Raw genomic sequence first — 115343 nt, 5'->3', positions numbered from 1 at the left:
CGACGCCGCCGCGTGGGCGATCATGGAACCCGCCCGCAACCGGCAACTGGCCGAGCTGGCGGTGCGCGACACCGGTCTCGGCAACGCCAACGACAAGTTCCGCAAGAACTTTCGTAAGACGCTCGGACTATTGCGCGATCTGCGCGGGCAGAAAACCACGGGGGTGATCGAGCGCGATGACGCCACCGGTATCGTCGAGATTGCACGGGCAGTCGGCGTGGTGGCGGCGATCACGCCGTCCACCAATCCGGCGGCCACGCCGATCAACAAGATCGTCAACGCCCTCAAATGCGGCAATGCCGTGATCGTGGCGCCTTCGCCCAAGGGTTATTCGTCGTGCGCGTTGTTGATCGAATTCATTCACGCGCAATTCGCCAAAGTCGGGCTCGCGCCCGAACTCGTCCAGATGCTGCCCGCGCCGATCAGCAAGGCGGCCACCGCCGAACTGATGCGGCAGTGCGATCTGGTCGTGGCGACCGGGTCGCAGGCGAATGTGCGGATGGCTTACGCAAGCGGGACGCCCGCGTTCGGCGTGGGCGCGGGCAACGTGGCGTCGATCGTCACCGCGTCGGCCGATTTGCACGATGCAGCGCACAAGATTGCGCGTTCGAAAACGTTCGACAACGCGACCAGTTGTTCGTCGGAAAACAGTGTGGTCATCGAATCTGCGGTCTACGCGAACATGCTGGCCGAACTGAGCGCCTGCGGCGGCGTGATGCTCGACGCCGCGCAAAAGGCGCAGCTGCAGGCCGCCCTGTGGTCGAACGGCAAGCTGTCGGCACACTGCACCGCACATTCGGCCACATTCATTGCGCGGGCGGCGGGCCTCGACGACATTGCGGCACGTGAGCCCGCATTCCTGATGGTGGAAGAAACCGGCTTCGGCGCTGACTACCCGTTCTCAGGGGAGAAGCTCGCGCCGGTGCTGACCGTCTATCGCGCGAAAACCTTCGATGCCGCTGCCGGCATTGTGCGCGGCATCTACGCGTACATGGGAGCTGGGCACTCGGTCGGCCTGCATTCCACCGACCCCGGGCAGGCGGTGCAACTCGGCTCGACGCTGCCGGTGGCGCGCGTGATCGTGAATCAGGCGCATTGCCTCGCGACCGGCGGCAACTTCGATAACGGCTTGCCATTCTCGCTTTCAATGGGATGCGGAACGTGGGGCCGCAACAATTTTTCGAGCAATCTCAACTTTCATCATTACCTGAATATTACGCGCGTGGCCTATCCGATCGAGGAGCGTGTCCCGGAACTGGACGACGTACTCGGGGATTTCTTCGTGAGGTATGGCAAATGAAGACGCCTCGTACGATTCGCGCCCTGATCGACGCGCGCGCCGCGCAGTTTCCCGACAAGCCGTTCCTGCTGGCGGCCCCTGAATCTCCCGACGAGGGCGGCGCAGCCGCGCATGCCGACGTGTTGACCTTCGCGCAACTGCGCGACGACTGCCGCGCGCTTGAGACGGTCTTTCACGAAGCAGGCTTGCAGGCCGGCGATGTTGTTTCGGTCTTTATGGGCAACGGTATCCATACGGCCAGGCTGCTGCTTGGGGCCATGTACAGCGGGCTCGTTGCCAATCCGCTCAATCTGCTGTGCCAGCCGTCGCAGTTGCGCTATATCGTGGAGCATTCGGACACGCGCATGGTGTTTGTTTCCAGCGATACGCACGCGGCGATGTCGAACGCGATCGAAGGCTTGCGCGAGCAAGGCATTACCCGCACCGTTGCGCTGGTTCGTACCGAGCCCGATGGTGCGGTGGCGCCGGTGCCTGTGCCGGTTTGCGTGGAAGCTGCACTGATGGAAACGACAGGTGGTATTGCCGCGCAAGGGGCGTCGGCAGAGGGTGCGCCCTGTACGCAATCTCCATCTATAAGCGCTTGGGATTCCGAATCGTTACCACACGGAGAACCAGATCAAAACGACGTGGCGCTGCTGATGTACACATCCGGCACCACGGGCGCACCGAAGGGCGTCCTGCTGGACCATCGAAACCTGTTCGCCAATGCGCGCAACATCTCGCACGAACACCGGCTCGGCGCCAGCGACCGGGTTTTTGCCGCCTTGCCGCTTTACCACATCAACGGTCTCGTCGTGACGCTGCTTGCGCCGCTCTTTCATGGCGGCTCGGTGGTCATGGCGCCGCGGTTTTCCGCGCGCACCTACTGGCGCGATGTCACGCGCCACGGTTGCACCTGGATCAACGTGGTGCCGACGATCGTCGCCTATCTGCTCAACAACGACGAACCCTGCACGTTCGACCTGTCGGCGCTGAGGTTCTGCCGCAGTGCGTCGGCGGCGCTACCCGTCGATCATCACCGCGCGTTCGAGGCGCGCTTCGGGGTCGGCATCATCGAAACGATGGGCATGACCGAAACCGCCGCGCCAGTGTTCAGCAATCCATACGATCCAGAGAGCCGAAGAATCGGCAGCATCGGTCTGCCTTCGGGCGGTGAAGCGAAAGTGATCGATCGTGACGGCCGCGAATGCGCGCCCAACGAGTGCGGCGAACTGGTGCTGCGTGGCGAACAGGTCATGCGCGGCTATTACAAGCGCGCTGTGGAAACGCGTGCGGCCTTCACCGCGGACGGCTGGCTGCGCACCGGCGACCTCGGCTATCGCGATAGCGACGGCTACTTCTACATCAACGGCCGTGCGAAGGAATTGATCATCAAGGGCGGCGAAAACATTGCCCCGCGCGAGATCGATGAAGCGCTGCTCAAACACCCCGGCGTGCTGGATGCGGCGGTGGTGGGCGTGCCGGATGCCGCCTACGGGCAGGAGATCGTCGCCTTCATCGTGCCTCGCGTGGATCAGGGGCAGGGGCAAGGCGCGCTCGACATCGCCGATTTGCGCGAACACTGTCTGCGCGAACTGGGCCGCTACAAGACGCCGAAGGAGTTTCGCTTCGTCGCCGAACTGCCCCGTGGACCCTCGGGCAAGGTCCAGCGCCTGAAGCTCGTGCCCACCTGACGGCGCGTTCATCGGCACAGGCCTCGGCACGCCCGGATCGCGCCGGCCAGCTCAGGAGGAGGGCGCGCCGAGTTACGCGTGGCTCACCGCAATACGACGTACGGATCGAACGACCACAGACGCCACCGGCGTCACACAAGAAACACAGGAGACAGCATGCAAACGCACAAGCGGCGCGTGAAGACGCGCCACATCATCCTGGCCGTCATGTGCCTGATGTATTTCATTTCGTACATCGACCGCGTGAACATTGCCGTGGCCGGCCCCATCATCCGCCACGAAATGGGGCTGACGACGGTTCAGCTCGGCCTCGTGTTTTCCGCTTTCGCTTATCCGTACGCGTTCATGCAGGTTATCGGCGGCTGGCTGTCCGACAAGTACGGGCCGAAACTGGTGCTGACGGTGCTATCGCTGATCTGGGGGGCGGCGACGCTCGCCACCGGCTTCGCCGGCAGCGTCGCGATGCTCGTCGCGTTGCGGTTCGCACTTGGCATCGGCGAGGGCGGCGCGTTCCCGACCGCGACGCGTGCCTTTACCTACTGGATGCCGGCGGCGGAGCGCGGTTTCGCTCAGGGCATCACCCATAGCTTCGCCCGCCTCGGCGGCGCGGTCACGCCGCCGCTCGTGCTCGCGGTGGTAGTGGCGGGCGGCTGGCGCGACGCGTTCATCCTGCTCGGCGTGGCGAGCCTCGCGTGGACGGTGCTGTACCTGTGCGTCTTTACGAACTCGCCGGAGCAGAACCGGCGCGTGACGCCCGAGGAAACGGCCGAGATCGGCTACCGCGCCGGCGACTGCGAACGCGCCAAGCGTGCGGCCACGCCGTGGCGCAAACTGATTCGCCGCATGTGGCTCGTCACGTTTGTCGACTTCTGCTACGGCTGGCTGCTGTGGGTCTATCTGACCTGGCTGCCTTCGTACCTGAAGGAAGCCCGCGGCTTCGATCTCAAGCAACTGGCGCTGTTCACGGCGCTGCCGCTGCTCGCGGGCGTGATCGGCGATACGCTGGGCGGCGTTGTCTCGGATCGGCTCTACAAGCGCACCGGCCGCCTGCGCTTTGCACGCTGCGCCGTGCTCGTAACAGGCATGGGTGGTTCGCTCGTATTCCTGCTGCCGATGGTGTTCGCCACCAATCCGCTGATGGCGGTGCTGTTCCTGTCGGCGTCGTTCTTCTTTCTCGAGATCACGAATCCTGTGTTGTGGACCTTGCCGCTCGACATTGGCGGCCGATACGCCGGGACGGCGGGCGGCATGATGAACACGGGCTTCGGCGTGGCCGGCATGATATCGCCCGTGGTGTTCGGCTATCTGATCGAGACAACCGGCAGTTATAACGTGCCGTTCACGATTTCCGCGTGTTTGCTGGGGGTGGGGATCGTGGCCGCGCTGTTCATCGATCCGACGAGAACGGTCGAGGCCGACGAGGAGCGCGAACGGCTCGACGGCAGAGCGCTGGACGGCATGCCCGCGTTTCTCCCGGCGAGCGCCGGGGTGCGGCTGGAGCGGCACCATCTGCGTCGTCCACTGCGCTGGCGCAGATAAGTCGTGCCTGGGCGAGCGGGCCGAGGGAGCCAACGCCAGGTGTCCACTCGCTCGCTCGTCAATGCCGCCCGTTTTTAGCTGGCAGGCGTGAGCTTGCGCAGACGCCAGATGAGGCTTGATGTGTCGTAGCGGTAGCCGCCCAGCGCCTGAACGTCGCCGTAGAACTGATCGACCAGCGCGGTCACGGGCAGCGACACGCCAATGCGCTTCGCTTCGTCGAGGCAGAAACCGAGGTCCTTGCGCATCCAGTCGACAGCGAAGCCGTGATCGAACTTGCCCTCGATCATGGTCTTGCCGCGGTTCTCCATCTGCCAGCTCGCCGCCGCGCCCTTGCCGATCACCTCCAGGACGCGGGTCATATCGAGGCCTGCGTTCTCGCCGAAATGGATCGCTTCGGACAGCCCCTGCACGATGCTGGCGACGCAGATCTGATTGACCATTTTGGCCAGTTGGCCGGCGCCGGTCGGGCCAATCAGCGTGACGGCGGCTGCGTAATGGTGCAGCGTTGCCGCGCAACGCTCGAATGCAGCCGCGTCGCCGCCACACATGATGGTCAGTTTGCCGTTTTGCGCGCCGGACTGGCCGCCTGAAACCGGCGCGTCGATGAAGTGCAAACGCTGCGTGGTTGCGATATCCGCGAGTTCCCGGGCGACGTTCGCCAAGGTGGTGGTGTGATCGACGAAGGGCGTGCCGCGCGCCATGCCCGCAAACGCGCCGTGGTCGCCCAGGGTGATCTCGCGCAGATCGTCGTCGTTACCCACGCAGGCCAGCACCAGTTCGGCGCCGTCCACGGCTTCGCGGGGCGTGTGTGCAGCGCGCCCGCCGTACTCGGCGACCCATTGCTCAGCTTTTTGCGCGGTGCGGTTGTAGACCGTTACATCGAGGCCGGCCTTCGCCAGATGCCCGGCCATCGGATAACCCATGACGCCGAGGCCGAGAAAGGCGACGCGGCGCACGGCGTCGCTCGAAGAGAGGGGGGATGGAGCGTTCATTGGCATTTCTCGTGGCTGGGGAGAGAGAGGGAATCAATTATCTCAGCAGGGCCGTTGAGCGGCTCGGCGCATGATCAGTGACCCGCCGCCGGCCTGGTGCGTTTACCGCTGGTTGGAGCGAGGCCATACCTGTTCGACGTAATTTCCTGCCGGAAGAGTTCAGCGAGCTTGTCCGCCGCAAGCGAAAGCGGCGCGTCGCGTAGCTTCAGGATGCCGAGCTTGAGCGGCGGCAATGCCATCTGTAAAGGCACGCGACTCGCCTGCTGCCCGTACGGTTCCGTATTGAGCATGCCGGCCGGGCACACGAGCAGCGCGTCGCTGCGCGCCATCAGACTCCAGCTGACGCCGAACGTGTTGGTCCGGATGATGCGCGTGGGCAGCGATTGCCGCGTTCGGCGCAGATAGTCGAGCAGATTGCTGTGCTGACTGCCGGGCGAGAGGTTCATGACCCACTTGCAGTCGAGCAATTGCCGCCATTCGGTCGCCTTTTCCAGCGGATGCCCCCGCCGGCATGCCACGATTGTTTCGAGCGTCTGCAGCGGTTCGAAATCGAACTCGACGCTGACCTCCTCTTCGGCGGGCGCGGCAACGGCGAAATCGATCGAGCCATCGCGCAGTGCATGGAGCACGTGAGGCATCAGGCCTTCCTCGAAGGTGAGCTCCGCGAGGGGCATGCTTTTGCGAAAGCGTTCGATCACGTCGGGCAGCACGCCGAGGAACACCATGGGCGTGACCGCCGTCGAAACGTGGCTGCGCTTGCCGCCCAGAATCTGCTGGATGTCCTGGCGTGCCAGCGCCAGCTGAGATTGCGCCAGGCGCGCGCGCACCGTGAGTTGATGGCCGCACTCGGTCAGCGTCACGCCGCGCGAACTGCGCATGATCAGCGGCGCATCGAGGTCCTGTTCGAGTTCCCGCACGGCCTTGGTGACGGCGGCCTGACTCAGATGCAGATGGCGTGCCGCGCCGCGGATACTGCCCGTTTCCACGAGAGCAAGCCAGGCTTTCAGGTAATGGTCTTTCATGTCTCGTTCGCCTTGTTTCAACGCCTTGCGCGTGACAACGCAGGGTTGTCTCCGTCAATAATTTATCGTCTTCTGATCCGAATTTTATCTGAGTACGCTGTCACGGCTTCCGCACCGGCCGGGCCGCCGCGTCACGCACATGCGTGGCGAGGTGGCCCGGCTCACGTCATTCTATAGAGGTATCCTAATGAACAAGAAGACCTTCGCTGACTGGCAGGACAAAGCCGCTACCCTCGCAATCGAGGGGCGTGCATTCATTAACGGCGCACTGAGCCATGCGTGCGACGGCAAGACTTTTCTATGCGCAAGCCCGATCGACGGCCGCGAGCTCGCGCGGGTGGCGGATTGCGGCGAGGCCGACATCGACGCGGCCGTTGCCGCCGCTCGCCGCGCGTTCGACGAAGGAGTGTGGGCGGGTTTGAATCCGCGCGAGCGTAAAGCTGTGCTGCTTCGCTGGGCGGCCTTGATGCACGAGCATCTCGAGGAACTCGCCTTGCTGGAAACGCTCGATTCGGGCAAGCCGATCGGCGACACGACCATGATCGACGTGCCGGCCGCGGCACACTGTGTGGCGTGGTACGCGGAGGCGATCGACAAGGTGGGCGGCGAGGTTGTGCCCGCCGATCAGCACCTCGTCGGTCTCGTGACGCGCGAGCCGATGGGCGTTGTGGCCGCCGTCGTGCCGTGGAATTTCCCGCTGCTGATGGCGGCATGGAAGTTTGGCCCCGCGCTCGCCGCGGGTAACAGCGTCGTGCTCAAGCCCTCGGAGAAATCGCCGCTTACGGCGATTCGCATCGCGCAGCTCGCGCATGAGGCGGGGTTGCCGCCTGGGGTATTCAACGTCGTGCCGGGCGGTGCCGAGCCGGGCAGGCTGCTGGCGGCGCATGGCGATGTTGACTGTATTGCGTTCACCGGCTCGACACGGACCGGCAAGCTCATCATGCAGCAGGCCGCGCAATCCAACCTGAAGCGCGTCTGGCTCGAACTGGGCGGCAAGTCGCCCAATATCGTGCTGCCCGATTGTCCGGATCTCGATCGCGCGGCCAAAGCGGCTGCCGACGCGATCTTCTTCAACATGGGTGAGATGTGTACGGCCGGTTCGCGCCTGCTCGTGCATCGCGACATCAAGGGCGTGTTCATGGAGAAGCTGCTTGAGGCGGCACGTTCCTATGCGCCGGGACATCCGCTCGACCCTGGCGTGACGATGGGCGCGATTGTCGACCGGATCCAGCTGGACCGGGTGCTGGAGTACATCGAAGCTGGCCGGAAAGAGGGCAAGCTCGTTACTGGCGGGTCGCGGGTCAAGGAGGAGACGGGCGGCTTCTACATCGAGCCGACGGTGTTCGAAGTGAGTCCGGACGCCGGGATCGCACGCGAGGAAATCTTCGGGCCGGTGCTGTCGGTGATCGTGTTCGACACGGTCGACGAGGCCGTGCAAATCGCCAACGACACCGAATACGGACTCGCCGCCGCCGTCTGGTCCGCCGACGTGACCACCGCGCACGAGGTGGCAAGGCGCCTGCGCGCGGGCACCGTCTGGGTGAACTGCTACAACGAAGGTGGCGGCGACATGAGCTTCCCCTTCGGCGGTTACGGGCAGTCCGGCAATGGGCGCGACAAGTCGCTGCACGCGCTGGAGAAATACACCGAGCTGAAGTCGACGGTCATCCGGCTGCGCTAGCCACGCATGATGTGCGCGATTGCTCCTTACACGCTCGCCGTGCGTGCTGACGAACACTCGCGCTTATTACGGCAATTTACCCGCGCCTACACAAAACCCACGAAAGAGACTGGCGCGCGCGAACACCGCTGTCCCGTGTTCCAGGGACAGACATCGTATTTTTCGGGCGATAGAGTGTGTCATGCAATGGACCAGTAGCGAGATTTCATACCAGCTTTGCCTATCCGCCGCGATCGCGCGCCAGGGCACCGCTGAAACACACTATCAGGAGACTTCGTTATGCGTACCCGTTTTCGTCGTCATGCCATCTCCATCGCGGCGCTTGCTGTAACCGCCGGTCTCACGCCCATCGCGAACCCGTCGGCATATGCCGCGGATACCGAGCTGAACATCTATAACTGGTCCGAGTACATCGCGAAGGACACCGTGCCGAACTTCGAGAAGCTGACCGGCATCAAGGTGCACTACGACAGCTACGACAGCGACGACACCCTGCAGACCAAACTGCTCGCCGGCAGCTCGGGCTATGACATCGTCGTGCCGACGTCGAACTTCATGTCGAGACAGATCCAGGCCGGCGTGTATCAGAAGCTCGACAAGTCGAAGATTCCGAACCTCGCGAACCTCGATCCCGCGCTGATGAGCAAGATCGCCGACGGCGATCCGGGCAACCAGTATGGCGTGCCTTGGGCATGGGGGACGGATGGCCTGGGCTACAACGTCCAGGCGGTCAAAAAGCGTCTTGGCGAGAACGCGCCGCTCGACAGTTGGGCGCTGCTGTTCAATCCGGAGAACGTATCGAAACTGAAGGGATGCGGCGTGTCGGTTCTCGACGCCCCGGACGACGTGTTTGGCGCCGCGATGCAGTACATGGGCCTCGACGAGAACAGCAAGAATGCGGCCGATTATCAGGCCGCCTACGAGGTGCTGAAGAAAATCCGTCCGTACATCACACAGTTCAACTCGACCGCTTACGCAGACGACCTCGCGAACAACGACGTGTGCCTCGCGCTTGGCTGGTCGGGCGATGTGGGCCTGGCGCGCCGGCGCACACTGGATGCGAAGCGCTCGTACGAGATCCGGTTCTCGAACCCGAAGGAAGGTGGCGCGGTGTGGTTCGACGTCATGGCGGTGCCGAAAGACGCGCCGCATCCGGAGGCTGCGATGAAGTGGATCAACTACATCCAGGATCCGAAGGTGAACGCCGCGATCACGAACGAGATTTACTATCCGACCGCGAACAAGCCCGCGCGCGCGCTCGTGAACCCGGCGATCGCGCAGGACCCCAACGTCTATCTCCCCGACGACGTGCTGCGCAGGATGACGTTGGCGAAGGCGCATACACCTGAAATCTCACGCCTTTTGAACCGCTTGTGGTTGCAACTCAAGTCGGGCGGCTGAAAGGGGAAGTGCGTGACATCTGACGCAGGCGTGCATCGCAGGGTGCCGCCGCCTGCCTGAGATCTGGGTCTGTTTGCGCTGGCACGAGGCCGTGCATGAGGTGAGCAGGCGCTGCAATTCAAGCGTCCGCTAATGCCACAAATAAAACGGCAATTGCGCAGACAGTAAAGTTAGTTTAACTAAATAAATTATATTTTTCCGAGAATGGAAAAACCCGTTATCGACACGCGCGAAATGCGCGGTGTTTCGCGCAGTGGCCATGGCAATCCGAATGAGTTCGTCCGTATCGAGAACGTCGTCAAAAAGTTCGGCGACAGCGTCGCCGTCGACGATGTCAGCCTGAGCATCGCCAGGAACGAGCTGTTCGCGCTGCTCGGCAGTTCCGGCTGCGGCAAGTCCACGTTACTGCGCATGCTGGCCGGCCTCGAGACGGTTACGTCCGGACGCATTTTCGTCGACGGCGAAGATCTTGCGACGCTGCCGCCGTACCACCGCCCATCAACATGATGTTTCAGTCGTATGCGCTGTTCCCGCATATGAGTGTCGAGGCGAATATTGCATTCGGGCTGAAGCAGGAGGGAACGCCTGCCAACGAGATTCACGAACGCGTTGCCGGCGCACTCGAACTCGTGCAAATGAGCGGGTACGCGCAGCGAAAACCCCATCAACTCTCGGGTGGGCAGCAGCAACGCGTGGCGCTGGCCCGCTCGCTCGTGAAGCGTCCCAAGCTGCTCCTGCTCGATGAGCCGATGTCCGCGCTCGACAAGAAGATACGCCGTCAGACCCAACTGGAGCTTGTCAACATCATCGAGAGAGTCGGCGTGACCTGCGTGATGGTGACGCACGACCAGGAGGAGGCGATGACGATGGCTGGCCGCCTCGCTGTAATGAGCGAAGGCGGCATCGTGCAGATCGGTTCGCCCAGCGAAGTCTACGAGTACCCCAACAGCCGTTTCAGTGCCGGGTTCATCGGTTCGACCAATCTGTTCGAAGGGACCGTGGTCGAGGACGAACCCGATCACATCGTCGTGGAAAGCGAGGAGCTCGAAAATCTCCTGTACATCAGTCACGGCGTGACGGGACCGATTGGCATGCCCGTAGGCATTTCCGTGCGGCCAGAGCGGGTGCGCGTCTCGCACGCAAGACCGGAGGCGCTCCACAACTGGGCGCGCGGCGTGGTCACGGACATCGCCTACATGGGCAGCTATTCGCTCTATCACGTGCGGCTTCCGGGCGGAAAGACCGTGGTGTCGAATCTCGACAGCGCCAGCCTGATGAAGGAGGACGCTCCTGCCTGGAACGACGAGGTGTTCGTTTCGTGGTCGAGCGCGAGCAGCGTGGTGGTGACGCAATGAATCCGTCCGCCAACCGCGCCATTGCCGCGAACGAAGCCTCGCGCCGCGCTGGCCTCGCCGTCGCGTTGAGACGCTCTGCCGCCAGGTTGCTGCCTTCGGGCCGCAACGCGGTCATCGGCATCCCGTTCCTGTGGCTCTTCGTGTTCTTCGCGTTGCCGTTTGTGCTGGTGCTGAAAATCAGCTTCGCCGATCTGCGCCTGGGCATTCCGCCGTACACGGATCTTGTGACGGTCAAGGACGGCATGGTGCACTTCGCCATGCAGCTCAGTCACTACGCGTTCCTGCTGCAGGACGACCTGTACATCGCCACCTACATCAGCTCGCTCAAGACGGCGGCGATTTCAACCGTCCTGTGTCTCGTGATCGGCTATCCCATCAGCTACTACATTGCGCGTTCGGCGCCCGCCACCCGCAACCTGCTGATGATGGCCGTGATGCTGCCGTTCTGGACGTCGTTCCTGATTCGTGTCTATGCGTGGGTCGGCATTCTCAAGGACGACGGCCTGCTCAATCACGCACTCATGGTGATCGGTCTGATTCATACGCCTTTGCGCCTTTATCACAGCAATGCGGGCGTGTATATCGGCATGGTCTATTCGTATCTCCCGTTCATGGTGATGCCGCTTTACGCGCATCTCGTGAAGATGGACCTCACGCTGCTTGAAGCCGCGTACGACCTCGGCGCAAAACCGTGGGTGGCGTTCACGCGTATCACGTTGCCGCTGTCGAAGAACGGAATCATCGCAGGCAGCCTGCTCGTGTATATCCCCGCGGTGGGCGAGTACGTGATCCCCGAACTGCTCGGCGGCGCCGACACGTTGATGCTGGGCCGCGTGATGTGGGATGAGTTCTTCAACAACATGGACTGGCCGATGGCCTCCGCCGTTACCGTGGCGATGGTGATGCTGCTCCTTCTGCCCATGGCGGTATTTCAGTACTACCAGGTCAAGGAAATGGAGGAGGCGCAATGATCAAGCCGAACCGAATTCTTTCAACCAGCATCCTCACGGTCGGATTTCTGTTTCTCTATATCCCGATCGTCAGCCTCGTCGTCTATTCGTTTAACGAATCGAAGCTCGTCACCGTCTGGTCGGGCTTCTCGCTGAAATGGTACGGCGTCCTGATGCACGATGCCGAGTTGCTGACGGCCGCCTGGTTGTCGCTGAAGATCGCCTTGATGACCGCAAGCGCGTCAGTCGTGCTCGGTACGTGGGCGGGGTTCGTGCTCGCGCGCATGGGGCGCTTTCGCGGGTTCACGTTCTTCACCGCAATGATCAATGCGCCGCTCGTGATCCCCGAAGTGATTCAGGGTATCTCGCTGCTGCTGCTTTTCGTGACCACGCAGCAGTTGTTCGGATGGCCCGCCGGGCGCGGCTTGCTGACGATCTGGATCGGTCACGTGATGTTGTGCGTGTCCTTCGTCGCCATCATCGTGCAATCGCGCGTGAAGGAGCTGGACCGCTCCCTTGAGGAGGCCGCGCTCGATCTCGGCGCGACACCCCTCAAGGTGTTCTTCGCGATCACGCTGCCGCTGATCGCGCAGGCACTGGTCTCTGGCTGGTTGCTTTCGTTCACCGTTTCGATCGACGACGTGATCCTGTCCGCGTTCCTCTCCGGGCCGGGCTGGACCACGCTGCCGCTCGTCGTGTTCTCGCGTGTCCGAATGGGGCTGAATCCGGAAATGAATGCGATCGCCACGATGTTCATCACCGTCGTGACGATCGGCGTGGTGGCCGCCAATCGCGTGATACTGGCGCGCGAACGCCGCCTTGCGCGGGACGTTCACATCGCCGGGAGCCAAGCCGAAAAGCAAGCCGATCCCCCCAGGCCGTCAGTCGTTCGGCCAACCTCCGCGCAACCGGGCGGCGAGGCAGCACGTCGCCGCGCGATCTGATTTTTACCCTCTCGCCGAAATACCCCAATAACAAATGACTCGGAGAACTTTCATGACGAAGAAGTTGATTTGCCTGCTGGTGGCGGGGACTCTGCCAGGGCTTGCCGCGGCGAACGCGACCAGCGACCAGATCAAGGCGATGCAGGCCCAGCTGGACGCGATGCAAAAAGAAGTGAAGGCGCTCAAGTCCGAGCTCGCGGCGAAACCTGCGGCGAAGAGTCAGTCCGTTGCCAAGGCGCCCGCTGTGGCGCCTGTAGTGGCGCCGGTAGTTGATGTCACGTCGCCCGGCTATGGCACCGCGCCCGCGCGGCTGACGAACGACGAAGTGACGCAGATGAAGCAGCAGATGGCGAACCAGCAACTCAAGGTGGATTCGCTCACGGACGCGGCCACCACCGGGCCGATCGCGGGCCTGTCGATCACCGGCTACATCGATCCGACCTACATCTACAACCGTGCGGCGGGCACGTCGTCGTTCCTCTTCGCGAACCACGATAACGCCTACAACTATTTCAACAGCACGTTCGGCGACGTGTATCTCGACATCAAGAAGACCTTCGGCGTGGGGCCGACGGCGCCGTCTGCGGAAATCACGCTGATGCCCAATCGCGGCGCCGGCATGTACTTGATGAACGAGCATAGCAACAGCGGGTTCAATATTCTGAACACAGCGGTCGCGACCGTGCCGCTGACCAACACAACCTCGGTCGTGGCGGGTCTCATGCCGGCGCTTGGCGGCTATGAGGGCCAGCCTTCGAACCTGATGTTGACCCTCACGCACAACATGCTCTATGACTTCTCGGATCCGGGCAGCTATATCGGCGCGGGCGTCAACTACCTGGGTGATCACTGGGCCTGGAAGTTCCTGCTTGGCAATGAGCAGCTCCGCACGAACGGCGCCGTCACACAGACCGGCGTGAACGCGCTGGGCGATCCGATCACGACGAGCAACAAGATGCCAACCTTCAGTGCGCGGGTCGACTACCTGCATGGCAGTCAACTCGATATCGGCGGCTCGTTCAACATCGGGCGGCAAACGCTGCCTAGCGGTCTTGATCCGGCGACGGGCACCGTGGTCTACGGTTCCGGGGGCCAGGCCCCGAGCGCCTATGGCACCTTTTATTTCACCGAGATGGATGCAACCTACCAGCTGGCCGACGTGCAGTACAACGCCGAGCTCGACTACGGCCAGCAACAGCACGCGGCCTTCAATGGCGGGCTCGCGCAGTGGTACGGCTTGTCATTGCTCGCGCACCGCAAGTTCACGATGCCGGTGGTCGGCCATATGGGCGTGACGGCCCGATACGACCTGCTCGTCGACAGCAAGAACGGCGGCGGTGGGGGCGGCATCGGCCTCAACGGCAACGGCATGGATCCGTATAACGGCTTTGGCATCGACTCGAACTGTCTCTCGAACTCGAAGGCCAACGGCGGGGCCGGCTTCGAGTGCAAGGGCGCGACACGCCAGGACGTCGCGCTCGACCTGTTGTTCTTTCCGACCCAGCAAATCATCGTGAAGGTCGAATACCGGCACGACTGGGCCAACAACAGAGTATTCCTGCGTGACGACGGTTCGTACTCGAAATCGAACGACCTGCTCGCGGCGCAATTCATCTACTCGTTCTAACGAATGGCCGGCGGTGCCCGCTTAAGGGGCGCCGCTGCCATTCTTCAACTCACGTTTTTCGCCCATGCTCAAATTCGCGTATCAGCCGCACGTTCCTTCGTATTACGCAGCCACCGCCAACGATTCCACACGTCATCCGTCGCTTCAGGGGGCGATCTCCGCCGACGTGTGCGTCATCGGCGGTGGGCTCACCGGCATCTCAACGGCGCTGAACCTCGCCGAACGCGACTATTCGGTCGTCGTGCTTGAAGCCTCGAAGATCGGCTGGGGTGCCAGCGGACGCAATGGCGGCCAGCTGATCGGCGGCTATGCGTGCGGGATCGACACGTTTGCGCAATACATGCCGCGCGAAGATGTTCAGCGCGTCTGGACCATGGGCCTCGAATCGGCCGGGATGGTTCGGGAACGGGTGCAGAAGCATGGCATCGACTGCGACCTGACCAGTGGTTTTCTGACCGCCGCGAACAAGCCACGTCACGCCGACGAATTGCGCGCGTGGCGCGACGAAGCGGCATCGCGCTTCGACTATCACGGGTACCGCTATGTCGAGCGCGGCCAACTGTCCGGCTTCGTCGATTCGGACCGGTACGTCGGTGGCCTTTACGACGATAACAGCGGCCACCTGCATCCGCTCAACTACACGCTGGGGCTCGCTCGCGCGGCGCATGAAGCGGGCGTCTACATCTACGAGGCCACCTGCGCGTCGTCGGTGGAAAAAACGGCCCATGGGCACCGGGTCACGTGCGAGCACGGGCATGTCGACGCACGTTACGTGGTGCTCGCATGCAACGCCTATCTCGGCAGTCTTGCGCCTGCGCTCGCCCGCAAGATCATGCCGGCGGGGACCTTCGTGATCGCCACCGAGCCGCTCGACGAGGCGAGGGCGCAGGCGCTATTGCCGACGAACGCGGCAGTCTGCGACACCAAGTTCCCACTCGACTATTTTCGTTTCTCGAAGGACCGCCGACTGCTCTGGGGCGGCAAGGCGAGCCCTTCCACGCGCATGCCGGCGAGGCTCGTCGAGGCAATGCGTGGCGACATGCTGAAGACCTTTCCGCAACTCGCCGACATGAAGATCGACTACGCGTGGGGCGGCTTTGTCGATATCACGATGAACCGTGCGCCGCATTTCGGCCGGATCGAGCCGACCGTGTATTTCGCGCAGGGCTTCTCAGGACATGGGGTGAACGTGACAGGGCTCGCGGGTTTGTTGATCGCGGAGGCAATCGATGCCCAAGCCGCGCGCTTCGACCTGTTCGAGAAGATCCGGCATCGCGACTTCCCGGGAGGGCGTATGTTGCGCGCGCCGATGCTCGCGTTGGCAATGGCCTGGAACACGATGCGCGACGCACATTGAGCGCACAAGACACCTAACTGTGGGCGCGCACCCAGACGCGCCGGAACATTCTCGAACACTCAATTGACGGAGGCCGATCGTGGCAGACATCTCGAACATCGTTGAATTCAGCAAGGAAGAAGGCGAACTGATCCAGTATCGCGTGCCGCGCGGGAAGCTGTTGTCGGGCAATCCCATGCAGATCTTGACGCATCGCTTCATCAGCCCGTGCGGACGATTTAGCTGCGGTACGTGGGAGAGCACCGCGGGGCATTGGGAGGTGGAATACGACGAAGAGGAATACTGCGAAATCTTGAGCGGTACGTCCGTGGTCCGCGACCGGGCAGGGCAAGAAAAGGTGTTTCGCGCGGGCGACCGGTTTGTGATCCCGTGCGGATTTTCTGGCACGTGGGAGGTGGTGGAGTCGTGCCGCAAGATCTACGTATCGCATGCGCCGCGTGCGGATGCTTCATCCGGGCCGTTTTCGACCGACAACAACGCACAGTAACGGGGATTGCCTCGGTACATGGACGACAAGCGGCTCCGCCGGGGGTGACAACCTCCGGTGGGCTCCTTGAAGAAAAGATCGTCTTTTACGATCACGCGGGCCCGGTTAGCCTGTTTCCAGCGTGGCGGCGATCGAGCGTCCCACGGATTCAATCGACATAAAAAGCATGGAGGAGCACAAGTGAACCAGGAATTGTGGCGCCTGAGCGCAACTGAAATGGCGGCTCTCGTCGCGCGCCGCGACGTCTCGTCGACGGAGCTTGTTCAAAGCAGCCTGAAGCGGATGGAGGAAGTCAATCCGCACATCAACGCGATTGTCGACGTGCTCGCTGACAGCGCCCTCGAGGCCGCCGCGGCAGCCGACGCCGCCATCGGTCGCGGCGAAACGCCGGGCGTGCTGCACGGTGTACCGGTCACGGTGAAGGTGAACGTCGACATGGCGGGTTTTGCGACCACCAACGGCGTCACCGCATTCAAGGACCTCATTGCGCACGACGACAGCCCGGTCGTGGCGAATCTGCGAAAGGCAGGTGCCGTCATTATCGGGCGCAGCAATGCGCCGGCGTTTTCGTACCGGTGGTTTACCGACAACGATCTCTATGGCAGAACGCTGAACCTCTGGGATGCCGGTCTGACGCCAGGCGGGTCCAGCGGCGGCGCCGCGGCCGCTGTGGCAGCGGGCATTGGCGCGATCGCGCATGGCAACGACCTCGGCGGATCGATTCGGTATCCTGCCTATGCATGCGGTGTGGCGGGGCTGCGCCCCACCACGGGCCGCGTTCCTGCCTACAATTCGACGCAAAGCCGCGACCGGACGCTAGCGGTCCAGCTCGCCTCGGTTCAGGGTCCGCTTGCACGCACCGTCGGTGACCTGCGGCTTGCGTTGGCGGCCATGGAAGCGCCGGATCAGCGCGATGTCTGGTGGATGCCGGTTCCGCCGACCGGCAACGAGGCGCCGTTTCCCACACGTGTCGCCGTCTGCGCACGGCTGCCGGGCATTCCCACTGACGACGTCGTCGTCAAGGCCATCCACCAGGCAGCACGCTGGCTGGAAGACGCCGGCTGTGTGGTCGAGGAGGTGGTGCCGCCGCGCTTCGAGGAAGCGTGCGAGCTGTGGTTGAAGCTGGTCACCAATGAATCGCTGAGCGGGCTCGAAGAGACCATTCAGGCTTACGGCGACGAAGCGCTTCGCACCGCATTCGGCAGTCAGCGGCGCATCGCACCGCCGCTCGATATGACCGGCTACATGAACGGTCTCTCGCAACGCACCGGATTGCTGCGCGAATGGCAGGCTTTCTTCGAGCGCTATCCGCTGCTGTTGATGCCGGTCTCCTGTCAGCGCCCGTTCGCAATCGATGCGGATCAGAACGGCGACGCCGCGATGCGCCGCATCCTCGAGGCGCAGGGTCCGCTGCTCGCAACGGCCGTTCTCGGCTTGCCGGGTCTCTCCGTGCCGACGCCCGTTCGCGAAGGGGTGCCGGCAGGCGTGCAAATCGTTGCCGGCCGTTTTGGCGAGGCGCTCTGCCTCGCGGCAGGCGAGGCGATCGAGGCGCGCGCCGGCGTCTTTACGCCGATCGATCCGGTCAACGATACGGCCCATCGCGCGGGATGACGCGATGATGAAGGTCCTGATCGGCCTGGGGTTGCCCTATATCGGCGTTCTGGGGCTCCTGCCCTGGATCGCCTCCACGGATGTCGACGTGGTGGGCGTGCCCCTCATCTACGCCTGGATGTTCCTCTGGTTCGGACTGACATCCGTCTGTCTGTTCATCTGCTGGCATTGCTTCGACAGGCGTGCCGGCGACGCCGCTTCACCCGATGCCTGATTAGACGGGAGCACCTGCATGTCAACCGTGGTATTCGCCGGCTTCATCCTTTTTTCGTTTGTCCTCGCGTTGCGCTCGCGGCAGGGCGTGGGCGCGCAGAGCGTCCACGACTTCTTCGTCGCGTCGCGCCAGTTCGGCACGTTTCTCGTATTTTTCCTCGCTGCAGGGGAGATCTACAGCGTGGCGACCATGGTGGGCTTTGCAGGCGGGATCTATGCCAAAGGACCGACCTACGGCATCTGGTTCCTTGGCTATATTCTGCTCGCCTATCCTTTGGGCTATTTCCTCGGGCCGGAAATCTGGGAGGCGGGCAAGCGCTTCAATGCGATCACGCTGCCGGATCTGTTCAAGGGACATTTTCAGAGCCGCACCCTGGAGGTCGTTGTCGCGCTGACCTCCATCCTGTTTCTGCTGCCGATGGCGCAACTGCAGTTCACCGGACTGGTGGCGGCGTTCCGTGGCCTCGGATGGCAATTCGAACCGCTCCATCTGGTTACGATCGCGGCCGTGCTAGCGTTCGCCTATATCATGATCGCGGGTATCCGGTCGTCTGCCTATGTCGCAGTGCTGACGGATATCCTGATGGTCGTGGCTATCGTGGTGACCGGTCTTGCCGTCGCGCAACGCGTCGGCGTGACAACGGTGTTCCACGAGGCGGGCCTGCAGGTCAGCAACCGGATGAACGCTGAACAGTTGCGGTTCGCGATGAGCACGATCCTGTTCCAGTCGCTGGGCTTCATGGCAATGCCGTTCGGTGTGCAGATATACTTTACAGCGAAGAGCGGCAACACCATCCGGCGCACCCAGATCGCCATGCCGCTGTACATGCTGATGTATCCGTTTCTGGTCGTGGCTTCGTACTACGCGATCAGCCAGCACTATCACCTGAATTCGGCGAACGAGGCGTTCTTCGTCGCGGCGAACGACTTGCTGCCTTCGTGGCTCCTCGGACTCGTCGCCGCGGCAGCGGCACTCTCCGGGTTGCTCGTCCTGACCGGCATGTGTCTCGCGATCGGGCCGATTGTGAGTCGCAATCTGTTGCCGACGCTGTCGGGGCAACGGCAAAAAAACGGCCGCGAAAATAGTGATCGTGCTCTATCTCGCCGCTTCGATCGTCATGACGTCGGCAACACCGACTCTGATGCTCACGCTGTTCAACACGACGTATTACGGCGTGGGCCAGTTCTTTCCGGGGTTGATCGCGGTGCTGTTCTCGCTGCGCGTCAAACCGGTCGCGGTCACGGCCGGTATTCTCGTCGGGCAAGGCCTCGCCGTCGCCTTATATCTTGGCAAGTTCAGCCTGGGTGGCATCAATCCTGGTTTGCCTTGCCTGATCGCCAATGTCGTGACTGTCGCGGCAATCCATTATTTGCTGCGCGCAACGGGAACGCGCACGGTGAGCCACGACATCAATTCGCGTGCAGGCTCTGCTCGCGAAGCGGAACACTCCTGACGAAAGACGCCAGCAATTGCCTGCGCGACGCGATTTCGAGTTTTGCGAAAGCGCGTTTCGCGTAGGTTTCCACCGTTGAAGGCTTCACACCCATCGAGACCGCGACGGCCTGAGTCGTCATGCCCTGAATGAAGGCGGAGCACACCGTTGCTTCGCGCGACGTCAATTTCGCGCGCGATTGCCCGAGCCATTGGGCAACCAGGCTGTCGGGAATTCCGCTGGTTCCTGTGTCTGTCGAGATGGCGCCGGCCAGCCGCTTATGCAATGCGGCGAGCGGTAAAACAAGGGTGGCGAGGTGTTTCACGATGCTCAATTCCTTGAGCGAAAACGGTGGAAGCCGCCGTGTGCGACACACCGACATTCCATACGTCATGTCCTGCAAGGCACTGCCCACGACGCATTCGTCGTGAATGTCCCCGATATCGTAGAACGCACGCCTGAGTTCGGCGTCGACCCGTTGCGCGGACACCTGGAGCAACTGCACTTCCTTGCCGTATCCGCCTTCTCCGAAGGTCGGGTCGTCGTTCGCGTAGCTGCGGTAATAGAGCTCCATCGTCTGCTGGATCAACTCCGGATTCTTGCCGAAGCTGCCTATCCAGCCGACGCGGCGGCCTCTCGGCGAGCTCTGATCGTAATCGAGATGCAGTGCGTCGAAATCGACGAATCGCACGAGGCCCTCGTACAGCGTGGGGAGAAATTGGGCGGAGCCGACAGCTTCCACGGCGGGACCCAGAGCCTCTGTCGTGAGAGCGAGCTGGTTCAGGAGGATGTCGGTGGAGGATTGGGCTGTCTTCATGGAGTCCATTTGTTTCAGGGCACGGCTGACACTAGATGTACCACGACAAAACCCCCGCACCTATGCTGGAAAGCCCTGTTTTGGCGGGAATGCGTCGGCGTTCTTGTCCCGTCTTTCGGGGACAGACAGGGCATGCCTCTATCGCTAGAGTCGGAGTGCGATGGATGACTGAATAATGGAGAACGAGATGCTTTCACCGAGGACATACTCGCAGCAGACTCATGATGCGCAGCGTTACCAGAACTGCACATTGCGCAACGGCGTGGTGTACACCGGCGGCGCAAAGCCGCGCTGCGTCGACTGCGTTGTCATTCGGGACGGGCGCATTGCGTGGCTCGGCGCTTATTCGGATTGCCCTCGCGCGTTCGGGGATCACGAGACGATCGATCTGCGCGGCCGCATGATCGTGCCGTCGTTTACCGATTCTCACGCGCACCCCGCGGAAGGCTTTCAGTTAACCTGCGACGGGGATCTTGGCGCGGCGGATTCGTTCGAGGCCATCGCGCAAGCGGTGCGCCGCTGCGCGCGCGAGCATCCTGAGCGGAGCTGGGTGATGGCCGGCAATGTGTCGCTCGAAGCCATGGGATCGAAGCTGCACCGCGAGGCGCTCGACACGTTCGTTGCCGACCGTCCGCTGATGCTGATCGGTCACGACGTCCACTCGGGTTGCGTGAACAGCGCCGCACTGCGCGCGCTGGGTGTGGATGCCGCGACGCCCGACCCCGAAGGCGGCATCTACGAGCGCGATGGGAGCGGCGAGCCCACCGGCGTCGTACACGAGGCGGCGCTGTATGCGATGTTTCGCCATCTGCCGCAAATGAGTCCGGCGGAATCGGTGCTGGCGCTTAAAAAAGCGCAACAGCAGGCGCATCGGTTCGGCATTACGGGGTGGTTCGAGGCCATGGCCGGGCAACGGCTCGTGGATGCCTATGCGAGCGCGCGCGATGCCGGGGAATTGAAAGCAAACGTGAGCCTCGGCTTGCTGGTGTCGCCGAATCTGCCGCTCGGCTCGCAGATCGACAAGCTCTGCGAATGGCGAGCGGCATACCATGGCGGGCGTCTGCGGCTGCATACCGCGAAGATCTTTATCGACGGCGTGATCGAAAGTCATACCGGCGCGCTGCTCGAACCCTATGCGGACGTCGCGCATAGCGGCAACGCGCACTGGACGCCGCGGCAGTTGCGCGAGGCGGTGTTCACCGCCGACGCCGAGGGCTTCGATCTGCACTTCCACACGATTGGCGATCGCGCCGTGCGTATGGCGCTCGACGTGCTCGCCGCGCTGAAGCGCGAGCGCCCCAGCCGCGAGAGTCGCCCGCAACTCGCGCACGTGCAGATGATCGATGAGGCCGATGTCGCACGGTTCGCGCAAGTCGACGCGATCGCCTCGGTTCAGGGCGTCTGGGCCGATGTCTCGCCGGACCTGCTGGCGCTTTACCGGCAACGTGTCGGCCATGCGCGCATCGCGCGGCAGTATGTGTTCGGCGATCTGGTTCGGGCCGGAGTGAGGCTCTCCGGCGGCTCGGACTGGCCCGTCTCGACGCCAAATCCAATGGTCGCGATGGAGCACGCGGTACGCCGCGCGCGCGCCGGCCAGCCGGACGCGCCCGTGTTTCTCCCGGAGCAGCGCGTCAGCCTCGATGTGATGATGCAGGCGTACACCCATCACTCCGCCTTCAGTCTGCGTTTCGACGATCAGGCCGGGCACATCGCAACCGGCCGGCCCGCGTCGCTCGCGGTGTTGTCGCATGACCTCCGTGCGGTGGAGCCGCATCGGCTGGCGGAGGTGGAGGTGGAACTGACGCTGTTCGAAGGCGAGGCCGTGTATGGCGGTCTCGATTGAGTAACAGGCGACGGGTTCGCCCGGAAGATTAAAGCCGCTTGATGCATTTGCCGGGTCGATGCCACGTCACTACTGACGCAAGTTCGTGTTGCCGGTCTCGGTGAGCATGCATGCCGCGAGCAGGGAAATCGCGAGGCAGGCGATCATGTACCAGGCGGGCGCCATCACGTTCCCCGTCACCTTGATCAACCAGGCCGCCACGAGTTGAGCCGTGCCGCCAAACGACGCCACGGCCACGGCATAGGCGCTACCCAGATAGCCGGCCCGCGCATGCTTGGGGAAATTCTCGGGCATCAGCGCATAGGCAGGCGCGGAGCCCATGGTGTAGAAGAACATCATGATGATGACCATGCCGACGACAACCGGCAGTATCGGGAACTGGTTCATCAACCAGAATGCCGGATGGAGGAGAGCGATAAGCGCAAGGCGTCCATACACAATCAGCGGCTTGCGGCGCTGTAGCTTATCGGAGAGCGCGCCCCATATCGGACACAACGCCAACGAGCAGATTGCCGCGCCGATCGAGGTCAACATCGAGAGCTTATGCGGCAACTTGAGATATTGGGTTGAGTAGACCGGGATGTAGTAGGTCAGCACATAGGTGGCGACCGTGGTGCCCATGATGGTAAATACGACAAGAAACCATTTGCGCACCAGTGCCGGTTCAAAAACGGCGATCTTTTCTGCATGTGCCTGGTGCGGCTCGTCGACCACATGCCTGCGCAAATAGATACCGACTGGCATGATAAGCGTACCGATCAGGAACGGCACGCGCCATCCCCAATCCAGCAGTTGGCTGTCCGTGAGCGAATAGGTGAGCAGGGCGGCAGTGCCGGAGCCCAGCAGCGCGGCGGCACCCTGGCTGGCGAGCTGCCAGCTTGCACGAAAGCCGCGGGCGCTATCCGAGCCGGTCTCCAGCAATGTCGCCGTAGCCGCACCAAATTCGCCGCCTTGGGCAAAGCCTTGCAACAGCCGGGCAAGAATGACCAGCACAGGCGCGGCCAGTCCGATCGATGCATAGCTGGGCGCCAGTGCAATGACCGCCGAGCCGATTGCCATCAGGAAGATCGTCAACGTCAATGCCGCGCGACGCCCCCGCTTATCGGCATAGTGACCGAGCACGAAGCCACCGAGCGGGCGAGCCAGAAATCCGATCGCAAATGCGGAAAGCGCAAGTAGCGTGGAGACAATCGGATCGCTCGCCGGGAAAAACACTTTGGCGATTGTCAAAGTGAAGAAACTGTAGACCGTAAAGTCGTAAAACTCGAGCAGGTTGCCGACGGTGGCAGCAATGACGATTCGGGTCGAGGAGGTGGAACTGGACGTAGTTGGGGACGTGGCAGTCGATGAGGATGTGGCTGACATTCGTTGCGCTCCTGGTTCGGGTATTTCCGATGTGCCGGCCCGGCGTGACACCACGCAGGACGGTTCTCTTTTTTGTGTGATTGCCGATGCTTATAGACCGGGTTGACCCGGCGCGAGAAAGCGTTCGACGAGTCGCGTCCAGTAGGCCGCGCCTACGGTCAGGTTCTGGTCGTTGAAATCATAGGAAGCGTTGTGCAGCATGGGTGCGCCTTCGCCGTTTCCCAGCCGCAGGAAGCATCCGGGCTTGTGTTGCAAATAGAACGCGAAGTCTTCGCTGCCGGCTATCCGTTCGAATGGATCGATGACGCATGCATCGCCCACCAGCTCTCGCGCCACTTGCGCCGCCAGTTCAGTCTCGGCCGCGCTGTTGATGACCGTCGGGTAACCGGCTACATAGTTGATCTCGACTTCTGCGCCATGACCTTCCGCAATGGATTGCGCCAGTGCACGGATGCGTGTCTCAAGTTGCTGACGCACCTCGGGGTCGAACGATCGCACGCTCAGACGCAAGTGTGCTTTTTCGGGGATCGCATTAGCGGCGTGCCCCGCGTTGAACGCCCCCACGGTCACCACGGCCGTCTGCATGGGATCTACATTGCGCGCTACGATCGACTGGAGCGCGACGACCAGCATGGCACCAATCATCACGGGATCGATCGCGAGGTGGGGGCGTGCCGCATGGCCACTGCGTCCGCGTATGACGATGTCCACAATGTCGGAGGCCGACATGAACTGGCCGCTTCGGAACATGAAGGTGCCTGCGGGGTAACCCGGATGATTGTGCAATCCGAAAATCGCATCGCATGGAAACCGCTCGAACAGGCCGTCGGCAATCATCCGGCTTGCGCCGCTGTTTGAACCGCCGATCTCCTCGGCGGGTTGAAACACCAGATGAACGGTGCCGTCGAACCGGCGGGTGCGCGCAAGATGACGGGCAGCGCCCAGGACCATTGTTGTGTGACCGTCGTGACCGCACGCGTGCATCTGCCCTGGCCTGACACTGGCGTAGGGCAGCCCGGTTTGCTCGGCGATTTTCAGCGCGTCCATATCCGCCCGGACAGCGACCCCGCGGCTCGACGATCCGGCTTTCAGCGACGCCACCATACCGGTTCCCGCCAGGCCGCGTGTCACGTCGTAACCCCAGCGCTCAAGCGTTTCTGCGACGAAATCCGAGGTCTGAAACTCTTCGTAAGCCAGTTCGGGTTGCTGGTGCAAATGATGACGGATGTCTTTCAGTTCCTCTGCGAGGTCTCTCGTTTCGTCGAGGGTGCACCAGGTACGGGTTGATCGCATAGTCGCCGCGTAAAGATGAGTGGATTTGATCAAGCCAGTATCCCAACCCGAAAATTCACGATCAATGACGTTATTAGGCAGATAATGTTGACTCCGATGTCAACATATTTTCATATGAAGAATGGTTCAGATGAGCCTCGCGAGAACGGCCCCAACGCGCTGAGCACCCGAAGTTTGCGGTATCTGCATGAGATTGAGATTCACGGCGGCGTGCGTGCGGCAGCGGACGCGCTGGGCATCAACGCGTCCGTTATCAGCCGCCAGGTGTCGCAGCTTGAGCGCGAGCATGGCGTCACGATGCTTGAGCGGCGTGGCCGGCGCGTGGCGCTGACCGAGGTCGGCCTCGGCCTTGTTGAGCATTACCGTGAGAGTTGCCGGCGCGACGCCCAGATGCTCGCCCAACTGGAGGACTATCGCGGACTGCGACGTGGGCGGCTGGGCGTTGGCGTTGGAGAGGGGCGCATGGAGACGCTGATTGCGACCGTGCTTGAACCGTTCAGCGTTCAATTCCCCGACATCATGATAGAACTGCGCAGCGGCACGACGGCGGAAATCGTCACCATGGTGCGCAACGGCGACGCAGACCTGGGGCTCTGCACGGGCGGCGGCAACGACCCGGCGATACGGACCCGCACGTTCCGTGCGGCGCCGTGTTGCGCGCTGGTGAGTCCGCATCATCCGCTCGCGGCCAAACGGACGATCCACTTCAGGCAGTTACAGGACGAACGCCTGATTTTCATGCCTGCCCACTACAAGGTTCAACAATACGTCGACTCGATCCTCCGTGCCGATCGACTCAATCTGACGCCGTCCTATCGGTGCGATCGTCTCTCGGCCGCGCTGGCGATCGCAGCGGCTGGGCTAGGGGTGGCTTTCATGTCGACGGATGCGGCCAGGCTTTATCTGGAAGCGGGAAAACTTGTGGCACTGGAAATCGACCATCCCATTGCGCGTGAATTCAATAGCCAGGTGATAAGACGCGTAGGCGGGCGCCTGTCACCCGCGGCCGAAGCGCTTTGGAAGCAGCTTATTCAGGCAATGAAAGGCCGCTAGGTTTCCGCGTCGCTTGACGGGCTGTCATGCAAATAGCGTTCAACGAATCGGTTAGCGTGGCGGCCTGTTTTGTCCTCACACCATGCTGAAGACCGCTACGGCCGCATTGAGTTTGAGCGCCTGATCCTGCAATGATTGTGCTGCTGCGGCTGCCTCTTCGACGAGAGCGGCGTTCTGCTGCGTGACTTCGTCCATCTGCGTGACTGCCTGTCCAACCTGATCGATACCCTTACTCTGCTCGTCCGATGCTGCTGCGATTTCGCTCATGATATCCGTCACACGAGACACGGCTGTAGTGATCTCCTGCATTGTGCGCCCGGCTTCGCCGACAAGCCCGGTGCCTGCTGCCACGCGGACAACCGACGTGCCTATCAATTCCTTGATTTCCTTGGCGGCGCTGGACGAGCGCTGAGCGAGCGCGCGAACTTCCTGCGCAACGACCGCGAAACCGCGCCCCTGTTCACCTGCGCGTGCCGCTTCAACCGCGGCGTTGAGCGCGAGAATGTTGGTCTGGAAAGCGATGCCCTCGATTATTCCAATGATGTCGGCGATCCGCGCGGAGCTCTCGCTGATCTCGCTCATTGTTCCAACCACGCGCTCCACGACCTCGTTACCGCGGGCTGCAATGTCAGACGCGTTGCCAGCCAGGGCAGTCGCATGACGTGCATTGTCGGCATTGTGCCGGACGGTACCTGTTAGCTGCTCCATGCTGGCGGCCGTTTCTTCGAGAGAGGCTGCCTGCTGTTCTGTGCGAGAGGAGAGGTCAATGCTTCCTGCCGCGATCTGCTTCGTGGCGGACCCGATAGCCTCACTGCTTGAGCGCACTCCACCCACGATATCAACCAGACGATCGTTCATATGCTTAAGGGCGGTCAGCAACTCGCTTGTTTCATCGCGTCCGGTCACGGAGATTGTCGATGTCAGGTCGCCGGATGCTACGGTTTCCGCAATCTTTACCGCTTCAGAAAGCGGGTTTGTAATCGAGCGTATCAGCATCCAGCAAGTCAGCACAGCGGCACAGAGTGTGAGTTCTGTCACAAGCCCGTTCACCACCATGAACCGTTTGACCATGTGATGCGCCTCGGTGTATTCGTGCCGAGCCTCTTCGATCTGCGGATTGGCCCCTTTGAGTTGATCAGGACAAACCACGCGATCGTTGTAAATGGTCTCGATCGAGGCATCGGCCTGCCGCAGGCGAATGGTGCCCATGACAGAGGTCAGCAACACGAGCGCAAGCAGAACAGCAACAAGTGTGATCAATCGGGTCTTGATGCGGAATTTGTTCACGGCAATTTACGTGCGGAAATGACATAAAAATGCCGCCTCGCGCGCGGCGGGGCGGCCACGGAAGCCGGCTTCCTGATCAGCCTCGCGACGGCAATGCTGCGCACCGCGCGGGGCGCCGGCTTTAGAAGGAGTGACGAATGCCGAGCATGCCGGCAGCGGTGTTCATGCCGACTGCGGTAGGTTGACCGTAGACAAGCTCCTGGTTCATCGCGCCACGGTTCGACACGTAGCCGAACTCGGCATAAAGCATGGTGCTCTTGGACAGGTTGTAGTCGGCGCCCAGCACATACGCGGTCGACTGGTTTTGGGAGTGCTTTTCGTCCTTCACGTAGTAGACGCCCGACGTGATATCGAACGCCGGTGAGAAGCGATACCCGATGCCACCCGTCCACATGTTGAAGTCCCCCGATACGGCGAAAAGTTTGGGGGTGCCGTTCTCGTTTGCCGGGTTGCGTCCGTTGCTGAAGGACCCGGAGACGGACAGGTTGCGCCACGTGTACTTCGCGCCGAAGTAGACGAAGCGGTTGTTGTTCAGGCCGGTTGCAGGAGCCGCGGTAGTGGGCGCCGCATAGGTATAGGGACTGGCGTCGTGTCCATTGTAGTAGACAGCTGCGGCAGTCAGACCGTAGTTCGAATACTTGAGCACTGCCGACTCACGCGTGCCGCCCTGGATCTGGCCGGCCACGCCGCCCGGTGCGTATTCCAGCGCGGCTGATATGCCATAGAACGATGGCGAATTGTAGACCAGCGCATTGCTGTCATACAGTGCGCCGATCTGGCCATTCGTGCTGTTGCCAGGCCACCCGCCCACCGTGTTCATGGTGAGCCACGCGGTCAGAACGCTACCGAAGAACTGCGCGTTGCGCACGTCTGTTTCCGCAAACGCGTAAGCCATCGGAGCGAGTTGCCGACCCGCGTCAATCCGGCCGAAGGCCCCCGATATGCCGACTTCTGCAATCTGGTTGAACAGCGCAGGGGTACCCGCGGTATCGCTTAGCTGGAACTTGCCGGTGCCACTGTCAAACGACCCCTGGAGCCGGAAGTTGACCGTGTAGCCGCCGCCGATGTCCTCCGTACCCTTCAAGCCGTAGACGCTGGAGTAGATGCCGCCGTCCTTGAGCCGGAACACGGATCCGGTGTTCGGGTTAAGTTTGCTGTTCGGGAGGAAGGGGGCGGCTCCTGATGCGGAGGTATCCTGCCAGAGCAGGCCCGAGTCGACTGTGCCGTACAGCGTAACGGATGATTGGGCCTGTGCGGCACCAGCAAATGCCAAAAATGCTACCAGCCCGGTGGTTCTCAAGGTCATGCGGTCTCCTGTGCAACGTTGTTCTAACGAGAGGCATCACGGCCTGGTGTCATGGAGGCCACGTTGCATCTGGGTCGAGAGCATACGTACTCGAGCCGCAGCCGCGTCCCCCTCACGGAAGGGGGGCGGGTTTTCAGGAATACCGCTATGGCGCAAATGCCTGGCGATGCGTTATAGCTAGATCCGCAGCCGGTTCGAAGACCATGAAGCCGTGCCGACGAGCCCGTGCCATCCGATCGGGTGTTGTACCTGCGTGACAACCTGGTTGCCAGGAACCTTCGCGCTATCCGCGTTCGCCGTTCAGGCGTGGTGTGGGCTACTCAGGCGGCTTCTTGCAGCAGGCCCATAAGCTGAGCCCGGCAAACAATCTGTTTGCGCGACGTTGCGTCGAGCTTGATGAAGAGGTTCTTCAGATGCCACTTCACCTTCTCCTGGCCAATCCCCATGGCGAGTGCGATTTCTTTATTGGTGAGGTGGCGGGTAACCAGTTCCAGCACGTGACGCTCCTTCGGTGTCAAGGCCGTGCTGGGGGTCGCGCGCAGGCTATCACGACGCTCGGGCGCCGGTGTTGTGGTCACGGTCGACAATGGCGGTTCAGGAGACGAAGCAAGGCGCACTGCGCCGTCGGCTGCGTCTATCCAGAGAGCGATGGCGGGATGCAGGTCGATAGGCACCAGCTTCATCCCGCACGCCGCTCCGAGGCACACGGCCTCACGCAGCAGCGCGGTAGCCGATTCCCCGGCGCGATCCAGAACAAAGGCGCGCAACGTCATGATATCGACGCGCGCCGCACCAAGGCTGATCTCTTCGGCGCCCCGTTGCGCGCGACTGAGCGCGTGCCCGGCCGTACGCCAGTCCTGAGCGGCGATAGCCGCGTAAGCGTGGCTAATCTCCTGATGCAAGACCAGGGTGCGATGTGTAACGGGCGCATCGGATACCGCGTGCCTCGCGACGATTCGGTCGAGTTGCCGGACAAGTGTCTGGCATGTGGCGGAACGGAAGCGGCCACTGTGCAAGCGGATCTGCTCCGTCAAGCTTGCCACGCGCAGCCTCGGCATCTCGCGCATGGCGCCGATGGCATCCAGCGTGCCAAGCAGGTCGACGGCGCGGTGCTCCATACCCGCCGCGACCGCGATGCGCGCCGCTGTGCGGTATGCGAGGATCACGGCGTCGGGCGTGCCCCGGCGTTCGAGCACGTCGAGGCGGTTTGCGAGCATGGACGTCGCTTCCGCGAAGTCGCCTCGTTTGAATCGGGTCGTGGCGAGAAGTGCGGCGATGATGCAGGAAAACGGGTGCCGCCGGCCCAGCTCCGTGTCGGCACGTTCGAGCGCCGGGCGCAGTGTGCGTTCCGCTAGCAGCATTTGCCCTTCGAACAGATACCCGAGGCCGGTCATGTAGTCACGCCATTGACTCACGTATCGACAGGCGGCACTGGTTTTTCCATGCAGAGCGCGCCGCTGCAATCCACGGGCCGCCGCGTAATCGCCGTTCATGAGCGCCCGAGCGGCAAGCCGGTTTGCGTGTACCTGTTGCAGCCACGCGTCGCCTACCGGAGACGTGTCGCCCCATTTGTCCATCAGGAATCCTGCGCGATCGGGATCGTCGGCGAAATACGCGGCGGCGCTTAGAATCAGATCGATTTCATAGCGTGTCGCCTCGTCTGGCTGCGTGCTCGCCAGTATGGCTCGAGCTTGTGCCTCGGCGTCCTGGTGCCGGTCGCTCATGGCGAGTGCCCATGCGATGGCGAGGCGCAATTGCGGATGCCGTTCCAGCACCGCTTCAGGCAGCCATTCGTGCCACCCGGCCACGTCAACAAGGCGGCCCTGGGTCACGGCTTCATGCAGGCTTCGTTGCGCGAGCCGATAGGCAGTCTCCTCCTCGCCACACGCCAATGCGTGCCGCGCTGCCGCCTCGGTCATGCCATTGTCGGCCAGCCAGTGCATGGCACACAAATGCAAGCGAGTCAGCCCGTCGTGAGGTAGATCGGCGAGGCGTTCGCGCAGCACCTCGCGCGCCATGGCGTGCAGCCGGTACCAACCGCTGCGACCCTGCGCGTTGCAAAGAAGCGGGGTCTCGGCCGCCAGGCGCTGTAACCGTTGCCTTGCATCGGGAAATCCTGAGAGCGCAGTGCAAAGGTCCCCGTGCAGCAGGTCGACGATCGAGACGAGCGTGAGGAAATGGGTGTCGTCGCTGTCGAGCCTCTCAAAAAGCGCATTCACGAACCGTTTCGGGACGTCGCCGGTGCTGCTCTCGAAAGCGTGGATGCCCGCGACCGGATCGTGCGAATCGACGATCGTGTCGAGCGCGAGTTGCAGGCCGAGCGGCCAGCCCTCCGTAAGGTCGTGCAATCTTGCGCTCGTGTCGGCATCGACATCGGTGCCAAACCGATTGCCGAGCAGCGAGAGGGTTTCGTCGAGGCGAAAGCGAAGCGTGGCGGCGTCGACCGCCGTGCACAGGCCATAGGGGATCAGGCGCGCGATAAGCCTGTCGTATCCGCCGCGCGAGGCAAGTACGACGCGCAGATTGGCGGGCAGGTGCTCGAACAGGTAAACCAGCGCTTCGTGGCTCGCCTGCGCAAGCGCTTCTACTTCGTCGAGTATCAGAACGATATCGAATGCCGTGCGCGCGACCTCGGCCAGCCAGGCCGTGATCGCGTCGAGCGGCGCATCGGGCGCCGCGCCGCCTTCGAGCAGGTGTTTGCCGAATGCTGCCCGCCCGGAGCCCGCGCGCACGGCAAGCGTCAGGTCCACGAACAGACGCCTCGGACCGTCGCGTGCGTCGAGCGAGAGCCACGCGACTACGCAGCCCCGCATCAAATGCTCGTGGCGCCATTGCACCAGGAGCGAGGTTTTGCCGAAGCCTGGCGGTGCCTGTACGATCGCCACTGGCCGGTCACGAAAGCGCTCGCTGCCCGAGCTCAGGCGCGTGCGGGCAAGCATGTGCCGCGAGGTTCGCGGTGGACTGATCTTGAGGGTGAGTTCCATCGTGAAGATCGCCTTGATGCTTCGCATTCGCGAGGGGCAGATTATCCCAGGGGGATCGCACTGTCAAAGATAGAGCGGGGTGCCGGGAAAGTGTTTGCGGCTGGCAGTACTCATTGGGGTAAGGGACAGCGGTACGGGACTGCCTGTTCTCGCGAATTCGATCTCAGGCAGTCAACCGGTTCTTTGCGACTATTGAAGATTTTCGAAAATAGCCGCGATACCCTGACCGCCACCGATGCACATGGTCACCAGCGCGAAGCGGCCGTTAATACGCTTCAGTTCGTGGATAGCCTTGACGGTGATCAACGCGCCCGTTGCGCCGATCGGATGACCCAGGGAAATGCCGGACCCGTTGGGATTTACCTTGTCGGCGTCGAGCTTGAGCTCCTGGGCGACGGCGCAGGCTTGCGCGGCGAACGCTTCGTTCGCCTCGATCACGTCGATGTCCTGAATATCCAGGCCCGCGCGTTCAAGCGCGATGCGCGTGGCCGGCACGGGACCGATGCCCATGTAGAGCGGATCCACGCCGGCATGAGCGTAGGACACGAGGCGGGCCAGCGGCTTGAGCCCGCGTTGTTCGGCAGCACCGCGCTCCATCATCAGGACGGCGGCGGCAGCGTCATTGATACCGGATGCGTTGGCTGCCGTCACGGTGCCACCGGTCTTCTGGAAAGCGGGTCGCATACCGGAAAGGTCGTCGAGGGAGACGTCCGGACGCACGTGTTCGTCCGTGTCGAACGACACGTCTTTCCCCTTGACTCGACGCACCACAGGAACGATCTGCTCCTTGAAGCGCCCTTCGGCGATCGCGCGCGCTGCCCGACGGTGCGATTCCACCGCCAATGCATCCTGCTGCTCGCGCGTGATGCCATATTTCTGGGCGACATTTTCTGCGGTGATCCCCATCGGAACCGTATGGAAGGGGTCGTTCAGCGCGCCCAGCATCATGTCGATCAGACGTGCATCACCCATTCGTACGCCAAAGCGTGTGTCGGGTGTCACGTAAGGCGCGCGGCTCATGTTTTCCGCGCCGCCGCCAATGGCGACGTCGGCGTCACCGAGCAGAATGGTTTGCGCGGCGGAGATGATGGCCTGCAATCCGGAACCGCACAGGCGGTTCACGGTTAGTGCCGGCGCTGCCTCGGAGACACCGCCGTTAATGGCGGCCACACGCGCCATGTACATGTCTTTGGGTTCGGTCGCAATGACATTGCCGAAAACAACGTGTCCCACCTGGTCGCCGGCAAGCTGGGCCCGCGCCAATACCTCGCGCACTACCAGTGCTGCAAGCTCCGTTGGCGGTACGTCTTTCAGGCTTCCACCGAACTTGCCAATGGCGGTGCGCACACCACTCACAATAACGACTTCTCTTTGCACGTTGCACTCCTTGATTTAGATGGCGCATGCAGGCATCGTTTTCGATGCCGCCGCTTATCGAATCACATGTTTGAATAGTTCGGCCCACCACCGCCCTCGGGCGTGACCCACACGATGTTCTGCGTCGGATCCTTGATATCGCAGGTCTTGCAGTGCACGCAGTTCTGCGCGTTGATCACCAGCCGCTCGCTGCCGTCGTCGTTCTTCACGAACTCGTACACCGCAGCCGGGCAATAGCGTGACTCCGGACCGGCGTACGTCTGCCAGTTCACGCTCACCGGCACCGACGGATCTTTCAGTGTCAGATGAGCCGGCTGATTCTCTTCATGGTTGGTGTTCGAGATGAACACGGAGGAGAGCCGGTCAAACGTCAGCTTGCCATCCGGCTTCGGATAGACAATCTGTTTGCTCTGCGAAGCGGGTTTCAGCATCTCGTGATCGGAATGCTGGTGATGCAGCGTCCAGGGCACGTTGCCGCCCAGCAGCTTCTGCTCAATGCCCACCATCAGCGTGCCGAGGTACAGACCCTTGCTCATCCACTGCTTGAAATTGCGCGCACGATGCAGTTCGGTGTGCAGCCACGAGGTCTTGAATGACTCCGGATAGGCCGTGAGTTCATCGCTGGTGCGTCCCGCCTGCACCGCGTCGAATGCCACTTCGGCCGCCAGCATCCCGGTCTTGATCGCCGCGTGCGAACCCTTGATCCGAGATGCGTTCAGGAAGCCCGCATCGTCGCCCACCAGCGCGCCACCCGGGAACACCAGCTTCGGCAGCGACATCAGGCCGCCCGCGGTAATCGCCCGCGCGCCGTACGACACCCGCTTGCCGCCTTCGAGCACCGCGCGGATCGCCGGATGCGTCTTGTAGCGCTGGAATTCCTCGAAGGGCGACAGGTACGGGTTCGTGTAGCCGAGGCCTACCACGAAGCCCACCACCACCTGGTTGTTGTCCATGTGATAGAGGAACGAACCGCCGTAGGTGTCGTTTTCCAGCGGCCAGCCGGCGGTGTGCATCACCAGACCCGGCTTGTGCTTCGACGGATCGATTTCCCACAGTTCCTTGATGCCGATGCCGTACACCTGCGGATCGACGCCGTCGCGCAGCTTGAATCTGTCGTTTAGTTGACGGCCGAGGTGCCCACGCGCGCCTTCGCAGAAGAGCGTGTACTTCGCGTGCAACTCCATGCCGAGCTGGAAGTTTTCGGTCGGCTCGCCGTCCTTGCCGATACCCAGATTGCCGGTGGCGACGCCTTTAACCGAGCCATCGTCGTTGTACAGAATCTCGGCAGCCGGAAAGCCCGGGAAGATTTCGACGCCCAGGGCTTCCGCCTGCTGACCCAGCCAGCGCGTGACATTCGCGAGGCTGATCACATAGTTGCCGTGGTTCTTGAAGTTGTCCGGCAACGCCCAGGTCGGCACGCTCTTCGAGCCGGTTTCGGTGAGGAAGAGGAACCTGTCTTCGGTCACGTCGACCGTCAGCGGCGCGCCTTTTTCCTTCCAGTCGGGGATCAGTTCGGTGATCGCGCGCGGATCCATCACCGCGCCCGACAGGATATGCGCCCCGATCTCCGAGCCTTTTTCCAGTACGCACACGCTTGTTTCAGCGCCTTGTTCAGCCGCCAGCTGCTTCAGGCGGATCGCTGCGGCGAGGCCTGCCGGGCCGCCGCCGACGATCACGACGTCGTATTCCATCGACTCGCGTGGACCGTATTGCTCAATGAGACTTGCGTCTGTCACGATGCGATGCCTCTTCCTAGAACTGATCTTCGCTCAGCGCCAACATGCCTTCGTTGTTCTTCGCGCTGACAATGGAGGCCTCAAGCGCGACGGCCTGGGGCAGGATGTGATCGGCAAAGAAGTGAGCCGTTGCGATCTTCGAGTCGTAGAACGATTTGTCTTCAGTGTGTTTCTTAGCAGCCACCAGCAGGGCGCGTGCAAATTGCCAGCCTGCCAGTACGATGCCGGCCAGCTTCAGGTAAGGCACGCCACCGGCAAATACCGCATTCGGATCGCTTTTGGCATTGGCGAGCATGAATGCCACTACGTTCGCGAGAGCGTCGCGGCCTGTCGTGAGCCGCTTATGCAGCGACTGGAACGCAGGACTTGCGGAGAACGAAGCACAGTCTTGCAGTTCTGCCAGCGTTCGATCGATCTGGGCGAGGATGGTCTTCGCCACCGCACCGCCGTCGCGCAAGGTTTTGCGCCCGATCAGATCGTTCGCCTGAATGGCCGTGGTGCCTTCGTAGATCGTCAGGATGCGGGCGTCGCGATAGTACTGGGCTGCGCCTGTCTCCTCGATAAAGCCCATACCGCCGTGAACCTGCACGCCCAGGCTGGCCACTTCGATCGAGTTTTCCGTGCTCCAGCCTTTCACAACCGGCACGAGAAATTCGTAGATCGCCTGATGTTCCGCGCGCACGGCTTCGTCCGCGTGGCGATGCGCGATGTCGCTATGCGCGGCTGCGACGTAGGCGAGCGCACGCGCACCCTCGGTTAGCGCGCGCATGGTCGACAGCATGCGGCGCACGTCCGGGTGCTGGATGATCGTGACCGATTGCTTCGCCGAGCCATCCACCGGGCGGCTTTGCACGCGATCCTTTGCGTAGGCTACGGCCTGCTGATACGCGCGTTCAGCAACGGCGATACCCTGCACACCCACGCCAAAGCGGGCCGCGTTCATCATGATGAACATGTATTCGAGGCCGCGATTCTCTTCGCCGATCAGATGACCGATTGCGCCACCATGGTCGCCGAATTGCAGCACCGCGGTCGGGCTCGCCTTGATGCCGAGCTTGTGTTCGATCGAGACGCAGTGTACGTCGTTGCGCTCGCCCAACGAGCCATCTTCGTTGACGAGAAACTTCGGTACGGCAAAGAGGGAGATGCCCTTGACGCCCTCGGGCGCATCGGGTGTACGAGCCAGCACGAGATGGACGATGTTGTCCGCCATGTCGTGCTCGCCCCACGTGATAAAGATCTTGGTGCCGAACAGCTTGAAGGAGCCGTCGCCTTGCGGCTCGGCGCGTGTGCGTACCAGCGCGAGATCGGAGCCGGCTTGCGGTTCGGTCAGGTTCATCGTGCCGGTCCACTCGCCGGAGATCAGCTTTGGCACATAGGCCTGCTTCTGTGCTTCAGTGCCGGCTGTCAGGAGCGCCTCGATCGCGCCGTCGGTCAACAGCGGGCACAGGGCAAGCGAGAGGTTTGCTGCATTCAGCATCTCGATGCACGGTGTCGCCAGCAGTTTAGGCAAGCCCTGGCCACCGTATTCGACGGGATGCACGACGCCTTGCCAGCCGCCTTCGGCAAACTGGCGGAAGGCGTCCTTGAAGCCCGGCGTGGCGTACACCTCGCCGTCGCGCCAGGTGCTCGGATTTTTATCGCCTTCGAAATTCAACGGTGCGATCACGTCCGCATTGAACTTCGCCGCTTCGTCGAGCACCGCCTGCGCGGTGTCGGCCGTAGCGTCTTCGAAACCGGCGAGCGCCGACACGCGATCGAGGTGGGCAAGTTCATTGATGACAAACAGCATGTCCTTGACGGGCGCCGTATAGCTCATGATGGATTCCAGAAAGGCGATCTAAGAAAGGGGACGCGGGCAGGGCAGACTTGGTGGCCCGGCGCGATAACAGTTGAGCCGATCGTAGTCCCGATCGGACGAGAATCGGCTACCTAAATCGGCCCATCTATTGACAAAATCGGCCACGACTGACGAAGCGGAGGGGCGCCGCCCCGCGTTTACCCGATCGCGCGGGTCAGCGGATCCGGTTGCCGTTCGATGGCCCGGCGAAGCGAGCAGGCGCGCTCAGGGGTGGCGGCGATACTCGCCAGGCGTGCTGCCGGTCCAGTGCCGGAAGGCCCGATGAAACGCAGTGGGGTCGTCAAAGCCGACATCGCCCGCGATCGCGGCGATCGGGTCGCTAGTGCCGGTGAGACGCTGGATCGCGATGTCACGCCGCAATTCGTCCTTCAGCGTCTGAAATGCGGTTTCCTCGCCGGCGAGGCGGCGGCACAAGGTGCGGACCGAGCAGTGAAGACTTCGCGCGGCGTCTTCAACGGTCGGCACGTCCGGCAAACAGGATGCGAGGTACTGCCGGATGCGATGGCTGATGAGCTGCTCGCTAAAGGAAACAAAGATCCAGTCCTCGGGCGCCCGGGCGAGAAACTTGCGTAAATTCGTCTTGCGCTGGCGAATGGGCATGTCGAAATACACGGCGCTGAAGCGCATCTGCGTTTGCTGGCAGTCGAAATGAACCGGGCCGGGAAACAGGTACAGATGATCCACCGTGTGCGGTGGGCAGGAAAACGCGAATTCGACCTGCAGCAAGGGGATCTTCTGACCGATCAGCCACGATGCCACGCCGTGAGCGAGCTTGAGCATGAGCTGCTGCCCAAGCATGCTGACCGTTGACGATGGATCAGGATGAAGGGCAACGCACGCGATCAAACCGTCCCGGCGCGATTCGAACCTGAAGTCATCGAGAACGATGTGAAAGAACTGCCCGAACCGATGCATGGCAATTTCAAGGTTGGGCGCATCGAGCAGGCTCAGGCAAAGGAATTTCAGGGTGCCGCTGCGCAACGGGCGGGCGAAGATGCCCGGCATTTCATCGTCGAATTCAATCGCGAGGGCGCGGTATAAGGTGGAAAACTGTTCCTCTGTGACTCGCGCGCCCGGTTCGGCGAGGAGCGCAGGGGAGATGCTGGCCTCGTTCAGGTATTTGCCGACCACGCCCGGCCGTGCGCCCGCAGCGGCAAGGAAACCGTTGACGAGTGAGATCGGGACGGTGGCGCTGGGCGAATGCATGGGCGTTGACGAGGCTCGTTGATGTCGGTTGCGCGTGTCATTGTAAGGCACCGTCCAGACCCGGTAACAAGCCCTCGTGCGCCTACAGATCGAAGTCAGCGAGGGATGGGAGGAGGGTCGAGGGAGTATGCCAGTCCATCCAGTCGAAGTGTCCGGAACCTTCGGCCCAGGCCCAGTTTGCTTTTGGCGCGCGGGTGGCCGGCGTTTCTGTTTGCCGCGCGTTTTCTTTGGGATTGTCTTTTGCAACGGAGTGGAGGCTGGTCGCACTTGAGCTTGCCGTGACTTCGTCCCGTTCAGGATCAGATGCAAGTGATTTGAAATCCATAATAATCAGCAAAAAAAGTGAATTTGATCGACGGCGCATTGGCGCCAGTGTCGCGAGGCGAGGTATGCAAGTAACATCGCCCCGTGCCATGGGGAGGGAGGCATCGCGAAAGTCCACGGAATGGTTTCAATTCCGCGGACCCAATGCGTATTCCCCGCAAGGCGATTACTGGTCGAAGGTCTTCTGAATCACGATCTGATTCTTGACCGACGTCACACCAGGCACTGCTTTAGCCACTGCGCCCGCTGCGTCGATCTGAGACGCTGCCGGCACGGTTCCATAAAGGGTGACCGCGCCGCTTTTCGCTCGCACGCTGATGTTTGCGGCGTTGATGCTCTTCTCTTTGACAATAGCCGTGCGAACCTGCCTGGCCAGTTCGCGATTCGCGCGTTTAGCGGCTTTGGCATCGTCTCCCGCCGATGCCGCTTTTGCGGATCCGGTTGAAGCCGCGCTTGCCCCGCCAGGCTGAGCCCACGCGCTGATAGACATCAGGGCGATCATTCCGCTCGCCGCCAGTTTGATTACATCTGCTTTTTTCATCGTTGTGTCTCCAGTTTGTTATCGATAGCACAGCCCATCATTTTTTCGGCGTGGCCCAATCCGCAGCCGTTGCGTCGAATGCCGTTGCGATTTCGTTCCAGTCCTCGTCGCGCAAATAGCGCCGTGCAGCCGGCAATACCACGCCTTCTTCCCGCCCCAGATGCTCCCACGTAAATTGCGCATAAACGTCGAGAGCCTGTTCGAGTCGCCCAATTGGAACGCCCGGTTCCGCATCACGTTCGACGAGTTCGGCCAGTGCATACAGCAGTTGCTCGTCGCGCTGATGCTGGCATTCGAGTTCATCAAGTTCAGCGTCCGCAACGGACGTGCATTCGCGCAGCCGCTGAAAAAACCGGACATCTTCTTTAAGCCGATGCCGGCGCACCTGAAGATCGCGCAGGCGTTCGAGCGCCTCACGCATGAATATCGGCTCGGGCTGCTGGCCGGCCGCTCGGGCGATGCGGACGCAGTCCAGCAGCGCGTGGACGGTGTCGGCGATGGTGCGGTGCTGGTCGAGAAGTACGCCGATTGCGCGCGAGGTCGCCGGTCGACGATCGGCTGCACCGATCAGGACAGCCACGTTACCCGCATCAGAACCATCGGACGGCGCAACGACGACGTCGTCCGCCTCGGCCAGCCACTGGCCCGGCGCGATGCAAATCAGATCGCACTCAAATTTGACTGCCGCCGCGACGATACTGTCGAACGGCGTTTCGCCGCTGGCGGCGACGGACGAATACGGTACGCCCTGCGCGCGCGCCGCTGCCTCGGCCCGCGCCAGCAGTTCCAATGCGCGCTCCCTGGCGTCGCATGCGCTCTGGGCGGCATCGGCCATACCCGGTTCGCGCGAGTCTTCGTGCTGCAGCGTGGAAGCTTGTTGATACAGGATGGGCAGAAAGGTGATGCGGGCACCCATCGACTGGGCAAACGCGATGGCGTGACCGGTTGCTTCGATGCATGAATCAATGTCGCCCACAGGGACGAGAAAGTGTCGATACATGGTATCCCTTGTGCTGCATTCGACGTGCGCAGGTCCTTCCGACCGGCTTGAAACTCACCAGCTGGCCGCGCCCTGGAGGTCTGTTCGAACGCATCTTAGTCCGCGGTCGATTCGCTTACCCCTCCCACGAAGGGAGGGGGCGTCGGGTGTTCGGGTGGTACGCTTCAACCTTCCCCTAATTCGCTCCCTGCGGCAGCCCGTTATGGCCGGCAGGAGTCTCGACAGGCCTCGCAAGATGGCATCAACCCCTCCAGGCGCCGGTAGCGTAGCCACCGGGCTTGTCCTGAAGACCATCGCGCCGCGCGCGCCGGCCCATTTGCTGGTTCGCGACCGGCTGGCCGCGCACGCGCTGCACTTCGGCGAGCAATCGGTCGCCCTCGTGCAGGCGCCGGCGGGATACGGCAAGACCTCTTTGCTGGCTCAATGGCGCCGGGAATACCTCGCGCGCGGTGCCGCGGTCGCCTTCCTTTCGGTGGATGAGCGCGATGACCCGCAGCGGCTCCTCCAGGGACTCGTCCATGCCATGCGGGCAGGTTGCGCCCGTCCCGCTTTCGGACGCGTGCTGCTCGACGGCGCCATGGGATCGGTCGGCGAACTGGATGGCGTGACCGCCTGGCTCGCGGAAGTCGCACAGTTTTCTCTGGATGTTCTGTTGATCGTCGACGAGGCCGACCGTCTACCCGAGCCCGGCCTCGCCGCGCTGATTTATGTCTTGCACAATGCGCCGCAGAATCTTCGCGTGGCCGTCGCGGCGCGCCGCAGCGTGGATGCGGCCGTGGCCGATCTGCTTGCCTACGGGCAATGCATTCTGGTCGATCCCGAGATGCTGCGCTTTCGTCTTGAAGAGACGATTGGACTGATCGCCAACCGGTTCGGATCGCGTTTCGACGCCGACGCGTGCGCGAGGCTGTTCGAACTGACGGACGGCTGGCCGCTCGGGCTGCAGCTTGCGATGGCGGCCATGGCGCGCGCCCCGGATCCCCGCAAGGTCGTGGAGACCATGGCGGCCAATCAGGGCGGACTGCGTGAACACCTCGTCGGGACGTTGATCGCGGAGCTTTCGCCGGAAGATACCGATTTCCTGACCCACACCAGTCTGCTGGATTCGCTGCACCCGGAACTCTGCCAGGCATTGACCGGCGACCCGCAGGCGCCGGAGCGGCTGGCGCGGCTCGTTCGCGAAACGCCCGTGTTCGTTACCGCGGAGGACGGCGCCTGGTGCTGGCTTCATACGCTCGTACGCGACGTGCTGCATGGCCGCCTCGCGAATGTGCCCGCCGCTGAACGGGACGCGCTGCATGGCCGTGCTGCCGCCTGGCTGAACGGGCAGGGCATGATTGAACAGGCAGCCCGGCATGCTCACGCCGCAGGTCAGCACCAGACCGCCTACGAGCTGGCGGAGCGTTGCCTGCTTGACGCCGTCAAGGAGGGACGCCTGAGCGCGGTTCTCGAATGGCTCGATCTGCTACCGGCGGATGAAGTCGAGCGGCGTCCGCGTTTGTTGCTGGCAGCGGCCTGGGCATTGGCGCTTGGCGAACGGCACAAGGAAGCGGAACTGCAGGTGCAGCGCGTTCTTGCCAGTCCGAATGCCGAAGCGCAACTGCGCTACGAATGCGCGCTCATCCTCTCCGCCGCCGCCTATTACGCCGATGAGATCGACCGGTTCGTGGACCTGTTCACGCCCTGGGTGTCGTTCGTTCCCGCCGGCGATACCTGGCTCGCCCAGGTTCACGCGAACCGCCTCGCCGCACGCGCGATTCTCCTCGGACAGCCCGCGCAGGCGCGCCGGTTCCAGTCGGCGGTCGAGCGGGCCGAAGTCGGCAAAGGGATCGGCTACGTGGTGCGCTGGGGCGATCACTTTGTCGGCATCAGCTACGTATGGGAAGGACAATTCGTGCTTGCCGAGGAGGTGCTCCGTCCGGCACTGGCGAGCGCGGAAGCGGACCTTGGCCGCCGTCATCCGCTCTCGTGCATGTTTGCCGCGGCATGCGCCGCGCTCAGCTACGAAGCCGATCGTGTCGACGAGGCCGCCGCGTTGCTGGCCAACCGGCTGGACATTCTGGAGCGGGGCGGCACGCCGGACACCGTGTTGCTCGCCTACCGCACGGCGGCGCGCATCGCCGCGGTCAAAGGCAGCGAACACCGGGCCCTCGATCTCCTCGAGGCCATGCACGCCATGGGGGTGAGCCGGCGCCTGCCGCGCCTGTGTATCGCGAGCCTGGCTGAACAGGTGCGTATTCATGCCGGCCGGTATCGCACGCAAATGTGCGACGCCCTGGTGCGGCGTATCGACAACATGGTGGCCGAGGAGGAGCCGGGCAAGGGGCCGCTGTGGAGACAGTCGGTCGGGTTGCTGGTCGGCCTGGCGCATGCCGGTGCTGCCATTGCATCGCGACGCTGGCAGCAGGCTCTCGACGACCTCGCGACGGCAGGCGTTGCCGCCGAGGCGATGAAGCTCGGTCGATACCAGATCGAAATCATGGCGATGCGCGCATTCGCGCTGGAGCAGTCCGGCGCGAACGGGCTGGCGCTGCTTCGCGAGGCGATGAACCTCGCGCAAACGTTCCGTTTGACTCGCACTCTGGCCGACGCCCATCCTGCTCTCGCGGACTGGGCGCGGAGAGTCAGCGACGAGCAGCCTGATTCCGGCGAAGCCACCCGCGCGATTGCGGCGGCTCGCATCGCCGTGCCGCCGTTGGGCCGTCAGGCCACGGTGCCGCGGGCGGTGCCGAGCGTTGTGCTCACGCCCAAAGAGCGCGAGATCCTGGAGCTACTGGCGAGAAATATGTCGAACAAGGAGATCGCGGTTGCGGCCGCGGTGGGAGAGGGCACGGTGAAGTGGCACCTCAAGAATCTCTTTGGCAAGCTCGACGCCGGTTCACGCAAGCATGCTGTTCGACGAGCGTTGGTGCTGGGTTTGCTCGAAGGCGCATGAGTTGGCGCGCGCTGTGCCGTTCACTTTGATCTTCCGCCCCTCCCGCTTTGGGAGGGGTCTGAACGCGCTGCTTTACGTATTCTTACCTGCACGACGCGCCACTATGCCGCGAATTCCTGGCCGCAGTCGAAACAAAACTATCAGGAGACAAAATGCAGGTGAAACTGATTGGAGCGGCAGCGCTCATTGCATTCGCGAGCGCCGCTCATGCGCAATCCTCGGTGACGCTTTACGGTATCGTCGATTCGGGTTTCTTGTACCAGAGCAGCTCGGCCGCGTCGTTTAATCCGAAGGCGCCGAATACGGGAAAGGTGTACCGGCTGAAGGACGGCGGCATCTATTCGAGCCTGTGGGGCATCAAGGGGAGCGAAGACATTGGCGGTGGCTACCATGTCAATTTCAAGCTCCAGGGTTCGTTCGACAGTAGCACCGGCAAATCCGGCCTGAGCGATACACCCGGCGCTGCGGCTCAGTTCAATCAGTTTGCGACGATCGGCGTATCGGGACCGTTCGGCACGTTCAATGCGGGCCGGCAAATTGTCCCGATGATCTATGCCATGGCCGAGACGGATGTACGGTCCTCCCAATACTTCGGCAGTATTCTGACCGCGTGGCTGGGCATGAACCAGGCTGCCGGTTGGCCGGGCACCAGCACCAACGCCCCAATCGGCGCACTGTATGACAGCAACGCGCTGGTGTACCAGTCGCCATCGTTCGGCGGCGCTTCGGTCGGACTGGAATACGCGCCCGGTGACGTAGCGGGCCAGTTTCAGGGGGGCACGCGCGAGTCGGCGGTACTCAAGTACTCGAACTACGGTCTGAGCCTCTCCGCTGTGTATTACAACGGGCACGATACGAATCCGGCTCCCGGCGCGCCATTGACCGGACTCGACAATAACCGGTTCGTTTATCTCGGCGCGCTTTATACGACCCATGGCTTCTCGGTGTCGGCGTCTTACAGCAACGGCAAGAATCCCGCGCATTCCAATCAGGTCAATATCGATCTCTATTCCGCGGGATTGGGTTATCGCTTCTCCCCGGCGTTGCAGGTGACCTCGGGACTTTACTACCTGAAAGACAAGAACAATTCGGCCAATCGTTCGACCGAAATTGCACTCGGGGCCGAATACAAGCTCTCCGTCAGAACCATGGCTTACGCACAGGTCGGACACGTCAATAACAGGGGAACAATGAATCAGACGATCGTCTACGGTCAGCCGGTGGCACCCGGCGTGACAACAACGGCGGCCATGATCGGCCTGCGTCATAGCTTCTGAGCGGAGCATGCCGGCTGTGCTTTGTGCGGGACAGCCGCGCGTCAATCCGGGCCAGATTCAGTATGCCCGATGAATGGCGGCGGCCCTGAATGCGTAAATATACGAGCTTGAGGCTCGGGCGAGAGCATGGTATGAAGAAACCATCGAAATGAAGTAAGGTCAGCCGCTGTTCTCGCCTGACTTTACAGAAATGGACCCGCTTCGCTAGTCATAGCGCGCGGGTCTTTCGCACGTCTCAGCAGGTAGTTTCACCCACCTGCTGTGAAGCAGTTCAGGCTTGCACGAAAAAAATGGCTGGGGATGGGTAATGACTTTCAACCGCATCAACCGTGGCGGCGCATTGCTACTCCTTGGGCTGCTTCTTATCGACCTGATTATCTGGGTCGCAGCGTGGAGCTGGTTGGAGGGAAGTCGCAAGCAGTACGAGGAGAAGGCCTCAGTCCAGGCCGACAACATGGCGCAGTTGCTTTATTCGGACTTTGCCAGCCGGCTTGAGAGTATCGACCGTACGCTTGCCGCCGTGGTCACCGAATTCGAGCGCCAGCGAACATTCGGGGCGCTGCGCGCCGAGCTCGTCGAACCGGTTTTGAGTCAACACCTCTTCGTGCTCCCATCCATGTCGGGAATGCGCGTGGCGAACGCAAGCGGCGAGCTTATCTTCGGTTCCGGCGGGAAGTCCGGCGTTCTCATTGCCGACAGAGATTACTTTCAGCAATTACGTGACCATCCCGACGTCGGTATGGCATTCGGCCGTCCTGTTTTTGGCCGCATCAACAAGTCATGGGACATCGTTTTTGCTCGCGCCATCCGTACGCCGCAAGGCAAGTTTGCCGGCATCGTGACGCTCGTGCTGCCGGTCAGTTCACTAAACGAACGCTTTGCGGCGCTTTCCAACGGACCCACCGATTCCTTCAGCATCTTTAATGACAGGAGCATGACTTTCATTGCCCGGTACCCCAATGGGATTGTTACACCGGGGGAATCACTCGTCGTTCGCCCTGATGCTCCCATGTTTATTGCGCGGCGATTTTCCCGGCTGGCGGGAAAATTCGTCAATGTCGCGCCGCAAGACGGCGTGATGCGCTCGTATGGATATCGCTGTATGGAAACGCAGCCGTTGTGCGTTCTGGTGGGAGTCGGGCTCGAGGCCTATCTCGCGCCGTGGGTCGCCGAGCGTCGCCTGATTGTTTGCTCCGTTGTGCTATTTACCTTGCTGACCTGGCTATTGTGGTATCTGACCTATCGGGCCTGGGGTAAGCAGCTCGACGCCATGAATGCCGAGCAGGCCGCCTATCGGACCCGGGACGCCGAGCGCCGGTTTAACCAGACCATTATCGATGAGTCGCCCATTGCCATCGTGACGCGCGACTCCGCAGGCGTCGTGACGTCGGTGAATGAGGCGACGGAGAAATTGTTGGGATGGCCCGCGGATGAACTCGTGGGGAAAACGCTGCCGGACCTGCTTCCCGGCATGGCAACAGAGATCGAGCATCTCCGTCATGAGGCGCTCGCGGGCGAAACCCTGGTAGACCGGGAGGTTGTTCGTTCGCACCGGGACGGGCATCCCGTCAATATCAGCGCGACGCAGGCGCCCTTGCGCGACGCGAGCGGTGCGATCACCGGCTACCTGACGATGGCGATGGACATCACGCGGCGCAAGGAAGCGGAAGCCAGGGCGGAGTACCTTGCCTCGCGGGATGCGTTGACGGGCCTGCCGAACTGGTCGCTGTTGCGCGACCGGTTCGAACGCGCCAAAGGACCAAGGCAGGTGGTCATCATGCTGGACCTGAACAACTTCACGGCGATCAACGAGTCACTCGGACACGCTACGGGTGACGCGGTGCTAAAAGTCGTGGCCTGCCGCCTGAAAGACTGCATACGCGACGCCGACACCGTGAGCCGCCAGGGGGGCGATGAGTTTCTCCTGTTTCTGTCGGGCCTTGAAGGGCTGGCGCAAATTCAGGCGGTCCTGGGCGATATTCAGTCCAGCGTATCCGCCGTCATGGAAATCGGCGGCGAGGAGGTGTACACGTCCGCGACGATGGGCGTGGCCCTGTATCCCGAAGATGGTGAGGACTTCGAAACGCTTTTGCGCAAAGCCGACGCGGCCATGTCGCGTGCGAAAGGCGATGGCCGCAACGCATGCCGCTTCTTCGACGATGAACTTGGCCGGGAAGCGACGGCCTGTTTGCGCATCGAGGCCGGATTGCGTAAAGCGCTGGAGAAGGGTGAATTCGAATTGCACTATCAGCCGCAAATCGATCTTCGCAGCGGTGCCGTACGGGGTGTCGAAGCATTGCTACGCTGGCGGCATCCGGAGCAAGGCTTGCTGCTGCCCGGAGAGTTTATCCAGATCGCCGAGCAAAGCGGTCTTATCGTGCCGATTGGCGAATGGGTTGCGCGCGAATGTTGCCGGCAGGGGCGGGCGTGGCAAGACGCCGGAATTCCGGATGTCTGCATTGCGTTGAACCTGTCGGCGGTGCAATTCACGCAGGGCGACATCGTGGAGACAATCCTGCGCGCTCTGACCGAATCGGGTTTCAATCCTGGCTATCTGGAACTGGAACTGACGGAGTCGGTCCTGATTCGAAACACCGAACAGGCGCTGGCTACCGTGCAGCGTCTGAAGCAGCTTGGCGTGACGGTGTCCGTCGACGATTTTGGCACAGGCTATTCGAGTCTGGCCTATCTCAAGCGGTTCGATGTCGACAAGCTGAAGATCGACCGGGCGTTCGTGCGCGACGTTTGTCGGAACGCCAATGACGAGTCGATCGTACGTGCCATCATCCAGATGGCTCGCGCACTTAACCTTCGCACGACAGCGGAAGGCGTCGAAGACGAAGCAACGCTCGCGTGCCTGCGGCAGTTGGAATGCGACGAAGTGCAGGGCTACCTGATCGCGAGCCCGATGCCGGAGGATCAGGTTGCGGCGTTTATCCGCGAGCACACCGTTTGCGTGTCGCCGCCGGCGAGACCGCCCGAATCTCGTGGCTCCCTGAGTCTGGCGACAGGCCGGGAGTGACAGCCCCGGCGAACGGATCGTGTCCGGCCGGGGCCGCTCTGCTCAGAGTGGAAACCAGAGCGGAAACTATGTCGTGCGAACTTTCACATAGCGCCCGGGCGCCGGTTCGACCGGCTGATGACGGGCGCTTCCCAGCTTCGTGCGCGCCTTGACCGATTCGCCCGCGTACGGTTTCAGCCACTCGATCCAATGGGGCCACCAACTGCCCGGCCGTGTTTCGGCCGTCGCCAGCCACGCATCCGGATCGCCGGTCGAATCGCCACCGACCCTGAAACTTCGCTTGTTCTTCGACGCGGGATTGACGACCCCCGCTATGTGGCCGCTCGCGCCGAGAACGAACTGAGCCGGGCCCTCAACCCCATCAACCCCATCAACCCCATCAACCCCATCAACCCCATCAACCCCATCAACCCCATCAACCCCATCAACCCCATCAACCCCATCAACCCCATCAACCCCATCAACCCCATCAACCCCATCAACCCCCTTAACCCCCTTCACCAGTTGTGTGGATCGATAAGCCGATCGCCACGGCACGATGTGATCGTCTTCGGTTGCCAGCACGTAGGTCGGGGTGTCGATGCGTCCCAGGTCGACTGGCGTGCCGCACACGGTCAACCGCCCCGGTTTGCACAAGTTGTTCTCCAGGTACATGTTGCGCAAATACCAGGTGTACATGGGGCCCGGCAGATTCGTGCTGTCGGCGTTCCAGTACAGCAGATCGAATGCCGGCGGCGACTTGCCTTTCAGGTAGTTATCGATGACGTAAGGCCAGATCAGATCGTTTGCCCGCAACATCTGGAACGTGAACCCAAGTTCCTTGCCGGAGTAGATTCCGCCCCGGCCGATGGCACCCTCGCGCTGTGCGACGCCCGCTTCGTCGATGAAGAAGCCCAGCTCGCCAGGTTCTTCGAAGTCCAGCATCGTGGTGAGCAACGTGAGGCTGGCCACCGTGTCGTCGCCGCGTGCCCGGGAGATCGCCGTGGCCGATGACAGAATGGTGCCGCCCACGCACCAGCCCACCGCGTTGACCCGGTCGGCGCGAGTGATCGCCTGCGCAACGTTGAGGGCCGTCAACGCACCCTGTTCGACGTAGTCGTCCCAGGTCGTGTGCGCCATGGCGGCATCGGGGTTGCGCCACGACACCATGAACACCGTCATCCCCTGTTCGCAGGCAAAACGCACAAAGGAATTTTCAGGTTGCAGATCGAGAATGTAGTACTTGTTGATACAAGGCGGCACGATCACCAGCGGGCGTTTGGCGACCTTGTCGGTGAGCGGGGCATACTGGATCAACTGGAACAGATCGTTCTCGAACACGACCGCGCCCTGGGACGCCGCCACGTTGTGCCCGACCTCGTAAGCGGTCTCGTCCGTGATCGAAATGGTGCCGCGCTGCAGATCGGCAAGCAGATTCGCGAAGCCGTCACGCAAGCTGTCGCCGCTGGATTCGAACGCGAGCTTGAGCGCCTCGGGATTGGTCGCGGCGAAATTGGCTGGGCTTAGAGCATCGATGAACTGCCGCGTGAAGAATTCGAGTTTCCGTTTGTCATTTTCGTCTAGAACAACCGCGTCGACGACATCTTCAAGCAGCCGCGCATTGAGCAGGTAGCTCTGCTTGAGCAGGCTGTACCAGGTATTCTTGTGCCAGTCTTCGGCGAGAAAGCGGCGGTCGCCTCGCTTCGGGGCAATCACGGGCTCGGTTTCCGCGCCCATTGTGCTGGCCAGCGTTCGCGTCCAAACCGACGCCAACTGTGGCCAGTACGCGGAGTGCGCCTCGAGCAGTGCCACGGGAGCGGCTAGTGCTTCCGGGGGCGCCGCGCCAGTGTGCGTATCGTCCTGCGGATCGCCATTCGCCTCCAGACCGGCCAGGGCGTGCCAGAACTGCTGCCCGGACTTGATGAATCCCTGGACATATTCAGCGGGTACGTTTAACGGCATGGTCACACCGCCTCGATTGACTGACTCACGTTTGCGGATGGTTCGGCGCTGGCCGCGCGTTCAGCCAGACGCCGCGCACGGGACGTGACCATGACGACCGCTTCGCCGTCGATCACCACGTTTCCTTCAACCGTACAGACTGTCGACATCACGACGCGGCACTTTTCCGGCTGCAGTTCTTTCACGGCGACTGTTGCATGCACCGTATCGCCAGGCCGGACCGGTGCCTTGAAACGCAGGTTCTGTCCGAGGTAGACGGTGCCGGGGCCCGGGAGCCGACTGGCGAGGGTCGCGGAAATCACACTTGCGCTCAGCATTCCATGCGCAATGCGCCCTTTGAACGGGGTAGTGCGCGCGAATTCCTCGTTAATATGGACTGCGTTGTTATCGCCCGATGCGGCCGCGAAGAACAGGATGTCCGACTCCGTCATGGTTTTCGCAAAAGTGGCGCTCATGCCGGCTTCCAGATCTTCAATGTCGTAACCGCCGATTTCGTTCATCTGTCGCTCAACTCGTTATTACCGCATGGATGGACTGACCCTGTATGTTCCCGAAGCGCTGCCGCCGCGATAACCGTTGAAACGATCGTAGTCTCAATTCGACGTTGATCGACTACCTGAATCGGCCCATCTATTGACAAAGTCGGCCACGGCTTGCGAATGAGACGAATCGCGCGATGCGCAAACTTGTCAGGCCCGATGCGGTCATGCCGCGAAACTGGACGTGCCCATCATGGGTGCTTCCCGCCTCGGTGGATACACGTTCCACGAACCGTCGCCATGCCGGAAGAAAGTAATAGCCAGGAAACTATCGCTATGGCCTACGCCGACGCGTATGTAGCGGCGCCGATTCGACGATGTGCGGCTGAACCCGATCACCTGGACAGTCCCGTCGCAACAGTGGCCAAGCCACTTGTCGATCAACCTGCGCAAAGAACTCACATCGTTTTGCATGGCGCTCTCCCTTATCGCTTGAGTGAAGTCTGGGGCGGGCCGTTTCCGGTCGCCCCCCTCCGTATGGGAGGGGGAGCATGCTCGGATCGCGCCGCGCGCTTCAACTCGCGCAACGGGTGTCGATTCGGGCCGCAATGGCGACCCTGCGCATTTTCACTTTCGGTGGCGGCTGCGCCAGTCGCGGGGTGTCAGTCCAAAACGCTTCTGGAACCAGACCGTAAATGCTCCCTGGTTGGTGTAGCCCAACAGGGCGGCGACCCGCCCGATCGGATAGCGTGGGTTGAGCAGATAGCGCACGGCAAGATCACGCCGCACTTCTTCAACGATGCCCGAGAAACTGGAACTGGCTGAATCAAGCTGGCGCTGCAGCGTGCGCACCGTCAGATTCAGTTGCCGCGCCACCAGTTCGATGGAAGCCTGACTGAGGGGCAAGAGCAGGTAAATCGTCTTGCGCACCTCCAGCGCAATGGAATCCGCCACTGTTTCGTTTAGCGGATTGGCGAGGCTTTCCGCATAACGGACCAGTACGGGGTCCGCGTTCGGATTCGGATAGTCGAGGTCCGCCGCCGCACAAACGAATCCGTTGAAGTCGCTTTCGAATGCCACCGGGCAGCCGAAGAAGCGGCGATGGAAGGTGAGGTCGGACGGCGCGGAATGGGTGAAGTGAACACTGTGCGGTTTCCAGTGGGCGCCGAGGAGCGCGCTGGAATGGCGCGACAGCACGCCGACTGCCAGTTCGATCGCCTGGACGGTCCGGGTGCCCGGTTCGGCGACGATCTCTTCGCGGATCGTTACCGTGTCGCCGGTCGTTTCGACGTAGACACCCAGCGCTTCGTTGAGCAGATAGCGGTACTGCGCGGCGGCCAGCAGCACCTCGCGGAGCGTGCGCTTGTGGGCGAGCAGAACGTTGACGACGCCACTGCCGAACTGCTGGCGGGTCTGCGCGATCTGCAACCCGAGCGTCGCACACGACGCCTTCTCCGCCGTCACTTCGAGCAGGCGGCAGGCGCCGTCCGCCGGGATCCGCTCATCGGGGTTCGCCAGCGTCACAGCGTCGAGACCGACTTCCTGCACGAGCTCGTACGGGTTGAGGCCCAGGCCTCTCGCAACGTCGAAATACCCGCGCAACGTTGACGATCTCACCATGCTTTGCATCCTGTCTCCTTTCGTTTTCTCGCGTGTAAAACCCCTTCGGGTGCGATCGGTCGCTGCATTAGTCGCTGCATCAGTGTTAACGCTCAGTGTCGTCAAATCATAAAACAATGTCACCGAAAACGAAATCCGTATTAGCGGATTGCCGTATCTTCGCCTCACTGACTCATCCCCCGTCGCACCGATATGTGCCTGACGCGGCGGTAAAACATCCAATTATTTCTGGAGGAAACGATGCAATTTCTCGACGACTCGCTGCACCCGGAGAATCAGGACAAGGTAGTCATCACCGTCGCGCCGTACGGCCCGGAATGGGCGCCGGAAGACTTTCCCGAAGATATTCCGGTGACGATGGAAGAGCAGATCCAGAAGGCCGTCGACTGCTACAACGCCGGCGCGACCGTGCTGCACCTGCACGTGCGCGAACTGGACGGCAAGGGCTCAAAGCGCCTGTCGAAGTTCAATGAACTGATCGCCGGCGTGCGCGCGGCCGTGCCGGACATGATCATCCAGGTGGGCGGCTCGATTTCGTTTGCGCCGGAAGACGACGGCCAGGCCGCGAAGTGGCTGTCCGACGACACGCGTCACATGCTGGCCGATCTCGACCCGAAGCCCGATCAGGTGACGGTCGCGATCAACACCACGCAGATGAACATCATGGAGTTGCTCTATCCGGCGTACCTGGAAGGTACCTCGCTGGCCAATCCCGCGCTCATGGCGGCCTATAGCGAAATGACGGTGCCCGCGGGTCCGGCCTGGGTCGAGGAGCACCTGCGCCGCCTGCAGGTCTCGGGTATCCAGCCGCACTTCCAGCTCACCGGTATTCATGCGCTCGAAACGCTCGATCGTCTGGTGCGCAAGGGCGTCTACAAGGGGCCGTTGAACCTGACGTGGATCGGCATCGGCGGTGGCTTCGACGGTCCGAACCCGTTCAACTTCTTCAACTTCGTCCACCGTGCGCCGGACGGCGGTACGGTCACGGCCGAGTCGTTGCTGAAAAACGTCCTGCCGTTCAACATGATGGCGATGTCCATGGGTCTGCACCCGCGCTGCGGTATCGAGGATACGATCATCGACCAGCATGGCAATCGCATGAGCTCGGTGCAGCAGATCGAACAGTGCGTGCGCGTGGCGCGCGAACTGGGCCGCGAGATTGCGAGCGGCAAGGAAGCGCGCGAGATCTACAAGATCGGTGTGCAGTACGAGACGATCGACGAAACACTCGCGGCCAACGGCATGACACCGAATCGCAAGGCAGGCGTGAAGAACCTGCCGCTGCGCGCGGCGTAACAGGGCGGTACCCGCCATCGGCATGACATCTCGTGCCGATGGCGGTTGAAGGAGGAGACGCCCCGGCTTGCTTCGGGGACCGGCACACATATCGGCCCCTTTTATCCGTTACGGAAAAAGGGAGCAGGAAGCGCCACACGAGAAGGAGACGAAATGCTTTTACAGCATGCTGAGCCCACCACGGGCGATGTTTCGGCGACGCAATCGGACATACCCGCCTACGCGTGGGTGGTCTGCGCGCTCACGGTCGGGCTGCTGTTGTCCGACTATATGTCGCGCCAGGTGTTGAACGCGGTCTTTCCGTTTATCAAGTCTGCGTGGGACCTCTCCGACACGAAGCTCGGCTCGCTCAGCAGCGTGGTGGCGCTGATGGTTGGCCTGCTGACCTTTCCGCTTTCGGTCCTCGCGGATCGCTGGGGCCGCGTAAAGAGCATCGTGCTGATGGCGGCGCTGTGGAGTCTCGCGACGCTCGGCTGTGCCATCTCGACGAGCTACGGCGAGATGCTGATCGCGCGTGCTTGCGTCGGTATCGGCGAGGCGGCTTACGGCAGTGTGGGCATCGCGCTCGTCCTGAGCATTTTTCCAGCGCGCCTGCGCGCCACGCTCACCGCCACCTTCATGGCAGGTGGGGCGTTTGGCTCCGTGATGGGCATGGCGCTGGGCGGCGCGGTCGCGAGCCATCTTGGATGGCGCTGGTCGTTTGGTGCAATGGCCTGCGTCGGTATCGCGCTCGTGGTGATTTACCGTTGTGTTGTCACGGAGAAAAAACTGGCGGCGCTCCAACCGGTGATTGCAGGGCAGAAGAGTAATTTTGGCGTGCGCATGAGTTTCCGCGCGCTGATGAAGGGCCTGTTTTCCACGAAGTCCGTCGTGTGCGCTTACGTGGGCAGCGGTATGCATCTGCTGGTCCCGGCGGCCGTGTGGTCCTGGATGCCAAGTTTCCTGAATCGCTATTACGGCATGGCGCCCGGTAAAGCGGCCGTGCATGGCGCGGTGTTCGTGCTCGTGACCGGCCTTGGCATGATTGCGTGCGGAAGCCTCTCCGACCGTCTCAACAGGAAGGTCGTACAAAGAAAGTGGCTGACCGCGATCGTGTACTGCCTGTTGTGCTGCGTCCTGCTCGGCGTCGCTTTTCAACTGCCCGCCGGCCCGTTGCAGCTCGTTCTGATCGGTTGCGGCATGTTCTTCTGTGCCGGCGCAACGGGGCCCTCGGGCGCCATGGTGGCGAACCTGACGCCGCCGTCGATCCACGCGTCGGCATTCGCCACCCTGACACTGGCCAACAACATGCTGGGGCTGGCACCCGCGGCTATCCTCACGGGCATCGTCGCGGACCGGATCGGCCTGCTCGGCGCCTTGCAACTGGTGCCACTTGCACCCTTGTTCGCGGCGGTCGCATTCGCCATCGGTCGTCGCAGCTATAAGCGCGACCTTGATCACGTGAATGCACTGCGTGAGCAGGCCACGCTCTGAGCGGCCTGCTTGCTCGCGCCTGCCGCGTCTTCCGGCAGGCGCATTCCTTTACTGTAATTCGAGAAACAACCTGGAGAACGAATCATGGCGAAAGCAGTCCGCTTTCATGAAACCGGTGGCCCCGAAGTCCTGCGTTACGAGGACGTTGAAGTAGGCGATCCGGGCCCGGGTCAGGTTCGCCTGCGCCATGAGGCAGTCGGCCTGAATTTCGCGGACACCTATTTCCGCTCGGGACTGTATCCGGTTCCGCTGCCTGCCGGCATGGGCGTCGAGGCGGCCGGTGTGGTCGAAGCAGTGGGCGAGGGCGTGACGAACATCGCGGTGGGTGATCGTGTCACCTACACGGGTTTTATCAACACGCTCGGCGCTTACAGCACGGAGCGCCTTTGTCCGGCCGCACCGCTGATCAAGCTGCCCGCGGGCATCGCCTGCGAGACGGCCGCAGCCATGACCATGCGCGGGCTGACCTCGTCGTACCTGATGCTGCGCATCTACGACTTCAAACCCGGCAACACGATACTGCTGCATGCTGCCGCGGGCGGCGTCGGGCTGATCGTATCGCAATGGGCCAAGCTGCTCGGGCTCACAGTGATCGGCACCGTGTCGAGCGACGCGAAGGCGGAAGTCGCCCGCGCGCACGGCTGCGACCACACCATCAACTACAGCCATGAAGACGTCGCGAGGCGCGTGCGCGATCTGACCGACGGCGCCGGGGTCAATGTGGTGTTCGACAGCGTCGGCAAGGATACCTTCGAAGCCACGCTGGATTCGGTCAAGCGCCGCGGCCTGATTGTCTGCGTCGGCACGGCATCGGGGCCGATCCCGGCCTTCAATCCGCAGATCCTGGCCATGAAAGGATCGCCGTATCTGACCCGTCCCGCGCTCGCCGACTATATCGCCGACCCCGCTGAAAAAGCGGACCTGGCCGGCGAACTGTTCGGCCACGTCGCGGCTGGCCGCATCAAGATCGAGATCAATCAGCGCTATGCGCTCGAAGATGCCGGGCAAGCGCATCGTGATCTCGAAACGCGCAAGACGACCGGCTCGTCGGTCTTCGTCATCTAAGGAGAGCGCCATGCGTGTCGAACAACTTACCAACGCCATTGGCGCCGAAGTGGTGGACGTCAAGCTCGCTGACGCGATCCACGACGATGGCCTTTTTGCCGAAATCCGCGCGAACCTGCTCAAGCATCGGGTGCTGTTCCTGCGCGATCAGGACATTACCTGCGCCGAGCATGTTGCTTTCGCGCGCCGCTTCGGCGAACTGGAAGATCACCCGGTCGCGGGTAGCGATCCTGAGCATCCAGGACTCGTGCGTATTTACAAGTCGCCGGACCGACCCAATGACCGCTACGAAAATTCGTGGCATTCGGATGCCACCTGGCGTGAAGCGCCTCCGTTCGGCGCCGTGCTGCGATGCGTCGAATGTCCGCCGGTCGGCGGCGACACGATGTGGGCGAACATGGTGCTCGCGTATGAGAACCTGCCCGTGCACGTGAAGGAGCAGATCGCCGACCTGCGCGCCCGCCACAGCATCGAGGCGAGTTTCGGTGCGGCGATGCCGATCGAGAAGCGGCATGCGTTGAAAGCCCAATATCCCGATGCGGAGCATCCGGTCGTGCGCACGCACCCCGAGACGAGCGAGAAAGTGCTGTTCGTCAATGCGTTCACGACGCACTTCTCGAACTACCACACGCCGGCGCGCGTGCGCTTCGGCCAGGACGCCAATCCGGGCGCGTCCGATCTGCTCCGTTACCTCATCAGCCAGGCCTACATTCCGGAGTACCAGGTGCGCTGGCGCTGGAAGCCGAACAGCATCGCGATCTGGGATAACCGCAGTACGCAGCACTACGCGGTGATGGATTACGCGCCGTGCCATCGCAAGATGGAGCGGGCCGGCATTGTTGGCGACAAACCGTATTAACCGGAAGGAATCAGCGTCGTGACTTTCAAACCAGCGCCTACCGTGCTAATCGTGCCCGGCCTGCGTGACCATGTGGCCGAGCACTGGCAGACCCTGCTGCAGGCTCGCCTTCCCAAAACGGCTTCGGTGCCGCCGCTCGAGCACGACAAGCTCAGCTGTGCGGCGCGCGTCGCGGCGCTTGATGAGGCCATCGCGAAGATCGATGGCCCGATCGTACTGGTCGCTCACAGCGCCGGCGTGATGATTACCGTGCACTGGGCGCAGCACCACAACCGCTCGATCCAGGGCGCACTGCTGGCCACGCCGGCGGACCTGGAAGTACCGATGCCCGCCGGTTATCCGGCGCTCGAGGTACTCAAGGAAAACGGGTGGCTGCCGTGTCCGCGCAAACCGCTGCCGTTCCCAAGCATTCTCGGCGCGAGCCGCAACGACCCGCTCGCGGCGTTTGATCGCGCCACCGGCATGGCGGCGGACTGGGGCAGCCGTCTCGTCGACCTCGGCGAAGTTGGGCATCTGAATCCCGCGGCCGGTTATGGCGAGTGGCCGCAGGCGGAGACCCTGATTCGTGAGCTTCTCTGACATGGACGGGACAACGGAGCAGGGCGCGGTGGTCAATCAGAACACCTTAGTAACGGTCGATGTCCACTTCGACTTTATCTGCCCGTGGTGTCTGATTGGCAAGCGCAATCTCGATGCGGCCGTTAGTCGCCTCGCCAGCTTGCGTCCGGACGTCGGCGTCAAGGTGCGATGGCACTCGCATCAGTTGCTGCCCGATACGCCGGTGGGGGGTGTCCCTTATCAGGCGTTCTATGTGGCGCGTCTGGGGAGTCCACACGCGGTCGCCGCACGGCGCGCACAGGTTCAGGAGGCCGCCCGCGCGGCGGGCATCGAGCTGGCATTCGACAGGATCGAGGTGATGCCCAACACACGGGCAGCGCACACACTCCTTGCCTGGGCCGCAGCCACCAGCCCAGGCCCGGCATGCAAATCCGCGTTGCTGATCGACCGGCTGTTCACAGGCTATTTCATGGACGGCGAAGACATCGGCAACCCGGACGCGCTTGAGCGAATCGGCCTCGCGTGCGGTCTTGACGCCGCGGGCCTTGCTGAACATCTCATGACGTCGCGGGAAGACGGCGACGTGGCATTGCCGCGTTCGCCGCAGGCTGACGACGTCAGGGGCGTGCCGCATTTTGTGGTCAATTCGGCACTGTCGCTGTCTGGAGCGTACTCGCCCGGCGCGATCGTGGATGCCATGTTGCGTTCTATCGACGCTCAGGAGAACCGATAATGCCGCGCCAGATCCCGGCCGGGTCGGCCGATGAACTCGCGCCGGGGCAACGCAAGCTGGTCTTCGTCGACGGCCGCAGCATTGTGGTCTTCAACATCGACGGTGGGCTCTACGCCGTCGAAAACGCCTGTCCTCACAATGGCGCATCGATTGCGAGTGGCCAGCTCGAAGGGCGCCTGCTGCGCTGCCCCGCGCATGGCCTTCGTTTTGACGTCAGCACCGGTTGCATGCCGGGACAAGATGGAGGCGGTTTGAGCCTCGCGACGTGTCCCGTCCGCAACGTCGCCGGCACGCTCGAACTCACCGTCGACGACGCCACGGCGGGTCCGTGTCACACGCAGCTAAGCTGAATCTGGAACAATCAGGAAGGTACCCATGCATGGATTGATGATGCAGCAACCGCTGCTGGTCGCGTCGCTCCTTACCCACGCCGAGCGGCATCACGGCGAGCAGGAAATCGTATCGCGACAGGTCGAAGGCGACATTCACCGCTATCGCTATCGCGATCTTGCGCAGCGCGCCCGAAAGCTGGCCAACACCCTCGCGGGCCTCGGGACCGGCCAAGGTGAGCGCGTCGGTACGCTGGCATGGAACGGCTACCGCCATATGGAGCTGTACTTTGCGGTGTCGGGTTCCGGTGCCGTGCTGCATACGCTCAACCCCCGGCTGCATGTCGATCAGCTCGCGTACATCATCGATCATGCCGATGATCGCGCCATCTTCTTCGACCTGACCTTCCTTCCGCTGATCGAGGCCGTTGCCTCGCGTATCAAGAGTCCGAAGGTATTCGTCGCGATGACCGATCGGGCCAACATGCCGGCAAAGCACGATCTGCCGATCATGCTGTTGTGCTACGAAGACCTCATCGACGGTCATAACGACGACTTCGCGTGGCCGCTTCTCGACGAGAACGAGGCGTCGTCGTTGTGCTACACGTCCGGCACCACCGGCAATCCGAAAGGGGTGCTGTACAGCCATCGTTCAACGATTCTGCACACCTATGCAGCGGCATTGCCGGACTCACTGAACTGCTCGGCGCGCGATGTGATCCTGCCGGTCGTCCCCATGTTCCATGTGAACGCGTGGGGCCTGCCTTATATCGCGTGCATGGTCGGCGCCAAGCTGGTGTTCCCGGGTCCCGCGCTCGATGGGAAATCGCTCTACGAACTGATCGAGGCGGAGCAGGTCACGCTCTCCGCCGGTGTGCCGACCGTCTGGCAGGGATTGCTTCGACATGTAGCCGAGCGCGGGACGACGTTTACGTCCATGCGCCGCACCATCGTGGGCGGTGCGCCATGTCCGACTGCCATGACCACGGAATTCCAGGAGCGTTATCACGTCGACGTCCTGCACGCATGGGGGATGACGGAACTGAGCCCGGTCGGCACCGTTTGCAGTTTCAAAGGGCATCACCTGTCGTTGCCGATGCAGCAGCGATATGCCGTGCAGGCGAAGCAGGGCCGCGCCGTGTTCGGCATCGACATGAGAATCGTGGGCCCGGACGGCAAGGCGTTGTCATGGGACGGCCAGGTGGCCGGCGATCTGCAGGTGCGCGGGCCGTGGGTGGCGTCCGGATATTTCGGTGGCGAAGAGGCGTCGCCGCTTTCCGATGGCTGGTTTCCGACCGGTGACGTGGCGAAGATCGACCCCGACGGCTTCATGCAGATCACCGACCGCAGCAAGGACGTCATCAAGTCCGGCGGCGAATGGATCAGTTCGATCGACATCGAGAACGTGGCGTGCCTGCACCCGGCGGTGGCGAGCGCAGTCTGCATTGCCGCAAAACATCCGAAATGGGACGAGCGCCCGTTGCTGCTGGTCGTGAAGAAGCCGGAAGCCGTGCTTGAAAGCGACGAACTGTTTGAGTTCTTTGACGGCCGGGTGGCGAAGTGGTGGAAACCCGATGCCGTTGTATTCATCGACGCCATTCCGCTCGGCGCAACCGGCAAGGTGCTCAAGAACCAGTTGAGGGATCAGTTCGGCGACTACTACCTGAGGGCCTGACGGCGGCGAACTGCCATTCGTTCTCGATTCGCTGCCGGGCTGGCGATTCCCTGAACGATGCTGGCGAAGGAACAAAAACCCTATCGTTTTCGCCTTGCTTTTCCGGTTGATATTTAACTATAGTGTTAAATATCAACCGGAAGGTTTATAAAATGAGGCAGTCATGAACGAAGCGTTTCATCGCCCTTCGCTGGGTGCGTCGGTGTACTACAAGGACCCGTTTGCCGCGCTCGACTGGCTCGAGAAAGCGTTCGGCTTCGAGCGCCAGATGGTGGTCACGGATAGCGACGGCCAGTTGGGGCACTCGGAAATGCGATTTGGCGACAGCTACGTGATGATTTGCCGCGAATGGTCGGAAGACGCGGCGAGCCCGGCTTCGATCGGCGGCAAGAATACGCAATCGGTGCACGTGCAACTGCGCGAGGGGATCGACGAACATTGCGCCCGCGCGCGCGCCGCGGGCGCCGTGATTACGCGCGAACCGGCGGATCAGTTTTATGGCGACCGTGTCTATGCGGCGCGCGATCCGGAAGGGCACGTCTGGAGCTTTGGCCAGACGGTTCGCGAGGTGTCGCGCGAGGAGGCCGAGCGTGTGAGCGGCCTGAAAATCGAAGGATGGGTGTGAATCGATGGGTAAGCCAATGGCGCTGCCCGCCAGCGTCTCGCTCGACCGCACGCTGGCCGCGCTAGCCGATCCCAACCGGCGTCAGGTGGTCGATCTGCTCAGCCAGCAACCCATGCGCGCGGGCGAACTCGCGCAAGCCACCGGCCTTTCACCGCAGGCGATGAGCCGGCATCTGCGGGTGCTGCGCTCGAGCGAGCTGATCGAGGAATCGCACGACGGCGTCGATGCGCGCGTGCGTCTCTACGTGCTGCGATCGGCGCCGATGAGCGAACTCAAGGCATGGCTCGAACGGACCGAAACGTTGTGGTCCGAGCAACTGCTGTCGTTCAAGGCGCATCTGGAGCAGCAGGAATGAGTTCGCGCGTGCAGGTGTCGCTACGGGTGGCGGCAACGCCGCTGCGCGCATTCGATGTGTTCACGCGCGAGATCGGCGCATGGTGGCGGCCGAACGGGCTATTTCAGTTCACGCCGCGAGGCGCGGGCGTGCTGTCGTTCGAGCGGACCGCGGATTCCCTCGTGCCGGGGGAATCTGGACGCCTCATCGAAACGCAGGCGGACGGCAGCGTCTTCGAGATCGGCCTCGTCACGGTCTGGGAGCCGGGTGAGCGTCTGGCATTCGGGTGGCATCAGGCCAGTTTCACCGATGCGCAGCACACGCATGTCGACGTGTGTTTCGAAGCAGTGGGCGACGAAACGCGCGTAACGGTCGAGCATCGCGGCTGGGATACGGTGCCGCAGGATCACGTGGCGCGTCATCATTTCCCCGAGCGTGTCTTTCTGCTGCGGCACGGTGAATGGTGGCAGGCTTTGCTGGCGTCTCTGCGTGCTGAAGTACAAACCGCGGCGCCGCCAGGCTGAGCGCCTGACGCGCCGTTCAGCTTTCCGTCAACGTGTGGCGATAGCCGCGGCGACACCGGCCATGACCGTGGCACTGGCGCGGTTGGTGAGCCTGACCGCGCGGCGGGTGGTCAGCAGTTTGCGCGCACGGGTGGCGAGCAGCGCCCAGCCGAAATCGACGGCCATCAGCACGATCAGCATGGTGAGCGTCAGTTCGAACCATGCAACGGTGCCGATGCGCGACAGATCGATGATGGTCGGCAGCAACGCGAGGTAGAACATCATGATCTTCGGGTTGCCGAGCGTCACCAGCATGCCGGCGACAAACATGCGCCACGGCGACTGGCCGCTCGGCAAGTCGCTGCCCTGTACGTCGGCCGGTGCGCGCCACATCTTCCATGCAAGAAACAGCAGATAGGCGACGCCGACGAATTTCAGCGCGATGAACACCATGCCGAAGCTGCGTGCGATCACCGCGAGGCCGGCCACTGCGCAAGAGAGCCACAACGCTTCGCCGAGCCACATGGCGGCGAGAAACGGCAATACGTCGCGAAAGCCGTTGGTCAGCACGCGCGCGACCAGCGCGGCGATGCTGGGGCCCGGCGTGCCAGCGGCGATGATCAGCGCCAGCGCGAAAACGAGCAAAGCAGACAGCGACATAACGTTTCTCCGCGATATTCAATGAGCACGCAACCTTCGGCTCAGTGAGCGCGCAACCTTCGGGTCAATGGGCACGCAACCTTCGGTTGACGAAGCGCCACACGGCGCTCACCAGCAGCGATCCTACACCGAGCGAGACACCGAGCAGCACGATCGAACTCATATGATCGCGCACCAGCGGCACGTTGCCGAACAGATAGCCGGCCGCCACCAGCGACACGATCCATAGCGCCGCGCCGGCCGTGACGAACGACACGAAGCGTGCAAACGTCATGCGCGAAACGCCCGCGACGAACGGCGCGAACGTGCGCACGACGGCAATGAACGGCGACAGTAGAAAGGTCAGGCCGCCGCGTGCTTCGTAAAACGCATGCGCTTTACGCAGTGCATTCTTGTCGAGCCAGCGGTAGTCCGCGGTATAGACCTTTTCGCCGATCGCGCGGCCGATCGCATAGTCGACGATGCTGCCGGCCACGGTGGCGGCGAACAGTACGGGGATCACAAGCCACACGTTCAGCGCGCCGGTGGCGGCGAGACCGCCACAAATGAAAATCAGCGGATCGCCGGGTAGAAAGAATAACGGCAGAAAGCCGATCTCGACGAACACCACGAGAAACAGCATCGCGTAGACGGCGGTGCCGTATTGCACGATCAAACTGCTCAGGTGCTGGTCGAAGTGCAGGGCGACCTGCAGCACATGCATGAGATCCATCTTGGTTCGAAAGAGATTGAAGTGTTCAGGAGTTTAGTCCCGTGGCGGCGCGGGCACTTGTTAATTTCACCGCGGCGATGTCAATATCGAGGCGGGTCTTCCAGATTCGTACCTAATAAAATTGACGAAACGCGTATGCACCACACTTCAAACATCACGTTCCGCCTTGCCGCACCGCACGATGCGAGCGCTATCCGTACGATCGAATTCGAGGCCGGTCAGCGTTTTGTCAGCGTCGGCATGACCGGTATCGCCGATGCACCGCCGATGGAGCTGGCGATCGTCGAGCGCAAGATCGACGCGCAGGAAATCGTCGTCGCCGTGGATGCCGATGAGACTTGTGTGGGATTCGTCATGTTCGAGCCGCAACCTGCCTATTTCTATATTCAGGAACTCGACGTGCAGACTTCGCATGCCGGCCAGCGCCTTGGCGCGAGGCTGATCGAGCAGGTCGCGCAACTCGCGCGTGCGCAACAGGTTATGCAACTTACCTTGTCGACGTTTCGCGAGGTGCCGTGGAACGCGCCGTATTATCGGCGGCTCGGCTTTCGCGATATCGCGGAGGCCGATCTCGACGCGGTGCTGATCGCGCGGCGCGAAGCGCATATCGCGCGCGGTCTCGACGAATCGAAGCGCGTGTTCATGCGGCGTGACCTGACATGACGCGTGGGTGTAAGCGCCTGGATTGATTGTCGAGCGGGCAGTGTGCGGTGGACGCAGCCGCCAACGCATGAAAAAACGCGGCGGGCGTGGACGGATATCGTTCCGGTCACACCCGCCGCGTGGTCTTGCAGCGTGCTGCGCTGCTTATTTCTCAGCTGACTTCAACCGCTGACTTCAATCGCTTACTCGACCGCTTCCAGCGTCGGATAATCGACGTAGCCGGTTTCGCCGCGTGCGTAGTACGTGGCCGGATTCGGCTGGTTCAACGGCGCATTGGTTTCGAAGCGACGCACCAGATCCGGATTCGCGATGAACAGTTGACCCCAGGCCACCGCGTCCGCTTCACCCGCGTCGAGCACGTGCTGTGCGGTTTCCTTCGTGAACTTTTCGTTCGCGATGTACGGGCCGCCGAATTCCTTCTTGAGTTGCGGGCCGAGGCGGTCGTCGCCGAGCGCTTCGCGAGCGGCGATAAACGCAATCTTGCGCTTGCCGAGTTCGCGCGCCACGTAACCGAAGGTGGCTGCCGGATCCGAATCGCCCATGGCGTGCGCGTCGCGACGCGGTGCGAGGTGCACGCCGACACGGTTCGCGCCCCAGACGTCGATACAGGCGTCAGTGATTTCGAGCAGCAGGCGGGCGCGGTTTTCGATCGGGCCGCCGTACGCGTCGGTACGCTTGTTGGTGCTGTCCTGCAGGAACTGGTCGAGCAGGTAGCCGTTCGCGCCGTGTACTTCCACGCCGTCAAAACCCGCTGCCTTCGCGTTTTCGGCGCCCTTGCGGAACGCTTCGACCACACCGGCGATTTCGTCGAGTTCGAGTGCGCGCGGCGTGACGTACGGACGCTCCGGACGCACCAGGCTCACGTGGCCTTGCGCTGCGATCGCGCTCGGCGCAACCGGCAGTTCGCCGTTCAGGAACAGCGGGTCCGAAATACGGCCGACGTGCCACAGCTGCAGGAAGATCTTGCCGCCCGCTGCGTGCACGGCGTTCGTGACGATCTTCCAGCCTTCCACCTGTTCCTGCGACCAGATGCCCGGCGTTTCGGCGTAACCGACACCTTGCGGCGTGACGGAAGTCGCCTCGCTGATGATCAGGCCGGCGGTGGCGCGTTCGGCGTAGTACTTCGCCATCAGCGCGTTCGGCACGCGGATTTCTTCAGCGCGCTGACGCGTGAGCGGCGCCATGATGATGCGGTTCGACAACGTAATGTCGCCAATCTGGAGCGGATCAAAAAGAGTCGGCATATAGGTTCACCTTGGTGGCGGGCGCGAGGCCCGAGCCTTAAAAAACTGCATGATGAAAGAAGCGAAAAAAAGCGCGGCGATGCGGACGATGCGTTCAGAGCCCGGTATTCATGTGCTCGAGAAACGCCTGAATGACGGCCTCGTTGCGTTTGAAAAACACCCATTGACCGACCCGCTTCGACGTGACGAGCCCCGCACGCTGCAAGGCGGCGAGATGTGCCGACACCGTGGACTGCGACAGGCCGCAGCGCGCATCGATCTTGCCGGCACACACGCCCTGATCGAGCGGCAGGTCCTGGTCGGAGAAATGCGCATACGGCTCGCGCAGCCAACCGAGAATCTCCCGGCGTACGGGGTTGGCGAGCGCTTTGTGAATCGCGTCGATATCGAGCGTCATGTGGGGCGGCTTTTGGGTCATCACCTTCAGCTAACTAACAACAGGGCCGGTGTGGCGCCGGTTGGCGGCCACGCATCTGCATCGCTACAAGACGAATTATATATCGGGATTTAACGATATGAGCGAAGCCATTACTGGCTATGGGGTCGATAGTTTGGGTTATCCACAGAAAATGTTCATATCCTTGTGGACAAGTCCTGGCCGAAACCGCCAAGTGATTGAGTGCAGAGCGATTTCTGGATGGGGATAGCGAACACGCACGTCCAGGCAAGCCCAGGCAGACCGCCCGCAACCCGCCGCTCATTCCACCGGAGAGGCCAGCAGCGATACCGGCACGCCATGACAACTCACCGTGCCCACGAGTGCCGCGCCGAGTCCGGCGCTCGTTTTTGCGTGCGCATCGAACGACGACACTTCCTTGTCGACCCGCAAAATGTTGATCGGCCACGACGCCCGGGAGAGCCGTTCGTGCGCGAATGCGCCGACCCACAGCGGGGTGGTCGACGCACCGTTCGCCACGGCATAGCCGCTCGGCCAGAAGCGCAGGACGTCGCGTTCGTCGCGCGTGTCGCCGGGGCGCATGAAGACCAGCGACGAAGGCACGCCATTGTTCAGCTTCGGCAAGACCGGCAGCGCGACCGCCGCGACATTCGGCGAGGCAAGCGAAAGCAGGCTGTGTGCGGATAGGTCCGTGCCCTCGACCCATCCCTGCGCGCGCAGTTGCCCCTTGATCGAATCGAGGTCCGACACCCATTGCAGCGTGAGCGGTTCCTTGTGGTCGCCGCCCATATCGGAGCGATAGCAGGGCAGCCGCTTCCACAGCGACACGGTCCACTGCGCTTGCGTGACCAGCACGGGCGGCGGGCGCAGCATGTTGTCCGGCGGCGGCGCCGGTGAATTGACGCTCAGTTGCACGCCCACGCTCAGGAGCATTACCGCCAGAATCACGACCGGCATGAAGCCGCGAGAGGGCGGCACTTCCGGATGCCGCAAGATCGCCGTCAGCGCGACGATGGCAACCCAGATGTATGCGAGCGCGGCGCCGCCGATCGCGTCCGAGACCCAGTAACGGCCGAAGTAAAGTCCGGCGAGCGCGACCACGATCACGACCACCGTACTCGCGGTCGCCACGAACAGGCCCTCCACCATGCCGACCCGCCGCGCGAGCAGGAATGCCATGAAGCCGTAGACGATCACGGTCGCGGCGACGTGATTGCTCGGAAACACGTAAGCGTCGGACAGGAGTTCGTTGGGCGGCGCGCGGTGCATGGCGAACTGCAGCGCGAAGATCAGCAATTGAGAAAACACAACTGCGGCGAGCCAGTAGCCGATGGTGCGCCAACGTCGTTCAAACAGCATCCACACCACCACGGTCATGACCAGCGCCGTCAGCGTGAAGACGCTGCCAAGCGTCGCCAGTCCTGCAAGCACGGTATCGCTCCAGGGCGTGCGCACCGATTGCAGGAAGTGATAGACGGACAGATCGACGCTGACCAGCGGATCGCCGCTGACGACGTCTTCGAGAACGCCGAAGAAGAGCGCGCCCGATCCCAGCACGATCAGCGACGCCACTACGATGCTGCTGGCATCCGGATGTTCCGGGTCCAGCAGCCGCTGCGCGAGCCGGCCGAACGGGCCCGGGTGACGGCAAGCCCACCTTCCCAGATAGTGGCCCGCCGCGCTCGACCACGCACTGGCATGCGAGAGCAGGAAACCCATCGCGCGAAAGCTCAGCCAGACAATGCAGACCAGCAACGCGATGATGACGACGAGACGGAACGACACCGCGCCGGCGAGCAGCACCGAGGCGCCGAATACCACGCCTGGCAGGATATGCGCGGGGGCCCAGAGCAACGCCGACAGCACGTTCATCGCGTAGAAGCGCACCGGCGTCATGCCCAGCATGCCCGCTACGACCGGCACGATGGCCCGCAATGGTGCGACGAAGCGGGCGAACACGACGCCTTTGGCCCCATGCTTCTGAAAGAAGCGATGGCCTGCGTCGAGTATCTGCGGATGATTGCTGAACGGCCAGAACTGGACGATTCGGTTCTTGTAGCGCTTGCCGATCCAGAAGCTCATGCCGTCCCCGGCGACGGCGCCGGCGATTGCCCACAGGAACACCCAGCCGAGGCTCAGTGAACCCGTGCCGGCCAGCGCACCGGCGAGAAACATGGCTGTACTGCCTGGAATGAAAGTGCCGATGACCGCGATGGCCTCCAGGAAGGCCGCAAGAAAGATGACCGTGAGCGTCCACGCCGGATGACCGGCAAGCAGATGCAAAAGGTGGATATAGGCGTGCTCCATCGTGCGCGATCGGCCGTTCTGGCGTAACTGCTGATCATAACGCGCACGGCGTTCCCTCACATTGTGGCCAACCGGCATTCACTGGAATGCTGGCGCGGGATCTCACGAAGCCGTCAGCGAATCGCCGGATACGTGAACCCGCTGGCCGATCTGGACGTCCGGCTGTGTCGGGTAGCTGAAGTTGCGGTAGCTGCCGTCCTGCATGCGCACCTGGACCTGATAGGTGGTCTGCTTTCTCACGGCGTGTTCGATGCCGTTGCCGGCGAGGCCTCCGCCGACAGCGCCCGCGATGGTGGTGAGAATCTTGCCGCGTCCGCCGCCGATCTGATTGCCGACGAGTCCGCCCGCAACCGCGCCACCCAGTGCGCCGAGCCCGGTGGTCGGCTCAGGCGCCTGGACCGGATTGATGGCGACGACCTCGCCCGCATAAGGATCGGCGACCGGTCTCGCCGGTGCGGATTCATACGGCGCCTGATATCCCTGATTGTTTGCGTACCTCGGTGTGTCTGTGGGAGGCGCGCTGTGCGTATGATGAACACGCGGACGTGCCGGTGCGGCTTGCTGGACGGCTTGCTGAGCCGTTTGCTGAACCGGGGCCGGTTGGGGCGCGGCGACTGGCGCGCTCGCGACCTGAGCCGTGATCGGCGCGACAGGTTGCGCGGGCTCGGTCACTGCGTGCGAGGTTGGCAGCAGGCCGGTCATCGCCGCGATGCCGGTGGCGCTCGCAAGAATGACGGCTACCGCCGCGCCGGCGACGAGGGGATGGATGCGATTGCGTTGCGGATTGCTGGAAGTGAGGTTGGTGTTCATTGCGGGCTCCGCGGGTAGATGCCTGCAATAACGCCGCAGCAGCGCGGTCGGTGTACGCCAGTTGCGCGCTGCTTTGTAAGCATTTGTACAACTTGCCGGAAATGATTGGCCTGCTCGGAGTTCGTCGGTAAATACGTCGAGGCGAATCTTCTCGGCGATGAACAAACGTGGTCGCCGAGCAGTCTTACTGTTTGACCGGTTCCTTCATGAGCGCCTATTGCTCGACATCGCTACGATGGTATGAGGCGTTCGGTCGGGAAATTCAGCAGCATCATGGAGCAGGCTATGAAAATCGTGGCAAAGGGTATGTTGATCTCGGCGCTGATGATCGGGCTGACGGGCGTGGCTTATGCCCAGTCGGCCAATCTCGGCGCCAATGGGTTGGGCGGGTTGGGCGGTTTACAGGCAGGTGGGAGCAACGGTGCGGGCGTGGGGCAGCGGATGAGTGTGGGCACGGGCGCGGCAAGCCTTAGCCCAACGCCTGGAATAGGGACGATGGGCAGCACCCCGGCGATCGGCGGAACCGGCAGCATGGGGTCAGGTCCGGCGCTCAGCAACATGCGCGCGAACGGCACCAGCCTGAATATGAACCCGGATCCTCGTGCGCCGAACGTGGCGGGCAAGGCGTTCGGGCCGCAGTAGTCATTCAGCCTGAATCAGTTGCAGAACGATGCGCCTGGCCGACGTGAGGTGTTCCACTGTCATCGATCGCGCGAGGCGTGCGTTGCCGGCCTCGCATGCTTCGAGAATCCTGAGATGCTCGTCCTGGAAGGCCGGTGTGTCGGCGAGCAACGTACCTTGCAATCGTTCGTAGCGCTCGACCTGAGCGCGCAGTTCGCGGATCGCTTTCAATTGCCGGCCGTTGGCGCACGGGCGGTATAGCAGCTCATGAAATTCGCGATTCAGTTCGCCCTGTCTTTGCGCCGTATCGGCGTCTCCCAGAAGCCGATGAACGAGTTCGGCGCGCGATAACGTCTCGCTGTCCATGCGTTTGACTGCGTGGAAGATGGCGTCTCCTTCGAGCAACATGCGCAGGCCGTAAATCTCGTTCAGGTCGGATTCCGTCAAGGTTCGCACCACGGCGCCGCGATTGCGCATGAGCTCCACCAGTCCTTCGCCTTCGAGCTTCTGTATGGCCTCTCTCATCGGCACGCGGCTCACCCCGAACCGATCGGCGAGTTCGCGCTCGACCAGCCGTGCGCCGTCCTCCAGTTCGCCGGCCGCGATCAGCTCGCGTAGTGAGGCGGCGATGGCGTCGGCCGTCGAATCCAGTTTTGCTTCCATATGCGTCGGCCCTTGTCGTTTGGAATAATAGTATACCAAAACTGCCGGGCGCATATAGAATGCGTTCGTTGCGAATTCAATTCCGGGTCAACAGCAAAGGAGATTGGCATGGCGTACGGCGAGCACAAATACGCGGTATCGGTGCAATGGACTGGCAACCGCGGCAGCGGCACCTCGGGATACCGTGAATACGGCCGGGACCACATCATCGCTGCGGGAAGCAAGCCCGATATTCCCGGATCGTCAGACGCGGCGTTTTTCGGCGACGCGAACCGGTGGAATCCGGAAGATCTGCTGGTTGCCTCGGCGTCCGCCTGCCACAAGCTCTGGTATCTGCATCTTTGCTCGGATGCGGGTGTCGTTGTGCTGAGCTATCTCGACAACGCCGAGGGCACGATGCTCGATAGTCCGGAGCAGGGCCGCTTTTCGCAGATCGTTCTGCGCCCGCATGTCGTCATTCGGGCCGGCGGCGATCTTGAACTGGCCGGGCGTTTGCATCACGTTGCGCATGAGAAGTGCTATATCGCGAACTCGGTTAACTTTCCGATTCTGTGCGAGCCGGTTATCTCGGCGGATGGGGCGTGATGGATGTGTGGTCGTTACCGGTATCTGGTAGCGATCGCAGTGCTAATGATTAGCTAATGTATTGAAGAGCGTGGGGGGCGTGGGGACGTGGAGGGCGGCGGCCGGTTGTTTGCCCGCCGCTCGCCGAAACGTCGGGGAGCGGGCGGGCAGTACCGCTTAATGCAGCAACGTCATCTGCACGACCTTCACGACAACGAGTGCGACTGCCACAATCAGATAGCCGCGCAACACCCCCATCCAGACGCGTTTGGACAGGGTCAGTTGCGGTGCAGGCAATTCTTCGAGGGGCGGCATGCGCCACGTATTGCGGGCTTCTTTCGAAAACTGTTGCTCGCCATCGGTAACCGCGGTAACCGTAGCGTCCCCCTCTGCGAGCCGCAGCCTGCGCACCGTCACGGTTGCGGCGTAGCCGACTACAGCCAGTAGCGTGCCGCCGGCCAGCACTTCAATAATCGCTTCGCCGGTAATGTCCGGATACATCACCGATGCAGTGAGGATGATGGAGAGCATGACGAGCACCCAGACAACTGCGCCTGTAAAGACGTTGAGCTTCTTCGAATTCACCCACGGACCGAGGACGGCGCGATCGTTGCACAACAGCAGCAGGAACACCGTCGCGCTCGGAAGCAGCACGCCCGCGAGCGTCTGCACGGCTTCAGTCAGAAGACCGAGCGGGCTGCCGGGAATCAATACCAGCGCCGCCGCGGCCGCGACAATGCCGAAGTAGACGAGATAGAAGCCTTTCGCATCCGTCACGCCGCGATGCAGCGAGTGGCGAATCTTGAACACGTCGCCGATTGCATACGCGGTGGACAGCGAGACGGCGGCCGCGCCGATGATGCAGGCGTCGAGCAGCGCGACCGCGAAGAGAACCGCGGGTGTGCGTCCCGCATATTTCTCCAGGCCCGCGATCACGCCGCCCGCATCCGTGAAATTGCCGAACTCGGGCTTGCCTGCGTAGAGTGCCGCGCAGAACGAGATCATGGCCACGGCACCGATCATCACGAAGATGATGCCGATCCACAGGTCAGCTTTCTCATACTTCATGAAGCGCGGCGTGATGCGTTTGTCCACGATATAGCTCTGCTGGAAAAACAGCTGCCACGGCGCGACGGTGGTGCCGACAATACCGATCACGAGCAGCATCACATCGCTGAGTTTCGAATTGGCGGGCCAGTTCGGAATCACGAAATCGTGCGCGATCTGGCTGACCGGCGGATGAATCGACACGAGCACGGGCACGAGCAACAGGCTCAACAGACAGAGCACGACCGCGAAGCGCTCGAAACGCCGGAAATTGCCCGTACTGACCGCGGCCATCGTCACTGCGGCGGCAATGCAGACTCCGGCCACTTTCGAAATGCCGAAGAAATCCAGCACGAACGTGATGCCGATGAACTCGGTCACGATGGTGAGCGCGTTCAGGATGAACAGGTCGACAACGCTGAATGCCCCCCAGAACTTGCCGAAGCGCTCGAAGATCAGCCGGGCATGGCCGACCCCGGTCACGGCGCCGAGGCGCAGCACCATTTCCTGATTGACGAAGAGAACGGGCACGAGCAGCAGCATGGTCCACAGCAAGGTGGTTCCGTAGTTCTGTCCCGCCTGCGTGTAAGTGCCGAAAGCGCCGGCATCGTTGTCGCCGACCATCACAATGAGGCCGGGTCCGAGGATCGCGAGCAGCGTTCGGATGCGGGCCCACCAGTTATTGCGAGGTGCGGTGTCGTGATGGGCAATGGTGCCGAGCGCGCCTTTGATGTCGCCGAGATGGGCTTTGTCGAGAACGGCGCTGCGTGGTGGTGAGACGTTAATTGGAGTGGACATTTTTAGCCGCCTGAGTCGATGTGGTTTGAATGCAGTGGCGCGTCTTCGGGATCCGCTGCGCGAATGTCGTCGAATCGGATCGAGCGACGGCGGTGCATGCGGATCGCGAAGGCGTGCGGGTGCCGGTAGTGAGTCGTTATGAAACTGAGTCCGAAGCTGAGTCCGAAGCTAACTTCGAAGCCGGGTCCGAGAGCAACGCTTTGACGCGGTGCCAGGACGTGGCGAGCCAGTGCGGCTTGATGCTGTGAAGCGCGAGTGCAGCGTCGCTGTGGATATGCGTTTGCTGCAGGGTCGGTACGAGGACGGCGATGTACATGATTTTTCTCCGGGCGTATGGCTTTACGCGGTTTGCGGAAAGCCAGCAGACACGGAGCGCGACCCGCACTATGCGCGCGGCGGCGAAGGTCTACTCGCTTTCCTCAGGCAAAACAAAAATTGCGTGGCAATTGAGCGGCATAAGGGATAACTGTCACTGTCTGGCATGGCGACTCCTTAACGGTGTTGCTTATCGGCGTTGCTTATCGGCGTCGCTTGTTTGCGTCGAATAAGCACGCGTTTATCCACGCGCCCGGTCGCGCCGGCGTTCGAACGGATCGAACCGGCGTGAGCGAGCGCTGCCGCGAGCGGAGGCTCGCGACACGATGCCATACGGTTGCGCGGATGCAGGACGTGCGTAAGCACTGCGCGGCCGAATGGCGCTAGTTAAGGTGCACGGAGAGAGTTGCTACGGCGCGCACCGTCTGCCTGCTGGCAAGACGGCGGCTGAGAAAAGAGAGCGCGGACGTCGGGCCGGTCAGGCAGTGAAACTGTTCGAAGATCGACTACTGCTGGTGTCCAAGGCAATGGCCCCGTTTGTGGTGACGGGCGAATTTTATGCACTCCCGCAAGCAGAAGTCAACATGCTTCGTTAAGCGAAGCAAATATTCTTTTTTTATGTGGGGGGCAATACGTTTCGTGGTCGCTAAGGGAGCGGAGTCTTTCAGAAATGACAGGAAAGACAGGTGGGGAAGGGCGCAGGCGCAGCAGTGAATAAGCCAGGTAGGTGTCTGCCGAAAGTGCGGCCGTAAATTCGGAGTGCGATCACTTTTATGCGGTTTTTACTTGCGATTTTATAAGTGTGCCGAATACAATCCGCCCGTCTCAGCAACAGGAGTCCCTCGTGGACACATGCTCTAGTAGTGGAAGTCCGATGCCGGCCTACGCCGGCGCAATATCCGCGAGTTAGCTGCAGGATGACTCCTTCGCCGCTAACTCGCTCCGTTCGGGTTAGCGCGCTTCTTCAGTGACCGGTTTCTGTCGGTCTGCCAGTTGCACGCTCCCTCTGTTTGATCGTTATCGCATCGTTTGCGAGGCACGGTCACGTCGTCATACATCGCCCGGCGTGGCCGGGCCCGATGGGAGTGAGCTTATGTTCGTCAAATCGTCTTCGTATCGTTCGTTGGCGCGTCGCGTGCGCAGCGCCCAACCTTGTTTCGCGCAGAAAGACCCTGCAAAAACCGGGTGGTGGAAGTCGGACGGCCCCCTCGGTCTGACTTTCCTGTTGTCGTTCGGGGTAGCGCCCTCCGTGCTGGCCCAGACGCCGGTAGCGGATCAGACGCCGGCCTTGGATCAGACGCCTGCCGGAGTTCAGGCTTCCTCCGCTGAACAGACACCTGCCGCGCCCACCGGGCTCTGGGAACGCTCGAATCTGCCCGGCGATATGGGCGGGCTGCGCCCCTGGCTCGGTAACTACGGGGTGACCTTCAATCTGCAGGAAACCGGCGAGTATCTGAACAACCTGACGGGCGGCGCTAAACGGGGCGGTGCTGACGATGGACTCACCCAGTTCGGTATCGTCGTCGATACGGAAAAAGCGCTGGGATTGCCGGGCGGCGCGTTCAATGTATCGGCGTTGCAGATTCACGGCAGTAATCTGAGCCAGCGGAATCTGCTGACCCTGCAAAGCGCGAGCGGCATCGAGGCCGACGACACGACGCGGCTGTGGGAGCTCTGGTATCAGCAATCCCTGATCGGCGGAAAGGTCGACGTGAAGGTCGGGCAACAGAGTCTCGACCAGGAATTCATGGTGAGCCAGTTCGCGACGCCGTTCATCAACGCGACGTTCGGCTGGCCTGTGTTGCCGTCGGTCGACATGCCTGCGGGCGGTCCCGCTTATCCATTGTCGTCACTGGGTGTGCGGTTGCGCGCCAGGCCTTCGGATGCATGGACCGTGATGGCCGGCGTCTTCGACGGCAATCCGGCCGGCAGCGATACGGGCGACCCGCAGCAACAGAACCGCCACGGCACGAATTTCAATCTGCGTGGCGGCGCGTTGTTCATCGGGGAAGTGCAGTATGCAATCAACCCGCCCGCGGCGAACTCGCCGGGTTCGCAGGCAAGCGGGCTGCCAGGCGTCTACAAACTCGGCTTCTGGTACAACACGCAAAATTTCGCGGACCCGCGTTTCGATCGTGCCGGTTTGTCGCTGGCGAACCCGGCGAGCAGCGGTGTACCGGCGAATCATCGGGGCGACTACAGCTTCTACGCGGTTGCCGATCAGACGGTCTGGCAACGGGGCGGGGACAGCCCGCAGTCGGTGGGCGTTTTCGCGAGAGTCATGGGCGCGCCGGGCGATCGCAATCTTGTGGACCTGGGCGTGAATGCAGGTGTGACGCTCAAAGCGCCGTTCAAAGGGCGCGACAACGACGTTGCCGGATTGGCCGTCGGCTACGCGAAGATCGGCTCGCATGCTCAAGGGCTCGCAAGCGATACCGCCGCGCTGACGACGCCGGGTTATCCGTCGCGCAGCGCCGAGACTGTCGTCGAGGCGACCTACCAGTATCAGGTCGCACCGTGGTGGCAGTTGCAGGCGGACTTCCAATATGTGTTCCGTCCGGCAGGCGGTATTCCCGATCCGGGCAATCCGTCACAACGCGTTGGTAATGAAGCGATCGTCGGGTTGCGGACCAATATTCTTTTTTGAGTGGTGGGCGGTGGGCTTCATGTGCTTCAACGCGCGTCTGGATGCAGTCGTGCGTTGAAGTACCCGAGACCCGGCAGGGCGAGTGGTGGGCCATCCGGCCTTGTGGTACGTCCAGGTCCAGGGCGCTAATACGCAACTAACGGTCAAGTCCAGCTGCCACCACCGAATAACGCGACGACCGTTCCGGTGGAAACCAAAGACGGCCATCGCTCGCGTACTACGCTGCAGCTACGCAGTGAAGAGACCAGCTATGCCACTCAACGATTGCCGTCAAGCAGATCGCCGAGTATTTCGTCGAATGCGGCTTGCGCATCTTCGAGCTCCTGCAACGCGGCGTCGAACGTTTGCAGCGCGAACTGCGAAGGCTGGCCGGTGCCGGCCGGCGGGAATTGCGACTGCAGCGACGCGAAGGCCGCTTTTACCCGCGTGGTTGCGGTCAATACGCGCTCCATCGCGGCTGTTTCTTCGGCTCTCGCCTTGTCGTGATCCATGAAAACTCCGTGCTCGTGTGGTCAGCTCGCGCCGTATCAAATGCGTGACTATGCCACGTCCGCGTTCAGGACAGCGGCAGCCCGCCGTTAGCCTTGACTTCCCGCAGCGACAAGGCCGATTCCACCGACGTCACGCCCGGCAGGCTGCGCATCTCGTCGCGCATGAAGGTGCCGTAGTCGTCGAGATCGTGCGCGACCACCTGCAGGATGTAGTCGGCGCTTCCCGACACGTTGTGGCACGCCAGAATCCGCGGGATTGCCTGCACTTCGCGTTCGAAACGGGTGGCCACCGCGCGGTCGTGCACGGCAAACCGGACGTAGACGAACGCGACCACGCCGAGGCCGAGGGCGGAGCGCGAAAGCATCGCGCGGTACTGGTCGATATAGCCGTCGTTTTCAAGGCGCTTGAGGCGGCGGGCGCAAGGCGTCTCGCTCAGGCCGACCATCTCGGCCAGCCGTGCATTCGACATGCGGCCGTCGTTCTGCAGCGCGGCGAGGATCGCGCGGTCTGTTTTATCGAGGTCGGTTGCCATGGTTTAACGGGGTTAGTGTGTGTTGGCGGAAAACTTGGATCAAAGGCAGAATGTTAGCGCATTCCTCCAAAGACGAAGCTCATACCCTTGCATTTCGCCAGCAAACCCTCCGCCGACAATAGCAAGATAGAGCCCTTAAAAACAAGAGGCTTCCATGATTTCCGCACACCTTCTGATCGTCTATATCGCTGCGCTGTTTGTGGTCTACGCCGTGCCTGGACCCGACATGGCGCTGGTTCTGCAGACCAGCATCGGACGTGGCGTGCGCAGTGGCTTTGCGGCGGCGGGCGGCCTGGGCGTGGCGCGTGCAACGCACGTCACGCTGTCGGCATGCGGGGTGGCGGCGCTGCTGCGCAGTGCGCCCTGGCTGTACGACGTGGTGCGTTACGGCGGTGCGGTTTATCTCGCGTGGGTCGGCATCCAGATCTTCCGCTCACCCGTATTCGCGTTGCCTGAAGGCGGTGTGGCGGGTGTCGAATCGCAGCCGCTGCGTGCCGCTTTCGTGAAGGGCCTGCTGACCAATCTGCTGAACCCGAAAGCGCTGCTGTTCTGCTCCGTGCTGTTGCCGCAGTTCGTGCGTCCCGCGGCCGGACCGGTTGCACTGCAGATGGTCGAACTGGGTCTGGTCCTGCTCGCGGTCGGCGCGTGTTTCGACGCCATGTATGCGATCGGCGCGGCGCGCATCGCCGGCTGGATGCGGGCGCATCCTCTCGCGCAGACACTGCAGCGTTGGACTTTCTCGGCGGCGCTGATCGGCTTTGCGTTGCGGCTCTCGCTGGACTAACTGGCCGCCGAATTCGCGGATGTCGATACGGGGTGACGCGGCGTGCATGACAGGTAGCGTGAATAGGGACCCGATGCGACAGCCGCCGCACGTGTCATGCCCGCGCGCCAGGTGAGTGTGTTAATAAAGTCGACGGACTATCTGCGCGCAAGCCGTGCATGGTCCCGCGGCCAGACAACCACTCGCTTCCCTATCTGTCGATGAAAACGTTCCTGCTTTATGTCGTGACCGCCATGGCCGAAATCATCGGGTGCTATTTGCCCTGGCGTTGGCTGAAGGAGGGCGGCTCCATCTGGCTGCTGGTTCCCGGTGCGCTCAGCCTCGCGTTGTTCGCCTGGCTGCTGACGCTGCACGGCACCGCCGCAGGCCGCGTGTATGCGGCTTACGGCGGTGTGTATGTGGCGGTGGCGATCGCGTGGTTATGGTGCGTCGACAAAGTGCGCCCCACGCTGTGGGACGCAGCGGGCGTGGCATTCACACTGGCCGGCATGGCAATCATCGCGTTCCAGCCACGCGGTTGATGCCATTACGCCTTCTTACTTGATGCCGCCGAGATAGTCGAGCTTGCCAAGCTCGACGCCGTTGTGACGCAGAATGTCGTACGCCGTCGTGACGTGAAAATAGAAGTTCGGCAACACGAAACCGAGCAGATATGACAACCCCGTGAACTCGATCGGGCCGCTGCGCATTTTCAGCGTGATCGGACGGTCTTCCGATCCGTCGATCTGTTGCGCATTGAATTCCTTCAGATAATCAATCGTCTTTTGAAGGCGGGCATCGAGTTCGTCGAAGGTCTGTTCCACGTCTTCGTACTTCGGCGCTTCGACGCCAGCCAGACGCGCGGCGCAGCCCTTCGCCGTGTCGCTCACGATCCAGACCTGGCGCATCAGCGGCAGCATGTCCGGCGCTAGCCGGGCGTTCGTGAACACGGAGGGATCGATCTGTCTCTCGGCAGCATGCGCCTCGGCCTTGCCGAGGATGACTTGCAGGTTGGTCATGCCGCGCACCAGCACGGGCAATGACGCTTGATACATCGAAATTGACATGGGGTTCCTCTGATTCTTCGATCGTGCGCGCGGGCGGCGCGCGAGCAGCTGCAACGGCTGGATTGCCGCTTCAGCATCATAGCGCGGGTGCTGCGCGATGCGCATCGCTCCAATCCGGCGTTAGCCATTCGGACAACTGCCGCACACGCTGGAACTGTGTTCGAATGCATAGGTCGGACGGTTTGGCGAAGTCCTTGAAACAGTAATCCGCCGCTGATGGCATGGCGGCGAGTTCGTGCAGGTGCGTATCGTGCGCGGGGTCTACCTTGCGCCGCGCGCCGTCACGGTCACAGGAGAATCGACATCATGGTCAATAGACAACCGCTGCCGGGAAGCGAGCGAAAGGCAGAGCAAGGTTCGACGGTCGTTGGGCAATGCGATCCGGCAGAACGGATCGAGGTTTTCGTGATACTGCGCCGTCAGCGGCAGGCGCAGTTCGACGCACTGATGAGCAAGATCGACGCGGGCGACCCGAGCGTCAAACCGCTTTCGCGTGAGGCATTTGCAAAAGATTATGGCGCCGCGCCGGACGACATTGCCAAGGTCAAAGCCTTTGCCGCTGCACACGGCTTGACGGTGGTGCGGGAAGATCCGGCCGCGCGCCAGGTATTGCTGGGTGGCACGATCGCGCAGTTCCAGGCCGCGTTCGGCGTCAAGCTGGAACATTACCAGCATCACGCGGCGGGCCAGTTCCGCGGCCGCACCGGTACGATCAGCGTGCCGGACGATCTGCACGGCGTCGTGCAAGCCGTGCTCGGGCTCGATAACCGGCCTCAGGCGCGGCCGCACTTTCGCATCCGGCCGCCGTTCCAGCCGGCTAGAGCGCATCAGACGTCCTTCACGCCGCCACAGCTCGCGTCGCTGTATCAGTTTCCGCAAGGCGACGGCAGCGGCGAATGCGTAGGCATCATCGAACTCGGCGGTGGGTACAACACGTCCGACCTGACGAGTTATTTTGCGAGCCTTGGCGTTGCTTCACCGAAGGTGAAATCGGTCGGTGTCGATCAGGGCAGCAACCAACCGAGCGGCGACCCGAACGGGCCCGACGGCGAGGTCACGCTCGACATCGAAATCGTCGGTGCGATCGTGCCTGGCGCGACGATCGCAGTCTATTTCACGCAGAACAGCGACGCCGGTTTTATCGACGCGGTGAGCCGCGCTATTCATGACACGACCAACAAACCCTCGGTGATCTCGATCAGTTGGGGCGGCCCGGAGTCGAACTGGACCAGCCAGTCGTTGCAAGCATTCAACAGCCTGCTGCAAACGGCCGCGGCCCTGGGTGTGACTGTCTGCGCGGCGTCGGGCGATAGCGGTTCGAGCGACGGTTCCGGCGGCGATCAGGTCGACTTCCCGGCGTCGAGCCCTTATGTGCTGGCATGCGGCGGCACGAGTCTGACCGCGTCGGGCACCTCGTTCTCTGAAGTCGTGTGGAACGATGGCGCACAGGGCGGCGCGGGCGGTGGTGGCGTGAGCCGGGCCTTTCCGGTCCCGGTGTGGCAACAAGGCTTGTCGTCCACTTCGTCGAGCGGCGCCAGCACGCCGCTCAGCGGGCGCGGCGTGCCGGACGTGGCCGGCGATGCGTCGCCCATCACCGGCTATAGCGTATTGATCGACGGCACGCAGACGGTGGTCGGCGGCACTAGTGCGGTTGCACCGCTGTGGGCGGCGCTGATCGCGCGGATCAACGCGGTCAAGGGACAACCGGCCGGTTTCATCAACCCGAAGCTGTACAAGGCGCCGGGCGCGTGCAATGACATCACGCAGGGCAACAACGGCAGCTTCGCCGCGTCGCCGGGCTGGGATGCGTGCACGGGACTCGGCAGTCCCAATGGTCAGAAGGTGTCGGCGGCACTATAGTCTGAAAAGTCGCGGAACGTTTCGGGCGACGCCTGGCTGATCGTCAGTTCAGGCGTTCACCGCCGTCCGCGCTCATTCCACAGTGCGCCACGTTCAAGCCGCAGACGCTACGGTGCATGGCCTCAGGAGACGCAGGCAACGCAGGACGCACAAGACACATCAAGACGTTAACGAACCATGGAGCGATCATGACGAACACCGAGTCAGCTTCCGTTAGTCCGCAGTCGTCACACAACTCGCATGCTTCGCCCGCAGCGGCCGCCGCCGGGGCGTCGCACAAAGCAGGCGATCAGCCGTTCTTCGATCCGGTTGCGTACGGCAACGGGCCGGACGATTCCGTCACCGATATCACGGAGACGGCCGCGATTACGCACCACTCAACCACGATCGGCGGCCAGAAGATCAACTACACGGCAACCGCGGGTCACCTCGTGATCGTCGACCCGAGCAGCTCGCAGCCCGAAGCCAAAATGTTCTACGTCGCGTTCACGCAGGACAATCAGAAGGAGGAAACCCGCCCGGTGACTTTCTTCTACAACGGCGGCCCAGGTTCGTCTTCGGTGTTCGTCCTGCTGGGCTCGTTCGCGCCGCGCCGCATCAAGACGTCGATGCCGGGCTTTACGCCGCCGGCGCCGTACTCGATGGAAGACAACCCGGATAGTCTGCTCGACAAGAGCGACCTCATCTTCATCAATCCGGTCGGCACCGGCTACTCGGCGGCGATCGCGCCGAAAAAGAATCGCGACTTCTGGGGTGTCGACCAGGACGCGGACTCGATCAAGCAGTTCATCAAGCGCTTTCTCACCAAAAACAATCGCTGGAATTCGCCGAAGTACCTGTTCGGCGAGTCGTACGGCACGGCGCGCAGTTGCGTGCTGGCGTACCGGCTGCATGAAGACGGCGTCGATCTGAACGGCATCACGCTGCAATCGTCCATTCTCGACTACACGCAAGCCGGCAACCCGGTCGGCGCGTTGCCCACGACCGCCGCGGACGCGTGGTATCACAAGAAGCTCGGCATTGCGCCGCGGCCGACCGACCTCGGCACGTTTGCCGAAGAAGTGGCGCAATTCGCGCGCACCGACTATCTGGCGGCGCTGCGCAAGTTTCCGACCACGGATTCCGCAACGGTCGAAAAACTCAGCGAATACACCGGTATCGACAAAACTACCTTGCTCGCCTGGAGTCTGGATATCGCGTCGTACGACAGCCGTGGTAATTCGCTGTTCCTGACCACGTTGCTGAAAGCACAGGGCCTCGCGCTCGGCGAGTACGACGGCCGCGTGACGGCGATCAACACCGGCATCGCCGGCAAGATCGATCCGAATTCCGGTGGCAACGATCCGACCATGACGGCGGTGACCGGCGTCTACACGACGATGTGGAACGTGTATCTGAACGAGCAGTTGAAATACACGTCGAATTCGGCGTTCACGGACCTCAACGATCAGGCATTCCAGTTTTGGGACTTCGGCCATATCGATCCGACTGGCGCGCAGAAGGGGCTCGACGCGAAGGGCAACATCATTCTGTACACCGCCGGCGATCTTGCTGCGGTGATGGCGCTCAATCCTGACCTGAAGGTGCTCTCCGCGAACGGTTTCTTCGACTACGTCACGCCGTTCTATCAGACCGTGCTCGACTTGCAGCAAATGCCGCTTGTCAGCCAGCAGGTCCGGCAGAACCTGTCGGCGCGTTTTTATCCGTCGGGGCATATGGTCTATCTCGACGGTGGCTCGCGTACCGCGCTCAAAGCGGATCTCGCCAGGATGTATGATGCGACGGTGTCCAATATCCAGGCGCTTGGGCGTATCCGCGCCTTGCAGGCCCGGGTGGCGAGACCCGACTGACGTAACTTGCTTGTGGAGCGGTGCGCGAGCGGCTTCGCAGGCAGCGGCGTTTTCTTTGTCCTGGGGTTCGGCGCGGTCTTGCAACGTGCATTCGTGTACGACAAGACCGCGCCGGCAGGCAACTGCGAGCGCATCTGGATGCATCGTTCCGGACCTGCGCAAGTGCACCTTTATCGCGCAGGGATATTGAATGTGTTTTAATTAGTCTGCGAATTAAACTACTGCGCGCCGCAGCCGGCGCGCCGACGAATGAACGCAGGCATGGCAGACAGGCGTCGCATCATCCATTTCAGCGACGCAACCGGCAGTACCTATCCGCCGATTCCGGCAAATCCGTCGACGCTCGTGCGCCGGTGCGGCGCCGCGCGTCCCGCCCGCAAGGTGCGTTTTGCGATCCTGCTCGGCTTTGCCGCGTTACTCGCACTGCGCGTCGGTCAAGTCTGGGCACAGGAATCGGCAATGCTCGACGAGCGCGTCACGCAGGAGTCAGTCGGCGAAACGATTTGCCGCCCCGGCTATGCGGACACGGTCGCACCGCCGTTCGATGAGTTGATGGCACACAAAGACCGCATGCTTGCCGCGCGCGGCATCGATGCCGGCAACGGTCCGGCTTTCGCGCTGGACAGGCGTGTGCCCATTGTGCTCGGCGGCTCGCCGAATGCACCCTCCAATCTCGATCTTCTGCCGTGGGCAGGGCAGCAAGGCGAGCGTCGCAAGGCGCGCGCCGCGGTCATGCTCAAACGCTGCGTTTGCGAAGGGAAGTTGAGCCTCGCGGAGGCGCAAGCCGCGATTGTCGGTAACTGGTCTGTGGTGTATTCGGGCTTCAGCCAAACGTCTTGCGACGTGAGTCGTCTCGATGTCGCGACCGGCGACAGCATCGGACGAGGCGACGGTCGCGATAGTCGCGATAGCGCGCCGTGAGCCCGCCTGCCTCCGTCTGCATTGACCGGGTTGCTCATTCACGCCGCGCTGGTAGTGCTTCGCCCCAACTTATTCTCGGAGAATCGCCATGATCCATTCACGCCTCGCCGCACTGGCGCTCAGTTTGGGCTGTCTGCTCGGCAGCGCTGCGGCGCTTGCTGCTGAACCCGTGCGCTGCGGCAGCGCCGACTCGCTGCGGATTCGCGGCGACGTGCCCGGGGCAATCAGTTTTGACGTCTATCAACAACTGCGGCCGTTGAACGCGCAGCGCGTCGCGTTGTTCCAGGCGACCGGCGAAGTGAAACGCCTGCCGGACGGTTTGGCGGTGTGTGAAATCGCCGACGACGGCGTCGACGATCCGTCCGCCGTGCTGGTTCACGTGCCGGAAGGCAAGAATGCGTGGTGGGTGAGTGCCGCCAACGTGCAAGCGGCGGACTGATCCCGACGATCAGCCCGCCCTTTGCGCACGTCCCCCGCAGGATGCCGGCGGCGATGCGTGTCGCGACCCGGTTTTGCGTCCAGCGTCCGCGTCTGGCGCGCATGCCGGGTCTGCACCACTGAATGAACATGTGTTTTGCTATTTTTACGGCTGCTTATTCAGGTACAGTGCATTAACGGAAGTTTTAAAGTCCGTTTTTACGACATTGTGTCGCATCGCTTTTGTTGTCGATTGTGGCTATCCTGAAAACAGGACGAATTTCGAAGGGGAGATTTAAATGATTGCCTTCTATCTGTCATTGGCTGCTTTGGCTGCGGCCGGCGCAGCATTGATCCGCCAACTCGCGGCGGCTCAGGCGAAACAGCGTGCAGCACTGCGCCCGGTGCGGGTGCATGGCGCGGATCGTAGCGCGCGCAGAGGGTAGGCGGCATGAACCTGATCGTGCGCAATATCGCGGAATCGTGCAGCGAGCAGGAAGTGCGGGAATTCCTCAAGCGTGAGCTTGGCCATTACGCGAAAAATGTCGAGGTGGTCGACGCTGGGAAACCCAGTGCCTACGCCACGGTGGAGTTGGACGCGGACGTGCCGTACGTGGGCGAGGTGATCGCGCGGCAGATTCACGGCAAGCATTTGGGTGGATTGGCGCTCGAGGCCAGCGCGGATCTATTCAGCGACGACGAGTCTCCGCCTGCTCATTGAGCCTGTCGTAGCTGCGCGTGCCGAATGCTTCAAGTGCTTCGAATGCGTCCAGTGAGGGAGAACGCACTGCGTCTGGCGCATTGCCAACACGCATCCTCCCCGCACATTCCGGTTGTTACCTTCCTTTTCTCATTCCCCGTCTGTCTTCACCGGCCAATCGAACGGTGTGTAGGGCAACGCCCGCTTGTGCTGCGTGGCATCGTAGAAGCGTAAGACGATCCCACGCGCGGCGTCGCTAACGGGTTTGCCTTCCAGAAAGTCGTCGATTTCGTCGTAAGGGATGCCGTACGCGTCCTCGTCCGGCCGCAGTGGGCGCAACATTTCCAGGTCGGCGGTCGGCACTTTGTGCGTCAGCGTTTCAGGTGCGCCCAAGGCTTTCGACAGTGCTCGCACACGACGCTTGTTCAGGCCGGTGAGCGGCAGCACATCGGCGCCACCGTCGCCGAACTTCGTGAAAAATCCCATCACCGATTCGGCCGCGTGGTCCGTGCCGATTACCACGCCGGCCCGCGCGCCGGCTACCGCATATTGCGCAATCATTCGCTGCCGCGCCTTGATATTGCCGTGGACGAAATCCTGCTGCGCGTCGCCGTTAAATTGCACGCCGCTGTTATTCAACGCGGCGAGCATTGCGTCGGCTGCAGGTTTGATATCGATGGTGAGATTTTCGTCCGCGCGAATAAAACTCAAGGCTTGCTGCGCGTCGGCCTCATCTTTTTGCACGCCGTACGGCAATCGGACCGCGACGAAACGCGCGTCGTAGTGTTCGTTGCGCAGCCGTTCGACCGCGAGTTGCGCAAGCCGCCCGGCGGTAGTTGAATCGACGCCGCCGCTAATGCCGAGCACGTAGGTTTTCAGGCCGCTGCTACGCAAATAATTCGCCAGGAAATCGACCCGGCGCTCGATTTCCTGTGCGGCGTCGAACTCGGCGGCGACGTGCATTTCCACGGCAATGCTTGCCTGGTGTGCGGCTGGGTCCTGTTGCGTCATGTTCCTCTTTTCTCCGTATGCAGTAGCGTGAGTGTCAACCATGAACGCTTGCGCGGATTGCACGAGCGGCGGGCGTACGAACGGGACAGTTCTGCGAGCCTGATGTGACAAATTGGTTTCGCGATTTTATCGGGAATATGGGCGTTAAATTCACTTTGCGCTGCCTTTAAACCGCCGCACAGATCGTTAAATATTGAAGGCCAATACAACGATATGGGTGAATTGGCCGATTCTGCATCGACAGATGCCAATGTGCTTAGTAACATCCTCGTTCCGGGCGCCGCATGAGCTGGCGGGCAGTCAATAATAATCAGGTTTGCTCAAATACGCGATGAACTACCCCAATCGGCCTGGTCCGCCTGCACCGGACCACAGTACTTCCGCATCGGTAGATCGTCGAAGCGAAGTAGTGCGTATGTCGGATTTACTCTCTGTACCGCGTTCCGCGCGCGCAGTTCGTTCAGCACGCTATCTGGCGCGCGCGATGGGGGCGGGTTTTTGCGCGGTGTCATGTAGCGTCGCTATCGCGGCATCGGGTCCGGCCGCGGCTTCAGCTTCAGGTTCTGCGTCCACCCGGGCATCGGCATCCCAGGCAACGCATCGCCCGGCGAGCGCCCTCGACGCGTCGTCCGTTGCCGCGCCCGACGCAGCCGGCGTGGTTGACCCGCGTCACGCGTTCGTGTTGCGGGAGGTGTTCGCGCAAGACGTGACGCGTCGGCTGAAGGTGCCGGCCGCCGAGCAGCGCGCCTATGCCGACCGCCTGCAAACTGCGCTGGGCGAGCACATGCTCGGCGATCTGTCGGGCGAGTATGTTGTGATGGTGGATCGCAACGCCAACGTTCAGGCGTTGTTCATTTATTTCCGGGCAACCCCGTCCGATAGCTGGCAGATGATCGGCGCGTCGCCGGTTTCAACGGGCCGGCCCGGCGAGTTCGACCACTTCATCACACCGCTCGGCGTGTTCGAACATACGCCGTCCAATATGGATTTCCGCTCCGAAGGCACGCTGAACGAGAACCACATCCGCGGCTACGGCAAGCGCGACATGCGGATCTTCGATCTCGGCTGGGCCCAGGGCGAACGGGGCTGGGGTAAGGGCGGCATGTCGCAGATGCGTTTCCAGATGCACGCCACCGACCCGGACCGGCTCGAGCCGCTGCTCGGGATTCGTCATTCGAAAGGCTGCGTCCGGATTCCCGCGTCGCTCAATGCATTTATCGACCACTACGGCATTCTCGACGCCGAATATGCGGCGCTCGTCGATTCCGGCAGATCGCTGTGGGTGTTGAAAAGCGATCGCCAGGTGACCCCATGGGCGGGGCGCTATATCGTTGTGGTGGATTCGGCGCGCAAGAGCCGCCCGGCCTGGGCTCCGGGCCCGGGCAGCAAGGTGCGCGCAAAAGTGCCGGCCGGCGCCGATACGGCGGATTGATCCGCGGGTCGACAGGTGGGCCAGGGCGCCGAACGGAATTCGGGCTGACCACGTTCGCGAGACCCACCCACCCGGAGCGTGTGACGAACGCGCATTGAACGACGCAGATCGGTGTGCGCCGATCGACCCTTCACGACCGCGCCAGCAGCACACCCACCAGCGCCACCGCAAATCCTGCGATCTGCACCGGCAGCAGCGTTTCACCGAAGCCGGCATACCCTTCGAGCGCGGCGAGCGGCGGGGCGAGAAACATCAGCGCGGTGGCGCGCGCAGCATCACCGCGCCTGACCATCCACACCAGCAAGGTGACGCTGATTCCCGACAGCATCACGATGCCCCACGCAAGCGACCCCCACAAAGTGGCCGATGCAATCCAGCGATGCTCCCCGAGCGCCAGCGCAAGAATCGCCGCAATCACCGCCGCGCCGAAATTCTGCACCGCACTTGCACTTCGGATATCCGCCTTCGCCAGCGATGTCTTCTGAAACAGCGTGCCCGCGGTGATCGCGCCGACCGCGACGATCGAAATGAACACGACGAGCCACGGCGGCGCGACGCCATGCGGGGTGGATGGCGCGGCCGCAGCAAGTTTCGGTTCGAGGACCAGCACGACGCCGGCGAGACCGAGCGCCATACCGGCCCAGCCGCGCCGCGACAGGCGCTCGCCAAACAGCGGCGCTGCGACAGCAGCCGTTGCGAGCGGCTGGAGCGCGCCGAGCAAGGCCATCACACCGGCGCTCAAACCCTGCGCGACGGCCCAGTATCCCGCGCCGAGATAAACCCCTTGCAGCAACGCGCCCGCGAGCAGGTGCTTGCCGAGATCGCGGCCGGTCGGCCACGCGGCGCGCGTGGCGAGCGCGGCAAAGGCGAAGATCAGCGCGGTGCCGCTAAAGCGCGCCAGCAGGAACAAATTGGGATCGGCATAGGGTGTGATCGCCCGGGCGACCACGAAGCCGGTCGACCACAACACAACGAATAAAGCAGCAATTGAGGAAGCGAGCATCGAAGACCGGTGACGTGAAAAGCCGCCATCTTGCCGGGACACGCGATACGCGTCTTGTTCGAAGCTGCAATCGCGAAAGAGTGTTGAAGGCGGATGGCCCGAACCTCGACCTGCAGCCCCTTCGACTTCACCGGGCGGACATCACCAAGCCTGGATCACAACGTCGGCGCGTTCACCTTATCACCACATCAACAACACCGTCCCCGCGCCGAGCACTCCACCGCACACGGCGCATGCCCACAGCAGCACCCGCGTACGCCGATATTCCCGGTTGATATCCTGCAACAGCTGCGCATTCTGCTGCGGCGTGCGGGCGCGATCGTGCTCATGCTGCAGGTAGCGCACGGCCAGTTGCGGCACGCGCGGCAGCATATGCGCCAAATGCGGCAACTCGCGCGAAATGCGTTTGATCCAGCCGCGGTGATCCATGTCGCGCCGCGCAATGCCCGCCAGCACATTGCGTGCGACATTCCACGTATCCACGCCCGGATGCAGCGCGCGCGCCAGCATCTCAGCCTGCTGGAACGAGCGCTGCGCGGTGGCGAGACGGCCGGAGACGGCGCCGTCGAACGGATGCACCGCGTGGAGCAGATGATGAAACAGCGAACCCGCCGAGCGGTCTTCCGGCTCGGCTGCGAAGTGCGCTTCGGCGCGCGTGCGCAACTCGGCTTCGAGCATCTCCGCGCGCGTGTCGTGCGGCACGTGCCCGGCACCGCGATGCAGTTCGGCAAGCCGGCCGTAGTCCTGGTTGAACAACGCGGTCGCGCCGTGCACGAAGAATTCGCGCTCGCCGGTCGACAGGCTCGACATGATCGAAAACTCCGCCAGCACCAGGCGCCCGAGCGTGTCCGCCTCGACGCTCACGCGCACACGGCGCGCATCGAGCGTCGCGTGAAAGAAGCCGTGCTCGAAGGCCTGCTCAGTCACCACCTCGACGATATGCGCGGCCAGCGGCGCGAGCTTGATGCGATGCGCGTGCAGGCCGGGCAGGTCGCTTGCGGGCAGGGTGCTCACGCGTTGCATCGTCAGCGTGTGGTTGGTGCACAGATCCCAGATCACGTCCGGCACGACGATGCGCGCGTCGCCGTCGAAATGATGGCCGGTCTGGCTCAGATTGGCGGCTTCGGCGCGCAGATCGAAGCGGCGCAGGATGTCGTCGGTGAAGGTTTGCGCCAGCGCACGCACTTGCAGGCGGCGGGCCGAGCCGGAGAATTTCTCCATCCAGCGCGCGACCCAGCGTAGAAGCGCGAGTTCGTCGCCGATCTGTTGCAACTGATCGGCGCGCACCAGCTTGATGGCCACTTCATGATGGCCCTTGACCGGCTCGATGAGCCGCGCGAAGTGCGTCTGTTCGGCAAAGCCGCTGCGCACCGGCACCAGATCGACCGCGCTGAAAATCATGGCGAGCGGCCGGCCGAATGCGCGTGCCAGGGCCTGTTCGGATTCCTGCGGCGGCAGCGAGGTTTCGAGGTGATCGATCGCGTCGATGGCGTCGTGCAGGGTGCCGGTCGCGAGTTCGGGCCGTTCAGCCAGGGTCTGCGCGAAGCGGCTCGCGAGCGGCCCGAGCGCGGGCAGTACGCCATGCAGACGCTCGGCGCGCCCGGACGCATGCACGCGGCTGACCAGCTCGATCATCCAGTGCAGTTTGTGGTCGGACGGGGCGGCGAGCCAGATCAGGCGCGCGCCGTAACGCAACGCGTGGAACAGCAGCAGTAAACGGCGAAACAGTGGCGGCATCGGCAGTTCGGTTGACGGACCACGCGGCATCGACTGAAGTCGGCGTGCGCGGCCAAGGCGCTCAGGTTAGCAGGTAAGCGCGCCAGAAGGAGCATCCCCGCGCCGCGCGTAATACAATACGCCGGCCTTTCACCCATGGCGAAACCCAAGTGTGCCGGCTTCCGGCCCTCAACAGATGCTCGAAGAACAACGTCAACCCTTTAGCTCACAGGCTTCCATTGCAAAACCTACGCCCAGGCTTCGCGCGCTGGCTAAAGCGTCAGCAGTGGACAGACGCCCGAGCGTGAGCGCCGAGGATGGGGCGGTCGTGTAGCGCGGCGAAAAAAAGCAGGATGTGAAGAGGATGGCTGTTGCCGCCTTGAGCGCGCGTGCCGGACCTTCATGCGTACGATACCCATGCTTCGGAACGGGGGCACCGCACGCTGGCAAAGTTCGAGAACGGCGTGCTAACGGTTACTGTGCCGAAACTGGGGCCGGCGCAGTCGCCGGGCCGTAATATTGATTCGGCTAGCGATACTGTCGTAAGGCAGGCGGTATGCAGCTTCCGGGGCGCGAGCGGACTGATGGGCCGTTAGCTCAGTTTGCATGGCACCGGACTCATAATCCGCCTCCGAAAGGACATCGTCGGTTCGACTCCGACCCGGCCCACCAAGGATTTCGGCGTTTTTCAGCCATTTTCTTTTAAACCAAGAATCCACCTAGTACAACATCCCGAAAATAGATTGAATAATAAACTGCCCCGGTTATCATGACCGGATGAGCCGAGGCCGCCGTGCAACGCCAGTGAAGCTGGCGAATAAAGAACGACAGGAACTGCTATCGCTGATTGAGCGGAAGACGGCTATGCAGCGAGATGTGATGCGGGCGCGTATCGCGTTGTGGGCCCACGAGGGTCACTCCAATACGGTGATTGCGCGGGAACTGGGTGTCTCGGTGCAAACGGTCTGCCTGTGGCGCAAGCGCATTGCCCGGCAAGGTAGCCAGGGTATTCGCGAGGGCGAGCGCAGTGGCCGTCCGCCACGCATCACGCACGAAGCGCGACTGCAGTTGATTGCGCTGGCGTGTGAAGCGCAGGAGCCTGAGGAACGGGTCACGCCGACACTCGACGAGATTGCGGCGCGTGCCGTGGAGCGCGGCGTCGTCGGGCAGATCAGCCGCAGTCACGTGCAGCGCATTCTGCAGGCCGGCGACGTACGCCCGCAGCGGGTCCGGCAATGGCTGCACAGTCCAGACCCGGCCTTTCGCGAGAAGGTCAACGTGATTTGCAAGCTGTAGCGCAAGGCGCCGCGAAACGCGGTAGTGCTCAGCATCGACGAGAAGACCGGCATTCAGGCCATTGAGCGCAAGCACCCGGGACGGGCACCCGCGCCAGGACGGCTGCGTCGCCGTGAATTCGAATATATCCGTCACGGCACCCAGGCGTTGATTGCTGCGCTCGATGTGCATACCGGAAAGGTGTTGGCAGAGTGCCGCGAGCGGCGCACCCAGGACGATCTGGTAGCCTTCATGGAACGCGTGGCAGGCGCGTACCCAGATAAACAGGTGCACGTGGTTTGGGACAATCTGAACACGCATCGCGCGCAGGCCGTCTGGCAGGCGTTCAATGCGCGGCATGGCAAGCGGTTTCACTTCCACTTCACGCCGTTGCACGCAAGCTGGGTCAATCAGATCGAACTCTGGTTTGCCCGTTATACGCGCCGGGTGCTGCGCCATGCCAGCCACACCAGCACCGCGCACCTGCGCGAGCGCACCGGGCAGTTCGTCGGCGAGCACAATCAGGCCGCACGCCCCTTCAAATGGAGTTTCCGGGGCTATCCGCTGCAAAGCGGTGCATCGTAATCGAGGAACGCAGATGCCAGCTGTACCCGCCAAACACCACGCTGCTGAACTGCAGCGTCAACTGCGCAGCCTGCTCGGTCATGAGCAGATCGTCACGCAAGCCTACGGGCGCCACTTGCTGATCAAACGTCTGGATAATGACGAGCCAACCGTCGTGGCGCGCCTCACCGAGCTCGGCCGCAATCGATATGGCGCCGCCTTTCGCAGCCATAGTGGGCGTTGGGAACCGCTGCCGGGCACGGGTTCGCTCGACGAAATGGCCGATGTGGTCGTCACGCTCCTGCAGCCTTATTTGCAGCCTGATAATTATTAAACGTATTTACGGGATGTTGTACTAGCTGCGCGCAGGCGTGGTCTACCGGTTATTGGACGGAGGTTCTGTGTCGTGGGTTGCGGCGCGGTCTGTATCCGAAGACCTTATGGCAGATGTCTCTGTTTTCGGGCGGGCTGTACCGAAGGGTGCTGCCCCTGGAGGCCCATCCGGTATGGCGCGTGTAGCGCGCGCAACCTGGCCCGCAGCGCGGAAAACCAGTGCAGATTCCATCTGGTCGACTAAAACGTAGGGCGGGTCGGGATGCCAGCGCAGGAGCACAAGGCCGCCCGTGTGTCGGCGAAAATGGCGGGCACATGTCTGGGATCGTCGAACTGCAGGTAGATTTTCTGCCCATCATCGAACACCTGGTAAGGCCGGATATCGGTGGTACCGCCCAGATGCCAGTCGAAGTCATAGACGGGCTCTGTCAGCAGTGGCTCGGCGCAGGCCGACTGCAACATGCAGCCGGCAACGAGCAGTAGGGCAGACAACAAGGTGGAGGTGGAATGTTTCATCGGCTGCAACTCCCGTCGGTGACAGTGGGCGGCAGCATCATGTCCCGCTGTGTGGCTCACCGCGTAACATCACGAACACCTCTCATCAAGATGCCATGTGCTGCCCGGCTGGCGCCGGGCAGCCTTGACTCGGTGCGCGAAGCCGGCGCCGAACTTGTCTATCGCGCAGGCTGAGCTGGAAGCGGAAGTACCATCAAACAGCGTGGCTGATAATTGAAGCCGGGAATCGGTGACCGTGATACAGCGATTTCGTTTTCTTCATCGCTTCATCTTAACTGACCGCTGCGTCAACGTGACAAAGCCGTTACAAGGAAACCTCGGCCGTCAACGTGTCCCACGGCGCGCTCAGCCGTCCTTCTTCACGCACGACAAGGCCGGCATTCTCCAGAATCACCACGTCTTCGTAGACCCGTTTGTAGTCCCGATCGAGCGCAGTTGCCAACGCCTTCACGTTCTCTGCGCCTTCGCGATGTAGATGACGAAGCATCTCGAGGCGTTTTGGCGACAGCGCAGCCAGCATCTCCTCGAGCGACAAAAACGTCACGTGCCGCTCTTCGAAATTCTCACCTGCCTGAGCACGGTTGAACGCCGCTGCAAATCGACGACCCATATCGCGCGTACCACCAACATGCACATTAAGTTTGCTCATGATTCACCTCGCTCACGTTCTACATCATCTAGAAAATCAGCCACCATCTGCTCAGGTGTCGAAAACGCGTACGGCTCTTCCTGATCGCGATAGTGCCGGTGGTCGCCTTTGCCCCGCTCATTGTCGTAGCCGATGATTCGCTGGCCTGCACGACCGTAAAACAGGCTGTACTTGAGACCGTGCGGTCTTTCGGCGTCGCTTTCCGGAAGTCGCCAGATGCGCATTTCGAGAATCGCCCCGTCTGGGTAGACGGTTCGGTCCTCGAATAGGAGTGTGGCCTTCAACTTCATATGGCGTAGGATGCCATATGAGCGTTATGGCGTCAAGCGCCATAATAGAGCACAGGGAGTCCGGCGACGCGAGGGCGTGGTTCCTCCGTGCGCGACCTATAACGTCCGTTTTCAAACTCGCCGGCGCAACTCAATCAATGACCGCTATGGCGGATGCCAGGTGTCCGCTCACATCACTGAAAAAATCGTCGCTGACCGCTACGGCGACATCACTGCATCCGACGACGCCATCTACATTCACGTCGTTACCGATACGCGCCGCAATCTAGGAACGCTTCTTCAGAAACGACTATTGCGTTCTCACTCGTGAATCCAGTCTCATTGGTGTTCTCACGCTGTGGTGTCGAGGGACCGGCGGGTTCGTGGCACACGCTGCTCCTGAAAAAGCTCACTATTCGTGAGAAACGTTGATTTCAAATACGCAACTAAACGTCCGTGCCAGCTGTGGCCACCACCGAAAACAGAACCGCTTACAGCGACGCCGGCCTGAGCAAATCGTGAGTACTCGACACGAACCATGGCAATCGTTGTTCACAAACGCTTGACGGGGCTGCAACGTTACCTCGTCGGTGATCGCGCTGATTCTGACTTCTGGTAGATTTATCGCTGCGCAGTTCCGCACAAAGGAACGTTGCGAATGATATCTTCGAGATGCGGCATGGAAGTTCCTGATCGCGCGACCGCCGTCTCGTCGGACGGATGCGCCGTGGTTTCCTTGCTGTCAGTCCGCGGCCGCGAGGTCGAAGGCACCGTTTCACGTGACGCACTCGAAGAGCACTTTTCAGTCGGCCAAAACGGCTTTGCAGGTCGCCGCACCTTGTTCTATTTTCAATTGCCTGCCAACATCATCCGCTCACAGCAACCACACGCGATGTTAGTCACCGGAGCTGACCGGCAAGTTTGAAGTTGACGACGGCAGACGCGGCGTCCTGTTTGCCCCTGCGCCGCAGATTTTCGGCAAGCAGTTTTCGAAAAATCGCGAGTTCCTGATCCCCATACAATTCGCGAAATTCGCCGATTATTTCTGCGATGGCGCGTGTCTGGGCTCAACGTACTATCGATGTATGAACACCCTCGCGCCAGTTCAAGCACGTAAGTTGCGCGAGCTTTCGCGATGGGGGTGCCGTCAGTTTTCACGCGCGACATCCGTCGTCCCTCTTTATTGGTCGTAGACGCACACCAGCACTTACGGGTGCTTGAAATTTGCACCGAGGGGGATTGTAGCCTGCGGCTCGGGTTACATCGGCGCACTGAGGGAAATCTTAAGATCGGGGAAATCCTCATACACGGTGAGCTCGGGCACGGTATTAGCCGGATTCGATCGATGAGCAGCTTTTTGTAAGAAATTTTCGGATTTGTAAATTCACGAAAACGCGACCGTCATGCAGCCACCCCGAAGGATCGGCGCGGTCCGTCGCGTGGTGAAAATCACCAGATTTGATGATGTAAATAATGCTTGTGCCATTGTTACAAACGAAGATTTTTCGTCTTGAAACGAGCAACGGCGAACGGTATTTTCGGGTCACTCGTGCGGTGTCCTATCCTGCGGGTGTGTGATTCAGGCGGCGTCCCGACACCAGGCCGGCGGCGCCGCTCTTTGTTTCTCCATTGAGCACAGCGCTCCAGTAAAGCGCGCGAATCGGCTCGACATTCACGAGTGTTAGCGCCACTCCGATCGACACGCCGAGCGCCATCACGACGAGTAGGGCTCGCGCAACCGGCCGGTTGTGTTGTTTGCCCGTGAGTCGGTCGCGCGCGCTCACTACTGCATTGGTGGCCGACCCGGCGAGCGGAGGCAGCGCGAGCAGGGCGGTGCCGATGAACGCAATCCCCATCACATGTGATGCGTAGTCACCGACAAGCGGACGAAGTACGCTTGCGGCGTCGTTGGGATTGGCGAGACCGTGTCCGGTTGCATGCAATGTCGCTGCGGCTGCTGCCATGATGAACAGGCCAACCCCGTTGGAGAGAGCCGTTCTGATCAGCGTGTCGCGGCGCATTATTTTCAAATGTGGGCTGCGCGTATGGCTTGCCGGGTCGCCCGTTCTTGATTGAAATTGCGATGGTGGTCGCTGCTCTTCGATCTGCTGTTCGGCTTGGGAAAAAAGCAGATACGGACTGATCGTCGTACCGAGCACCGCGAGCAGCATCGTGAAGTAGTCCTCGCTCCATGTGATCTGCGGCACGACTGCGCCTAGGGCGAGCGTCTGCCATGGCGTATGGCTGACTACCGTCACCCCGGCGTACGCAAACAGGCCCACCGCAAGCCATTTCAGAATCCGTGCATAGCGCGCATAAGGTACGAACAATTGAAGCGCCATCGACAGGACGCCGGACGCGGCGGCGAACAGCGGTACCGATCCGCCCCAGACGAGTTGTGCACCGACACCCAATGCGACGACGTCGGCCGCGATATCAGCAAGGCCAGCACGTTCCGCCATTTCAGGTCGGCACCGGAAGGCAGTTTCTCTGACACCGCCTCGATTGACGGGATGCGCCGACTGTACTTCTTCAGGAATTTCCCCGATCTCCCGCTGATCATCATGGTGGCCGAGGCCGAGAAGGATATCTATGCGGCCTGGCGACGACGCGCGATGACGATCGGTTCACTAATGGTCGCGTTCAGTCTCGCCTTCGTCGCGTTGTCGTTCATGCTGGGCGCGCAGTTGCGGCGCCGGATGCGTGCCGAATCGGAACTGAAACTGCTCGCGAGAATCGACGGCCTGACCGGCCTCAACAACCGCCGCACGCTGGGAGAGATTCTCGATCAGGAGTGGCGTCGGGCCCGACGCATGCGCAGCATGTTTTCGCTACTATTCGTCGATATCGACCGGTTCAAGGCCTACAACGACACCTACGGACACCTGGCGGGCGACGATGCGCTCGCTACGGTGGCACGCTGCATCGGGGATAACATCCGGCGGCCCCTGGACAGTGCGGCGCGCTACGGCGGGGAGGAGTTCGTCGTGGTACTGCCGGACACCCCGCCCGCGGGTGCCGCGCAGATCGCCGAACAGATCCGCGAGGCTATCAGCGAACTGGCCATTGAACATGCAGGCAGCGAATACGGACGCGTGACCGCCAGCATCGGCATGGCCAGCTGGGAGCCGGAACAGGACGACGATGTATCCGCAGTGATCAGGGCTGCTGATGAAGCGCTATACAATGCCAAGGCCACCGGCCGGAACAGGGTTTCGCCGTTCTCCTCTGCGTGAGCGGGCTACGCCGGCACCTGTGAGCACCCGATTGGGGACCCTTAAGATTGGGAGGTTCGCCGGTAGCTACCGTCACGGGATACTTGCGATGCACATGTCACTGATCGACCCGAGGTATGCACCAGCGAGAGCTGTCGACGTTCACCCAGAATTGTCCCGACCGGAACCGGCAATTTGGACTGAATCCCTGCGGCGAGGCTGCGGTATTTCCGGCGAACTCAATCACCACAATCCTCAAATCAAAGTTGTCCCCGGGAGCTTGACGGAACCCGGCGCTATCCTGTAGGCAATGGCATCAGATTGCGCATGGACGTGGGAGATGTAGATGGAGCACGCGTATTTCCACATGTTGCATCTGCTTGCTGGGCATCCGGTGTGGACGCTTACGGTGATATTCCTCGCCGCGTTTCTTGAAGCCATCGCCGTTGTAGGTACCTTCATTCCCGGTAGCTCGGCCATTTTCGTGGCCGGTGCGCTTGTGGGAACTGGAACCTTGGGTCTTGGATGGGTCTTCGCATGCACAATTACTGGCGCGGTAGCGGGTGATGGCTTCAGCTACTGGCTTGGTCGCCGTTACAGGACCAGAATCTCCCGCCTGTTGCCTTTTCGGGCTCACCCGCAGTTGCTCGACGCGGGATACGTGTTTTTCGCCAGGCATGGCGCCAAGAGTGTGGTGCTCGCAAGATTCATCGGGCCGGTACGCGCGATTGTCCCGGTGGTAGCGGGAATGGCGGGGATGACGCCCGCGCGTTTTTATGGGGTGAATGTCTTTTCGGCATTGCTCTGGGCATCCGCTTACATCCTGTTGGGCGTCGTATTCGGTGCGTCGGTCCAACTGGTGAGCGGAGTGTCCTTCCGTCTTGTTGTCACAATCACGCTCGTGGTCTCAATAGTGTGGCTGGGCTTTCGTGGCGCTCGCTTTCTTCTGGCGCACATCAACGCCTGGGGCGGTGCAATGCGCCACGGCCTTCTGAATTGGGCCGGTGCTCACAGGACACAGCCGGGTCGCTTCGTCCTGCGAGCCTTGGACCCCGAGCGTCCGGTCGCTGGCTTTATGGTTGTGACATCGGCAGTGGTTCTTTTCTCCGCCTGGGTTTTCTTCGACGTCCTCGACGAGGCAATTCACGGCAATCCGAAGGTGGGGATTGACGTGTCGGTCTATCACTTTCTTCAATCCATGCGCACGACTTGGGGTGATATCACGCTGTCGGGTCTCGCAACGTTGGGTAGCATTGCCACGCTGGCAGCGCTCGCTGTGACAGTGGCGCTTTGGATGATATGGGAACGTCGTTGGCGCACCCTGGCGTACTGGCTGGGCGCCGTTGTTTTTTCCCAGCTATTGATATTTGCCATTCATCTGGCGATACGCCGGACTCCGCCAGGTTCGCTCCAGTCCGACGTACACGTGTTTCCGAGTACTCATGTTGCCGCTGCGGTCATCATTTATGGTTTTCTCGCATTTTTGCTGACGCGCCGGGTGGGTTCATTGGCAGGTGTTTTCGTTGCCACAGTGAGTGCTGTTGTTGTCCTCTTCATTGCGCTGGCAGGACTTTACTTCGGTCAGTTCTGGTTTTCTGATGCAATCGGCGGCGCCGCGCTCGCGGCTGTGTGGATTTCTGTCGTAGCATTAACCGCCGTGTGGCGGCACCCCAGAGTGCCACCATCGCGAAGGCTCATGCCGGCCCTCATGCTTGGCGTTGTGTGTGTAAGCGTTGCAGTGCAACTCGCCTTTGCCCCTCCAGTACCAAGGCTGAGCGGCAACGCGACCCAAACGCTCATGCTGACGACGGTGTCACATTGGATCAATTCGCTATCGAACAAGTTACCGTGTTATCGCGCCGACATGTCAGGGGACCGGAGAGAGCCTATGGCCTTTCAGTGGTCCGCAAACGCAGACGATATAAGAAGCGGCCTTCGAAGCAGAACCTGGATCGAAGGGATCTCGGTTTCTGCGCGCAGCCTGCTTTCTGTCGTCTCGCCGGAGGCCGCGGCGATTGCGCTTCCGGTACTGCCGAAACTGAACGACGGGGTACCGTCGCCGCTTGTTTTTGTTCGTCCGGGCAACGCGCGCGACGAACGTGATGTCCTACGCTTCTGGCCAAGTGGCTATGCGGTGCAAAATGAGCGCGGCACCGCGCCCGTACCCATTTGGGTAGGCTCCCTTGAACATGAGCGCCTGAATCGCCAGTCGTGGCCATTGAACATCCTGCATGCCAGGAACGCGGCGGCGCCCGAGTTGGATGCTGGAGACGCGTGGCCGGAAAGCAGTGGGGCAGAGGTACTGACGAGACTGGACTGTCGCGGAACTCCGGTTTTGCTCCTCATTTCACCGGCAAACTGAACATCAGACGGACGAGGCGCTGGCTAAGATCCTTCGCCAAGGTGGCTTCAACAAGTTCAGCTCTCAGTTCTATTCCTGTTTGACGTAACGACATGAGAGAGGGCCAGCGGCCGGGATACGCTGGAAGGAATCGCTATGCTCGGAGGGGAGAGCAGGGCGCTTGAGTCGGGCTCCGCATTGGGCGACAATGTCACTCTGGTCACGTTGTAATTTGCCTGTGACTTCTGGATGGGATTCGCAGCGTGCAAACCAGACAGACAGGCGAGGTACCCCAATGACGGAACTCGCAGGGACCCTAATGGGCATCGCTGCGCTGGCAATTTCCACTTTGCTGCTTGCTGGACACCATTGGCGTGAACATGTCCGCGAGCGGACTGTCCGTGGGCTGGGCCGTAGCAAGCGGTGGGACGCGTTTCATCACAGGCGATGAGGCTTGACCCACAGATAAGCTTTGGTTCGACGCCATTCTCCCAATTCAGACACTCCCCCTTGGTATGGCAAAGTATTGTTATACGTGCTCTCGAAAAGACAGCGTCAGCATTGCTACGAGTGACTTTCAATCCTGATACATGCCCGCTGGCTGGAAAACTGAGGGGATGGGGTCAGACTCAAATCTTCACTGCGGATCGCAGGCGACTGCTGGCGAACTGCCGCATTCCGGCATTGCTGGACGACTAATTGCAGACCTACCTGGCAACCCATCTTTCTACGCGAGCAGTTCGACCCTTGCGCACCTGTTGTCGTGTCACGTCGTCACAGACTGGCTAAAGGCCCCAGATAATGTCCGCGTTCTGCCGACGGGCCTCGCGCATCATATCGAGCAGCGGCCATGCCCGCCGTGCAAGTCCACCGCGATCATCGTTCACGTCATAATTGCCCCCATTCGGCACATGGTAGAGCGATTCGAGCGCGATTTCCGCGTGAGCTTCTTCGGTAATCGCTGCTTCAAGACGAACGATTGCGTGAGGCAATTCGTCATGCTGAATTACGCCGCGTGCACCGAGGTGCTTGCCAATGAGGGTCAGCAGATATTCAGCGAGGTTCCTGAGCATGACAACGTCTGGCGCGGCGGGCGATTGGAAAGTGACCAGCATGATGTAACCTCCTGTATATGGTCCGCAGCGCTTCGGTGTGCACGAAAGCCGCTTTTGCGCCAAACCGAAGTGTGCCCGCGAAAGCTGGACGGAAGGGCATCAAATGCACCCGGTCGCTGTAGACCGATCTGCGATCGTCCCGGAATTGCCATGCGCGACGGCCAGATGGCGCCAGTGACGTATTGCTGAGGGCCTTCCGGATGGCCGGCTACTGTGTGTCGGAGGCGGAGCGTGGTGTTTCCACGGGCGCACGCAGTCTTCTAGATTCATGGTGGCGTGCTGCTTCAGGTTGCCCCTGGTCCAAGTCCAGTCATAAGAAGGCCCATCTATATTTTATGTCACATAATGACAGATTCAAGGTGGGCCTTTTGTAGCCAACGGCGTACTTGATTCGGGCGAGCTGGGCTTGCTGTCGAGATGCGGTGGTATGTCACCAAATATCCACCGAAGATTGCGGTTCCTGACAAAGAATGATTGACACTTCAAACGCGACTTATCCGCCATTGAATACGCTCAAGCGTATCGCGGAGCATCTGTGGATTGTCGACGGACCGATTATCCGGTTTGGCATGCCTTGGCCGAAGATGCCGTTTCCCACCAGAATGACGGTCGCACGGCTGGCAGGCTCGCGTCTTCTCATTCATTCGCCGACACGGCTGACATTCGAACTCAGGGCCGAGTTCAAGAGCATCGGCGAACCGCGATGGATTGTCGGACCAAACCGCCTTCACTATTGGTCAATACCGGAATGGCGAGTCGCATTCCCTGATGCGTTTGTTTATCTGGCGCCGGGCATCAACGATCAGGCGAGCGATCACATCAGGTTTCACGGCCTGCCGTTCGATGGTAACGGCAGTTACGAATGGGATACGCAACTGGCGACACTTCCGGTTGCTGGCAGCTATATGACCGAAGTTGAGTTTTTCCACTACTCGAGTCGAACGCTGATCCTGACGGACCTCATCGAGAATTTCGAGCCACGGAAGCTCGACTCATTCGCTATGCGTACCCTGACGCGCCTCGGGGGCGTTCAGGATCCGAACGGCCGAATGCCGCGCGACTTGCGGTTGACGTTCTTAAGGCGACGGGAGGAACTGCGGGCGGCGATTGAGAAGATGATCCGGTGGAATCCCGAGCGGGTCATTCTTGCACATGGCCGCTGGTACGAGAAAGACGGGGTGAACGAGTTGCGGCGTGCATTCCGGTGGTTACTGGACTGATATAGCGGCGAAAGTTCACAATGCTGCCCAAGCGCCGTTTGTTGCCCGAGGAATATTCTGACGGGGTAACGCCGAACCAGGCCATCAGTTGACGCGGGTGCGCGAAGCGTGAGAGATCGCCCAGCTCGGCGAGCATGCCCACGGCGGTCGTGAACTGTACACCGCGCATGGCCTGTAAGCCGAGGACCGCCGGATAGAAGCGCCAGTTGACGACCGCCTCACGCAGGGCGGCTTCGAGACGCCCGCATTGCGCGAGACGGTGCTCGATCGTGCGCCGCAGTTCGTCGAGCGCCAGGTGCTGCCAAAGGTTGTCGAACGATAACGCGCTTAGCCAGCGTCGGTGCGCGGGACGCCAGTCGGGCCGACCCATATAGCGCACGCCATGCGAGAGCAGGAAGGCCTTCAGCCGTTGCCGCGCACTCTTCATATCGTCTTTGGCGCTTACCCATGCACGTGCCAGATCGCGGAACGCCTGATCCTCTACGGTGGGCACGTACACTGCCGACAGGTCGCCGGTACGGAGCAACCGCACCAGCTTCACGGCGTCGTGGCGGTCGGTCTTGACGCGCTCGCCGGGCTTTCTGGGAATCAATGACGGTGCGCAGACCATGCAGTCGAAGCCCTTCTGCACAAGCTGACGGTAGAGACCATAGCCGCACGGACCTGCCTCTTAGAGGACGCGTATGTGGCGCGCTTTGGACTGCAGGCGTTTGCACAAGCGATCGGTGTCGGCCCGCGTCGTACCGATCTTACCGAACAGTTCGACCTTACCCGAGCCGGGCGCGTAGGCGACCGTGATCGAGTCCTTGTGGACGTCCAGGCCGACGTACAAAGTGTTATCGTGTTCCATGCTGGCTCCGTGTGGGTAATCGCCGGGTGTGGCACCGTCCACACCGTGCGGCTCTGGCAGCAATGCTAACCCGCGTTTGATTCCTCACGGCGGGCCAGCCCTACCTCACGCGAAGTCATCCTGCCTAGTGTTTCGTCCCATTTGCGATGCAGGGGAACACAACCTGCCAGTGGCAATGTGCCCATTAATGCGCTGCTTCCGGACGGACATCTGTGAGCTAGGGAGGACCGTTGTTCTTACGCGAACGATCGTGGTCCGCGCGACCTGCGTCCGGAACGTCCCAATTCTCAACGCTTGCACCCGCCAGCGCGCGTACCCTTGCTTCATCGCTCCCGAATTCTCTGGCTGAGCCCATGAAGACGACCCGCCCGTCATCGAGAACGCACGTGGTATCGGCGATGTCGACCGCTGCCCTCACGTTCTGCTCGACGAGAAGCACGGACATACCTTCACCGCGCATTCCGGCGATTACCTCGAAGACCTCCCGGACAATAAGCGGCGCGAGACCTTGAGACGGTTCGTCGAGCAACAGAAGTTTGGGATTGAGCATCAGGGCTCGTGCGATCGCGAGCATCTCCTGCTCGCCTCCTGACAATTGTCTGCCCTTGCTGGAACGACGCTCTTCCAAACGGGGAAACAGCGTATAGACCCGTTCGATTGTCCAGGATCCAGGGCGGCCGAGGGGTACCAGGAGGTTCTCTTCAACGGTCAACCCTGGAAAGATGCGTCGTCCTTCCGGTACATATCCAACACCCAGTGCGGCAATTCGATAGGGTGGCCAAGCGGTCGTGGCGTTATCGAAGATGCGCACGGCACCTTCCCGAGCTCGTGTCAATCCCATCAGGCTACGCAGTGTCGTCGTCTTGCCGGCACCGTTGCGGCCAAGAAGAGCGACGATCTCCCCCTCACGTACGTGCAGCGACACCGCATGCAGGATGTGGCTTTTCCCGTAGTAGGTCTGCAGTCCTTCGGCATCCAGAACGTTCATACCGTTTTTCCAAGGTAGGCCGCCTGAACCTCCTCATTCGCGGCAATTTCGACAGGCGTGCCTTCCGCGAGCACTCGCCCTTCGGCAAGCACCATGATGCGTTGGGCCAGTTGGAAGACTACCCGCATGTCGTGCTCTATTAGCACCATCGTAAGCGCCTGATCATTGTGCAGGTTGTGTATCAGTTGCGTGATGTCGTAGGTTTCCTGGTCGCCCATTCCTGCGGTCGGCTCGTCAAGCAACAGCAGTCGCGGTCTGAGTCCAAGCGACATGATGATCTCGGTAGAGCGCTGGTCACCCAGGGATAGCTCCCCCACAAGGCGGTTTGCCTTGGCGCCAAGTCCACCCATCGTGATCAGTTCGTCAACCCGATCATGTATTTTTACCGCCGCAGCACGCGAGAGCCACGGACTCAACCGGTAGCCGGATTCGATTTCGACGGGGATGCGCACGTTGTCGCGGACCGAGAGTTCTGGAAATACCTCCGTGATCTGGAACGTGCGCGCCATGCCCAAGGCCACCCGCCGATGGGGAGGAAGGCTGGTGATATCATTCCCGTCGAACAGGATACGCCCTACCGTGGGGTGAAAGAATCCACTAATCAGATTGAAGAAAGTTGTTTTCCCGGCGCCATTGGGTCCGATGACCGCCCTCAGTTCGCCTGTCTGGACCTTCATCGATACGTCGTTGACGGCCCGCAGGTTACCGAAGTGATGCGAGACGCCTTCCACCGACAATAAGGTCATGGATTCGCCTTTTTCCGTATCAAGCCGAACACGCCGCGCGGAAAGAACAGGACAACCAGTACGAACAGCAGACCGATAAACGACATCCAGTTCTCTGTCCGGCTGGAGATGTAGTCCTGCACGACGACAAAAATCGCTGCGCCAACCAGCGGACCCCACAGCGAGCGCATACCCCCAAGGACCGACATGATGACGAATTCGCCAGATTGGTCCCAGCGCAGGCCATGCGGATCCGAGAAGTTGTTCAGCAATGCGTAGAGCGTGCCTGCCAGGCTGACAAAGAAGCAGGAGATGACGAAGGACAGCCAGATATGGTGTTCAACGGGCACACCGAGAAAGCGAGCGCGTCGCTCGTTCTCCCGAATAGCCAGCAACGTGCGTCCAAATGGGGAACGCAGCAGGCCGGCCATGACGGCGACCGAGATCGCGAAACACGCCAGAACGAAGTAATAGAATGCCGTCCCGTTACTGAGGATATCAACCGTCCCAAGCCCCAGATTGATCGGCATGCGGTGCCATCCCGAGAGCCCGTCGTCGCCGCCTGTGACGGAATTCCACCTGAACGCAATGAAATAGAACACCTGCCCGAACGCGATGGTCGCCATCGCGAAGTACACCCCACGTAGCCGGACGATCAGCGCACCAATCACGGCTGCCGCGAGCGTGCCGACGGCTACCCCGACCAGCATGCCGAGCGGAGTACTCGGGACGAGGTACCTGATCGTCATGCCTACGCCATAGGCGCCGAGCCCGAAATAGGCGGCGTGTCCGAACGACAGCACGCCCGTGAAACCGAGCAGGAAATTGAGCGACATGGCGGCGAGTGCCATGACAAGCAGGCGCGTGCCCAGCGCGGTATAGCCGCCGATCCAGTTGATCCACAACGGCATAGTGAGCAACGCTAGCCAGATCACGAGTGTGCGGCCCAATCCATATTGTGCTTCGCTCACTGGACCCTCCCTTCCTCGCCCAACAGACCGCGCGGACGTACGAGCAACACGAGTCCCATCATGACGTAGATCACGGCCTCGGTCGCCGAGGGGAGGAAGACAGAGGTCACGCTAGATGCAACCCCAATCAGGATTCCGCCAAGCAGCGTGCCGGGCAGACTGCCAAGTCCACCTACGATAATCGCGACAAAACTCGGCATGATGAGCGAGTCGCCGATTGTTGGCTCCAGTCCAAGCATACCCGCGGCGAGAACGCCAGCGAGCCCTGCGAGGAAAATCCCGAGACCAAAGTTCAGGGTCCGCAGCATTCGCACATTGACGCCGAGCACCGACACGGTTTCCAGGTCTGTTGTGCCGGCCCGGATCCGCATGCCAAGCCGGGTCCGGTTGAGAATCAGGAAAAGACCTGCGACCACTACGACGACCAGCGCCACCATAAACAATCTGTAGCCAGTCAGAAAGAAGAATGTGTTGCTTAGCGGCGAGTTGAGGGACGCGGGTATTTGGTAAGGCAGCGTTTGCGGCCCCCAGATATAGCGCGTACCGTCCTGCAGCATGAAAGCGAGTCCGAACGTCAGGAGCAGGCTATACAACGGATCTCGACCGTAAAGCCGGCGGATCAGCAATCGCTCGATGACCACACCGAGCGCAGCCGTCAGAAGAGGCGCGAGGAGCAGTGCGACCCAGAAACCCGTGTAGGGCATCAGCGTGTACGCGAGATACGCGCCAACCGCGAGGAACCCTCCATGAGCGAAATTGATCACGCCGCTCAGGTTGAGTATCAGGGAAAGCCCGAGCGCCATCAGCGCATAGAATGCACCGATGATGATCCCGTTAAAAACGTTAAATAAAATCAGCTGTGTCATGGCACCGCCGTGGGCATTCTCACAGAGTCCGCGCAGCGAGGCTGGGCGGACTGCCTGCCGTGGTTCGATGGGTCCTTTTCATGCGCTAGCGGCGCGTTTAAGGAACGCCGCCGCGCTTCAATGTGCTCAGGGGGAGCATCTGTTTATCCGGCACTCGCTACGAGGTTCAGGACCATTTGATGTGGCAACCGGTCTCGTCCACCGGCAATGCCGCATCAACGCCCTTGACAACCTGGTCGACGTGGAAGAGGTCATCCGGTTGGGGGCCCTGTTCGACAGCGTGTCCGACATAAAGATCAGGCATCAACTGGTGATCGCCCGCGCGATAGAAGGGGGTGTCCGGCATCAGCCCCACCTCAGGCGGTAACTTGAAGCCCTCGAGCGCCTTCGCTAGCCTGACCGCATCGAGCGTTTTTTCCTGATTGGCGACGAGCGCAATGGTCCACATTGCGACATAGCCAAACCAGTGGCGGGCGGTCGGTACGCGACCGGCCTTCTTTCGAATGCCTGCGACGAACTCCGCCACATGCGGGACGCTGGGCTGATTCCAGTACCATTCGAATACCCACGTGCCGATGCGGGCGTTGGGAGGGAGACCTTCGAGTACTTCGAGTTCCTGCTGGGCACCCGCGATATGGAAATGCTTGTCGAGGCCGAACTGGACGGCCTGCTTGAGCGAGTTGACGGCATCCTCGCCCGCAGTAAGAAAAAGGATGACGTCAGGGTTCGCAGACTGGGCTTTGATGAGGTATGAAGAATAGTCTGTTGTTCCGAGTGGCGCCAAGGCCGCCCCAACCTCGGTGCCGCCGAATTTCTTGAGACTGGCTTCAAATCCCTGCTGCAGGGTGTGACCAAACGCGTAGTCCGGGGTAATGAAAAACCACTTCTTGCCATACTTGTCGAACAGGACCTTGGAGACGGAATTGGTTTCCATTCGGGTTGTGTTGCAGACCCGGAAGACATTCCAGTGGCAGTTGGTGCCGGTCACGGCATCGGTGTGTCCGCCGGTGACGATGTGCAGCGTCTTCAGTTCGTTCGACACTTGCCCGATCGCCAGCGCCATCGCGGAATTGACGTTGCCCAGCAGAAAATTCACCTTGTCGCGCTCAATCAGCTTCCGGGCTTTCTGAACGGCGGTGCCGGTGTCGGCGCTTGTTGAGTCTTCAACCAGAAGTTGCACCGGACGCCCGAGGATGCCACCCTTGGCGTTGATCTGTTCCAATGCGTATTCACAGCCGACTTGCTCGTTTTTGCCAAGCTCTGCATATGTTCCAGTGAGCGGGTCGTTGAGTCCGAACTTGATGGGCTCATCGCCGCGCGCCTTGATAATGAACGGAGCCGCGACCTGCATGATGCCAGCCGCTGCCGCCGCCTTGAGAACGATCCGGCGCTGCCGGTTTCCGTTAGCTAATCGCTCCATCATTTTGTGTCCCCTTTCTGTGGTCATACACCCCGGCGTTTCTGGTTTACCCCTCCTTTGAGAGGTTCGATCGCTGGTATTTAGCAGGATGTGGGCCGCCTGCAGGCGTATTCCTGCTTCGCAATTTGTGGTCGTTTTTCATGTTAGTAGAACGATGTTTTCTGGAGAATAGGGAGATGCGAGTTCGCACAATTCCGGTTCGCGGGTGCTTCAAATATAGGTGATGAACCGCCTAAATAATTGTTCATGACGCCTCCAGTCGCTAGGGGTTTTCACGAGCGCCTGGCGCAGTTGTTGTCGGACTTTTGAGGACACTGGTTCTTTGCTCATTCAGCTCGGAAGCTACGCAGAGTTGTGGTCCATGCTGGGGTTAACACTGCTTCGATGGATTACCTGCGGGTCGCGGCCGAATACGCGAAAAAGCTGTTTGATGCGTTCACTCACGCTTCTCCATGTTCATCTTCCCCAACCAGCAAGCTCGTAGAAGACGCAAACATGTAGCGTGGCACATCCAGGTTTTGCGGTGCCGGTTTGTCCTTGAACACACGGCCAGCGAGATCGTACGTAGAACCGTGACAGGGGCACAGAAAGCCACCTGGCCAGTTGTCGGGAAGGTTAGCCTGTGGACCTTCCTGAAAACGAGGTCGAGGTGTGCAGCCTAGATGCGTACAGACGCCGACGACAACGAGAATGTTTTTATGATCTGTGCGGGACCGGTACTCGTTCTTGCAGTACGGTGGCAGTGGTATCGAAAAGGGGTGTCTGGTGGCGGGGTCGGCCACCATGGGGTCAGCGGTCACGACGTCTGCCAGCATCTTCCCTGTCCGATTGACCACAAACACCGGTATGCCGCGCCACGCAATGGTCATCATATCCCCGGGTTGCAACTTGCTGATGTCCGCAGTAACAGGTGCGCCGGCCGCCTTGGCCTTTTCGGACGGAGCGAATGAATCGATAAACGGCACAAGGGTGGCAACGCCTGCAACGCTTCCTGCAACGGAGGTTGCTATCAGCCACCTACGGCGACCATCGTCCATGCGATCCCGCGCGATTTGCGCCATCTCGTACTCCATGCATTCGCGAGTCCATATACGTTTGAGTTCGAATCTGCGCAGGCGTTCTTGACGCTCACGGGATTGTTCATGAAGTGTGGTCGTGAGGCTGCTTCATGGCACTCGGTACCAGGACGTGCGGGTGTGCTGTGCTCATGCACACTACCGGATCCGCGTTGCGCGACGGACTGAAGAAATCGAGTCAATGTGCGAATTCGCGCGATGCAGGAAAGGGGGATGGAGTGGGGATGATAATGCGGCAGGTTGTGCGTTTCTGTCCGGCGCTATTTGCCATCATCGCGCTGCGGCCATTCGAAGCTGTCGCCGTGTAAACGTGTGCGTCGCCCGTCACGGTACCCTTCAGCGTTCGGGAGCGCAGGGTAGGAGGACCAAACGCGGGTCGGCGATGACGGCACGTAGGTAACATGCGCAAGCTCACCGCGTTGCACTGGCATGCCGCTGACCAGGATGGTTGAGCGTGCATCCAGGGGACGCACCATCGCAACGTCGACACAGCCTTCCGGACAGGCGTACAAGGCACTGCTTGTCAATGGGGTAGCAAAGATTGTGAGCCACGCGATCAGACCGTTTTTCATCCCTTTTGTCCTGTACCTCGACTATCCCATGCGGCGTCTACCACTGCGTGAACCACGACCTGTCCAGGGCCGGCGTGCAAAGCCCCATCTCGAACCCCTGTTCCGGAACGGTCAAGCGCGACCGCGGGCCCGTGTACCGCGGTGCACGAAATCTTTCATTTGAAAGTTTTTTGCGATTCACGTGATCTCCACTTATATTAGGTCATGAAGTGACATTCTTCCAATGCTGAACGCGACTCCAGAGAAAGCAGGCTATGGGCACAAGAAATCGCTCCAAAGATGCCGGGTTGACCAAGCAGGAACTGGAGGAGCTGTCCGAGTTCCGCTATCAATTGCGGCGCTTCCTGCATTTTTCCGAGACGATTGTGCATGCGGAGGGAATCACGCCTCTGCAGTACATGTTGCTGCTGCACGTGAAGGGTTTCCCAGGCCGGGACTGGGCCACGGTCGGCGAACTGGCCGAGCGTCTGCAGGCTTCGCCGCACGGAACCGTTGCGCTCGTGTCCCGATGCGAGGCGGCGGGGCTTGTCACACGAAAATCCAGTGCGCACGACCGTCGGCAGGTGGAAGTGCATCTGCTCGCCAAGGGCGAGCGTTGCCTCGCAAGGCTGGCAGTCTTGCACAAGTCGGAGATCCAGTCATTTGGCTGGGCATTCCGCAATAGCGCGGACTCCATATGAACGTTCCGGAGCGCCCCGCCGCAGGATGAGGCAACTCACGAAACTTCCGCGCCTGCCCGCAGTCATGGCCGCGTGACACACTTGTCTCGCCGATTACATCGGCCACATGAAAATCGCATGAGCGTGCGTCGTGTCGGTAACGTTCACTCGTCGATGCTCGGTCTTTCCGTTGTAGGTGGCGGTCAAGTTGTACCGCCCATGCGGCAACGACACCAGCATGAACGGGCCGTCTGACTGCGTGTTCAGTAGGTCGTTGCCGTGCGAATCGGAGATTTGCACCGGCACGTCTGCCAGATAATCATTTCCGGCATTCGTGCTGCCGACGAACTCGAGTACGAGCGGGTACGCATTCATCACGCTCTTGATGGCCGAAGACTGGTCGCTTCCGATACCGCCGGACAGGTAGGAAATGGCACCTTCCTTGTGCGTGGGCGGAAGACCCGAAGAGGCAGCCAGTACGAACTGACTACCACAGACGGCCAGCACGGCCACGGATGTGCGTAGCACTATCGAGCATGGCTTCATCTCAATCTCCATCGAATACATCAGGTTTGATGAGACGTCCGGTACGGACGCGCTTATCCCAGATCGAGCGGCACAAACATCTGCTGACCATCGCGCATCACCAGCAACGCAACCGTGTTCCGGGCGCCGCTTATTCTCTGGCGGAGCTGGGCTGGATCCGACACAGGCACATGGTTGACCTGCAGAACGATGTCACCGGGCAGGATGCCAGCCAGAGCGGCCGGGCCCGTACTCTGTTCCACGCGGACCCCGCCGGATACTTCGGCACGGTGTTTTTCGTCGGATGTCAGGCGGCGCACCACCAGGCCCAATTTGCCCGACGTCGCGGCGTCAGGGCCGGTCGAAGCCGGCGTGGTGTCGCGCATCGCGCCGAGTACCACCACGGCCTCATGAGGGCCGTGATCGCGCCAGTATTGGATGTGCGCGGACGTGCCGGGACGCAGATCCGCCACCGCGACGGGTAGTTGGGACGAGTCGTTGATATCGGTGCCGTTGAGTCGCAGGATGATATCGCCACTTCGCAGGCCGGATCGAGCTGCGGGACCATTGCGGTCTATCGAGCTGATCAGTGCCCCGACTGGTTTTTTCAGGCGAAAAGACTGTGCAAGAGGCCAGGTGACGTCCTGAATCGTCACACCAAGATGACCGTGTTCGGCTCGCCCGCGAAGCAGCAATTGCTGCTCGATCCGCATGGCGGCATCGATCGGAACGGCAAAGGAAATTCCCTCTAGCACCCCTTCCGGGGATGGCGCGACCAGCGTGATGCCGATGGCCTCGCCGTTCAGATTGAAGAGGGGAGCGCCTTCGTCGCCAGTGGTGGCCGTCACATCCGTCTGAATCAGCGGAATGTATGTCTCTTGTGGCAGAAGGCGCGCAGTGTTGCTGACGATGCCTGCGGTGACCGTATTTTCGAACCCGTATGGCGCACCGATTGCGACGACCCATTGCCCTGACTTCATGTCTGAAGGGTTGCCGATCTTCACTGTGGGTAGGCCGTGCGCATCGATTTTCAGCAGCGCGATCCCGCTCGGCTGATCGATGCCGACAACCGACGCCTTGAATTCACGGCGGTCTGTCAGCTTGACGTTGACCTCTTTGGCGTCGGCGACGAGACGGGCATCAGTCAGGATATAGCCGTCTGGCCGTACGATGAAACCCGAGCCGACGTTGCGCGGCGTAGCGCCCGCGTCAGGGAGCGAGTTGGGCGAGAATTGCCTGAAAAACTGCAGGAAGGGATCGTGTTCACTCGCGGCCGGCGGCCACAGGGACTCCGCGTTGGTGACCTGTTTTTTTCGGGATCGAACTGATATTGACCACAGCGGGTCCGTTCTGCTGAACAAGCGCTGAGAATCTGTTGACGAAGCCGGGGGCGGTGACCGGCTGCGCCTTCGCGGCGACGGCAAAGTCAGGTGTCGGCGACGGCCGCGACAATCCGGCTGAACAACCAGCTGACGTGACCGTCATCACGCATGCGGTCACCAGTATGGGTATCCACTGTGCGACTGGCATGATGCCTCCCGTGAATGCGGAGCGTGCCGGCGCGACGTGTCAATAATGCGTCCGGGCGCCATGCCGGTACCTCACAATGCGACCTATTCAACATAGGTTGCAAGACTTAAAGGAGTCTTAAATGAACGGTCTCTACGCGTTGTCCCTAATCTGCCCGTGGGATTTTTTTGGCCTGTGACTCCGTCCAAGTTGCCATGCAGGGATGCCTTCGTGTGCGTCCGCGGAGGGTAAGGCGATGCTGCCGAGGCAACCCGGAGAACTGCAGCGGCGCTTTAGCGCAGGATCGGATGGGAGTTCGTCATGAGCACAACCTCACTAACCTTATCGGGGAAATTGCGTCGCGACGCGGGCGTCGTCGGTCTCCTGTTTGCCAGTACCACCAGTATGGTTGGGTCGGGCTGGCTATTCGGTTCGTATCACGCGGCGAAAATCGCCGGTCCGTTGAGCATTGGAAGCTGGGTGCTGGGCGCAATCATCATCATGCTGATTGCGCTTTGCTTTGCCGAACTGGCCGCGCTGTTTCCACGCAGTGGCGCGCTGGTGCACATGAGCCATGCAAGTCACGGCGAGGGCCTGGGACGCATCTGGTGCTGGCTGCTTTTTCTCGCCTATGTGCCGGTGCCGGCAGTCGAAACGGAAGCCATCGTCACCTATGCGAACAACTATCTGCCGTACTTCATCCGGCCCGGCAACGAAGGGCTGCTGACTACCACGGGTTTCATCACCTGTGCGGCGCTGTTAGGCGTGACGGCGCTGTTGAACCTGATGGCTGTCAGATGGCTGCTCAACGTTAATTCGACCATCACATGGTGGAAAATTCTCGTGCCCGTGCTGACAATCATCGGCTTGATGGCAGCCAGCACACACTGGGACGTGATGAGCGCGGCACCTGGTACCTGCAACATGTCTGGCATGTTCACGGCGCTCCCGGCCGCGGGGATCGTGTTCAGCTATCTCGGCTTTCGCACGGCGATCGATCTTGGCGGCGAGACAGCCAATCCGCACCGGAACATTCCGCTCGCGGTGATCGGCTCGGTATTGCTGGCAGCGGCGCTGTACATCATGCTCCAGGTGGCCTTTATCTGGGCGCTCGCGCCGGCTGACCTCGCGCATGGTTGGGCCAATCTGAGTTTCAAGGGCGAGATGGGGCCGTTCGCGGGCCTCGCGGCAACGCTTGGGCTTGGCTGGATGGCGACCTTGTTGTACATCGACGCGTATCTGTCGCCAGGTGGCACTGGCTTGATGTACGTGACCGGCGGCTCGCGCATCCTGTTTGCCGCGGGCGAAATGGACGCGGGACCGCGTGTGTTGACGAAGCTCAATGGCAACAAGGTTCCGTGGGTTGCGGTGCTCGTGATGTGGTTCGTCGGTGCGATCTTCCTGCTGCCATTTCCCGCATGGCAACAAATGGTCAGTTACATCACATCGGTGACGGTACTCACCTACGGACTCGGCCCGATCGCGCTGCTTGTGCTGCGCCGCAACCTGCCTGAACTGAAGCGGCCGTTTCGCATGGCTGGTGCGTCGATTTTTGCGCCGCTCGCTTTCATCTGCAGCAATCTCGTGATCTACTGGACTGGTTTGAAGACCAACTCGTTCCTTTTTTCGCTGGTCGCGATCGGTTTCGTAGCCTACGCTGTCTACTACCATCTCCTTGCCCACAGGCCGGCCCGTCAGTTTGGATGGCGGCAGATTGCGTGGCTGCTGCCGTGGTTTGGCGGTATCTGGGTGCTGTCGTGGCTCGGTAATATTGGTGGCGGACGTAACGTGATCGGCTTCGGCTGGGACGTCCTCCTTGTGTCCGTCTGGAGCGTGGTCGTCATGCTGCTTGCGATGCGCTGCGCGCTGGGACCTGCAGAAACCGCCATGATGATGCAGCGCATGGATGGGACAAGTTGAGGAAGCCGATATCCGAGGGGTGGGGTGCGCTCGGAGCGTATTGTTGATCAACGTGCGATGCGTTTCCCCGGCGAAGCCTTGAAACCGGCTGAGCCGGAGAAAGTGGTCGGGGAGTCGAAACGGTGAATGACAGTGGCCGACCAGTAGTCCCTCTGAGGACAGCAGACAATGACGGGTGATTCCCACCGGCCAGATAAGGCTGCAGACGGGCCACGCCATGTAAAGGTTGCTCCGCTGCAGCCGCGTGCGGTCGTCCACCCGGATGACGATTCCGTGGTCCCGATCGCCATGTACTGGTTGTGCTTTCTCGCGTTCGTCGTGGGAATCATCACGGGATTGGGGGCCGTTGTCTTCCGGGGGTTGATCGGATTCGTACACAACGCGTTCTTTCTCGGTCAATTTTCGTTTCTGTACGATGCCAGCCACTTCACGCCGGCGGCGCCGTGGGGCGTGTGGGTGATTCTGGTGCCCGTCGTTGGGGGGCTCGCGGTCACCTGGATCGTGAGCGCCTTCGCTCCGGAAGCCAAGGGGCACGGCGTACCGGAGGTCATGGATGCGATCTATTACAAGCGCGGCGTGATCCGGCCGGTTGTGGCGGTCGTGAAGTCGATTGCGTCGGCGCTGGCAATCGGTTCCGGTGCCGCAGTGGGGCGCGAGGGGCCAATCATCCAGATCGGCTCTGCCCTTGGCTCGACGCTCGGCCAGATCGTGCAGATGACTGCCGGACAACGCATCACGCTCGTGGCAGCTGGGGCAGGTGCAGGCATCGCGGCGACCTTCAACACGCCGATTGGTGGCGTGCTCTTCGCCACTGAACTGATGATGCCGGAGATCAGTGTCAACACGTTCCTGCCGGTAGCGATTGCCACCGGCACAGCGACCTTTATTGGCCGGCTCTTCTTTGGCGCGGCGCCCGCCTTCTTCGTTCCCGCGCAACTGGGCGCGATTCCAAACCAGCCGGGCAGTGCGCTCACGCTAATTCTGTATGCGCTGCTAGGCGTCGTGGCGGGTGCGGCTGCGGCGCTGCTGATCCGTGCGCTGCATTGGTCCGAAGATGCGTTCGACCGTATACCGGGCCGCTATCAGCGCCACACGGTCGGGATGCTGATTGTCGGATTGACCATGTATCTGCTGTTTCGCTATGCAGGCCATTATTACGTCGAAGGCGTCGGCTACTCGACCATTCAGGCCACGCTCTATGGCCAGTTGCAGGGTGGGGCATTCCTGCTGATGCTGGCGCTATGCAAGACATTGGCAACGTCGGTCAGTCTGGGGTCGGGCTCGTCGGGCGGGGTATTCTCACCGTCGCTCTTCATTGGTGCGACGCTTGGCGCGGCGTTTGCGTCATTGGTTGCCATGACGCTGCCTGGGGCACCGGTCAGCGCGCCGGCGTTTGCAATGGTCGGCATGGGCGCAATGGTCGGCGGCGGCACGGGCGCCGCGATGACCGCTGTCGCGATGATCTTCGAGATGACGCGGGACTACGACATCGTGCTGCCGATGATCATCGCAGTGGCGTTCAGCCTCGGCGCGCGCCGCTTGTTGTCGCCCGAAAGCATCTATACGCTCAAGCTCGTGCGGCGTGGTCATCAGATTCCCAATGCGCTTCACGCGAACATGTTTCTTGTGCAGAGCGCTGCGCAGGTGATGGAGACGGACGTTTTCGTGCTCGATGCGCAGGTACCTTTTCGCGACCTGCTTCCGCACTCGGAAGGACCCGCTTTCCGGCACGTTGTGGTGACGAAGCAGCATGAGATCTACGGCGTACTGCGCATCAACACGGGTTTGCGTCGTGCGGTCAGTCAGAGCGACTCGGAGATTACGCTTGGGGCACTCGCGCAGCGCAATTTTATTGTCGTGCAGGAGAACGATGTCGCGTTTGGTGTCATCACCCGGCTCCGCAAGCAGCATGCGGTGATGGCGGTTGTCGTGGGGCGACATGAAGGACGAGGCCCGGCACGCGTGCTCGGCGTGATCGCGAAAGAGCACATTGCGGATGCCGTGGCGAGCAGCATCACGATATTTCCGGGGTAGGGCTCTGGGCGCAATCCTCGGTGGTGGAGGGTCAAGTGAGACTCGGACATGGGCTGGATGCTGCCTGCAAACGCATCGGCAAAGCACTTCATCTCGATGCCCTGAAAGGCTCGTCGGCCAGAACAGAGGCGGACCCTGAATGGGCGATCGTTTACCGGACGGCGCAGGGCTTCTGCTGCGTCTATCAAGGGGTGGCGATCGATTTTGGCGAGATGCTCGACGTCCAGCTCTGGGCGGAAGAGATGGACGTGCAGACTTATTTCATTGGCCTCTGAAGCGATCCCGCGCGGAGGTACACAGGGGCGGCGGCATTCGCAAGGAGATACGGTCAAGTCTGGTGTATGGGCAATTTGATGGCGGTCGACGTCAAGCGGCGAGTTTCTGCTGACCCGGTCGATCGTCCTGCACCGGTTCGCCGTCCTTAAAGGCAATGCCCTCCAGCAACAGCTTGATATGTTCGGGGCCGTTGATGCGGCGCCAGGTTTTCTCGGCTTCCTCGATCAGCTTGAATGCCAGACCAAGGAAAGTCGGTCGCGACACGCAGTTGCGCGTGCGAGTCGTGCGGTGGCGCACCGTCGCAAACGTCGACTCGATCGCGTTGGTCGTGCGCAGATGCTGCCAGTGTTCGGCCGGGAAATCGTAAAAAGCCAACAGGCTTTCCCGGTCCTTCTTCAACGTTTCCGTCGCCTTCGGAAATTTCGCCGCGTAGACCGTCACGAAACGATCAAACGCGGCATACGCGTCGGCGCGCGTGGCGGCCATCCAGATCGCCTGCAGATCTGCTTTAGCTTTGCCTTGCTGCGACTTCGGCAGCGCGTTCAGGACGTTACCCATCTTGTGGAACCAGCAGCGCTGGCCTCGCGTAGCAGGAAACACTTCTTCCAGCGCGGCCCAGAATCCCATCGCGCCATCGCCGACTGACAGCAACGGACCGGCCTGCAGGCCTCGCGTCTTCAGGTCGAGCAGCAACTCCTGCCATGACGCCTTCGACTCCCGATACCCGTCGCCGATCGCCACACGCTCCTTGCGCCCATCCGGCCTCACGCCGATGATCACCAGCAGGCACTGGCCGTCCGAGTTCTCGCTACGCAGCCCGGTATGAATGCCGTCGACCCACCAGTACACATAGCGGGACTTCGACAGATCACGTCGGCTCCAGCTGGCATGTTCGTCCGCCCACTGCGACTTCAGACGGCTCACTACGTTCGCCGACAAGCCTTTGGCGTCGTCACCCAGAAGCACGGCGAGCGCCTCGCTCATGTCGCCCGTCGAAATGCCTTTCAGATACAGCCACGGCAGCGCGGCACTCACACGCGGCGACTTCCTCACATACGGCGGCACAATCGATGAATTGAACTTCACACCTGATCCTGACCGATCCCGAACCTTCGGCACCTTCACGGCAATCGGGCCGGCCGCCGTCAACACTTCGCGCTCCGGCAAGTAGCCGTTGCGCACCACAGCGCGCTGCCCATGCAGGGTCTTGACGTTCTCGAACCGTTCCAGCAGCGCCGCGAGCTCCGCTTCAATCGCCTGCTGGATCACCTGCCGCGCGCCTTGCCGGACCAGATCGTCCAGACCCAGACCGCTTCCTGATAGACCGACGATTGCTTTTTCCGTAAACTTGTTCATGGTGGATGGTTTGTTGTTTGCTGGTTTCCGACTTCGACAATCAGATTCTCAGCTGAAACCTCCACCGCTTTCAACTTCCCGCCTCAATTCCCCCGTACACCAGATCCGAGCATATCTCATTCGCAAGCCCCTTCCTGAAGAGCCGGTTCGGGAGACAAGATTTTCGCTCTCCCGTTGACTCGATCAGCGATAAACCAGGTCAGCTCGCCGGTTCTGTGCCCATGATGCCTCGTCGTGGCCCAGAGCAATGGGCTTTTCTTTTCCGAAACTCACGGCTTCCAGTTGGGAGTCAGGTACGCCAAGGGTCTCCAGGTCATGGAGCACTGCTTGCGAGCGCCTTTCGCCGAGCGCCAGATTGTATTCACTCGTCCCGCGTTCGTCCGTGTTGCCCTGAATCAGCACATGACGGTTGGGGTGGCTTCTGAGGTACTGCGCATGCGCTGCAAGGAGCGGTTGATAGTCGCTCTTGACCGTATAGCTGTCGAAATCGAAGTAGATGCTACGTTTCGCGAGCGGTCCGTTCGGGTTGTCAAGTTCATCCACGACTACTGGGGCGACATTGGTTGTCTGGCTTGTCGCGGCGTT

Annotated in this window: 99 protein-coding genes and 6 pseudogenes (2 of these 105 cut by a window edge); 54 read left to right on the top strand and 51 right to left on the bottom strand. The window is 61.6% G+C overall.

Going from position 1 to position 115343, the window contains the following annotated elements; genetic code table 11:
• The 3 genes from sauS to B0G76_RS29850 all read left to right on the top strand — a co-directional run.
• Positions 1-1300, top strand: partial view of an acylating sulfoacetaldehyde dehydrogenase gene (gene sauS / locus B0G76_RS29860; RefSeq protein ID WP_120295659.1) — the 3' portion only. Its footprint begins 146 nt before the window's first position; 1300 of the gene's 1446 nt are visible here — the last part of the coding sequence; the start codon falls outside the window, past its left edge; it ends in the stop codon at positions 1298-1300.
• Positions 1297-2973, top strand: a complete 1677-nt coding sequence (locus tag B0G76_RS29855; RefSeq protein ID WP_120295658.1) for an AMP-binding protein — start codon at positions 1297-1299, stop codon at positions 2971-2973. The genes sauS and B0G76_RS29855 overlap by 4 nt, the downstream gene beginning before the upstream one ends.
• Before the next feature lie 156 nt (positions 2974-3129).
• Positions 3130-4512, top strand: a complete 1383-nt coding sequence (locus B0G76_RS29850) for an MFS transporter (protein WP_120295657.1) — start codon at positions 3130-3132, stop codon at positions 4510-4512.
• 74 nt (positions 4513-4586) lie between these two features.
• Here the strand turns inward: B0G76_RS29850 and B0G76_RS29845 are convergent, their stop codons facing one another.
• Positions 4587-5510: an NAD(P)-dependent oxidoreductase gene (locus tag B0G76_RS29845; RefSeq protein ID WP_409076736.1), complete on the bottom strand. Its 924-nt coding sequence runs from the start codon at positions 5508-5510 to the stop codon at positions 4587-4589.
• 68 nt (positions 5511-5578) lie between these two features.
• On the bottom strand, positions 5579-6526 hold the full coding sequence (locus B0G76_RS29840; RefSeq protein ID WP_120295655.1) for a LysR substrate-binding domain-containing protein: 948 nt from the start codon (positions 6524-6526) through the stop codon (positions 5579-5581).
• A gap of 187 nt (positions 6527-6713) precedes the next feature.
• Between B0G76_RS29840 and B0G76_RS29835 the strand changes: the two genes are divergently transcribed.
• From B0G76_RS29835 to B0G76_RS29785, 12 genes and pseudogenes are all read left to right on the top strand, one after another.
• The gene (locus B0G76_RS29835) at positions 6714-8207 is read left to right on the top strand and encodes an aldehyde dehydrogenase (protein WP_120295654.1); all 1494 of its coding nucleotides are present in this window, start codon (positions 6714-6716) and stop codon (positions 8205-8207) included.
• A gap of 279 nt (positions 8208-8486) precedes the next feature.
• On the top strand, positions 8487-9608 hold the full coding sequence (locus B0G76_RS29830) for a polyamine ABC transporter substrate-binding protein (RefSeq protein WP_120295653.1): 1122 nt from the start codon (positions 8487-8489) through the stop codon (positions 9606-9608).
• Positions 9609-9812: 204 nt separating this feature from the next.
• Positions 9813-10300, top strand: a pseudogene (locus B0G76_RS44970) (ABC transporter ATP-binding protein); the annotation flags it as partial.
• A 57-nt stretch (positions 10301-10357) separates the two neighbouring features.
• Positions 10358-10963 (top strand): TOBE domain-containing protein, encoded by a 606-nt coding sequence (locus B0G76_RS44965; protein WP_409076770.1) that lies wholly within the window; start codon positions 10358-10360, stop codon positions 10961-10963.
• The gene (locus B0G76_RS29820) at positions 10960-11934 is read left to right on the top strand and encodes an ABC transporter permease subunit (protein ID WP_120295652.1); all 975 of its coding nucleotides are present in this window, start codon (positions 10960-10962) and stop codon (positions 11932-11934) included. The genes B0G76_RS44965 and B0G76_RS29820 overlap by 4 nt, the downstream gene beginning before the upstream one ends.
• On the top strand, positions 11931-12857 hold the full coding sequence (locus B0G76_RS29815; protein WP_120295651.1) for an ABC transporter permease subunit: 927 nt from the start codon (positions 11931-11933) through the stop codon (positions 12855-12857). The genes B0G76_RS29820 and B0G76_RS29815 overlap by 4 nt, the downstream gene beginning before the upstream one ends.
• 52 nt (positions 12858-12909) lie before the next feature.
• Positions 12910-14484, top strand: a complete 1575-nt coding sequence (locus B0G76_RS29810) for a DUF3138 family protein (RefSeq protein WP_120295650.1) — start codon at positions 12910-12912, stop codon at positions 14482-14484.
• A gap of 64 nt (positions 14485-14548) precedes the next feature.
• A complete protein-coding gene (locus tag B0G76_RS29805; RefSeq protein ID WP_120295649.1) occupies positions 14549-15841 on the top strand; it encodes an FAD-binding oxidoreductase in 1293 nt (430 codons plus the stop codon).
• A gap of 79 nt (positions 15842-15920) precedes the next feature.
• Positions 15921-16328: a cupin domain-containing protein gene (locus tag B0G76_RS29800; RefSeq protein ID WP_220700781.1), complete on the top strand. Its 408-nt coding sequence runs from the start codon at positions 15921-15923 to the stop codon at positions 16326-16328.
• A 180-nt stretch (positions 16329-16508) separates the two neighbouring features.
• On the top strand, positions 16509-17939 hold the full coding sequence (locus tag B0G76_RS29795; RefSeq protein ID WP_120295648.1) for an amidase family protein: 1431 nt from the start codon (positions 16509-16511) through the stop codon (positions 17937-17939).
• 4 nt (positions 17940-17943) lie between these two features.
• On the top strand, positions 17944-18153 hold the full coding sequence (locus tag B0G76_RS29790; RefSeq protein ID WP_120295647.1) for a DUF3311 domain-containing protein: 210 nt from the start codon (positions 17944-17946) through the stop codon (positions 18151-18153).
• 18 nt (positions 18154-18171) lie between these two features.
• Positions 18172-19606 (top strand): annotated as a pseudogene (locus B0G76_RS29785) (sodium:solute symporter).
• On the opposite strand, the gene B0G76_RS29780 reads toward B0G76_RS29785, so the two are convergent.
• Complete coding sequence (locus B0G76_RS29780) at positions 19563-20402, bottom strand: helix-turn-helix transcriptional regulator (RefSeq protein WP_120296911.1); 840 nt, start codon at positions 20400-20402, stop codon at positions 19563-19565. The pseudogene B0G76_RS29785 and the gene B0G76_RS29780 overlap by 44 nt on opposite strands.
• A gap of 187 nt (positions 20403-20589) precedes the next feature.
• Here B0G76_RS29780 and B0G76_RS29775 point away from each other — a divergent pair, with 187 nt between their 5' ends.
• On the top strand, positions 20590-22245 hold the full coding sequence (locus tag B0G76_RS29775; RefSeq protein WP_183082173.1) for an amidohydrolase: 1656 nt from the start codon (positions 20590-20592) through the stop codon (positions 22243-22245).
• Between the two features lie 69 nt (positions 22246-22314).
• On the opposite strand, the gene B0G76_RS29770 is transcribed toward B0G76_RS29775, so the two are convergent.
• A complete protein-coding gene (locus tag B0G76_RS29770) occupies positions 22315-23610 on the bottom strand; it encodes an MFS transporter (RefSeq protein WP_120295645.1) in 1296 nt (431 codons plus the stop codon).
• A 90-nt stretch (positions 23611-23700) separates the two neighbouring features.
• Complete coding sequence (locus B0G76_RS29765) at positions 23701-24903, bottom strand: M20 aminoacylase family protein (RefSeq protein ID WP_120295644.1); 1203 nt, start codon at positions 24901-24903, stop codon at positions 23701-23703.
• A 114-nt stretch (positions 24904-25017) separates the two neighbouring features.
• Here B0G76_RS29765 and B0G76_RS29760 point away from each other — a divergent pair, with 114 nt between their 5' ends.
• Complete coding sequence (locus B0G76_RS29760) at positions 25018-25956, top strand: LysR family transcriptional regulator (protein ID WP_120295643.1); 939 nt, start codon at positions 25018-25020, stop codon at positions 25954-25956.
• A gap of 75 nt (positions 25957-26031) precedes the next feature.
• On the opposite strand, the gene B0G76_RS29755 is transcribed toward B0G76_RS29760, so the two are convergent.
• From B0G76_RS29755 to B0G76_RS29715, 9 genes are all read right to left on the bottom strand, one after another.
• Entirely contained in the window at positions 26032-27243 is a 1212-nt protein-coding gene (locus B0G76_RS29755) for a methyl-accepting chemotaxis protein (protein ID WP_120295642.1), read from the bottom strand.
• A gap of 121 nt (positions 27244-27364) precedes the next feature.
• On the bottom strand, positions 27365-28549 hold the full coding sequence (locus B0G76_RS29750; RefSeq protein ID WP_120295641.1) for a porin: 1185 nt from the start codon (positions 28547-28549) through the stop codon (positions 27365-27367).
• 320 nt (positions 28550-28869) lie between these two features.
• On the bottom strand, positions 28870-31533 hold the full coding sequence (locus B0G76_RS29745; protein ID WP_259460763.1) for a LuxR C-terminal-related transcriptional regulator: 2664 nt from the start codon (positions 31531-31533) through the stop codon (positions 28870-28872).
• 189 nt (positions 31534-31722) lie between these two features.
• On the bottom strand, positions 31723-32910 hold the full coding sequence (bktB, locus tag B0G76_RS29740; RefSeq protein WP_120295640.1) for a beta-ketothiolase BktB: 1188 nt from the start codon (positions 32908-32910) through the stop codon (positions 31723-31725).
• Between the two features lie 62 nt (positions 32911-32972).
• Positions 32973-34646 carry an electron transfer flavoprotein-ubiquinone oxidoreductase gene (locus tag B0G76_RS29735; RefSeq protein WP_120295639.1) on the bottom strand — a complete coding sequence of 558 codons (1674 nt, stop codon included), beginning with the start codon at positions 34644-34646 and terminating at the stop codon, positions 32973-32975.
• 16 nt (positions 34647-34662) lie between these two features.
• Positions 34663-36465: an acyl-CoA dehydrogenase gene (locus B0G76_RS29730; RefSeq protein WP_120295638.1), complete on the bottom strand. Its 1803-nt coding sequence runs from the start codon at positions 36463-36465 to the stop codon at positions 34663-34665.
• Positions 36466-36711: 246 nt separating this feature from the next.
• Positions 36712-37713 (bottom strand): AraC family transcriptional regulator, encoded by a 1002-nt coding sequence (locus tag B0G76_RS29725; protein WP_120295637.1) that lies wholly within the window; start codon positions 37711-37713, stop codon positions 36712-36714.
• Positions 37714-38203: 490 nt separating this feature from the next.
• On the bottom strand, positions 38204-38578 hold the full coding sequence (locus B0G76_RS29720; RefSeq protein ID WP_120295636.1) for a BON domain-containing protein: 375 nt from the start codon (positions 38576-38578) through the stop codon (positions 38204-38206).
• A 37-nt stretch (positions 38579-38615) separates the two neighbouring features.
• Complete coding sequence (locus tag B0G76_RS29715; protein WP_120295635.1) at positions 38616-39578, bottom strand: hemerythrin domain-containing protein; 963 nt, start codon at positions 39576-39578, stop codon at positions 38616-38618.
• Positions 39579-39813: 235 nt separating this feature from the next.
• Here B0G76_RS29715 and B0G76_RS29710 point away from each other — a divergent pair, with 235 nt between their 5' ends.
• From B0G76_RS29710 to B0G76_RS29700, 3 genes are all read left to right on the top strand, one after another.
• Positions 39814-42513 (top strand): LuxR C-terminal-related transcriptional regulator, encoded by a 2700-nt coding sequence (locus B0G76_RS29710; RefSeq protein WP_120295634.1) that lies wholly within the window; start codon positions 39814-39816, stop codon positions 42511-42513.
• A 152-nt stretch (positions 42514-42665) separates the two neighbouring features.
• Positions 42666-43790: a porin gene (locus B0G76_RS29705; RefSeq protein WP_120295633.1), complete on the top strand. Its 1125-nt coding sequence runs from the start codon at positions 42666-42668 to the stop codon at positions 43788-43790.
• Positions 43791-44097: 307 nt separating this feature from the next.
• Positions 44098-46812, top strand: coding sequence for an EAL domain-containing protein (locus B0G76_RS29700; RefSeq protein WP_120295632.1), 2715 nt, complete (start codon positions 44098-44100; stop codon positions 46810-46812).
• A 66-nt stretch (positions 46813-46878) separates the two neighbouring features.
• Here B0G76_RS29700 and B0G76_RS29695 read toward each other — a convergent pair whose 3' ends face one another.
• The 4 genes from B0G76_RS29695 to B0G76_RS29680 form a co-directional block, all read right to left on the bottom strand.
• Positions 46879-48528, bottom strand: coding sequence for a PHA/PHB synthase family protein (locus B0G76_RS29695; RefSeq protein WP_409076769.1), 1650 nt, complete (start codon positions 48526-48528; stop codon positions 46879-46881).
• A gap of 227 nt (positions 48529-48755) precedes the next feature.
• Complete coding sequence (locus B0G76_RS29690; protein ID WP_120295630.1) at positions 48756-49253, bottom strand: MaoC family dehydratase; 498 nt, start codon at positions 49251-49253, stop codon at positions 48756-48758.
• Between the two features lie 204 nt (positions 49254-49457).
• Entirely contained in the window at positions 49458-49706 is a 249-nt protein-coding gene (locus B0G76_RS29685; protein WP_120295629.1) for a hypothetical protein, read from the bottom strand.
• A 153-nt stretch (positions 49707-49859) separates the two neighbouring features.
• Positions 49860-50861 carry an AraC family transcriptional regulator gene (locus B0G76_RS29680; RefSeq protein WP_120295628.1) on the bottom strand — a complete coding sequence of 334 codons (1002 nt, stop codon included), beginning with the start codon at positions 50859-50861 and terminating at the stop codon, positions 49860-49862.
• Positions 50862-51092: 231 nt separating this feature from the next.
• On the opposite strand from B0G76_RS29680, the gene B0G76_RS29675 reads away from it, so the two are divergent.
• The 11 genes from B0G76_RS29675 (at position 51093) to B0G76_RS29625 (ending at position 60323) form a co-directional block, all read left to right on the top strand.
• Positions 51093-52148, top strand: a complete 1056-nt coding sequence (locus tag B0G76_RS29675; RefSeq protein WP_120295627.1) for a 3-keto-5-aminohexanoate cleavage protein — start codon at positions 51093-51095, stop codon at positions 52146-52148.
• Positions 52149-52301: 153 nt separating this feature from the next.
• Positions 52302-53621 carry an MFS transporter gene (locus B0G76_RS29670; RefSeq protein ID WP_120295626.1) on the top strand — a complete coding sequence of 440 codons (1320 nt, stop codon included), beginning with the start codon at positions 52302-52304 and terminating at the stop codon, positions 53619-53621.
• An 84-nt stretch (positions 53622-53705) separates the two neighbouring features.
• Positions 53706-54686, top strand: coding sequence for a quinone oxidoreductase (locus tag B0G76_RS29665; RefSeq protein ID WP_120295625.1), 981 nt, complete (start codon positions 53706-53708; stop codon positions 54684-54686).
• A 10-nt stretch (positions 54687-54696) separates the two neighbouring features.
• A complete protein-coding gene (locus tag B0G76_RS29660) occupies positions 54697-55545 on the top strand; it encodes a TauD/TfdA family dioxygenase (RefSeq protein ID WP_120295624.1) in 849 nt (282 codons plus the stop codon).
• 18 nt (positions 55546-55563) lie between these two features.
• The gene (locus B0G76_RS29655; protein ID WP_120295623.1) at positions 55564-56124 is read left to right on the top strand and encodes an alpha/beta hydrolase; all 561 of its coding nucleotides are present in this window, start codon (positions 55564-55566) and stop codon (positions 56122-56124) included.
• Entirely contained in the window at positions 56111-56836 is a 726-nt protein-coding gene (locus B0G76_RS29650) for a DsbA family oxidoreductase (RefSeq protein ID WP_259460761.1), read from the top strand. Before B0G76_RS29655 ends, B0G76_RS29650 begins: the two co-directional genes overlap by 14 nt.
• Positions 56836-57186 carry a Rieske 2Fe-2S domain-containing protein gene (locus B0G76_RS29645; protein WP_120295621.1) on the top strand — a complete coding sequence of 117 codons (351 nt, stop codon included), beginning with the start codon at positions 56836-56838 and terminating at the stop codon, positions 57184-57186. Before B0G76_RS29650 ends, B0G76_RS29645 begins: the two co-directional genes overlap by 1 nt.
• Before the next feature lie 25 nt (positions 57187-57211).
• Positions 57212-58840, top strand: a complete 1629-nt coding sequence (locus B0G76_RS29640; RefSeq protein WP_120295620.1) for a 3-(methylthio)propionyl-CoA ligase — start codon at positions 57212-57214, stop codon at positions 58838-58840.
• Between the two features lie 163 nt (positions 58841-59003).
• Positions 59004-59465 (top strand): VOC family protein, encoded by a 462-nt coding sequence (locus B0G76_RS29635; RefSeq protein WP_120295619.1) that lies wholly within the window; start codon positions 59004-59006, stop codon positions 59463-59465.
• Between the two features lie 4 nt (positions 59466-59469).
• Positions 59470-59820 carry a helix-turn-helix transcriptional regulator gene (locus B0G76_RS29630; protein ID WP_259460760.1) on the top strand — a complete coding sequence of 117 codons (351 nt, stop codon included), beginning with the start codon at positions 59470-59472 and terminating at the stop codon, positions 59818-59820.
• Positions 59817-60323, top strand: coding sequence for an SRPBCC family protein (locus tag B0G76_RS29625; RefSeq protein WP_120295617.1), 507 nt, complete (start codon positions 59817-59819; stop codon positions 60321-60323). The genes B0G76_RS29630 and B0G76_RS29625 overlap by 4 nt, the downstream gene beginning before the upstream one ends.
• Positions 60324-60350: 27 nt before the next feature.
• Here the strand turns inward: B0G76_RS29625 and B0G76_RS29620 are convergent, their stop codons facing one another.
• On the bottom strand, positions 60351-60962 hold the full coding sequence (locus B0G76_RS29620) for a LysE family translocator (RefSeq protein ID WP_120295616.1): 612 nt from the start codon (positions 60960-60962) through the stop codon (positions 60351-60353).
• A 64-nt stretch (positions 60963-61026) separates the two neighbouring features.
• Entirely contained in the window at positions 61027-61674 is a 648-nt protein-coding gene (locus B0G76_RS29615) for a VTT domain-containing protein (protein ID WP_120295615.1), read from the bottom strand.
• Positions 61675-61809: 135 nt separating this feature from the next.
• Here B0G76_RS29615 and B0G76_RS29610 point away from each other — a divergent pair, with 135 nt between their 5' ends.
• Positions 61810-62337, top strand: coding sequence for a GNAT family N-acetyltransferase (locus B0G76_RS29610; RefSeq protein ID WP_120295614.1), 528 nt, complete (start codon positions 61810-61812; stop codon positions 62335-62337).
• A 182-nt stretch (positions 62338-62519) separates the two neighbouring features.
• On the opposite strand, the gene B0G76_RS29605 is transcribed toward B0G76_RS29610, so the two are convergent.
• The 4 genes from B0G76_RS29605 to B0G76_RS29590 all read right to left on the bottom strand — a co-directional run bounded on the left by B0G76_RS29605 (position 62520) and on the right by B0G76_RS29590 (position 67095).
• Positions 62520-63581 carry an alkene reductase gene (locus tag B0G76_RS29605; RefSeq protein ID WP_120295613.1) on the bottom strand — a complete coding sequence of 354 codons (1062 nt, stop codon included), beginning with the start codon at positions 63579-63581 and terminating at the stop codon, positions 62520-62522.
• A 94-nt stretch (positions 63582-63675) separates the two neighbouring features.
• Positions 63676-63978, bottom strand: a complete 303-nt coding sequence (locus tag B0G76_RS29600) for a helix-turn-helix transcriptional regulator (protein ID WP_120295612.1) — start codon at positions 63976-63978, stop codon at positions 63676-63678.
• A gap of 300 nt (positions 63979-64278) precedes the next feature.
• Positions 64279-66285, bottom strand: a complete 2007-nt coding sequence (locus B0G76_RS29595) for a bifunctional DedA family/phosphatase PAP2 family protein (protein ID WP_120296909.1) — start codon at positions 66283-66285, stop codon at positions 64279-64281.
• Between the two features lie 102 nt (positions 66286-66387).
• A complete protein-coding gene (locus B0G76_RS29590; RefSeq protein ID WP_120295611.1) occupies positions 66388-67095 on the bottom strand; it encodes a glycine zipper 2TM domain-containing protein in 708 nt (235 codons plus the stop codon).
• A gap of 285 nt (positions 67096-67380) precedes the next feature.
• Between B0G76_RS29590 and B0G76_RS29585 the strand changes: the two genes are divergently transcribed.
• Positions 67381-67737 carry a hypothetical protein gene (locus B0G76_RS29585; protein WP_120296908.1) on the top strand — a complete coding sequence of 119 codons (357 nt, stop codon included), beginning with the start codon at positions 67381-67383 and terminating at the stop codon, positions 67735-67737.
• Here B0G76_RS29585 and B0G76_RS29580 read toward each other — a convergent pair whose 3' ends face one another.
• Positions 67738-68379 (bottom strand): GntR family transcriptional regulator, encoded by a 642-nt coding sequence (locus tag B0G76_RS29580; protein WP_120295610.1) that lies wholly within the window; start codon positions 68377-68379, stop codon positions 67738-67740.
• A gap of 108 nt (positions 68380-68487) precedes the next feature.
• Between B0G76_RS29580 and B0G76_RS29575 the strand changes: the two genes are divergently transcribed.
• Positions 68488-68964 carry an OsmC family protein gene (locus tag B0G76_RS29575; protein WP_120295609.1) on the top strand — a complete coding sequence of 159 codons (477 nt, stop codon included), beginning with the start codon at positions 68488-68490 and terminating at the stop codon, positions 68962-68964.
• A 156-nt stretch (positions 68965-69120) separates the two neighbouring features.
• Here the strand turns inward: B0G76_RS29575 and B0G76_RS29570 are convergent, their stop codons facing one another.
• Together B0G76_RS29570 and B0G76_RS42590 are read right to left on the bottom strand one after the other, a co-directional pair.
• The gene (locus B0G76_RS29570) at positions 69121-70788 is read right to left on the bottom strand and encodes an NRAMP family divalent metal transporter (RefSeq protein ID WP_120295608.1); all 1668 of its coding nucleotides are present in this window, start codon (positions 70786-70788) and stop codon (positions 69121-69123) included.
• Between the two features lie 136 nt (positions 70789-70924).
• Complete coding sequence (locus B0G76_RS42590; RefSeq protein WP_147394103.1) at positions 70925-71104, bottom strand: hypothetical protein; 180 nt, start codon at positions 71102-71104, stop codon at positions 70925-70927.
• 1092 nt (positions 71105-72196) lie between these two features.
• On the opposite strand from B0G76_RS42590, the gene B0G76_RS29550 reads away from it, so the two are divergent.
• On the top strand, positions 72197-73750 hold the full coding sequence (locus B0G76_RS29550) for a carbohydrate porin (RefSeq protein WP_120295604.1): 1554 nt from the start codon (positions 72197-72199) through the stop codon (positions 73748-73750).
• Between the two features lie 257 nt (positions 73751-74007).
• Here the strand turns inward: B0G76_RS29550 and B0G76_RS29545 are convergent, their stop codons facing one another.
• Complete coding sequence (locus B0G76_RS29545) at positions 74008-74241, bottom strand: hypothetical protein (protein WP_120295603.1); 234 nt, start codon at positions 74239-74241, stop codon at positions 74008-74010.
• A gap of 65 nt (positions 74242-74306) precedes the next feature.
• Complete coding sequence (locus tag B0G76_RS29540; protein WP_120295602.1) at positions 74307-74774, bottom strand: Lrp/AsnC family transcriptional regulator; 468 nt, start codon at positions 74772-74774, stop codon at positions 74307-74309.
• Between the two features lie 154 nt (positions 74775-74928).
• Here B0G76_RS29540 and B0G76_RS29535 point away from each other — a divergent pair, with 154 nt between their 5' ends.
• Together B0G76_RS29535 and B0G76_RS29530 are read left to right on the top strand one after the other, a co-directional pair.
• The gene (locus B0G76_RS29535) at positions 74929-75558 is read left to right on the top strand and encodes a LysE family translocator (RefSeq protein WP_120295601.1); all 630 of its coding nucleotides are present in this window, start codon (positions 74929-74931) and stop codon (positions 75556-75558) included.
• A gap of 200 nt (positions 75559-75758) precedes the next feature.
• Entirely contained in the window at positions 75759-76079 is a 321-nt protein-coding gene (locus tag B0G76_RS29530) for a YnfA family protein (protein ID WP_120296907.1), read from the top strand.
• A 15-nt stretch (positions 76080-76094) separates the two neighbouring features.
• On the opposite strand, the gene B0G76_RS29525 is transcribed toward B0G76_RS29530, so the two are convergent.
• Positions 76095-76604 (bottom strand): DUF1993 family protein, encoded by a 510-nt coding sequence (locus tag B0G76_RS29525; RefSeq protein ID WP_120296906.1) that lies wholly within the window; start codon positions 76602-76604, stop codon positions 76095-76097.
• A gap of 306 nt (positions 76605-76910) precedes the next feature.
• Between B0G76_RS29525 and B0G76_RS29520 the strand changes: the two genes are divergently transcribed.
• The 6 genes from B0G76_RS29520 (at position 76911) to B0G76_RS29495 (ending at position 82373) form a co-directional block, all read left to right on the top strand.
• Positions 76911-78464, top strand: a complete 1554-nt coding sequence (locus B0G76_RS29520; protein ID WP_120295600.1) for a protease pro-enzyme activation domain-containing protein — start codon at positions 76911-76913, stop codon at positions 78462-78464.
• Positions 78465-78652: 188 nt separating this feature from the next.
• On the top strand, positions 78653-80314 hold the full coding sequence (locus B0G76_RS29515; protein ID WP_120295599.1) for a S10 family peptidase: 1662 nt from the start codon (positions 78653-78655) through the stop codon (positions 80312-80314).
• 249 nt (positions 80315-80563) lie between these two features.
• Positions 80564-81235 (top strand): hypothetical protein, encoded by a 672-nt coding sequence (locus tag B0G76_RS29505; RefSeq protein WP_120295597.1) that lies wholly within the window; start codon positions 80564-80566, stop codon positions 81233-81235.
• Positions 81236-81323: 88 nt separating this feature from the next.
• Positions 81324-81674: a hypothetical protein gene (locus tag B0G76_RS29500; protein WP_120295596.1), complete on the top strand. Its 351-nt coding sequence runs from the start codon at positions 81324-81326 to the stop codon at positions 81672-81674.
• 277 nt (positions 81675-81951) lie between these two features.
• Entirely contained in the window at positions 81952-82098 is a 147-nt protein-coding gene (locus B0G76_RS43045) for a hypothetical protein (protein ID WP_183082172.1), read from the top strand.
• 5 nt (positions 82099-82103) lie between these two features.
• Positions 82104-82373: an RNA-binding protein gene (locus B0G76_RS29495; RefSeq protein ID WP_120295595.1), complete on the top strand. Its 270-nt coding sequence runs from the start codon at positions 82104-82106 to the stop codon at positions 82371-82373.
• A gap of 129 nt (positions 82374-82502) precedes the next feature.
• On the opposite strand, the gene nadE is transcribed toward B0G76_RS29495, so the two are convergent.
• Positions 82503-83363 carry an ammonia-dependent NAD(+) synthetase gene (gene nadE / locus B0G76_RS29490; RefSeq protein WP_120295594.1) on the bottom strand — a complete coding sequence of 287 codons (861 nt, stop codon included), beginning with the start codon at positions 83361-83363 and terminating at the stop codon, positions 82503-82505.
• A 415-nt stretch (positions 83364-83778) separates the two neighbouring features.
• On the opposite strand from nadE, the gene B0G76_RS29485 reads away from it, so the two are divergent.
• Positions 83779-84795 (top strand): L,D-transpeptidase, encoded by a 1017-nt coding sequence (locus tag B0G76_RS29485; RefSeq protein ID WP_120295593.1) that lies wholly within the window; start codon positions 83779-83781, stop codon positions 84793-84795.
• Between the two features lie 130 nt (positions 84796-84925).
• Here the strand turns inward: B0G76_RS29485 and B0G76_RS29480 are convergent, their stop codons facing one another.
• Together B0G76_RS29480 and B0G76_RS29475 are read right to left on the bottom strand one after the other, a co-directional pair.
• A complete protein-coding gene (locus B0G76_RS29480) occupies positions 84926-85798 on the bottom strand; it encodes a DMT family transporter (RefSeq protein ID WP_120295592.1) in 873 nt (290 codons plus the stop codon).
• A gap of 180 nt (positions 85799-85978) precedes the next feature.
• Positions 85979-87535 (bottom strand): AarF/ABC1/UbiB kinase family protein, encoded by a 1557-nt coding sequence (locus B0G76_RS29475; protein ID WP_120296905.1) that lies wholly within the window; start codon positions 87533-87535, stop codon positions 85979-85981.
• A 756-nt stretch (positions 87536-88291) separates the two neighbouring features.
• Between B0G76_RS29475 and B0G76_RS29470 the strand changes: the two are divergent.
• Positions 88292-89374: pseudogene (locus tag B0G76_RS29470) on the top strand (IS630 family transposase).
• A gap of 13 nt (positions 89375-89387) precedes the next feature.
• On the top strand, positions 89388-89687 hold the full coding sequence (locus B0G76_RS29465; RefSeq protein ID WP_120292024.1) for a hypothetical protein: 300 nt from the start codon (positions 89388-89390) through the stop codon (positions 89685-89687).
• 239 nt (positions 89688-89926) lie between these two features.
• Here the strand turns inward: B0G76_RS29465 and B0G76_RS44235 are convergent, their stop codons facing one another.
• The 4 genes and pseudogenes from B0G76_RS44235 to B0G76_RS29445 all read right to left on the bottom strand — a co-directional run bounded on the left by B0G76_RS44235 (position 89927) and on the right by B0G76_RS29445 (position 91141).
• Positions 89927-90202: a TrbG/VirB9 family P-type conjugative transfer protein gene (locus B0G76_RS44235; RefSeq protein WP_183082171.1), complete on the bottom strand. Its 276-nt coding sequence runs from the start codon at positions 90200-90202 to the stop codon at positions 89927-89929.
• A 49-nt stretch (positions 90203-90251) separates the two neighbouring features.
• Positions 90252-90464: pseudogene (locus tag B0G76_RS44230) on the bottom strand (IS6 family transposase); the annotation flags it as partial.
• Between the two features lie 42 nt (positions 90465-90506).
• Complete coding sequence (locus tag B0G76_RS29450; protein ID WP_259460759.1) at positions 90507-90851, bottom strand: hypothetical protein; 345 nt, start codon at positions 90849-90851, stop codon at positions 90507-90509.
• Complete coding sequence (locus B0G76_RS29445) at positions 90848-91141, bottom strand: DUF6516 family protein (RefSeq protein ID WP_120295591.1); 294 nt, start codon at positions 91139-91141, stop codon at positions 90848-90850. The genes B0G76_RS29450 and B0G76_RS29445 overlap by 4 nt, the downstream gene beginning before the upstream one ends.
• Positions 91142-91799: 658 nt before the next feature.
• Between B0G76_RS29445 and B0G76_RS29435 the strand changes: the two genes are divergently transcribed.
• Positions 91800-92045: a hypothetical protein gene (locus B0G76_RS29435; protein ID WP_105511952.1), complete on the top strand. Its 246-nt coding sequence runs from the start codon at positions 91800-91802 to the stop codon at positions 92043-92045.
• Positions 92046-92679: 634 nt separating this feature from the next.
• Here the strand turns inward: B0G76_RS29435 and B0G76_RS29425 are convergent.
• Positions 92680-93582, bottom strand: a complete 903-nt coding sequence (locus B0G76_RS29425) for an NRAMP family divalent metal transporter (protein ID WP_120296903.1) — start codon at positions 93580-93582, stop codon at positions 92680-92682.
• On the opposite strand from B0G76_RS29425, the pseudogene B0G76_RS29420 reads away from it, so the two are divergent.
• Both B0G76_RS29420 and B0G76_RS29415 read left to right on the top strand, forming a co-directional pair.
• Positions 93544-94356 (top strand): annotated as a pseudogene (locus B0G76_RS29420) (GGDEF domain-containing protein); the annotation flags it as partial. The gene B0G76_RS29425 and the pseudogene B0G76_RS29420 sit on opposite strands and share 39 nt — an antisense overlap.
• Before the next feature lie 325 nt (positions 94357-94681).
• Positions 94682-96697, top strand: coding sequence for a bifunctional DedA family/phosphatase PAP2 family protein (locus tag B0G76_RS29415; protein WP_120295590.1), 2016 nt, complete (start codon positions 94682-94684; stop codon positions 96695-96697).
• Between the two features lie 764 nt (positions 96698-97461).
• Here B0G76_RS29415 and B0G76_RS29410 read toward each other — a convergent pair.
• Entirely contained in the window at positions 97462-97791 is a 330-nt protein-coding gene (locus B0G76_RS29410; protein WP_105511948.1) for a DUF1840 domain-containing protein, read from the bottom strand.
• Positions 97792-98294: 503 nt separating this feature from the next.
• On the opposite strand from B0G76_RS29410, the gene B0G76_RS29405 reads away from it, so the two are divergent.
• The gene (locus B0G76_RS29405; RefSeq protein WP_259460758.1) at positions 98295-99011 is read left to right on the top strand and encodes a DUF4336 domain-containing protein; all 717 of its coding nucleotides are present in this window, start codon (positions 98295-98297) and stop codon (positions 99009-99011) included.
• Positions 99012-99030: 19 nt separating this feature from the next.
• Here the strand turns inward: B0G76_RS29405 and B0G76_RS29400 are convergent.
• From B0G76_RS29400 to B0G76_RS42585, 8 genes and pseudogenes are all read right to left on the bottom strand, one after another.
• A pseudogene (locus B0G76_RS29400) lies at positions 99031-99861 on the bottom strand (IS110 family transposase); the annotation flags it as partial.
• Between the two features lie 217 nt (positions 99862-100078).
• Entirely contained in the window at positions 100079-100849 is a 771-nt protein-coding gene (locus B0G76_RS29395) for an ABC transporter ATP-binding protein (RefSeq protein WP_120295588.1), read from the bottom strand.
• Complete coding sequence (locus tag B0G76_RS29390) at positions 100846-101595, bottom strand: ABC transporter ATP-binding protein (RefSeq protein WP_120295587.1); 750 nt, start codon at positions 101593-101595, stop codon at positions 100846-100848. Before B0G76_RS29390 ends, B0G76_RS29395 begins: the two co-directional genes overlap by 4 nt.
• A complete protein-coding gene (locus tag B0G76_RS29385; protein WP_120295586.1) occupies positions 101592-102485 on the bottom strand; it encodes a branched-chain amino acid ABC transporter permease in 894 nt (297 codons plus the stop codon). The genes B0G76_RS29390 and B0G76_RS29385 overlap by 4 nt, the downstream gene beginning before the upstream one ends.
• 56 nt (positions 102486-102541) lie before the next feature.
• Positions 102542-103411 carry a branched-chain amino acid ABC transporter permease gene (locus B0G76_RS29380; RefSeq protein WP_105511944.1) on the bottom strand — a complete coding sequence of 290 codons (870 nt, stop codon included), beginning with the start codon at positions 103409-103411 and terminating at the stop codon, positions 102542-102544.
• A gap of 166 nt (positions 103412-103577) precedes the next feature.
• Positions 103578-104831, bottom strand: a complete 1254-nt coding sequence (locus tag B0G76_RS29375) for an ABC transporter substrate-binding protein (protein ID WP_120295585.1) — start codon at positions 104829-104831, stop codon at positions 103578-103580.
• A gap of 440 nt (positions 104832-105271) precedes the next feature.
• Complete coding sequence (gene petA / locus B0G76_RS29370; protein ID WP_120296902.1) at positions 105272-105892, bottom strand: ubiquinol-cytochrome c reductase iron-sulfur subunit; 621 nt, start codon at positions 105890-105892, stop codon at positions 105272-105274.
• 275 nt (positions 105893-106167) lie between these two features.
• Positions 106168-106479 carry a hypothetical protein gene (locus B0G76_RS42585; protein WP_147394102.1) on the bottom strand — a complete coding sequence of 104 codons (312 nt, stop codon included), beginning with the start codon at positions 106477-106479 and terminating at the stop codon, positions 106168-106170.
• 254 nt (positions 106480-106733) lie between these two features.
• On the opposite strand from B0G76_RS42585, the gene B0G76_RS29365 reads away from it, so the two are divergent.
• Positions 106734-107159, top strand: coding sequence for a MarR family winged helix-turn-helix transcriptional regulator (locus B0G76_RS29365; RefSeq protein ID WP_105511943.1), 426 nt, complete (start codon positions 106734-106736; stop codon positions 107157-107159).
• Between the two features lie 93 nt (positions 107160-107252).
• On the opposite strand, the gene B0G76_RS29360 is transcribed toward B0G76_RS29365, so the two are convergent.
• Positions 107253-107684 (bottom strand): carboxypeptidase regulatory-like domain-containing protein, encoded by a 432-nt coding sequence (locus B0G76_RS29360; protein ID WP_105511986.1) that lies wholly within the window; start codon positions 107682-107684, stop codon positions 107253-107255.
• Between the two features lie 53 nt (positions 107685-107737).
• Entirely contained in the window at positions 107738-109024 is a 1287-nt protein-coding gene (locus B0G76_RS29355; RefSeq protein WP_120295584.1) for a trypsin-like peptidase domain-containing protein, read from the bottom strand.
• Between the two features lie 469 nt (positions 109025-109493).
• Here B0G76_RS29355 and B0G76_RS29345 point away from each other — a divergent pair, with 469 nt between their 5' ends.
• The 3 genes from B0G76_RS29345 to B0G76_RS29335 all read left to right on the top strand — a co-directional run bounded on the left by B0G76_RS29345 (position 109494) and on the right by B0G76_RS29335 (position 113401).
• Entirely contained in the window at positions 109494-111092 is a 1599-nt protein-coding gene (locus B0G76_RS29345) for an APC family permease (protein WP_120295582.1), read from the top strand.
• A 273-nt stretch (positions 111093-111365) separates the two neighbouring features.
• On the top strand, positions 111366-113126 hold the full coding sequence (locus B0G76_RS29340; RefSeq protein WP_259460757.1) for a chloride channel protein: 1761 nt from the start codon (positions 111366-111368) through the stop codon (positions 113124-113126).
• A 35-nt stretch (positions 113127-113161) separates the two neighbouring features.
• Entirely contained in the window at positions 113162-113401 is a 240-nt protein-coding gene (locus B0G76_RS29335) for a hypothetical protein (RefSeq protein WP_120296901.1), read from the top strand.
• Between the two features lie 91 nt (positions 113402-113492).
• Here B0G76_RS29335 and B0G76_RS29330 read toward each other — a convergent pair whose 3' ends face one another.
• Positions 113493-114758, bottom strand: coding sequence for an IS256 family transposase (locus tag B0G76_RS29330; protein WP_120295580.1), 1266 nt, complete (start codon positions 114756-114758; stop codon positions 113493-113495).
• Positions 114759-114941: 183 nt separating this feature from the next.
• Positions 114942-115343: the 3' portion of a peptidoglycan-associated lipoprotein Pal gene (gene pal, locus B0G76_RS29325; protein ID WP_183082170.1), read on the bottom strand. It continues 99 nt past the right edge of the window; the window shows 402 of its 501 coding nt (coding positions 100-501); its start codon lies beyond the right edge, outside the window — the gene reads right to left on this strand; its stop codon occupies positions 114942-114944.

The sequence above is a fragment of the Paraburkholderia sp. BL23I1N1 genome, assembly GCF_003610295.1.
Classification (GTDB): domain Bacteria; phylum Pseudomonadota; class Gammaproteobacteria; order Burkholderiales; family Burkholderiaceae; genus Paraburkholderia.
Note: the sequence above shows the minus strand (reverse complement) of the source record. Positions and strands in the feature narration are given on the sequence as shown.

Coding starts and splice junctions, on each gene's coding strand:
- B0G76_RS29605 (WP_120295613.1), bottom strand. CDS start 63,581: ATGCCGACTCTTTTTGATCCGCTCCAGATTGGCGACATTACGTTGTCG.
- B0G76_RS29690 (WP_120295630.1), bottom strand. CDS start 49,253: ATGAACGAAATCGGCGGTTACGACATTGAAGATCTGGAAGCCGGCATG.
- B0G76_RS29820 (WP_120295652.1), top strand. CDS start 10,960: ATGAATCCGTCCGCCAACCGCGCCATTGCCGCGAACGAAGCCTCGCGC.
- B0G76_RS29515 (WP_120295599.1), top strand. CDS start 78,653: ATGACGAACACCGAGTCAGCTTCCGTTAGTCCGCAGTCGTCACACAAC.
- B0G76_RS29580 (WP_120295610.1), bottom strand. CDS start 68,379: ATGGAAGCAAAACTGGATTCGACGGCCGACGCCATCGCCGCCTCACTA.
- B0G76_RS29630 (WP_259460760.1), top strand. CDS start 59,470: ATGGGTAAGCCAATGGCGCTGCCCGCCAGCGTCTCGCTCGACCGCACG.
- B0G76_RS29675 (WP_120295627.1), top strand. CDS start 51,093: ATGCAATTTCTCGACGACTCGCTGCACCCGGAGAATCAGGACAAGGTA.
- B0G76_RS29520 (WP_120295600.1), top strand. CDS start 76,911: ATGGTCAATAGACAACCGCTGCCGGGAAGCGAGCGAAAGGCAGAGCAA.
- B0G76_RS29345 (WP_120295582.1), top strand. CDS start 109,494: ATGAGCACAACCTCACTAACCTTATCGGGGAAATTGCGTCGCGACGCG.
- B0G76_RS29780 (WP_120296911.1), bottom strand. CDS start 20,402: ATGAAGACAGCCCAATCCTCCACCGACATCCTCCTGAACCAGCTCGCT.
- B0G76_RS29385 (WP_120295586.1), bottom strand. CDS start 102,485: ATGCCGTTGTGGATCAACTGGATCGGCGGCTATACCGCGCTGGGCACG.
- B0G76_RS44965 (WP_409076770.1), top strand. CDS start 10,358: ATGTCCGCGCTCGACAAGAAGATACGCCGTCAGACCCAACTGGAGCTT.
- B0G76_RS29445 (WP_120295591.1), bottom strand. CDS start 91,141: ATGAAGTTGAAGGCCACACTCCTATTCGAGGACCGAACCGTCTACCCA.
- B0G76_RS29665 (WP_120295625.1), top strand. CDS start 53,706: ATGGCGAAAGCAGTCCGCTTTCATGAAACCGGTGGCCCCGAAGTCCTG.
- B0G76_RS29590 (WP_120295611.1), bottom strand. CDS start 67,095: ATGAACACCAACCTCACTTCCAGCAATCCGCAACGCAATCGCATCCAT.
- B0G76_RS29745 (WP_259460763.1), bottom strand. CDS start 31,533: ATGGAACTCACCCTCAAGATCAGTCCACCGCGAACCTCGCGGCACATG.
- B0G76_RS29435 (WP_105511952.1), top strand. CDS start 91,800: ATGGAAGTTCCTGATCGCGCGACCGCCGTCTCGTCGGACGGATGCGCC.
- B0G76_RS29410 (WP_105511948.1), bottom strand. CDS start 97,791: ATGCTGGTCACTTTCCAATCGCCCGCCGCGCCAGACGTTGTCATGCTC.
- B0G76_RS29545 (WP_120295603.1), bottom strand. CDS start 74,241: ATGGATCACGACAAGGCGAGAGCCGAAGAAACAGCCGCGATGGAGCGC.
- B0G76_RS29835 (WP_120295654.1), top strand. CDS start 6,714: ATGAACAAGAAGACCTTCGCTGACTGGCAGGACAAAGCCGCTACCCTC.
- B0G76_RS29450 (WP_259460759.1), bottom strand. CDS start 90,851: ATGAGCAAACTTAATGTGCATGTTGGTGGTACGCGCGATATGGGTCGT.
- B0G76_RS29585 (WP_120296908.1), top strand. CDS start 67,381: ATGAAAATCGTGGCAAAGGGTATGTTGATCTCGGCGCTGATGATCGGG.
- B0G76_RS29625 (WP_120295617.1), top strand. CDS start 59,817: ATGAGTTCGCGCGTGCAGGTGTCGCTACGGGTGGCGGCAACGCCGCTG.
- B0G76_RS29840 (WP_120295655.1), bottom strand. CDS start 6,526: ATGAAAGACCATTACCTGAAAGCCTGGCTTGCTCTCGTGGAAACGGGC.
- B0G76_RS29790 (WP_120295647.1), top strand. CDS start 17,944: ATGATGAAGGTCCTGATCGGCCTGGGGTTGCCCTATATCGGCGTTCTG.
- B0G76_RS29330 (WP_120295580.1), bottom strand. CDS start 114,758: ATGAACAAGTTTACGGAAAAAGCAATCGTCGGTCTATCAGGAAGCGGT.
- B0G76_RS29525 (WP_120296906.1), bottom strand. CDS start 76,604: ATGTCAATTTCGATGTATCAAGCGTCATTGCCCGTGCTGGTGCGCGGC.
- B0G76_RS29660 (WP_120295624.1), top strand. CDS start 54,697: ATGCGTGTCGAACAACTTACCAACGCCATTGGCGCCGAAGTGGTGGAC.
- B0G76_RS29425 (WP_120296903.1), bottom strand. CDS start 93,582: ATGGCGGAACGTGCTGGCCTTGCTGATATCGCGGCCGACGTCGTCGCA.
- B0G76_RS29485 (WP_120295593.1), top strand. CDS start 83,779: ATGTCGGATTTACTCTCTGTACCGCGTTCCGCGCGCGCAGTTCGTTCA.
- B0G76_RS29810 (WP_120295650.1), top strand. CDS start 12,910: ATGACGAAGAAGTTGATTTGCCTGCTGGTGGCGGGGACTCTGCCAGGG.
- B0G76_RS29765 (WP_120295644.1), bottom strand. CDS start 24,903: ATGCGATCAACCCGTACCTGGTGCACCCTCGACGAAACGAGAGACCTC.
- B0G76_RS29815 (WP_120295651.1), top strand. CDS start 11,931: ATGATCAAGCCGAACCGAATTCTTTCAACCAGCATCCTCACGGTCGGA.
- B0G76_RS29805 (WP_120295649.1), top strand. CDS start 14,549: ATGCTCAAATTCGCGTATCAGCCGCACGTTCCTTCGTATTACGCAGCC.
- B0G76_RS29615 (WP_120295615.1), bottom strand. CDS start 61,674: ATGGATCTCATGCATGTGCTGCAGGTCGCCCTGCACTTCGACCAGCAC.
- B0G76_RS29505 (WP_120295597.1), top strand. CDS start 80,564: ATGAACGCAGGCATGGCAGACAGGCGTCGCATCATCCATTTCAGCGAC.
- B0G76_RS29535 (WP_120295601.1), top strand. CDS start 74,929: ATGATTTCCGCACACCTTCTGATCGTCTATATCGCTGCGCTGTTTGTG.
- B0G76_RS29415 (WP_120295590.1), top strand. CDS start 94,682: ATGGAGCACGCGTATTTCCACATGTTGCATCTGCTTGCTGGGCATCCG.
- B0G76_RS29645 (WP_120295621.1), top strand. CDS start 56,836: ATGCCGCGCCAGATCCCGGCCGGGTCGGCCGATGAACTCGCGCCGGGG.
- B0G76_RS29360 (WP_105511986.1), bottom strand. CDS start 107,684: ATGAAGCCATGCTCGATAGTGCTACGCACATCCGTGGCCGTGCTGGCC.
- B0G76_RS29550 (WP_120295604.1), top strand. CDS start 72,197: ATGTTCGTCAAATCGTCTTCGTATCGTTCGTTGGCGCGTCGCGTGCGC.
- B0G76_RS29500 (WP_120295596.1), top strand. CDS start 81,324: ATGATCCATTCACGCCTCGCCGCACTGGCGCTCAGTTTGGGCTGTCTG.
- B0G76_RS29715 (WP_120295635.1), bottom strand. CDS start 39,578: ATGTATCGACACTTTCTCGTCCCTGTGGGCGACATTGATTCATGCATC.
- B0G76_RS29640 (WP_120295620.1), top strand. CDS start 57,212: ATGCATGGATTGATGATGCAGCAACCGCTGCTGGTCGCGTCGCTCCTT.
- B0G76_RS29495 (WP_120295595.1), top strand. CDS start 82,104: ATGAACCTGATCGTGCGCAATATCGCGGAATCGTGCAGCGAGCAGGAA.
- B0G76_RS29480 (WP_120295592.1), bottom strand. CDS start 85,798: ATGCTCGCTTCCTCAATTGCTGCTTTATTCGTTGTGTTGTGGTCGACC.
- B0G76_RS29390 (WP_120295587.1), bottom strand. CDS start 101,595: ATGACCTTATTGTCGGTGGAAGGCGTCTCGCATCACTTCGGTAACCTG.
- B0G76_RS29530 (WP_120296907.1), top strand. CDS start 75,759: ATGAAAACGTTCCTGCTTTATGTCGTGACCGCCATGGCCGAAATCATC.
- B0G76_RS29845 (WP_409076736.1), bottom strand. CDS start 5,510: ATGCCAATGAACGCTCCATCCCCCCTCTCTTCGAGCGACGCCGTGCGC.
- B0G76_RS29375 (WP_120295585.1), bottom strand. CDS start 104,831: ATGGAGCGATTAGCTAACGGAAACCGGCAGCGCCGGATCGTTCTCAAG.
- B0G76_RS29855 (WP_120295658.1), top strand. CDS start 1,297: ATGAAGACGCCTCGTACGATTCGCGCCCTGATCGACGCGCGCGCCGCG.
- B0G76_RS29720 (WP_120295636.1), bottom strand. CDS start 38,578: ATGAAAAAAGCAGATGTAATCAAACTGGCGGCGAGCGGAATGATCGCC.
- B0G76_RS29365 (WP_105511943.1), top strand. CDS start 106,734: ATGGGCACAAGAAATCGCTCCAAAGATGCCGGGTTGACCAAGCAGGAA.
- B0G76_RS29710 (WP_120295634.1), top strand. CDS start 39,814: ATGGCATCAACCCCTCCAGGCGCCGGTAGCGTAGCCACCGGGCTTGTC.
- B0G76_RS42590 (WP_147394103.1), bottom strand. CDS start 71,104: ATGTACATCGCCGTCCTCGTACCGACCCTGCAGCAAACGCATATCCAC.
- B0G76_RS29775 (WP_183082173.1), top strand. CDS start 20,590: ATGCTTTCACCGAGGACATACTCGCAGCAGACTCATGATGCGCAGCGT.
- B0G76_RS29750 (WP_120295641.1), bottom strand. CDS start 28,549: ATGACCTTGAGAACCACCGGGCTGGTAGCATTTTTGGCATTTGCTGGT.
- B0G76_RS44235 (WP_183082171.1), bottom strand. CDS start 90,202: ATGAAACATTCCACCTCCACCTTGTTGTCTGCCCTACTGCTCGTTGCC.
- B0G76_RS29540 (WP_120295602.1), bottom strand. CDS start 74,774: ATGGCAACCGACCTCGATAAAACAGACCGCGCGATCCTCGCCGCGCTG.
- B0G76_RS29760 (WP_120295643.1), top strand. CDS start 25,018: ATGAAGAATGGTTCAGATGAGCCTCGCGAGAACGGCCCCAACGCGCTG.
- B0G76_RS29465 (WP_120292024.1), top strand. CDS start 89,388: ATGCCAGCTGTACCCGCCAAACACCACGCTGCTGAACTGCAGCGTCAA.
- B0G76_RS29730 (WP_120295638.1), bottom strand. CDS start 36,465: ATGAGCTATACGGCGCCCGTCAAGGACATGCTGTTTGTCATCAATGAA.
- B0G76_RS29475 (WP_120296905.1), bottom strand. CDS start 87,535: ATGCCGCCACTGTTTCGCCGTTTACTGCTGCTGTTCCACGCGTTGCGT.
- B0G76_RS29575 (WP_120295609.1), top strand. CDS start 68,488: ATGGCGTACGGCGAGCACAAATACGCGGTATCGGTGCAATGGACTGGC.
- B0G76_RS29695 (WP_409076769.1), bottom strand. CDS start 48,528: ATGGGCGCGGAAACCGAGCCCGTGATTGCCCCGAAGCGAGGCGACCGC.
- B0G76_RS29610 (WP_120295614.1), top strand. CDS start 61,810: ATGCACCACACTTCAAACATCACGTTCCGCCTTGCCGCACCGCACGAT.
- B0G76_RS29600 (WP_120295612.1), bottom strand. CDS start 63,978: ATGACGCTCGATATCGACGCGATTCACAAAGCGCTCGCCAACCCCGTA.
- B0G76_RS29680 (WP_120295628.1), bottom strand. CDS start 50,861: ATGCAAAGCATGGTGAGATCGTCAACGTTGCGCGGGTATTTCGACGTT.
- B0G76_RS29395 (WP_120295588.1), bottom strand. CDS start 100,849: ATGAACGTTCTGGATGCCGAAGGACTGCAGACCTACTACGGGAAAAGC.
- B0G76_RS29770 (WP_120295645.1), bottom strand. CDS start 23,610: ATGTCAGCCACATCCTCATCGACTGCCACGTCCCCAACTACGTCCAGT.
- B0G76_RS29700 (WP_120295632.1), top strand. CDS start 44,098: ATGACTTTCAACCGCATCAACCGTGGCGGCGCATTGCTACTCCTTGGG.
- B0G76_RS29635 (WP_120295619.1), top strand. CDS start 59,004: ATGAACGAAGCGTTTCATCGCCCTTCGCTGGGTGCGTCGGTGTACTAC.
- B0G76_RS42585 (WP_147394102.1), bottom strand. CDS start 106,479: ATGAAAAACGGTCTGATCGCGTGGCTCACAATCTTTGCTACCCCATTG.
- B0G76_RS29670 (WP_120295626.1), top strand. CDS start 52,302: ATGCTTTTACAGCATGCTGAGCCCACCACGGGCGATGTTTCGGCGACG.
- B0G76_RS29830 (WP_120295653.1), top strand. CDS start 8,487: ATGCGTACCCGTTTTCGTCGTCATGCCATCTCCATCGCGGCGCTTGCT.
- petA (WP_120296902.1), bottom strand. CDS start 105,892: ATGGCGCAAATCGCGCGGGATCGCATGGACGATGGTCGCCGTAGGTGG.
- B0G76_RS43045 (WP_183082172.1), top strand. CDS start 81,952: ATGATTGCCTTCTATCTGTCATTGGCTGCTTTGGCTGCGGCCGGCGCA.
- B0G76_RS29705 (WP_120295633.1), top strand. CDS start 42,666: ATGCAGGTGAAACTGATTGGAGCGGCAGCGCTCATTGCATTCGCGAGC.
- B0G76_RS29570 (WP_120295608.1), bottom strand. CDS start 70,788: ATGTCCACTCCAATTAACGTCTCACCACCACGCAGCGCCGTTCTCGAC.
- B0G76_RS29725 (WP_120295637.1), bottom strand. CDS start 37,713: ATGCATTCGCCCAGCGCCACCGTCCCGATCTCACTCGTCAACGGTTTC.
- B0G76_RS29850 (WP_120295657.1), top strand. CDS start 3,130: ATGCAAACGCACAAGCGGCGCGTGAAGACGCGCCACATCATCCTGGCC.
- B0G76_RS29595 (WP_120296909.1), bottom strand. CDS start 66,285: ATGGAGCACGCCTATATCCACCTTTTGCATCTGCTTGCCGGTCATCCG.
- B0G76_RS29380 (WP_105511944.1), bottom strand. CDS start 103,411: ATGACACAGCTGATTTTATTTAACGTTTTTAACGGGATCATCATCGGT.
- nadE (WP_120295594.1), bottom strand. CDS start 83,363: ATGACGCAACAGGACCCAGCCGCACACCAGGCAAGCATTGCCGTGGAA.
- B0G76_RS29620 (WP_120295616.1), bottom strand. CDS start 60,962: ATGTCGCTGTCTGCTTTGCTCGTTTTCGCGCTGGCGCTGATCATCGCC.
- B0G76_RS29685 (WP_120295629.1), bottom strand. CDS start 49,706: ATGCAAAACGATGTGAGTTCTTTGCGCAGGTTGATCGACAAGTGGCTT.